The following is a 115343-nucleotide window of genomic DNA, read 5'->3' on the forward strand; positions in this document are numbered from 1 at the left end:
GATTCTTAATATATGAGTAGAGGCTTTTACAGTCCCTGCTCTTTCTTTATGATGAAGGTGATTGGTCTGACGTAATTTCCGATTGGGACACCACGCCCGTAGACAAATGTGTCAGCCCGCCTTCATCGTTCTACATTCGATTCAGCAAGTTGGGAAAGTATGCTTCTCCCGTTTAACTAAAGAATATGAGTGAACCCTGAAGAGCTGGATCCAATCAACTATACTTGAAAGGAGTTACTCTCTATGATTGCTGTTGGTATTGATGTTTCAAAATCAAAAAGCACAGTTGCCATCCTTAATGGCGATGGCAGCATCCGTGCCAAACCCTTTGATGTCCACCATACTACTGATGAGTTACAAGCATTAGTAAGTTACATCATAGGAACTTCCGAGGCCCCAACCATCCTTATGGAGCCGACCAGCCATTATCACTATCCGCTCCTGAAGGCTTTCCAGGAGGCGAATCTTCCAGTCTGTCTTATCAATCCCTACCAGATGAAGAAGTATGGCGATACTGAACTTAGAAAGGCTAAAACCGACAAACGAGATTCGCTTAGAATTGCTCAGTATGCGCTTGAAAAGTCGTATTCTCTGGTTCCGTACACTCCAGCTACTCAGAAGTATGAAGATTTACGTTTCCTTTCCAGGCAATACAGCCAAAGAATATCAACCCTCACCGTCGCCAAAGTACAGTTGCTCAGCCTTCTGGACGAAACGATGCCGGGTATTACAACTATTCTTCCTCTAAAAAGCCGGGATCCTGACAATTGCGTACTTCTGCGTTTCATTAAGCGTTTCAAGTCCTTCGATATGATCCGAAAGATGGGAAAAACACGCTTCCTGGACAGTTATCAAGTCCTAGTGAAAAAGACAAAAGATCGTTTTGCTGGTGCCAAAGGACTGGCTATCTATGAACTTGTTCTCAACAGTATTACGACACGCGGAGAAAATCCTTTATCCGCTATGGTTCAGGATCAGTGTGTTGATCTTGTATCCACTTCCCAGAAAGCCGCTGATGAAATCAATCTTCAAATGCGGATCATTGCAGAAACAATACCTGAATATAAAGTACTGCTTTCCATGGCCGGCGTAGGTGAGCGTCTCGGTCCAATCATACTCGGAGAGATTGGAGATATTCGCCGTTTTCACAGTGGAAAAGCCCTTAATGCTTATGCTGGTAACGATGCTCCTCCGTATCAATCCGGACAATTTGAGAGCCGGAATCGTCACATCTCTAAACGTGGCAACCCAGCCCTCAGAAAAGCATGTTTTGAGGTTATGCAGGCTCTCAAACTTACAAAACCTCAGGACGATCCTGTATACCTTTTTCTGCTCAAAAAGGAACAGGAAGGGAAACCATACAACGTAGCCAAGATGGCTGCCGTTAATAAGTTTCTGCGGATCTACTACGCTCGTGCAATGGAGCTGTACAAGTAAATCCGTCCGCTTTCATTATAGCCTTTAACTGATTCCTGCAACAGCAGGTCTTGTTAAAGTTACTCTTTTTTCTGCCATCAATACGCTCTAAATCTTCAAAAACCTGCTTGACAAACATTAGCAAGATTTGTCTTAGTCGATAATACTGGAAGTTATGAATTCATCTCATCAACAACGTCCGCCGGCTTTACAGTCATTTCTACCCATGCCGGAATAAAACCGCTTTTAGCCGCATTTCTGGCGGATCTGATGTTTGACCATGCAGAGCAATAAAACGGAACCTTTCCCCGATTTAAAATCTCTTTTGCCAGTTTGCTAGTCAGTGCTGATGCAATTCCTTTTTGCCTGTATTCCGGCAGAACGTCTATGCCTATCTGCCACATTTCATCGCAATCTGCTGAACAGGCCGCAAAACCAATCAATCTGCCATTATCGTATGCTCCAATACCCAGCATATCCAGATGGCTGCGATCCTTACATAGTGCATTACTCCATTCAGGCAGATACAAATTCCTGAAATCCTCTTGAACCAGTATGTGCGTTTCATATAAGCACTCCGAATCAGGAATTTTGTTTACATCAGGAAGATAATATTCAGCCATGAAACATACCTTATGCCCCCGCTCTAACAGTCTATCATTGAGCCAGTGCATATTTGGCGTTTCAAAGCAATGATAAAACTCAAACTTGCCTATATACTCCGTTACCAGATCCGATACATCTTTTGTTGTAGCCACAACGATATTACTTCCATAGGAAACAAAATTACATATGATTGGTTCCTTATAATACTTTCGCGCATTCTTGCCTAAACAAAATGGCACAATAACATTCTTATCTGAAAGGAAATCATGCGCCTGGCAGCCTATATCCTCTGCAGACTGCTTCAACGCGATCTCCTTTATCTCACTATTATTCATTACTTAAAACCTCATTGTTCACGGATCGTTTTACTGGAATATAATCATTACTTCTTTTTGCCTTCTTTGTAGTAAAAAATCTCATACCATCTCATAGAAATCTTTTTCTTCTTCAGTCTCACTCTCAAGAACAAGCTGTAAAGTATCCTTAGGATTTAATTTAGCTATTTCTTTATAGATATCACTATATTTTTTACATCACACATAGACTTACCTCGTAAATCAATACAATAATTCTAAAAAAGGAGTCCTTGGATAAAAAAATCCAGGGAGTCTTTTTATTGCTACTTTATGCTATTGCTTTAGTTCTTTTGCCAATTAAACAATAGTATGTCACCATGAGCATCAGAAAAGCGCCTATCCATGCAGATACTTCAGAAATGGCAATTCCCTTAAATCCGTTCCTTCCTACCAAAAAGCCAAAGATCAGTCTCATAATGACTTCGAGCCCGCCTGAGAGCATTGGTATAAAGGTATTGCCCAACCCCTGAACAGAGTATCTGTATACAAAAAGCCAGCCCAGGGCAAAAAAGCTTATTCCCATGATCGGCATGAAATCGGTACAATAACCGATTATCATATTGTCTGTCAGCAGCATCCTTGCCAGGCTTCCGGGCACAAATATCATAAGGAGCGATATAGGCACATTCACAAGTGTAGAGAGCATCAGCCCCTGTCTTACTCCTGTGCGTATCCTGTCATATTTGCCAGCGCCCTTATTTTGCCCCACAAAGGTCATCATGGAAAGACCTACGGACATTCCGAACTGCTCAAAGAGTGATGCAAATTTCATGCAGGCTGAATAGGCTGCCACATATGCGCTTCCCATAAGATTTACGAAGTACTGCAATACCATGGCCCCTGCAGCTGTGACCGAATTCATAAGTGCCACAGGAAGTCCTATTTTCATCAGTTCAACCAATATATTCTTTTCATCTGCTATTTCTGACGTGTCTTTTCCCAGACTCATAAAATCGATGGTTCTAAGCTTTTTAAGGCACAAAAGGTATGATACAAACTGAGAGACCACTGTTGCCACTGCTGCTCCGACAACTCCTGTGCCAAAGGCCATTATGAAAATAATATCAAGCATGATGTTCACGAGTGATGAACAGATCATAGCGGTGAGGGGCGTTCTGGAATCTCCCATTGACTGGAGAATTGTAATCTCAAGGTTATTCATAACCGTCACTACAATTCCCAATAAGATCACAGCAAAATATCTATACGAATCGTCAAAGATATCTTCAGGAGTGTTCAAGAACGTCAGCATCTTATTGAGCAAAGAAACGCATACAACAGTAAAGGCTATTCCAAACGTGATACTGAGCTTCTTGGCTGCTCTGATGTATGCATTCAGCATAGCCATATCGTTTTTTCCAAAGCTCTGGGCAAAGGTTATGCCAAATCCTCTGGTCATCCCCACAACAAATCCAAGTATAAGGAAGTTAAGTGTCCCGGTTGCCCCAACAGCAGCCAGCGCCTGATCCGAGATTCCCTTGCCAACTATAATGCTATCCACAAGACTATATAGTTGTTGGAAAAGGTTTCCCCATAATAAGGGCAAAAAGAACAGTATGATCTGTTTCATACTGTTTCCTGAGGTCATATTTTGTGTGGTCTGTTCTGTATTTGTCATGGCCACTCTCTTTGGTCTTTCTCTTGATGTTAATTATTTAATAGTTAAGATTATTTAAGTATCCAGGCTATTCCCTTTGCAAGACGCAGATCCGCATCTTTGAAATGATTTCCGGGATTCATTTCAAACGTAGTTTCTATGCCCTTATTCTTGTATTGATCATACACTTTTCCGGTCTTATCTTCAACTGTGCTAAGAAGCGCGTTGCGAGTGCGTGCCTCTCTATCGCCAAGGGAAAAATATAAAAAATTCTCCCTCTCATTTAGTTTTATCCCCTCTACAAACCCACTGAAAATCCCATAGAATCAATGTTTCTCTATTATTAAACATAAAAAAGAGCCATCCAATCGGATGACTCTCTTGTATAATGCTTTGTAATCTCGTATAGAGAAACGATTATCTCTTTGAGAATGATTTGAGGTGTTGAAGTGCCATATTTAAGGCATTTCTTCATCTGGTTGCTGTTTACCTGCTGCGTACGGTAGAAAGCTCAGGGCTACTGTATGCGGCTGGTGGCAACTTTAATAACTGCGATCAAAATAATACTCTGATTTTACTTTCTGCTCATTAAATCTTTGTCTGTCTTTGGTAAGATTATCTTCATATATTACAGAATTGCTAATATCAATCCACAACAAACTGTCTGTAAGACCAAACCAATGCAGTGACGGATTCAATTCTCCCCACGGTTTTATTTCCGCAGGTTTCTTCAATTTAAAATTTATTCTGAACACGATCATCGCTCCTTCTTTATCTTCCAATATAACGCGCTAACACATTATCTCTACAAACTTGAAGTTATCTGACAGACTGCCATTCCTCTTTGGAAAGGCATGTTATGTGTTCCGTTCGGAGAACGCCCTCTATGGCACAGGGCACATTATAGGCCGTATGATGATAATGAAAACCGCACTTCTCCTGAACACGCTTTGACTTTTCATTCCCATCAAAGTAACCACACCATATTTTATTAAGTTTCAGTTTTTCAAAACCGTAGCGCATCAATTCCCTGACTGCTTCCGGTATCAGCCCTCGTCCCCAATACGGAACTCCGATCCAGTAGCCGATTTCACCTTCTGAATCAGGAAGGCCAATATTGCTGGCTTTCCCAAGCATAAGTCCAATGCTGCCAACAGGCTGGCCTGATTCTTTTAATACTACAGCATAGGTCTCCGGCGCTGAAAGAACCCTCTTGATTATTTCACGGCTATTCTCTACACTTGTATGAACCGCCCATCCTGCGATTGGTCCCACATCAGGATGACTTGCATATTTAAATAAATTCTCCGCATCGCTTTCTTCCCACGGTCGGAGGATCAATCTTTTCGTTTCAAGTATCATGGCATACCTCTCTTACCAACGGCATCTCTGCAAACTGGAGTCTACAGTGCTAATTCCATCAGCCAGCAATCTACTTTTTCTCCCTCAAACATCTCATGTTTTGGAAGTGATTTAATGATTTCAAACCCGGCTTTCTCGTATGCCCTTATAGCCCTTTTATTATCTTGGTGCGGGTCAAGAAGAACTCGTTCCGCAGCCATATTTTCTTTCAGATGAGAAGCCATCATTTTCAAAAAAGATGAGCCTATTCCCTTACTCCAGTATTTCGGCTCACCTATAAACTGATCCATAGCAAACACTATATGTCCATCGTCAAGATAGTCATATTCATCGAACAATTCACCACTCAATTGATAGGCCTGTGCATATCCGATGGGGGATTTCTTATACTCGATGATCATTCTGAATCCATCTGAAATTTCTTCCAAAAAATGTGCAGACAAAGTATCCATCGTAAACCTGACGTCACGACCTTCGTAATACTCCAGCACTCTCTTATCTGTCAACCATTTAAACATGAGTGGAAGATCTGTTTCCGTAAAATCTCGGATTGTTATTTCATCTTTTTCTATTTTCACGTAATCCTCCCCGCAAACTACGATTTGTCGTTCTGCATTGTTTTCCGGGAGAACTTGCTAACACTTCAGCCAGACCAATCTCATTTGTCACAAGTAGTTTACTCATGTATTTCCAAAGGAAGCCCGTCCGGGTCACGGAAAAACGTCATTTTTTCACCCGTGAAAGCATCCCGTCGTATCGGTTCACAAGGGATACCCATAGACTCCAATTCTGCGACGGTCTCATCTACACTATCTACACGGAAAGCAAGATGACGCAATCCGTAAGCTTCGGGAGAAGGACGGAGTGGATGATCCTTCATAATAAAAAGTTCAATTTCGCTGTCATCGAGCTTAAGGTCAATCTTCCAATCATCCCGTTCCGGTCTATAGTTCTCTCGCAGAATTCGAAAGCCAAGCTTATTATGGTAAAAGTTCAGAGCAGTGTCTTTGTCGGAACAAATCACCGCAATATGATGAATGCGATTTAATTTCATGAGGCGCCTCCTGTTTTAACCAGAAAAACCGATTTGCTTATTTCATTATCCTGAAATTTACTTTGTTAACGGGTATTTATCGAATAAATAGTTTTCCTCATCACGAGAATCACTTCCAAACTCAAACATCATATTCTTATTCTCATTAATAAGAACAAAACCTTTGCAATATTCATAGATGTCATTCCATAAACCCATTATTGCCGTTTTGATATCAAGTATTTGAATTTTAACAAGAAAACCATTCAGAAATATATACCATATTTGATCCATTTGAAAATCCATAAGTTTATATATCCACTCTGTGACTTCAGAATCATTTGAACAGTCAGATATTTTTGAATCAGCTATTTTTTCAGAACTAAAATAATTTATTTTCCGGAGGTATTCTTCATCAAAAATGGATGGTCCTTCGTAATCAATAACTTGTATTCCCTCAATCTTAGAGATAATATTCTTAGTTTTTTGGAGGTTAATCTTTTTTTGAATTTTTTCTTTATCAACCATACTTTTTCCCTAAACCTCAATTAATCTTTTCATTTATACTGAAATTTAATCGCTCTACAAATTTGAAGTTATCGGTATTCCTTTCCCGTATTTGAATCTATAAATACTTTTCTTTGTGAGTCAAACTCCATATCTGTTCCAACCGGCATGTCATATATAGCCAATACCGCTGGCTCTATTTCAACGAGCCTATCAAAATCGACAACCAGATTGTTCTCCGGCACATTTATATACTCTTCGGTGTCTGTATCACCCAAAGCTCGCCAGCCATTATCGACTGGATTGACTGACTCTTCTCTGAAAATCCACTTTAATTTAGAAGTACCATCATCTAAAGATTTAGTAATGATGCATCCACCCAAGTTGTGAGTTTTCAGAGTTTCCTTTTCCTCAGTTTTCTTAAACTTATCAAATAATCCCATAATACAACCTTTTATTTAATCTTTTCCTTATTCGCTCTTATCAATGTGGACTTTGAAATCCCTGTCATAGCCGCAACTTGATTATAAGAGTTTTTCTTGAGCATAGCCAGAGCATGTTCCATTTGCTGCGGAGTGTATTTCTTTTTACGACCATCTCTATAGTTGGGGTTCTGTCTTGCTATTTCTCGGTCTTCCTGAGTGCGCTCTACTATCATATCTCGCTCAAACTCCGCAAATGCAAGGATATCTCTGTAATTGGATTCGACGATATACCTCTGTGTACAATTATTGAGCCCACACTTTCTACTATAAGAGTTCCCAAACAACAAATGGGGGAAGTTGCAGCTCAAAGGCTGATTGAACTGATTAAGTCTGATAGAAATGTGAATACAAAAATAGAAGTTGAAACCAAGTTAATTTTAAGAGACAGCGTATGACCGATTAAGCTTTATCACTTTATAAATCTGAGTAAAAAGTCCGTAATTCCTATAACTGTAAATCCCTTTTCATCTCTGGTCTCATTGATAGGTCTATTGATTACCAGTATTTTCTGAACCTGGTCATTTAGCATGATATATGGCCTTACTTCTCTTGCCCTTGTATCAGAATTTGATATATCCGCAGTTACTTGGATATAATATGCCCTGAATCCCTTTGTAGCATAGAAATCCACCTCATTAGTCTTTCTAACAGACTTTCCGTTCTTGTCCTTTTCAACTGTATCAAATGCACCAACATTTACAGTATAGCCATTGTAACGGAGCTCATTATAAACAATGTTCTCAAGCATCTGTCCCTCATCCGGGAAAGCAAAATTCAGTCTGGCGTTACGGAGCCCTGTATCACAGAAATAGTACTTTCTTAACGCTCCTATCTCTTTTCTACCCTTAAGATCATATCTTGATGCTTCACGTAACAAAAAAGCATCCTTAAAGTATTCTATGTAATTCTCTACCGTTGCTCTGTCTATTTTTTCATGCCGAACACTCAAAAATGTATTCGCAATCTTTTCAGCGTTTAGTAATGAACCGGTTGATGAACTGATAATGTTACAAAGTTCATCCAACGCTTCGCCCTTCTTAAGATGATTCCTTTCCACAATATCGCTGAAATATGTGGTGTGGAAAAGATTCTTCAGATACTCTTTTCTTTCCTCTTCCCTCTTTAAGACAGCGAGTGGCATTCCTCCATACTGTATATATGAGTATAATGCATCAGTTGCTGACCCTCCTACATACTCATAGTATTCATCAAAAGATAAAGGTGCCAGAGCGATGTTAGTAGCTTTGTCCCTGAATTCGGTAACTATATCTGAAGAAAGCATCTTCGAATTCGATCCCGTAACATACAAATCAATGTTCTTTTCCCTCGATAAACCGAGAACAACATCTACAAAAGATAATGTTTCTTCTTCATCTTCTCTTGCCAGAATATGCTTCCCTCCTGTAAGAATCGGATTCTTTATTTTATATACTTTTTGAATCTCATCAATGAAGACAAAATATTCTCCCTCTTCCTTGCAATACTTACGTACAAACTCGCCAAGTGCGATAGGATCGCGATATTTGCTGTTCCTATCATCATCCAGCTCCATAACAAGGATATTCTTTTCTTTAACACCATTATTTCTTAAATAATCTCTATAGATTTCTTTTAATAAATATGACTTCCCACATCGTCTAATGCCTGTAATAATCTTGGGAAAACCGTTCTTTTGGGCACTTATAAGCTGATTTAAGTACTTATCCCTCTTTATCATATAATCTCCTAAATTGTAGAAATCTACATTTTTTTCATTTATAGTGTACCACCGCCTCAATCAATAATCAACAAATTCGTAGAATTCTACATTTTTATTGATTATGGCGCAATAAAAATGGGTGACACACTGATTCTGTCCTTTCCAAATTTTCCACTATAATAATAGGCCAATACTCCTTAAGGCTTCTGAAATGCTCTCGTCATCATTACTTCCGATCACACACGAGAATTCCTTCTTCAATTCCTCCGGAGCATTTCCCATCAGAAAAGGAAATCCTACAGATCGTAGCATTTCTGCATCATTAAAATGATCACCAAAAGCAACCGCTTTCTCCGGCGGAATGTTCATATACGAGCATACTCGCCTGACTCCGTCGGCCTTTGTAATTCCCTTTCCCATGATTTCAAGAAGAACATCTGAGGATTTAACTATCGACAGCTTTGGAAATCTCTTTTTCAATTCATTTTCTATACCACATATTGCTTCAGGCTCACATATGCAAAGGAGCTTTCCTATGATTGCATCTTTTGGAAGAAGCTCTATGCCGCCCTCTGTTGCACAGACCTCAACGATTTCCTCTTCTGCGCGGACCAGTCGGTCATTCCTGTCATTTACAATCCACAATTCTTCTGAATAGATATTCCATGTACAGTCAATCTTCTCCGCCTCTATATAAGAAATAATATCCCTCGCGTCATCGGCATCAAATCCCTCCGAGTACATTATCTTATCGTTTTCATCAATGATAAGCGCCCCACTATAACAGATCATCGGGCAGGTAAACCCGTATCTTTTAAAAATCGGCCGTACTCCGGATGGTCCTCTTGCTGTCGCAATGACAAAAGGGATATTGGCTTTCTTTAGGGCAAATATTGCATCAAGTGTGCCCTTAAGCATTCTATGTTCACTGTTTAGAATTGTTCCGTCTATATCTGAAAAAACTATTTTAAAATCCATTGATGTCTCTTAACATTTCTTTCTAAAATGAAGTTGTATCGCCGGGTATGAACCGAACACGGGATCAAGATTTCTCATGCGAACGTAATAATGATTCTGCTGAATCAAGTTATGAAATCATCTTCTTTATCCTTTTTTCATTCTCCCTCGTATAATCGCTTAGTTCGTAAGATCTGATACGCTGATTTACCATCAACGGTTCCACAAAACCATTTTTTACCAACGCAGATAATCTGTTTATTACCGTTTTGTTTGTCACACCGATTTCACGACTGACTTCGATTGGAGTAAACTCTCGTTTATATTTCTTAATCAAAAATAAAAGCAGTTCCTTCTCTTTGCCCTTTAAATATGATAAGCTTCCGCTTATTTCATCCTCGCTTGAACTTTCCGACAGTTCACAAATCTTATTAGAATATAACAGCACCATGCGAAGGAAGTAATTCACCCACACTTCCGGATTTGGTGGATTATTTCTTCCCGAGTAATAAAGGGCAGGCAGTCCCATCTGTATCGATTTATAGTACTCGTTAATGTCATATGCGAAGTATTCCTCTAATGAACCGATACCATTAAATCCATATCCATTGATATCCAAAATGTATCCCGAAAGCAAACGTGCAGTTCGACCATTTCCGTCTTCAAACGGATGTATCGTAACCAACTGATAATGTACAACCGCCGCAACTATCAACGGGTGATCATCAGTAGTATTTACATACTCGACCAATTCATCCAATAGATCCGGTATATCGAGGTACTCCGGTGGAATATAATCAGGATTCCCAGTCTGGGAATCATATACGGCAAACAGCACGCCTGGAGGCATAGCTCCTCTTAGTCCTATTTTTTCCTTAGATGCTCCCTTCTCAACATATTTCTGAACATCTAATATCAGTTTCTTTGAAAATCGTTCTTTCTTTTTTACCTTCTCCTCCAGATAATTCAGCGCCAGAAAATAATTGCGCACTTCCTGCTCAGGCTTTAAAAAGTGCTTTCTTTCATCCCGCTCTATAACCTCATCAACCTGCTTTTCAGAGAGTGGATTCCCTTCTATCTTATTTGATGCATAGGAACTCTTCTTCTTTGAATTCTTACGTAATTTGCTTGCTACAGATCTCGGCAATTTTACAGAGGAAACCTTGTATCTGTTTTTATCAATCTCGGTTATGTATTTTAAAATCTCGTTTGTCAAAGCTACTTTGATCATCTTCCAATCACCTCGGTGATATTATAGCAGAACGTCTCTGGAACCTCCATTAAAATTTCACTATTTTTTCACTATTTTTCATTATCATTAGTCGATGAAACTGTAAGATAATTCTCCCTTAGTAATTTCTACCATTTCGCATATATTTAAAAATATTCAGAGAATCCAATGGGTGTCCTTCGAAATCAAAAAGCGCCTGATTATCCCAAGAGCTTCCGCCATAGTAAAGACCCGCATCCTCCGGATCATAATCTGAAGCGTAGCTACTGGCCCATCCACTTCCATATTTCTCCCAGATAGCGGAGTTATCTGCATCAGCAGGACCTACAGGAATCCACGCGCCTTCCCAGTAGAAAACACCTATGCCCCCTACCTCACTCACATTCTTACAAATGTCACGTATCATTGTGGCCTGTCCCATGGCTGACGCGGGATAACCCTTTACCAAATCATTAACAGTAAAACTGTTTGCTGATCCATCGCCATCTGAAGTGGTATAGCAATAAGACGTCTCTGCTATGAAAGCTTTTTTTCCATACTTTTCACTAATAAGCTCAAGGACACGACTCATGTTTTCAAAGCTGCCATCCCAAAAGGGATAATAGCTCATACCAATCATGTCAAAGTCAAGTTCACCCCGCACCAGCCTGTCAACCAGTGTAAGTACATCTGCTTTGTCTTCAATCCTGGTATAGTGGACAACTACAGCAATCTCTTTTCCGTAAGATTCTGATACTTCACGTACTGCCATACTTCCCGCTTTTAAAAGTTCAAGAACCTTTTCAAACTGCCGCTCTCCTGACATTCCGTAGTTAATCTCATTACCAACCTGTACCATCCCTACATCTACGCCGGAATCAAGAAGCTGTGAGAGGCTGTCTTTAGTGAATTCATAGAGGGCATCCGCTTTTTCTTCCACGCTCATGCCCTCCCAGGCTTTGGGAGCGTGCTGTCTCTTAGGATCTGCCCAGAAATCGGAGTAATGAAAATCTATCATTACTTTCATCCCATTGGCAGTAGCTCTTTTCCCAAGCTCAACAGCTGTTGGAAGGTCATTATTACCGCCACCATACCCATTCCCATTTTCATCATAAGGATCGTTCCAGACTCTTAAGCGGATATAGTTAATCCCTGAATCAGCATAGATTTTGAATATATCCTGCTCTTTGCCGTCAAAACCATAGTACTTAACACCACTTTTTTCTTCGGTCAGTACTGAAGATGCATCCATTCCAAATATGAAATCATCTGAAAGTCCATCAATAGGCGATTCCCATGTTTCTTCCGGTACTTTCTCAACTACTTCTTGCGTTTTAACCGTCACTTCTTGCGTTGATACCGGTGCAAGCTCAGTTTCTAAATCTCTACAGCCAGTTAGTGATATCAAAAGAATAATCGCCAAGACGTTATATACTACTTTTTCCATAATCCAATCTCTCTTATAAAAGATTTCATTGTCCACCCTCTAGTCGTTTATGCTGGAATTTAATCGCTCTACAAATTTGAATTTATCGAGTTCTTTCTCTTATAGAAGAGCCCTACAAACGCCGATTTATCAATCTATCAAATTATATAATCACACAACAAAAAGGAAAAGTATTCATCATTTTTGCTATACATAAAAAGTCCCCATACTAATAGGGTCTGACCCTCAAGTCAGACCCTCAAAACGCTTGGCAAACCCTCAAAAAGTTTGATTATCCCAATTATATACTCGAATTTTCTCAAAGACTTTAAAATATATCTATTGTATAAATGTTGTATTTCTGTTAAATCCAGGAAACTTCTTTACTGCTCGGCTCTTAATCCTAAACAAAGCCATTCATCAACATAATCCCCAAAATTTATACCATACTTAGACTCAGATTGTGCCTTAGACAACCAAAATATGGCCTGTTCAGCAGGCTCATCATAGGCTATACTATCTCCCATGCCATTGATAAAATATGCATATGTATCATGTGAAAATTTCGATTCATATTCAGAATAATCCAAATCTTCCCATTTTACTGTGGCTTCGACTGTGATTTATACTTATCAAAACACCCACTTTCAAGCTTACTAATTACCTGGTCTCTTTCTGTATCTCTCATAAATAAAATTAATTCTCTCAACCGTATTACTTCATTTAAATCATTTGCATCACTCATAATCCCTTTATTATATAATATTCCATCTATAGTAGCCTGCAGAGCCTTTGTCTCAGCACACTGTTTATAAATTCTAGTAAACATTTTATATACATTCTGATCAGGCCTTAAGCCTTTTGCCAAAGTTATATAATGATAGTCATAACCTGAAGCAATTATATTTTTCTCTATCAGTTCTAAATACTGCAAATCTTTTGTGCTGTTAAAAAGTAAAAAAGCAATTAGTTCAGACTCTTCACTAGGAATAATATAGCTATTGATAATCTCCTTCAGAGCATTTATTCCATCATATTTTTTTAGTAATGGAAAAAATACAAGAATATCAGTATCCTCTTTCTCATAATATGTCTCCCATATCTGTTTTTCCGCTTCTTCCCTTTCTGATTCCGGAATATCTGTTAGAAGATTTGTACTATATCCATCAGCTTTCTGTGAACCTACTGCATTTATCTGATTTATTAATCTTGTATATTCTTCACTTACCATAGTTTTCCTCTAAATACACAAAGTCCTTCCTCCGACTTGTTAATACTATTATAAATATTCAAGATGCCAGTCAATCTCTCCAAAAGTTCTTGATGCTTCTTTACTCTCTGTAACAACATACCTTGCTCTTGGGATATCAGGTGTGCAGCTCTGTCTTCTGCTTGGATGCGCATAACTTCTGTGCTTATCAGGGTCTTCATTCCATCTATAATATATCATCCCATTACCATTTGACCAATATGTTAGAGAAGAATAACCTTTTCTAGCCGTTGGAATTGTTCTAGCTGGCATATTAATGTTTCCAGCCTGCACTTTACTTCCTTTACTAACATCTTCGAACTTACCAATTTTTAAGTTATTTAAAAGTGTCTGTTTAAAACCTAGACCCTCAAACCAGGCCCTCAAAAACTCCCCATACTAAAAGGGCCTGACCCTCAAGTCAGACCCTCAAAACGCTTGGCAACCCTCAAACAGTTTGATTACCCGCTTCCTCTAGAAATTATAATCACTTCACTGTTTTAACAAGCTACAAACAGTTACATTCTCAGCGTAATACTAATAAAGTACCCGTTCAACCAAAAGCCGGAGACGCTCACATGTTATGAGCCAAGTCGATCCTGTGACCAGCTTTCTTAGCTTCTTCCTTAAGTTGTTCAAGTACATCTTTTTTACATACAAAGAGCTCGAAACCGTCGCTATCAACATCAAAACAGGCAAGCACATAACCAGTGCTTTCCCAATCCTTATTAACAACCTCTACCCATTCAAACATACTCTCATCTTCATTTAGAATGTCCTCGTTTATGGTCAGCCCTTCAGGTAATATCTCCTCAAGACATCCAGTGAAGTCTTCCAGATAAAAGCTATGATCCATCCCCCATAATGTCTTATCCTTGGTCATCTCAATAATAAACCCTATCCAGACAATTGTATCTTCTTCGTCCTCAGAAACAGACCGGTCATCATATTCTTCGTAATTCTCTTTGTAATACTTCTTTGGGTCTTCAATGAACCACTGCCTTTCGGAAGGGATTCCCACCAAATCTGCAATCGCATGATAAGCTTTGTTCTTCATATTCTGCATTCCTCCAATCATAGAATTATTGATATAATGTGCCTCCTGTGAAATTTAATCAAGTACCTCTCCGTTACGAGAGATGGTTACAACCTGCCAGGGAAGGAACTTTCCACTGTTCATTATAGCATTCTCTGCGGCCCTCTGGAGTCCTCCGCAGCATGGAACCTCCATCCTTACTATGGTCACGCTGACGATATCATTATTTGATATGATTTCTGTCAGTTTTTCTGTGTAGTCGCCATCATCCAGCTTTGGGCATCCTATCATTGTAACCTTCCCCTTCATGAACTCTTCGTGCATGTTTGCATAGGCGTATGCTGTGCAGTCAGCTGCAATGAGGAGCTTGGCCCCATTATAAAAATCTGCCTGTGTCGGCAAAAGCTTTATCTGACATGGCCATTGCATTAATCTTGATGGATGAGTGCTCATTCTTGAAATCATGTCCTGACTACAATCATTCTCTTTCTGGTTGCCACTCTTGAGCGTCATAAATCTTGACCCCGGGCATCCGTGCGCTGCCTTTACTGCAGCTTCATCATACGCAGGCGCTTCTCTTTCTTCAAAAGAGATTGCTCCCGTAGGGCAGCCAGGCAGACAGTCTCCAAATCCATCGCAGAAGTTCTCTCTTACCAGCTTTGCTTTTCCATTCACAATATCAATAGCACCTTCGTGGCAGGCACTAGCACAAATACCACATCCATTGCACTTTTCTTCGTCAATCTTTATTATCTTTCTTACCATCTTTAAACCTCTCTGTTCTTAGCTTTAACCTTGTTCTGATAGTGTCAGTATAATATACTATTCATAACATGTATGTTGTTTAAACCACATTTCAGGAGAAATATTTATGAATCTTGAAAGTATAGAAAAAAGCAGACTGTTCCAGGGAATGACAGCAAAAGAGCTATCCTCGTGCCTTGACTTCCTGGGTGCAAAGGAAAAGAGATTCCGAAAAGATGATGTGATTCTCCACGCTGGAGAACAGACTTCCAAAATAGGCATGGTGCTTTCTGGTAGTGTTACTGTTGAAAGCAATGACATCTGGGGCAACCGTACTGTATTAAGCCATGTGGGAAAGAACCAGTACTTTGCCGAGACCTATGCTCTTCTTGGTGAAGTCCTTCTGGTTGATGTCAGAGCAAATGAGGAAAGCCGCATTCTCTTTTGCAATATAAAGAACCTTCTTGAAGATAGCAAAAAGAGCTCTCCCTGGAAGGAAAAGCTCCTTAAAAATATACTTATCATCTCATCACAGAAGAATCTTGTCCTCTCCGGACGTAGCTTTTATACTTCTTCCAAAAGCTGCCGCGGACGCCTCCTGTCATATCTCAATGCCATTGCACTACAGACTGACTCCAGAGAATTTGACATTCCATTCAACAGACAACAACTTGCTGATTATCTGAACCTTGAGCGCACCAATATGTCAAAAGAACTCTCACGCATGCAAGATGAAGGGCTTATAGAGTATAAGAAAAGTCATTTCAGACTTCTTGAGACTGATTAGCCAGTATTTAAACTTACACTTTTTCAAAAATCGAGGACATTATCATTGATAAAGGTTTGTCTTACTGATATAAATAGAGAGATTAAAGTATTTGGGAAAAGAGGAATCGATAAAATGGATGGAAACTTCAACAATGGACAGTATCAGATAAGAGAGACGGTTAGAGAGGCTCTTAGGTCAACGCCATTTCTTATTATGGCAATAACTTTTTCTGCAAGCCTTATTATGTCTGTCATAAATATGATCTACTATATGGTAGTTGTTAACACAGGGCTTAGCACACTCTCAGACAATTCTTTTGAGAAAATACTTGCCTCCGGGTTCGGCAGCTCTTTTATGTTAATATTTCTTATTCCTATGGTCATCACTACAATAGGCCTTTGGCAGATTTATACTGGAGCCGGCAAGGATACCCCCATCATCAAGGGATTTGGCATGTTGAGGGGCATCTGTGTATTATGCATGATCCTTTTCATCCTTTTAGCCGCTATTTCCGGTATCGCAATAGCTTTATTCGCAGTAGGTGCAGGCCTTTTAAGCGCCCTCGGTTCAACGGATTTTGGCGATTTTGGAAAAATAGCAGCTGTCGGAATAGGCATTATAATCGCCATTTTCGCACTATATCTTGTGCTCGTAATACTGGCCGCCGTTTACTATTACAAGCTGAATGCATCAATAAAACGAATTGAAGACGGCGCCAACCTCGGTTATATGACAGGCAATATTTCAACATACGTTATTGTATTCACTGTTTTTGGATGCGTAACCAGCGTATTGGCTGCGATAACTACTATAATTATTTCAGCAGCCGGCAAGGCAATAAACTCCGCCATATCATCAGGCCTGATGCTTAGTCAGTACGGCCTTGGAGATCTGGAAGTTGTTTCATCCACAGTGCTTAATGCAATTTCCGGTGTTTTTTCAGCCGTATTTGTCATTTCCATGGCTGTGTTCCTTGGAAATCTTCGCAAGAAACTTTCTGCACTTGGCGTAAGATAATTCATTAGAAAAGCATGTATCCAATCCATACAAGACCAACAAATAAATACAGCTTTGACAGACTCATGACCCTTTGGGATAAGTATCCCGAACACCACGAGATCTCTACTTTTGCCACGCTTGATTCAATTTTAGAGGAGCATGATTCTTACAGAAAAGACTTTGATGACGAAGTCCGCGCTGAGTATATAGAGAAAGGCTATGAAGCATTTCTTATCAAGCTCTCATGGGATGATCTTCCTTATCGATATAAAACGATGGAATTGCTGTCTTCTGCTCCTGAAATACCAAGAAACAGCTATGTGGATGCATTTCTGTCACAGTTTTCGGATATAGACACCGACCATAAGGCGTACTTTATTTTCCCGGAGAGCTTTGTGTCACAGTTTTTTGTAATATCAGAAGTCTGTAAAAGAGCTGAGTGCTTTAATCCGATAAAATGTCTTTTCCCTGACGAGGAAAAGGTACACTATATAGCAGTCTTTGATAAAGAAAACATGGATGATGTGCTTCTTATGTATCATCTTCTATACACAAGTTCTTCTCAGGATGTCTTTGGGGGATATTCACTTTATGATTATCCGCTGCCCTGGTATCAGAGCCATTTATGGCAGGACGGTTATGTCCTTCGATCTCCATATCTTCCTGATAAGATCGCTAAATTCCAAGGAAACATTCCGTACTATCACAATCCTGTAAAAACTGTGTATGTAAGAAGAAACATAGAACATATCCTTGATTGTGGCTATTTTTCTTCTGAATTGGAGTTCTTTTTATCTCTTACCCGAGATATTATGCCGCTTTTTCAATGGCTCTATGAAGATATAGCCATGTATGAGGAAAAAGATGGGTTCAAGACAAACTGGAGGCTTGAACGGACTAAGATAAGGACAAACCTTACAGCTGCCGGAATTATCAGACCTAAATGGAAGCATGAACTATCCCTCTTTAGAGAAATAAGAAGGCTCTATCCTGACACACTCTATCAGTACAGGCCGGAGTGGCTGGGGAAGCAGAGCCTTGATCTGTTCATCCCATCCATCAAGGTGGGAATTGAGTATCAGGGGATCCAGCATTTTGCTCCTGTTGCTTTCTTTGGAGGAGAAGAAGCTCTTTTGCAGAGAAAAGAGCTTGATAGACAAAAGAAAAGCCTATGTGAGGAAAATGGCATAAGGCTTATTGAGTGGAGCTATGATATGGAGCCAACTCTAAGAAATATTCGTGCTATTCTGAAATAGCTGATTGGGCAATACCCACGCAGAATCACATTTGGAGGAATCATCTATGAAAATGAAGAAACTACTATGTATACTACTCTCAACCGTAATTACTGCAGGAATGCTTGCCGGCTGTGGAAAAGCAAATGTTCCCGATCCTGAAGCCGGAGTAGCTACAGATACCACTGACGCAGCCATTACAGCGGATGCTTCAAAATACGCAGGTCAGACTCCTGAGGAGATCCTTGCGCAGCTGTCTCTGGACCAGAAGGCAGCCCAGATGGTTCAACCCGCCTGCTACAGCGTAGACGAACAAGGAATGCTCACCTACGACTACGGCAGCATCCTATCCAAGGCAGAAACCCTTGATTACAAAAACTGGCAGCAATATGTGGACGATTTCCAGAAGGCTGCGGTCAAGTCAGATTCAGGGGTTCCTTATCTGTACGGTCAGGACGATGTCCACGGCGTAAACTACTGCCTTGACGCTGTTATTTTCCCCCACAACATAGGCATGGGCGCTGCCAATGATGAAGAGCTGATGTACCAAGTCGGTCAGATAACAGCCGACGAAGCCAAGCTCTGCCACATGCTCTGGAACTTCTCTCCCTGTGTTGCACAGTCGGTTGATCCAAGATGGGGACGAACCTATGAGAGCTACGGCTCAGATCTTGAAATGATCAAGCGCCTCTCCACTGCCTATACAAAGGGCCAACAGGATGCAGGTATAGCCGCCTGTGCCAAGCACTTTTTTGCAGACGGCAACATCTCATACGGAACCGGCGAGAAGCAGCTTGGAAGCATTATGGACAGAGGCGATTCAAGTCTCTCTGACGATGAGATAAAAGAGCTCCTCAGCGTATATCAGGCGCAGATAGACGCCGGGGTAAAAACCATAATGATAAGCCATTCATCCCTGAACGGCGTAAAGATGCATGAAAACAAGAAGTACATTGATATTCTCAAAAACGACATGGGCTTTGAAGGCTTTATCGTAAGTGACTGGGATTCAGTAAAAAACACTTCTCCTACCACCTACGATCAGCAGGTCATAACCAGCGTCAACGCCGGAATCGATATGCTCATGGAAGTCGATACTTTTGAACATGCAAGAAAGATCATTGTCAAAGCCGTTAATGACGGGGATATCAAAGAGGAGCGCATCGACGATGCTGTGCTCAGAATACTGAAGGTCAAAAAAGATCTTGGCCTGTTCGAAGATCCTTTCCTTAAGAACATGGAGACAACAAAAAGTGAAACCGGCTCAGCAGAATACCGTCAGGTCGCAGAAAAGCTGGTTGAAGAGAGCCAGGTTCTCATAAAGAACGACAACAACATCCTCCCCTTCAAGGAAGGAAGCAGCGTGTATATCATGGGACCGGCTATGGACAACCACGTCTCTCAGTGCGGTGGCTGGACCATGGATTGGAACAAGAGCACCAGAGCCAAAATCCCGGGTGTCACATCAATTAAGCAGGGCTTCGAAGATGTGGCCTCAGCTCATAACATAACTGTGATCACAGATGAAAAAGATGCTGCTAATGCAGATGCCATTCTCCTCGTTCTTGGAGAGGATGCCTATGCAGAATGGAACGGCGATGCAGAGAATATGGACATCTGCGGAGAACATGGCCTTAAAGGCAACAAAGCAGCGATTGAACAGGCAAAAGAGCTGGGAAAACCCATCGTATGTCTTGTCATAGCCGGACGAAATGTGTTTATAAAAGACTATATCGATCAGTGGGACGGCGTTGTAATGGGCTACCTTCCCGGAAGTGAAGGTCAGGGCGTCGCTAAAGTCCTCTGCGGAGACGCAGACTTTACCGGAAAGCTCCCAAGTCCCTGGTATGCTGACGATGAAGGTATAGAAACACAGACTCCATGGCTTGAATACGGATATGGACTGACTTACTGATTTCTGCTTCTAACTGAAGAAATATTGATAATTGAACTGCCCTGAGAAAAGTAAGGGCTAAAGAGCTTTGAAAGATAAAACGGCGCTGTCACACCAACAGAAAGGGCATACTGGAACTCTTCGTAAGAACAGTCATCAAGCCCTTTCATAAGAGGCAGCGCGTTGTTTATGAGAAAATCCACGTGTCCGTGCTTATCTATGACATGCTTCGCAAAGTCCTCCAGGACTTCCTTGCTGGAAATATCCCCTACAAAGTGATTCCCGGGCTCTTTGTCTATTACCTCTACGATGGCGCCATATTTGCTAAATTCTTCTGCGATGCATTTTCCGATGCCGTTGGCACCACCGGTTACTACTGCGACTTTATTTTTGAAATAATACATAGGTTATCCTCCAAAACCATTATCAGCAATATATTTAAGATTGGATCTGTTGATCATCCATGGCTTGGACCTATCGCCGTTTTTATAGTCAGTTACCTGACGCTTATACTCATCAGAAAGATTGTCATAAATCTCTTTTGCCTTATCTTTTATCGCATCTGCTCCAAGAATATCTGCCACAAAATCAAGATGAACATTGTAGTCTTCAAAATGGTCGTTGAATAGTCTCTCTGTTGCTCCGATAAAATCTGATTCAAAATCCAAAGCCAATTGCACTGCTGTTTTTTGTATCCTGTTATTCAAATCATTAAATACATCCAGCAATTTCTTTTCGGTAGAAATATCAAACCAGTATCCATCTCCCTGCTTGCCTTTCTCAGGAAGATATTGAACTGATGCAACGATATTGTTCACAGGCACAGATCCATATTTTTTATAGATCATTCTGAAATCTGCATTCATCTCGACGCTCTGATGAGACTGATTCCATTTAGAGCTAAAGAAATTTATCTCAAATACCAGGTCCTTAACTGTTTTCTTGAGACAATTCCTGCTTTTTAAATATTTCCAGCCAGTTGATTCAATCAACAGGCCTATTATTTTATCTCGTGCTTCTTCCACGGAATAAATGTAATCCATATTGGTAGCCCTCTTTAGCATTTACCAGGTCCACTTATAGTTCGGGCAATCGTCAGGCGTTTTGTTTGAAAACACATTGCGATGTTCACAGGGCAAAGTCCTGCATTCGCTGCATCTATAACCGGTATGGTTTCCGTAGCGCTTTCTACATTCCAATGAGCAGAATATATGCCCGGACTTTTTTGCAACAAATTCTCTTCCACAATTTATACATAGCTTTTTGACGTTGCTACTCATAGACCACCTCTCTGATTCTGCTTAAGAAATTCTTTGCAGTATACCTGCCACATCCACTCCCGGATGCGTCAGGTACATCCTGCAGATACTCTCCGCCAATCCCTCAGGAATCTTGCATGTCTTGGCTATTTCTTTATAGCTCTTTCCTTTGTCAGTGAGTTTCATCACCTTGACGATTATCTTATCTATATCCTTGGGAAGCTTCGTTTCCGCCCGGCCATTCCCAATAACAACTTTCCTGAATTCGAAATCTCTTTTCCCCCGAATCTCAAGAATGGCAAAAGAGATTTCCTGGTCCGCTCGTCTCTTTCCACAGCACCCGGGATTGAACCAGATCTGTCCGTCTTTTTCCGCCTGAGAGTACTTGTGAGTGTGTCCGTAGATTATGATATCTGCTTCACTGATATCTTCAGTAATCTTACCTTTGTTGTGGACTACATAGATCTTGTTTCCAAGGATTTCGAGCCAGGCAGACTCGGGAATGCCCTCAGCCCACTCTTTATCAGCATTACCTCTGACAACTGTGAGGTTTGGAGAAAGCTCTTTTAACCTATCTATGACAGATGCATTGTCAATATCCCCGGCATGTATGACCATATCAACGTTCCTAAGCGCTTCTATGACATCGGGGCGGAGTAATCCGTGCGTGTCAGATATGATTCCAATTAGCATTTTATCGGCTCCTGTTTTCAGTCTGCGTTAAGAGCTGCTTTGATCTCGGTTTTCTTTTGCTCCAATTTCTCTTTAGCTGTTTCTTCGTGCTCAGGGTCGATGGCTGTTGATACGGCAAGGTCAGTAAGTGAATCAAATACTGTATCCACGAGATCGCTTGCATTCTCTGCAACATCGTACTCGTCATAAGCATTTTCAATGAATTCCTGATTGGAGACTTCGATAAAGTAATCCTCGGGAGAATACTCAATATCATAGCCTGAGAAAACATCGGCAAGGCTTTCCTGACGTGTCTTTTCAGCTTCTTCAAGTTGGAGTTTCTTGGTTGATGTGAAACTTACCATCCAGTCACAAAAAGCACCGTTATCAGTCAAATATATTGTAGAAAATCTGAGCCCTACCAATACAGTGCCTTCAAGCTCTTCAGCTATGTTCCATTCATTTAAAATATCAGCAACTATTTGGAAATCCTCTCGATTAGACATATGAAACCTCCTATAGCTTTTCCTTTAACAGCACATCATGTATAGCTCTTGCCAGAGCCTCATCCGGAGCTTTCTTTAAAGCTTCCGCAGTCGGATTTTTCTTTACCCTAATATCCTGCTTCTTGCCAGGTGCCGGCAGCTTTTTATCCTGATTCTCACTCATACGCAGTAGTCACCCTCTTAAAGCTCTTTTACCGGAACGCAGTGCTTATCGTTGATCTCACAGACCTTCTGCACTCTTCGTCTGTACTTCTCTTCCATCAGTGGCTCTGTGGTAAGCCATGTCTTAACAACCTCCATGGCCATCAGTCCGCCAATTATCTTGGCTCCGAGGCACAGGATATTAGAGTCGGTGTGCTGCCTTGCAAGTGTTGCGCACAAAGGATCCTGACACACAGCCGCGTAACAACCGTTTATCTTGTTCGCTATCAGCGCGCTTCCATAGCCGACGCCATCGCAGAAAATTCCACGGTCGCACTCTCCCTTGGCAACTGCAAGAGCCGCAGGGTATACGAAATCGGACAGATCACAAGACTTATCATCATATGTGCCAAAATCTTCTACTTCGTAACCTTGAGAAATAAGATATGCTTTGATCTCTTCCTTCATCTGTGTTCCGGCATGATCATTTGCCATTGCGATTTTCATCTTTTCCATTTTGTATAATCCCCCTTTCATTCACTAACTATATATTACTATATTACGTGAGATATCGTTCTTAAAATTGTATTAAGGCGTTGTGCAAAAATCATTTGTGCACACCTTCTACGGTGCTCCTACAGTAGTTGTAGTATTTGGCGATCCCACTCTTCCTTTTGGAATCGCAGACGGTAACCTCGTTATCGGCAACCTCTTAAACGCTGCTCACGCAGTTGGCGTTGATTCCTGCTATATCTGGCGTGCTGAGGAGAGCTTTGAGAGTGAAGAGGGAAAAGAGCTTAAGAAAGCATGGGGAATCCCTGACAACTATGTAGGTGTCGGAAACGTAATCCTCGGCTACGGAAAGCCCGGCAGCATCGGCCCCGCTCCTGTCAGAAAAGAAGGATATATTAAGAAGGTTTGATACTCAAATTCAGCCATATGATTTACAAAAAAGGATAGAGCGTAGCTGCTCTATCCTTTAATTATTTCTTAATCAACCAGAAAGTCTTTTACCTTATCCATGATCCACTGAAGATTTGATAAATCCTCCATCGGATCCTCAGTCTCCAGAGAATGATTAGCTCTTTCTACCTTGTACAAAGGCAGCTCAAGCTCCGCGCACTTCTCTTCCGCGATTTCTGTGTCGCACCAGGGATCAGCAAGTCCGTGAAAGACAATGCCTGAGCCCTTTCTGACCCTGTCAAAGGTCTGCGGAACCGGCGTAAACACCACCTGTCTGGCGCCAACTTCAAGCTCGCTGTCGAAATACGCAGCAAGCGCTGTGCCTATACTCTTTCCCACGAATACTACGTCTTCACTTTGGTCAAAAGACATTTCTCCAAGCTGCTCTTTTATCTGCGAAACCGCCATTTTGAAGGCTTCCTTCATGTGGACTTTGTCATTCATGATCTCCCTTGCCTTGAACGGGAATTCATAATTAACCTCCACCACTTCATATCCGGCCTCTCGAGCCAGCCTTTTTGCAAAGTATAAAAGCGGCTTATCACTGTGGTATCCCATTCCGGGAAAGATTACGGCAATCTTGCTCATTTTTTGTGTCATTCCTTTCTGTTATTGATACTATTATATCCCCTAGAAGCCATTTATGCTCCGCTGTCCGAGGATTTTCTATATATATGAATAATACTGGGGTTGGGGTATGGAAAAATAGAGGAACGAGAAGCTTGATTGGCCTAAGTTTTCATCACATGGCCGTATATTTTGAACGTTGGTTGGAAACGTGATTTCGACAACCCCATAACTTTCCTCTATGCAAAAAATAGTTGGAAATTGCAAAAAAGATTTTGGTGTCGCAAACAAGTATTTGAAAAAAACTACATCACATGGCATCCGTAGGCCGGTAGTTGTGATGCAGGGAAGACGCTAGGCATCAAATTTTCCAAGTGTGGAGGCTTGTAATTTCCAACTAATTTTTCATATGACAATTTTTGTTATGCAATTGAAAAAAGCTTTCCAACCAAGTAACTTGTTTGAAGGTCATTGTGATGCACTTTACAGGGCGTTTCCGGGGATATTAGTGATTCCATAAAAAAATTGAAGGAGTCAGGGGGACGGTTCTAGTGACTTCTGTCCCACTGACTCCATGGCTGAATATTATTATCTAAAGCGTTTTCTTATTCCAAATACTGCTAATGCAATAATCAACAGAACTACTATTGTACTTACAGGGACTATAGGAAAAGAGCTGTCTGATGGCTCTACGTTATTGAATGAAGCCTCAGGTACTTCTTCCTCCTGGATATTGGTTCCCTCAACTGCATCAGCTTTCTCCTCAGTATTCTGCACGTTTTCCTGCATATTGGTCTCTTCAGCCAATTCTTCATCTGATGTAGATGCCTCTTTCACAGAATCTGCCAGTGCTACAGGCTCATCATCAATCGTTGTCTGAGCCGCGCTCGGCTTTGTGCCTGGCTTTGAGGTCTGTGGAGCACTCTGCTTCTGTTCCTGAGATGCTGTTGAAGTCTTACCTGATGCCTGCGTAGTTGATACCTGAGTAGTCGGTGCCTGTGTGTTTCCCACAGAATCACCACTTCCACCAGTACTCTGTTCCTGACTTCCGTCCTGGCTTACTTGTCCGCCGCCTGTATTTCCTGCATTTCCAGAACCTTCTGTGTTTCCTGCGCTACCGGCTTCTCCCGAGCCACCAGCATTTCCGGAATCTCCGGTTTCCTGACTTCCTTCAGTTCCCTGATTGCCTTCAGATCCCTGATTGCCTTCAGTTCCTTCATTTCCGCCGGGCTCTTCAACACCTTCAGGCTCCTCGCTCTCAAGGCTCTTCATAAGATACAACTTCACATCCCCGACAGCAAAGGTCACGCCATTGGCATCAACAGGCGCATTCACATAATACTTGACCGTAACCGTGTTATTCTCAACAGTGATCTTCTCCCCAAGGAGCTGATCCTCTACAATCTGGTCCGCAGTATCGATCGGCAGGGATCTTACTTCATTATCCCCGGAAATCAGCGCCATTACTGCGCTGTTCATGTTACTCTTTACCTTTATATCGTTTGAGAGCGCATATACTCCGTTTGGAATATCCGTAACAGTGAAGGAAAACTCTGCTTCATAGCCATCCTGAGACCAGGCCACCAGCCTTCCGCTCTCAAGCCATGGAGAAAATCCTTCAAAAGTCCAGCCTTCCACGCCTTTTTCTTCGAAGTCCCAGCTCCAGATGATATTGTCATACTTCTCTTCTTCCGGCCCATCATTGGCTTCAAGGTGCAGCTTAACTGCATATTCTGCACTCTCAACCACTGCTTCACCATCAGGATAATAGATTCCTGCCTTGAGACCCAGTGCATCCGTGTTATAAAGTCCTAAATCCTCAGTGAGCTCATAGCTCCACTTTCCATCGGCATCTACAGGCACGTTAAATTTCTTATCACCAACCGTTACAGTCACATACTCCACATAAGATGCACTACCACCAATACTGTAAGGAAATTCTGTAATCTCCTCAGAAGGCTCATCCATGGAAACTCCGGCGCCTGATGCCAGATCCTCAGCGAAATTGGCGCCCTTAAGGTCATCCGCATAAAACGTTCCGCTGGCAGCCTGTCCGCTCTGGTTTGTATAAATCGACACCGACTTAAGATTCTGCGAACTGTCGATTGGCTGAGGTGTTCCCGATGTTGCCCAATCGGGCTGTATGATCTTACTAAAGGGCATGTACATGATCATCGGGCCCTTACCAGTCATATAACCCGTGTAAGCGTAAGTTGATGTATCAGTCTCCATCTGGACTTTGATCTCGTTACCTGACCCGTCGGAATCAAGATACATCGTAAATCCGTCATATCCGCTGAGGTTCAGCATATCCATAGTCTTGGTTGCTCCGGCATAACCCGTTCCGTTGTAGTCGTAGTCAACCCTGAGCCCATATGAACCCTCGTATTTGTTGCCCGAATCCAGTGACAGATTAAAAGTTCCACCGTTTGTATTTCTCGAATATGCTTGGTTCAGCAGCGTATTTGATCCGCTGTAGCCCTCAAAATCATCCACCTTTGTAGATGAACTTGCATAGACACTGTCAATATAAACTCTGCTGCTTTCTCCGCCAAATGAATACTCCAGTCCGATTCCGTAATTACCTGTATATACATTGGCAGAATCCAGCATAATAGAGCCATCTGCACCGGCTGAACCATCATTGTTTACTATGACAAACTCAGCTCCGCTGACACTTCCCCAGTTGAAATCACCGCTCTTGTCAATCGCTAGCTTATTCATCTGCGCAGCGCCGCTCAGAGCTATCTTTTCACTTGCCCAGACTCTGTTCTCACTGTCCCTAAGTCTTACCTGAAGCTCATTACCGCTTCCGTCAGGCTTCACCCACAGATATATGCTGTCAAACGCGCTGTAGTCCTTGCCTGATAGCTCTTTTGCAAAAGAGATCTCACCTTCCCCGAAGGTTATGCTGTAAACAGCATTCAGACTCGCATCTGAACCTGTGTAATACTCTCCGTCTTCGATGGTGTTTGAAGGTGCCGAATCAGCAAGAGGGATCATCTTTCGTCCGCTTGAGATCTCAACGAGCTTTACAAATACCTGCCCCTGGCTGTTTTCCGGAACTGTAACCCTTATAACTCGCACAGCTCCCGAAACGTTAAGGTCTCCGTAAACCACGCTTGTAGCTTCGCCTGCATCCACTGCCGAGAGCTCTTTTGCCTCCTTAAAAGTCACACCGTCAAAGGAGTACTCAACTACCGCCCTCTTGCCATCTACCGCAAGGGTGCTCACGCGGAAAGCATTGATATCATCGCCTGTCTTGTAAACGATTGATCCGCTCTCTGCGCCTGATGCAGTAAGGCCTCTCAAAGCACCATCGCCGGCAAGCACCAGGTTATCGCTCTTTGAAACATAGTATTTGGGAACATCCTCTCCGAAGGCAGAATCCTGAATCATTACGTTGGTTCTCACTGCATCCGAAGCAGCTGATTCATTGTAAGACTCGCCATCATTCTTGTAGGTAATCTCGATGCTGTTCAGCTTGCAGCTGCTGTTTCCCTGAAGATAAATTCTGCTGTAGTAGTAATTTCCGGTTGAAAGAACTGAAGATGCGCTATAGAGCGTTGTTCCTGCATCATGAGTAAGCTCAGCCTCTTCAAAAACGATTCCGTCCTTAGAAACCATGAGCCTTGGCGCAGCACCTTCCGCTACAGCTTCAATTCGCACTTCATCCACGGGAATCCTTGATGAGTACTCGATATAACCTTCTTCTGCACTCTTATTCACGATTGAACTGCTGGAATACTCTATGTTTGCAGAATGATCGCTGCTGTAAGTGCGCCTGATCTCGGTGGGATTTGGGTCGCTACTGGAAACTGCGATCAGGTCCAAATTGTCTTTTACCACGTGCTTAACATTGTCTACAACCACAATGTTAGACCATGGGCCGACTCCGGATTCATTGCAGGCCCTGATCCTATATGAATAGGTAAGTCCATCAAGGGCTGTCTCGTCGTGGAAGCCTGCGATGCAGTCGTGGGCTTTATCCTCCCAGTTCCTCCCTGAGTCATAGATGTAATCCTCTTCTCCTGCCACAGTCACGAAAGCATCGGAGTTCTGGTCTGTCACACTTCCTTCCGCCCTCTGGATCTCGTACCACGCGCCTCCGACAACGCCTCGCCACTTGATATCACCCACAGATCCTCCGGCAAAAGAGCTGTCGTGGGAAGTGCCGTTTTCTGAATAAAGAAGGGGTGCTTCCTCATCTTCAGGCGCCGGAATCGGGATATTCTTAGCCTCTTCGTAACTTGAAGCCTTACCGTTCACTATCTGTGCATAGGCATATATTGAGCGGATTATCTCAGTTTCTCCGTAATAATTTCCCGACTCGAAACCGGGCCAGTGGTAGGAAGCCCAGTAACCATCCTCATTGTGGAAGTAGTAGCCAAATCCGTCCTTGTGGGCTCTAAGACTCCACATCATTATTCCGTTGGTGTCATTCTCAATGCCCTTCTGGAATACATCGATACAGGGCTGCGCAGTAACCTTTGCACCAAACTCGCCCAGTATAAAGGGCTTTCCGGCATTGTGGGCATCTCTGGTATCATCTTCGCATCTCTGTGCGTAGTTGCCCTCATAGTAGTGCGCTCCAAGGATTTCTGCCAGGTTGTCAGCACTAAGAGATTTAGGGGACATGGACATTCTGCCGTCCAACACAAGATGATTTGAATCGATGCTCTTTACGTGGGCAACAACCTCGTTGGTCCAGGCGCTGAGCTCCTCGTCCCTCTCGACCTGGCTTCTGTTACCTATTTCATTTCCTGTTTCCCAGCACAGTATCGCCGGGTCATCCTTGTACATGACCCCTGTAACCGAATTGGTTCTGTTAAGCAGATGTGTGATCATCTGTTTAAAGAGATCCATGCACTTCTCGCTGCTGTAGAACCTCCATGCCCAGTCCTGAAATCCTGACTGTGACGGTGCTTTCCCGTCTGACTCCCCCGCAAGCCAGACGTAGCCGTCCATTCCGCCTATCCAGTGCCAGTGATCAACAAAGGGAACGATCACCCTGATCCCGTACTGATTTGCTTTGGCCAGCACATCATCGAGCATGTTCAGAGCATCTTCATTAAAGGTAAGATTACCCTCACTATCAACGCCTGTAACATACGCTGTTGCACTGTTCTGCCCGTTGAACACCGGAATTGTGTAGGTCCTTGTTACATTTCCTCCCATTGCCCTGAAGGTCTTCATGGCATTTGCATGTTCCCAAGGTGTATCACTCGTTGCCTGCGGATAGTTCAAAGATACGAACCTCAGCTCATTCTCCCCGTCCATGAGCTTTGTACCGGACACAGTGATATAATTAGAAAAGCCTGCATTACCCGGTGGCTCAGCAGCTGCAACCGTGTAAGCAGGCATTGCAGATGTGAAAATCAGGCCGGCTGATACAATTAGTGACAAAACTCTTTTCTTCAGCTTCATATAATCCTCCCTTACAAAGTAATTGTTTTTGTAAGTTAAATTATATTTACCGGCTAAATTACTACATCTCTTATTCTTGCGTTCTATATTCTATTCTTGCTAAAACCCCGATTTTCTCTGTTTTTACCTAAATACTTTCTCCATACTTGTGTATTTTTACCTAAATACAGGTTAAATATCACTTGATATAGTCTTTTACATTCAAAGTCTCTTCTGTGCGCTGCTCATCATCAATGATGCCCGGAACCTGCTCTGTAACGTAGGTATCGCCTGTCTCAGGGTTAACGTAATAGCGGATCAGTGCACCTGTGTAAGATCTATAAAGAACAACAATCTCGCCATTCTCATTTGTGCTGGCTTCCCAGTAGAGAGTGTAATCATCTGAACCTTCCATATTTGCCAGATCAGGGAAAGACTCTATGCAGTAATCATGGATTGCCTGAGTTGCCTGCTCTTCTGTGATCTTGCCTGTTGTCTCTGCAGGTGTCTCTGCCTCTGCAGTCTGTTCTTCTACTGTTGTAGCTTCTGCAGTTTCTGTAGTCTCGCTGGTCTGTACAGTCTCCTCTGCTGCAGGAATCTCCTCAACCTGTAAGCTGCTTGTCTCCTCTGTCTTAGTACCGCATGCAACAAGGCCAAGGGCCATAACACATGCAAACATAACTGCGAATTTCTTTTTCATAATACATTCCTCCTCAAATTTCATAACGATTCTATGTTACTACCATTTCCCGAAAACAAATCTAAAAGTATTCTAAATTCTTCGCAATCTGCTATAATAGGCCTGTTATGGAAAAAATTCGAGAATCTCAGATTAAAAATTCATTACTGCTCCTGCTGGCATCCATCGTTTGGGGAGCTGCCTTTGTAGCTCAGTCCGTAGCAGGTGACAGGGTCGGTACTTTCACTTTTAACGGAATACGCTTTATTATCGGCGGAGTATGCCTTCTTCCATTCTTAAAAGGGCATAATATAACGCCTTCAAAGATCCCTTTTAATAAGCTCCTTGGAGGCGTAATATGTGGTCTTGCTCTGTTTTTGGCATCCACCTTCCAGCAGGCCGGAATCGCACTTGGCGCCGGCGCCGGTGAAGCGGGCTTTTTGACAGCCTGTTATATCGTTTTGGTCCCGATTATAGGTCTTTTCATCGGCAGAAAATGCAGCATCTGGGTATGGCCAGCTGTGGGAATCGCCCTTGTCGGTCTTTACCTTCTCTGCAATCCTTTTTCCGGCGGAAGCTTTTCAATATCAACCGCAGACCTGGCGCTCCTTATGTGCGCTCTTTTATTCTCGGTGCAGATCCTGTGCGTTGATCACTACGCTCCCATCATGAGTCCCGTTGCACTTGCGTGCGTTCAGTTCTTCGTAAGTGGCGCAGTTTCACTAGTGGCTGCATTTATATTTGAATTTATGCCTGATCCTTCTGCTTGGATCAGCTCTTTATCTGCGCCTTCTTCCTGGATAGCCATCCTCTATACAGGTATCTTTTCCTGTGGTGTAGGCTACACCTTGCAGGCTGTTGGCCAGCGCGGTTTAAATCCTGCCCTTGCATCCCTCATCATGAGCCTTGAATCGGTGTTCTCGTCGGTTTTTGGCTGGCTGATACTCCATCAGCTGATGTCGGGAAAAGAGATCACAGGCTGCGTTTTGATCTTTTCCGCAGTTCTTCTGGCTCAGATTCCGTCGAAATCGTAAGATCATCAGGATATCAACTGATGTTTCCTTAACCATTCTGCACTTACAGTAAAGCTTTTTACAGGATCATTATCGATCCAGTTCTTATGGGTCTCCAAAACAATCGCTTCCACTTTGGAAGTTGCCCGTACATTTTCCAGAATAGTACCAAGGGCCATATTCCCTGTTCCGAGTTCAGCAGCATCTTCCTTAAGAATAGGCGTAATGAAAGGCCCCTTCTTTCTACATCCCCTGTCATTTATGTGCCACATCACCATCCTGTCTGACAGCTTATTTATCAGGGCGGAGACATCGGCACCACCATCTGCAATCCAATATGTATCAAGCTCAAAGTTTACATACTGAGGGTCTGTGTTTTCGATGATCACATCATATGCAGTTTTATCTTCTGAGATCTTCTGCAGCTCTACATTGTGATTATGATAAAGCAGTTTTACTCCATAGGGTAAAAGAGCTTTTCCTGCCTTGTTCAGGCGCTCAGCAAGCTTTTTTACCTCTGATGCATTTCCGTAATCAAACCTGTACATACCGGTTATAACAACAGTGTCCGTTCCAAAGCTCAAGGCTTCTTTCGCTACAGCCTCGGGATTTTCTTCAATGCTGTTTAGATAGCTGTGCAGGCTTATGACTTTCAATCCGCTCTCTGAGATCAGTTTCTTCCAGTCGAGTTTTCCGCCATTCCCTGTGGGCATACCGGCAAATTTAGTAAGTAGCTTCACAATAAAAGGCGTTGGCTTGATCATGAAGTCATTAAGTTCAATGCCATCATATCCTGCACTTTTAATAGCTTTAAGCGTGCTAAGTGCACTCTCATAGCTATTGCATCTGCTTCCAATCATTATCTGTTGCACGCCCGTCAGTACTGTGTCTTTCATTATTTCAAATAGCCTCCAAGATGCTTCAAACTGGGCTTTGGTGCCCTGATCTGTGTTTTCCTGTCAACTGCGCAAAGACCAAATGTCAGCGCATAACCTTTCTGCCACTCAAAATTGTCGATCAGTGACCAGTGACAGTATCCGATGACAGGAATTCCATCATTTATACAGCTCTGAACACCCTCAATTGCCTTGTCGATAAACTTAACTCTCTGCTCGTCATCCGATGTTGCTATTCCATTTTCTGTAACCATGATCGGAACATTTGGCATCTCCTCATGCACGCGTCTTATTACATGCTCAAGAGCCTCAGGATATACTTCATAATCCATCTGTGTCATTGGTGTTCCCTCGGGAACAGGCACAATTCCATCCGGGCCGTAAGTAGTTCTTGTATAATTCTGAAGTCCAAAGAAATCATCATCCTTGATATAAGGAATGTAATGGCTAAACTCCTCATTCCAGTCGCTGTCTGCGCGCTCCTTGCCACCTTCTATGTACTGGCAGTCGTGTAGGGAAAGAGTAATACCAACCTGAATATCAGGATTAACAGCCTTGATTGCTTCCTTGGCTGCCTGATGCGCCTTTATAACTATCATATCGCCATTTGCATCTGTTGCAGAAACAAATGTATGCGGTTGAGGATCTCCGAATACTTTGGCATTCTCCATTGCTGCCAGCTTCATTTTCTCCATCGGGTCAGAGAGATTAAGTCCAACCTGAACCTGTCCCTCCATGGAGTCACCACTGCTTTTGGCTGCATTTGCCATTTTCGCCATCATCTGCTTCTTAAATCTCTCCATGAGAGCGCCTATCTGAAGTCTCATGTTGGCCTCATTTATGGTGCAGATATACTTTATCTCGCTTCCAAGCTGCTCTGTGACGAACCTTGCATAGTTGGCAAAAAGCTCTACAACCTGCTCATTGTCCCAGCCTCCCAGTTTTATAAGCCACACAGGTGATGTGAAATGCATGAGGGTAATAACCGGCTCAACACCATTGTCCCTGCAGCATTTGATCATCTTCCTGTAATGCTCAATCTCTTTTTCATCAAATTTGCCCTGCTCTGGCTCAATACGTGCCCATTCAACAGAGAATCTGTAGGTGTTAAGGCCTGCATCTGCCAGCATCTTGATGTCTTCTTCGTATCTGTTATAGTGATCCACAGCATCCAGTGAAGGCTCAACGAACTGTGAATACTCCATATTCTCCATTACCCAGTAATCTGAATTTGTATTGTTTCCTTCAACCTGGTGGGCTGCCGTAGAAGCGCCCAGCATAAATCCGTTCTCGAACTTGTTCATTTTCCTATCCTCCATAATTTAAATCTCATAACTTCCGCTTGTCAGAATTCTCTTTTCCCCGCCCGGGAGCTCCAGCTCTGCTTCCATTCCTTCAGGAATTTCAAAGTGGTAAGCAAAAGTATTCGCGTTCTCAATATATCTCCATTCAGAAACAATGCGCCCTTTAGGCGAATCATAGTAGCCCTTTGCAAACTTAAGTCTCTCATCCGGCAGAGGCTTTATCAGGACTTTGTCAAAATCGTACCTGATTCCCAAGACACCGGACAAAAGCCATCCGGAAACAGCTCCATAGGAGTAGTGATTCAGTGAATCATGGACAGTGCCGTCTTCTCTGACGCCATCCCAGGTCTCCCAGATAGTGGTAGCACCTTTCTCCACCGCATAGAGCCACGAAGGATAGCTTTTTTGCAACAGCAGCCTGTATGCCGTATCCACATAGCCGTAATCTGCAAGCACACTGCACAGGAAAGGCGTTGAAAGGAAGCCCGTATTAAGATGATAGTCATTTTTCACTACCAGCTCATTTAAGTCCTTAGCAGCTTCCACTGCCTCTTTTTCAGGTAAAAGACAAAACGCAAGTGGCCTTACGTACTCGCACTGCCTGTCAGATCTTATATGCCCGTCTTTCAGAACCAGATATCTGTATGCCTCAGTCGCCTTTTCCGAGATCTCTTTGTACTTATCCGCATCGGCGCCATTTCCAAGGAGCTCTGATATTTTGGCGAGAATCCCCGATGAATATGCATAGTAAGCTGTTGCCACTTCAGGCTGGCCATCCTTGAAAGCAGCCATCATGGTCTTCATAACATCTGCTCCGGGCTCGCACCACTCACCGTAGTCCATTCCGGTGTCGATGATGTATTTTCTGTAAGGGTTCTTTCCAAAGCGGTTCTTGAGCTTGCTCTTGCCTGCCCTTCTTCCGAGGAAATCCACCCACTTCTTCATCATTTCATAGTTGTCTTTAAGTATCTGCTCATCGCCGTATATTCTGTACAGATTCCAGGGCACTATAACAGCCGCATCGCCCCAGCCTACTGAAGCTGAGAACATCTCTGCTATCTTGCCGGGATTTGAGTTCTTGGGACAGATATACGCCATCTTGCCATCTGAATGCTGCCCTATCCTCACGTTCGCAAGCCATTTCTCGTAAACTCCCCTGCAGTCCATGAGGTACGCACCTGTCCTCACAAAGACCGCTGCATCGCCTGTCCATCCGGCTCTTTCCCTTGTGGGACAATCAGTAGGAATATCGCAGAAGTTCGACTTCATGGACCATACACTGTTTTTAAAGAGCTTGTTTACTTCATCCACGCCACATTCAAAGCCCGCTGTTTCCTTCATGTCCGAATAAACAGCAATGCTCTTTATTTTGATGTTTTCCGGTAAAATATCGCCCGTTATCTTGGCATATCTGAATCCAAACATCGAAAAATGCGGCTTAAACTCATTTCTTCCGCTCTTGCAGATATAGTTTATTTCCTGCTTGATTCCGCCGGATTTGTTTCTGTCTCCTGGCTGGAAATTACTGATCGTGAAGTTTCCGTTTTCATCCAGGGTTTCACCGTGGACGAGGCAGATCTTCTCACCGCCTTTGGCGTTTTCTACCACAAAAGAAGTATAACCGGCGAGGTTCTGGCCGAAATCAAATACACTCTCTCCACTTGGAGTAGTGATGAGCCTTCCTTCAAATACCTCATGCTCAGTGATAAATGGCGCCCTCTGGGCTGTCAGATTTCTTTTGTCAAAAGACATCTCCACGGCCTTATGCCACTCACCAAAGCCCGCACCGGCATCATAGGTCTCTCCCAGCTCAAGGTCCGTAAGCTTTATGGGACCATTTTCACAGGCATCCCAGCTGCAATCCGTGACAAGTATCGGATTCTCCATGTCTCCATCGCCTATCACTGCGCACAGAAATGAAATATCCTTGCCGTAGAGGTTTCTCACGCCGTCAATTCCGTTGCATCCTCTGTACCAACCATCACCAAGCGTTATAAATATCTCGTTTTCACCGGGCTTTAGCACTTCAGTGATCTCATACTCCTGATACTGAAGCCTTTTATCATACTCATCGCATCCCGGTGTCAGACGTGCATCCGTGATTTCCCGGCCATTTATCAGTATTTCATATAAGCCGTGTGCTGTAGCATATATGCAAACTTTCCCCTCTTTATAAGAGAATGTGGTCCTTAAATATCCTGCTCCCTTTCTCTTATCAGGTTCTGTCACGGTTTCAGGTGATATCCACTTTGCTTTTTCAAAAATCTTAGCCGCTTCCATTTAATACCTCTGTTTTAGCGCTTTTTGATATTCATAAGAGCATTTGAAAGTGCCTTAATCTCGTCGGATTCTATATCCATTCCGCCCTGTTGCAGGAGCTTCTTAAGGGGCTGGCGGGCGATCATCTGCTGCATTGCTTCTGAAATCTCTACGCCTTCTCCCATTCCGCCTGCTGTTCTTGATGTCATTGCAGCCATCATCCTGTCGAGAATTGCTTTTCCTTCAGGAATAGCCTGAATTTCAGCCATTGTACTTGAAAGGGAGAGATATCCCTCTTTTTCCTCAGGCTCATCTGCCTTATCAAACCAGTTTCGTACCTTCTTATCCGGTGCGAAATATGCCGGATTAGGCTCGGAAACCTTTGCTATCTCCATTTCATCAGATAACTCGCCTGAAACAGCCTTTATTGTATGTACTCCGGTTATGGGAACATTAAACTTAAAGACATGTTCTCCGCTTGCGCTTCCTACTTCTACGCCGTCAACAAAGAGTGTGACGGACTTTTGGTTTGAATATACCTTTATCTCTGTATTATCCTCGATGCGATCGTGATATCTTTTTCCGCAAAGATGGATGAAAGGCTCATCTGACCACCATGCTTTATAAATGTAATAGGCGTCTTTCTTCTGCTTTCTGTCAAAGGTGATGACACCCTTGTGGTTTTTGCCCGGATCTCCTGCCTCATCACGTCCTGCTGCAGCAAACTCGAACATATTCCAGAGATATGTTCCCCAGATATATGGACGGGTGCTGAACATTTCAAGCATATGCTCGTGATAAACAGCCTGATAACTCTCTGTATAATCGCCTTTTTCAGGTATTGGAGACTGAAGCGTAATTACTGAATCTGCGCCATACTCCGTAAGTCCTATTGCCACATCAGGATGCTGACTATGGAAGTCGTCAAACCACTTGTCATTGTCCTCCATCTCGCCTACATACCAGCCATAGTAGAGATTGTAGCCGCGAATATCAGGCAGTGTAACAAGAGGCGAGTCTGTCTCAAGAAGGAACAGATTTGCCATGGCAGAATATCTGATAGGATCCATCTCGTGGACAATATCGTTTAATATCCTGTGATTCTCCAAAAGGTCTTCAGTTACGCCTTGCAGAGATATTTCATTTGAAAGTGCCCAGCACATTATTGATGCATGATTGTAATTCTGGCTTATCAGCTCTTTCATCTGGGATATGGTGTTCTCTCTTCCACTGTCCATATGTACGGTAATATATGGAATCTCAGCCCATACCACTATGCCCTTTTCATCGCAAAGATCATAGAAGTACTGATCGTGCTGATAGTGTGCAAGCCTTATGGAATTGGCGCCCATGGAGAGGATGAGATCAATGTCCTCCTTGTGCATTTCTTTTGTCAGTGCATTGCCAACTCCTGCCCTGTCCTGATGTCTTGAGACTCCTCTAAGCGGATAGCTTTCTCCGTTTAGGAAAAATCCCTTTTGAGGGTCAACATGGAACTGTCTTACTCCAAATCTGTCATAAATTCTGTCACACTCTTTTGTTCCATCCAAAAGAGTTGCTGTTATGTTGTACAAGAACGGATCCTTGAGACCGTTCCATAAATGTGGCGCATTTATCGTAATCTTACCGCAGGCAACATATCCACAAGATGCATCCTCTGCCGGAACCACCTCAAACTCCTGCTCTGTTACACCATCTATTGATATTCTTACGCGCTCTCCGCCGCTCGTGTATGCCTTTATTTCAATTTCAGCTTCATTTCCGTTTAGTCTTGGTGTGACGTACAGTCCTTTTCCACCATAATAGTCCATGTCAAAGTGCTTTTCATCCACAACCACAAGATAAACATCTCTGTAAATGCCACCATAGAAAGTGAAATCCGCTTTCTGTGGATACACCCTTGTATTGGGCTCGTTGGAAACAGAAACTACCATCTCATTTGAATCTGAAAGTACCTCTGTAATATCTTCCCTGAAACACGAATATCCGCCATCATGGCTCGCAACCTCACGGCCGTTTAAAGCAACTTTTGCAGAAGAATTAACGCCGCGAAATTCCACATACGCCCGCTGTCCTTCTTCCATTACCGGTCTTTCAAATGTCTTTTTATAAAGGCAGGTTCCTCTGTAATACTGCTCGGGACCTGTCTGTCCGTCAATAGCATTCCAGGTATGAGGAAGAGTTACACTCTCGCTCTTTCCCTCTTTTTCAAATATCCAGTTATCATTCCAAAGAATTGTTGTTCGCATGTTTCACCTCTCCAGCTTTTTACTGCCCCATTGCAGCTTTTTTCTTCTCGCCGATACTCTTCTGGATCTCTTCCATCTTCTCGTATGTGAGCTCAGAATTCTTCATTGCCAAAAGTGTGCAGATCCATCCCACTATAGGGAATCCGATAAGAAGTATTACGGTCATAACCCTGACGCCAAAGGTAAGCGGATCGCCCTGCTGCGGAGCAGTAGTTGTATATCCTATAAGTCCGATCATGAGTGTTGCGATAGTTGCACCAAAGGATGAAACTATTTTGTCAATGAAGCTGTAAGTAGCTGATACTGTCGCAGGCATGTATTTTCCTGAGCGATCCATCTCATAGTCAACAACATCCATTCTGAACGCGCTTGTTGATACAGAAACAACCATCTTCATTGCGTTATTTCCAAATGTAAAGAGTACATAAGTGATTGCCATGAGAACTGCTCCGGTTGATAAGTTGCCACCGAATACTGTTCCCACAAGAGTTGTAGGTGTAAATAAAAGATATACTGCAAATGCGATATTCAGTCCGATACAGTTCTTGGTCCAGTCGATCATTACCTTTCTGCTACCCTGTTTACCTGCAATCTTCGCACCAATAATTGCAAAAATAATGGATGGAAGCATTGCAACAGCAGAAAGAATTGATGAAATAGCCATGGATCCTAGCATGATTCCGTTAAGCATTGTGGAAACTACTGCTGCAGAACCTATCGTCTGGGCTAGCTTATCGGATGTTGCAGCCATGATGAATCTCTGAAGCTCTTTATTCTCCTTGATTAGTGCCAGCATGTCCTTAAAGCTAGGCTTTTCATCTGCCTCGCCGGCCTTTTTAATCCCTTCGAAATTCTCAGGAATATCGTATGGCGCAATTCCAATGCATGCCAGAATGTAGAAAAAGAGTGAAACAAGTATTACCACTACATTGTAAGTTGCGAAGTATTCTGTTCCCTGAATGTTATTAAATCTTGGGAGAATCACAGCCGATGCCACAACGCTCATGATCATCGGAACCAGATATGAATACGCTGTACTCCAGACACCGATTGTAGGACGCTGTTTTGGATCATTTGTCAGAATGTTCATATTGATCTGACCTGCTATACTTACGAATGTATAACCAATGATATAGATCACATAGCAGAGGACAAAAAATGTTATTCCCGCTGCACCCGTAAGTGACAGCTTTGCCCCTATATTGCACATCAGCGTCGTAGCAATGGCCATAAGAAGCCATCCAAACATGATTGAAAATCTTACTTTTCCAAATCTGGAATTAAATCTTTCCAGGAAAAAAGCTATTACCGGGTCTGTAATTCCATCCAAAAGCCTTGATCCTGTGATAATAAGTCCTGTAACTGCAACAAGTATTCCAAAGTTGGAATTTCCAATATATGTTGCACCATTCATCAGCAGATAAAATGCCATCTGCCCTGCACCTGTCATCATTGCAAGCGCAATATGCCAGGTTTTAGCTCTTTTATAAGTTACCCCATTTTCTTCTCTTATCAGAGATTTGTCCTTACTCATTATTAACCCCTTTCAGTTGCATGATAATCTTTGAAAGCTTTCCTGTTATGGTCATAGTATCATTTAGTTTTGCAATATGTTAGAATTATTTTATCCCGATTAGTATTATTTTATTGTTTTGAGGAAAAAATATGGACCACACTCTTTTTTCAGCTCTTTTAAAAAACCTGCTCTCTGTGGATGTCACGGATGCAACAGACATGGACAGCTCTCTTGAGGCCTTCGAAAAGAAGTATTGCTTCAGCATCAAGATGCAGCCCATGTTTACAGGCGATGCTCTGTACTATCTTCTGGCCTCATCCAAAGGAAGCATGATCTATGAGCTCATAGACCAGCTGGGAATCTGTGCGTCCTTTTTTACGTTTGATAACAGGATTTATATAATCGGACCTTATGTAAAAGAGAAATATTCAGAGCTTAAGACAGAAACCGTACTTGCAAAAAACGATGAATCCTCATCCAAATCATTGGCGTTTAAGCTGTATTACACAGCATTTCCCATTGTGTATACCGAGCAGATCACCAGTGTTGTAAATAAATGCATAATCTCTTTTTCCCCTACGGAAAGTGAGTATTCATACAGAAGACTATCGGGATTTATTCAGGATGTATCTGAAGAAGATGATAAGACAGAACTGTCCGAGAAGAATTACAGTGAAATCTACAGGAGATATGATCAGGAAAAGCAGTTCCTTTCGATGATAAGAAACGGGGATACCAAAAACATCCTGTCCGCATTTGAAAAAATGTCCAGCCCTGAGGTCCTTTCCGTATTTTCGAAAGAGAGCCTTAACTACTACGCCTCGGGCTATGGTCTGGCAATACTTAAAGCTCTTTCCAGAAAAGCTGCGGAAGAATCAGGTCTTTCGGTCATTACAATAGATGAGATAACCCAAAAATACACTCAGCTTTCATCAGCCACAAACAACGCCGATCTTCAGGTCCGCTATCAAACCGATATGATTGTTGAGTTGACAAAGGCAGTTCACAATCACAAGCTGTCTCTGGACAAGTATTCTCCATCAATTCAGAAAGTCCTTGAGTACATTAATCTGCATCTCGGGGACCATATATCAAACGAAGATCTCTCAGCAAATGCCAATATGTCCATATCTAACCTGGCCAAGGTATTCAAAAAAGAAACCGGGGTTACCATGACAGAGTATATAGCTCTTTTGCGCTGCAAAAAAGCTGCCAACCTCCTGAAGAAGACAAATCTTCCTATCCAGGAGATCAGCAGCTACGTCGGTTACTCCGACAATAATTACTTCGTTAAAGTATTTAAAAAGAACTATGATATGACGCCTACAGAATTCAGAAAAGCCACCTGATCGGTGCGCTTTTCTTATTGCTGCTGGTCATATTTGCTGACATAATCAGGGCGATTATCCATAACGAATGTAAGGATAATATAAAGCGGAAGTCCAATGCCTCCGGACAATGAGAATACTGCCCAAAGAACTCTTACGATTGTAGGATCCCAGCCGAAGTATTCAGCAACACCACCGCATACACCAAAGATTCTTCTGTCATTGCTTCTGTACAATTTCTTTTCCATCACACGTACCTCCTTAAAGTTCGGTTCCATCAACATCAATCACTTCAATTCTCTCATTATCTCTTTTTTCTATGTTCTGCCTGTTCTTGGTGGCAGCCAGGGCAAAGACTATTGCCAGTATGTCATCAACAGGTCCTGGTAAAAGATCCATCGGAGAGATAACGTAAACAATAAGCAGCGCAACTAAAAATCCCTTCCAAAAGTTGCTCATAAGCTTCCCCCTTCCTAGTACCGGTTGCTTTGTTACAAGTTTATTCTATAACCGAACATAGAAAGGTTACATCCATTTTTTGGCGTATTTTTGTGTCTTATTTTACATTTTTGGAGGGATAAACTCAAATCTGCTATAATCAGCCTATGAAACACTATGCTTATATCGTGGAATGCGCAGATGGCACCTACTACTGCGGATACACCAATGATCTTGAAAAGAGAATAGAAACACACAACCGGGGCAAAGGCGCTAAATACACAAAGCCCCGGCTCCCGGTTGTATTGGTTTATTTTGAAGAATTTGAAACTAAGGAAGAAGCCATGAGCCGCGAGTGGCACTTAAAACAACTCACCCACGCCCAGAAACAGGCTCTTATAAAATGAGTCAACGGGGACGTTTCACTTTGACTCATTTTGAGTCACTGGGGACGTTTCAGTTTGTCTCATTTTGAGTCACTGGGGACGTTTCAGTTTGTCTCATTTTGAGTCACTGGGGACGTTTCAGTTTGTCTCATTTTGAGTCACTGGGGACGTTTCACTTTGTCTCATTTTCCTTCGGTCTGCAGATATAGTCCCAGCTACAGTCTCCGCATATGCTGCTCCGAAGCCCCTTGTCTATAATCTCTGACCTAACTAGCTGTGAGTCAACGAGGACGGTTCTCTTTGACTCCTTTTCCTTCGGTCTGCAGATATAGTCCCAGCTACAGTCTTCGCATATGCTACTCCGAAGCCCCTTGTCTATAGTCTCTGACCTAACTAGCTGTGTGAATTTGGCAAAAGAGATTTCTTCTCCCTCTACCAGATTGCATGCTTTCAGCACTTCCTCGTCATATCTTTTAACTTTATCAAGGCTATTGCAACTTCCACCTTCATTATTAGGGCAATTTGCGCACACAACGTCCGTTGCTACAGTAAGCTTAACCTCCTGCGAAGGGTCTTTTTCCAGCTGCGCAATCACCCTGCCCATGTGGTCCGTGAAATCCTCGCTATAACCCTTTCCTTCATAAAATTGAAAACACATCCCATGATGTGGCCTAAGCTCCATAACAATCTCCCTACTTGTATAGCTCTTTCAAGATTGTATTATAGCACTTTATGGCGCAAATCCTTCGATTAGTCGTCACTGTCTACTGTATATGAACAACATTTCACTATTTACAGCAGAGAAAATAGCCCTTGTTAGCAATATGCTACTGTATCTGAAAAGAGTCTGTTCAAATACAGTAGAAAATCACGTTTCAACAGTTAGTTATCAAGAAATCTTGGAGTGAAATTAGCTATATCCTACTGTAGGATAAATAAAAACATCAACCTACCGTAGGCCTTTGCAAAATAACCCTATAGGCACTACTGTAGAGAACTAAAAACATCTCCGATACAGTAGGCACCATGAATCAATCAGTTGCGCGCTACTGTATATCATCAATAATTCCCTAGCTACAGTAATTCTCAGGCTGCTTCCTCGGCCTTTACAAACTGCAGAGAGCTCTCCTCTTTCTCTTTTAGCTCCCTGAGCATAACTGCGGACATGACGATAACTGCGATCATGGAGCCGATATCTGCGATTGGTGCGGAGTACAGTGCGCCTTCAACTCCGAAGAACATAGGAAGAACGATTGCAAGAGGAACACTCAACACAAATTCCCTGAGAAGTGAAAGTCCCATGGACATAACAGGTTTGCCCAGCGCCTGAAGGAAGACACTAACTGACTTCTGAATGCATGTGAGCACGATCATCGACAGGAAAAGTCTGAATGAAAGCACTGCAAACTCATTGTATAGACCGTCTTCGCTTCCGAAGATTGCTGTGATCTGGAGTGGAAATGCCTCGAAGAGGATAAGCGCCACAAGTCCGACAATTGCCTCAGCTTTTACTATAGTTAAAAAGAGCTCTCGAACCCTCTTATACTCTCCGGCGCCATAGTTATAGCCGATTACAGGCTGTGAACCTGCTGCAATGCCGATACATACTGATACTACAATCTGGAATACCTTCATAACAATTCCCACAACCGTAAGCGGAATGTCTGCGCCGTACTTGCTCATTGCGCCGTATTTTACAAGGATATTGTTCATAACGCCCATGATGACTACGATTGAGATCTGAGTAAGGAAACTGCTGATTCCAAGAGGCAGGAACTTACCAATAATATCAAGGGATGGCATAAAACTTCTAAGCCCAAGCTTAACGGACTTAGCTCTTGTAAGATATACAAGTCCGCAAATTGCAGTAACAATCTGACCGGTTATAGTTGCAAGCGCTGCACCTCTCATGCCCCAGCCTAGCGCAAAGATAGCAATTGGATCAAGCATAACGTTGATGATACATCCAAGAAGTGTTGTGATCATCGCAAATTTGGGACTTCCGTCTGCCCTGATAATTGAATTAAGGCCATTTCCGACAACAAAGAATGGAATGCCCATAATAATGAAGTTAAAGTACTCGCTGGCGTAGGCAAAGTTGTTCTCAGTTGCGCCAAACGCAAGCAGAATCTGTGATTTGAATATTGCAAAAAGAGCTGTCATCACAATTCCGATAACAACAAGAAGTGTCAGCGCATTTCCCACGCTCTTATTAGCGCTCTTAAGGTCCTTTTTGCCCTGACAAAGGCTCAAAAATGCAGCACAGCCATCGCCAATCATAAGAGCTACAGCCAAAGAGATGACAGTTATAGGGAAAACAACGTTGGTTGCGCCATTTCCAAGGTAACCGATTCCTCTTCCGATAAATATCTGGTCCACAATGTTATAAAGTGCGGATACCAGTAGAGACATGATACAAGGAATAGAAAACTTCAAAAGAAGCTTGCCGATCTTCTCTTCTGCAAGATATCTGTTTGTGTTCTGATTCATAAAAACCTCCATAAAAAAATACGCATGCGAAGGTCTTCACTTTCACACGCGTACAGTTACAACCAGGCTGTCTACAATCTCTTTGCAGACAACCAAATATTCATTTCTAAACTTCAGTTTAAAATTTTACCGATTTTAATGGCCTCATGTAATAGTCATGTTTCACAAACATTTTTCGATTTTCTAAAAAGTCATGCGCAGAATTTTTCTTTTAACAAGGCGGATCAATTCTATTATTCCTATACTGCCAAGTAAAACCAAAATTCCCACAGGAATGATCAATGCTACATCGATTCTGACATCTCCTACGAGAACCAGAATCGCCTGAACATAAGGAATTATCATCCACTGCGCCAGATAGATTGAACCAAGATTCTCACCCAGATATGAAACAGCCTTATTTACCGGCTCAATTTTGATCTTTACAGATAAAAAGTAGTACACAGGAAGCACAGCCATAATGACTAGCGAAGTAAACAAATAATGCAGTAATGACTGAGAATAATAAACTCTGCCCGACAGCATAAACATAGTTCTAAGATCGAATCCCAAAGCAGTATAAATAATGGAAAAAGCTACCGCTCCCAAAATTCCTATTGGGAAAATTCTAAGATAAAACCTGCTCTTATCCGTTGTTCTTAACAGGAAATAGCCAAAGATCATGCCAAACACAGGATAAAAAATCCATCTAAACAGCGGAAAGGTTGTAACATAGTTGGTTTCAAAGAAAAGTCCAAATAAATACTGGAGCCATGATCCTGAAAAATCAAGCTCAGAGAGCTGTCCTCCAAGTACTGAAAGGGCCAGAGAAATCACCAGCATTACCGGCAGACTAATCCTTAATTTTTTCATGAGAGCGATTGTAAGAAATGCCATTCCCGCAAACTGCAAGATACTTACAAGGAAAAGAGAATCAGCAAGAGTCCAATTGATCGTATAACCAAGCGCTAAGGCTATTGCAACAAGAATGGTCCCTTTAAAAAAGCTCAGAAGATATCCATTTCTAAGCAGGTTAAAGGCTCTTTTTACCATTTGGAGCGGAGCACTGTTATTTGAATACATTATTCCAACACCCATACAGAACATAAATAACGGCGCTGTAAGAGGGCCGGCAACAAACTCCAATATAATTCTGAAAGCATCTGTGGGAACAACTTCAATATCAACTATGCTGAGCTGTTCATAGACATGCACGCAGATCATGGCAACTATTGCCAAAGACTTGCCCCAATCCAGCTCTTCTTGCCTTCCAACGTTGACTACTTCCTTATTCATAACATTTTCTCCTCGTCATTTATACCGTAAGACAAGGATATCAGTCTGAATATCACACGTTTATCACAGAATTTCTTCCTCAGCAGCTTTCATAATGGCATCCACATCAGCGCCGTAAATATCAAGGCCAACAGCCTCAATCTTCCTGACATCCTGAATTCCGTAGTAGTTCTGTGCCAGGGCCTTAACATATCCGAATCCGTATTCATCAGGCGCGAAGTCGCCTCCGGCGGTTGTCACGTAAAAGACCTTTTCCGCCTTGCAAAGTCCTACAGGAATGCCCTTTTCATTGTATTTAAAGGTTACACCCAGAACATTTATCTGCTCAAAGTACTGCTTGAGCGATGCAGGAAAAGACAAATCCCAGTAAGGCGCAGCTATGACAATGGTTTCCGCTTCTGCAAACTGCCTTGCAAGGACACAGACAGGGTTTGCGAAGTCTTCAGCCGCTATAATGGCATCTCTCATCTTGAGAAATGCTTCATCTACTACCGGAAAAGAGATTTCTTCAAGCTTTACTTCATCATATGGCTGCCCGATCTTATCAAGCAGCTTGTGCGTAAGCCTCAGAGTCCTTGAATCACTACGTACACATGCATTAACAAAAAGAATCTTCCTACTCATCATCATTTCCTCGTTTTTTGAGTCACTGGGAAGTTTGAGTCACTGGGGACGTTTCACTTTGTCTCATTTTGAGACACCGGGGACGTTTCAGTTTGACTCAAAATGAGTCAAACTGAAACGTCCCCAATGACTCAATGTCTCTCATCCTCGTTTTCAAATCTCTCACAGAATCTCGCAGAAAAAGATGGTTCTTCATTACCTACAGTCAAATGTGTAATATCACCAATTCTCAGTGTCCTGAAGATCGCAATTCCCTTCTCCCTTTCTTCTGTCACGATTTCTGTAAGCGATGTCGGAGCCATGGCAAGAAACTGCATCGGAATAAATGGCGATACATTCCAAATTCTCGATAACAAAACGCATGTTATCCCAAAATGGCAGAAGAATGCTAGCACTTTTTCATTCCCGCCATTAACTTTATATACGTTTCCATTCCTCTCATAGCCCTGCTTTTTCAGAAACTCATCGAAGCATTCGATCACATGATCATAGATCTCCAAAATATTCGATGCCTTTGCCACCTCGCTATCACGCCAGGCCTTGGCATCAAAAACTTCCGGATGCTCCGCAAAATAAGAGGGCATCATATCCCAGACAATACGTTTCTCATAAGTCCCGTCACTGCCTACCTTAAGCTCGTTCTTATAAGCCCCTCTTGTCTCCGGATCCGCTTTATTTGCATCAAAATATGCCGGAAACTCCTGAAGCCAGTCCAAAACCTCTGCTTCCATCCCCAGCTCTTTTAACGAATAATCAGCTGTGGCTCTCGCTCTGCCAAGAGGTGAAACATACGTCTCTTCAATCCCAAAGCTCTTAATCTGCTTAGCAAGGAGCTCAGCCTCAATCTTGCCCTTATTTGTCAGGCCATCAATCTCATAATTGGGATCCCCATGCCTAAAAATCAGTATTCTCATAGTCTGTCACCTCATACCTATTCTATTATATATTCTGTTTTGAGTCATTGGGGACGTTTCACTTTGTCTCATTTTGAGACAAAATGAAACGTCCCCGGTGTCTCAAAATGAGTCAAAATGAAACGTCCCCGGTGTCTCAAAATGAGTCAAAGTGAAACGTCCCCGGTGACTCACAACTCACGAAAAACCGATTTTATACTTTTTTAATTTATCAGCCACAAAACAAACATATTAAGTTTGTAGAATGTTCATTGTGAGTAAAAAACACAAAAGGGGATTACTAATATGAACAGACTTGAAGCAGCAATTGCTGAATTCGTAGGAAATTACACCAGAAGGCGCGGATATCCGCCCACAGTGGAGGAACTTATTCTGAACTTTGGCACCTTTAAGATCATGGTTGCCATGTTCTACGTGCTTAACCTCTACAGAATAGGGATGATCAGAAACTCCCTGTTCTTCGGCGTTGGAGATCTCAAGCTGATCCCGGTACGAGTTAAAAACTAAATAAAGTAAATTAAAGAAGTGCCTCCGCTGATAACAAAACACAGCGCGAGGCACTTTTCATTATGATCCAGCTCACATGCCGGCAACTACAACAATTCCATGCGTGTTCGGAAGTGTAAGGTCAAAGAACCAGTCGTCTCCATCCACGGTAAAGTCCGAAACCTCTCGCACTTCACCGCTCAGCGTATCGCAAATCATGGGCTTTGTAAGGCTCCTTACTCTCACCCGGATCTCCTCTAGCTCTTTTCCATAATTCATAAACAACGTTCTACGTTCATTACCAGCAACGTAGGTGTTATACATAACTCCGGAAATATCTTCCCCGGTATGTACATAAGGATCTATCAGATAATCCCCATAGGACATATGATTATTAGTAGTTCTGCTTGTTCCGCTGATTATCTCAACATCACGTACTATCGCATCTCCGATTATATCGGCAATCTTTCCAATCTCATCTCCAGATATCACAAGGCACCTGTCACGGATTTCACCAAAAATCTCCTGCACCCCGGCATCTTCTGCGGTACTTACCCCCATCTCCGGGATCTCCTCAACGCAGATAACACGTCCGCTGCCGACAGCAAAGTCCCTAACAATACGCGCAGCCGAAAGCGGAAGGACCTTGCAATACGGTAGTATCAGAACGCTAAATCTCTGACCTGTAAGCCTATTCTCAATCGCCCCCTTCTCAGCAGCAAAGTTCTCACATGCATCCCTATGAAGCACCTCAAAATCCATGTTTTCACACAAAAGTGTATTCATGAGAATCTGTTCACCCTGATCAATCCTGCGTGCCCTTTCACTTCTAAGTACGGGCCCTGAAATAAACGCATGTGTAAAAAGATTATCCGGCTGATAATCCAGCAAAAAGCTGTCCAGTGGATGGAAGACCAGAATATGCGCATCATTATAGCCATCAGTCAAAGCATAGTGAAGCCTCCTGGTCATGCGATTAGCTTCTGCCATCCTGTCAAACCCTTTCCACTGGAAGAACTGAGATGGTGGCCAGTCGTTCTTTCGCTCACCTCTGTCTGAGTAAAAGAATCCATGGTTTATTATGGTCTGCATTCCCATTTGGAACATCCAGGTTATCATCCTGATGTACTCCTCATAAGACATATCCCAGCCACATCCGGCAAAAACCTCTACAGCCGTACGCTCTTTTCCATAGGAGTGCGCAGCACTTGAAGCAAACTTGATATTAAGACTCCCAATGCCCTTTCCAAGGTGATCAGCACCGGCAACGTCCATGTAGCGATATTGCCTTAGATAATCACCGCTGTACCTGGCATGCCCATAAATTGACTCCTCTCCCAAAAGGTGCGCAAAGAGTTTAAGCCTGTGTTCATTACACCACTTCCTGATCACTTCAAAATAGTTCTTTCCATACATTTCAGCGATCAGATTGTAATAGTCTATCCGAAGTCTCCCTGCTCTCTCACCCTCGAGCGGAAGCAAATACAGGCACTCCATAATGTCATACCCGTAAGTCTCTTTAAATAGCTCAGGAATTCTCTTGTCCCACACAAACGCATGACTCATGCGGGTTTCATCATTGAAAACGGTTGTTATTGTATTCCCAAAACAGTTACCATAGCGCTCAGCATACAGCTCATAAGTCGACTTAAGAAAAGCCTCTGTCGCCTCTCTGTTTATATAACTTATCTCCTCATCCCCACCGTTATCATAGCTGCGGATCTGCACGCGAACTATATAGCAGACAGCATCGCGATCGGATTTAAAGCAGAGCTCCGGGCCAAACAGATAATTCTCTTCAAATGGCGCCAGGTCAATCAGATCTCCACTCTCCTTATCCACTATATAAAGAGCCAGTGCAAACATTCTCTGCGCCTTGAACATCGAACCTGCCGGAATCTCATGAGTTTCAAAAACCAGGTAATGCTCCCTGAAATCTTCATTCCTTGTAAGACTCCTTCCACAGGTTCCAGCCGGCCAATCTATTTCGTCATACAGCCACATAGGTTCACCGGACTCTTTTTTGTAGTCCACCACAGTCTTTATGTGGTCAAACCACTCATCGTCCAAATATCCACCGATGAACCCCTCTCCTCCGTTTGTTCTGGCATGAGGATTACAGCTTTTAACGCCCACTTCACTCATGAGGCTCAGCTGTCTTACGAGTTCCTCATTCTCCAGCTTGTCATTCCAGAACCACAGCGGGCACTGAGCTTCATCCAGGCGCTTTACTGATTCCGGGTTTTTCCAAATTTCTCGATCCATATAAGACCTCTTTCCATCATCCCTTTACAGCTCCGGCAGCAATTCCGTTTACAAACTGCTTCTGAAGTAGCATAAATACTACAATTAGCGGTAATGCACACAAAACACAGGACGCAAACAGCACGTTCCACTGCGCCGGATTCTCTTTATCCCCAAGGAACTGTATCATTCCAACCGGTAGCGAGTAGTGTGCCCTCTTGGACACAAAGACCATCGGGAAGAAATAATCGTTCCAGATCCAAAGACCCTGTGTGATCACGCAAGAAACCGTTGCAGGCTTAAGCAGCGGAAATACCACGTTGAAATATCTAGTCCAAAGACTCGCGCCCTCCATATACGCAACTTCCTCAATTTCAACAGGAACGCCCTTCATGAATCCTGTGAAAAGAAATGTCGAAAATGGCAGTGAACATGTAATAAACATGATCATCGGAGTAAATCTTGAATTCGGAATATTAAGCCTGCCAAAAACCTGGGCTACAGGTACAATTACCATCTGTGCCGGAATTACAAGTCCTGCGATAAAGAAATAATACAGGAAACGACTGCTCTTTCTCTTAATTCGTGCAATTGGATACGAAGCCATAGTCGCAACGAGAACGATCACAATTACAGAACCTGCGGTAGTGATCAAACTGTTCGCGAACTCAGTCATAAAGCCCATCTTGGTAAAGGCAGTACGATAGCTCTCAGGAGAGAATTCAATAAAGAGCTTCAAAGGAGAGGTCATGTTCTCAGGCTTTCTAAAAGAGCTTGAAAGAACGATAACAAGAGGCGAAATGGATACCACGCTATATATGATCAAAAACAGATACGCTGCTATGGTACCGGCCTTTAATTTTCCATTCTTCATTACAGTTCCACCTCCCGTTTGTTCATAAATATCAGCATTCCTATGGTAATAGCGATAATGAGCACAAACGAAACAACGCTGTATGCGCTTGCTTTACCCATCATCTGATTGTTGAATGCTGTCTGGAATATTACAAACATGAGGGTCTGTGTGGATTTTCCCGGGCCTCCGTTTGTCATGATAAACGCATAGTCGAAGGCCTTAAGGCCACCAATGATGCTCAGTACAACATTTATAGTTATAGTCGCCGAGATAAGAGGAAGCTTAATCTTCCTGATAAGTTCCCACTCGGAAGCACCGTCTATCTTACCTGCTTCAACAAGGCTCTCATCTATTGTCTGAAGGCCTGCAAGGTAGATGATCATAGTTGTTCCGACATTCTTCCATATATCAACTATGATAATTCCGTACAGAGCCCATTTGAAATTTCCAATCAGGTTAAAAGAGCCTCCGTCAAGCCCGACAGCGTCCATAACAGACGAGATCATACCTGACCCCGGCATATAGACGTAAGACCAGATAAAGCCTACTACTATCGCACTGAACAGCGCCGGAATATAACATATTGTTCTGAAAAGACCTTTGGCCTTAATGCTCAGGTTTAGAAGAAGGGCCAGGATAAGTCCCAGCACATTGGTACACAGTACATTTACAACCGTATATATCAGCGTATTCTTAGTGGCGTTAACGAGTGAGCCATCCTCCAGAATTCGCTTAAAGTTCTTTATCCCAACAAAATCGTAGTTATAGTCAATACCGTTAAAGTTTGTAACACTGTAAAAGAACATCTGAAGAACCGGATAAACCCAAAAAACCAGAAACATCAAAAGCGCCGGCACAACAAATAAGTACATACGATCTGGCATGACCAAAGATGCGCCACGTAATTTTTTTCTCATTACTATCCTCTTTCCTTTTTAAAAAAGTGCCGTAAACAGGAGATATACGGCACTTTTTCTTTGTTTTTTTCAAGATGTGATTACTGATCCAGCAATTCCTCAAGCTTATTCTGCATTCCGTTTGTGATATCGGGAACTGTAGTGCCCTGTCCGCCGATCATGCTTCCGAACAATGCTTCCATCTCGTTCTCTGTTCCTGCAGGCCAAGCCTGATTGCACCAGTACCATGCCTTGCCCTGGTTGTAGAGGTTCATGAACTCATCATACATAGGGTCGTTCTGGTCTGCGCCATATCCATAAGTGATAAGAACGTTTCCTGTGCTTGCAAACGCCTGATATACAGGAGACTCACCGTCAAACCAGTAATTGAGGATTGCCTTAACTTCGTCAGGGTGCTTGGTTCCCGAATATACTGCCGGTCCGCCACCAGGAGCCATTGAAGCGTATGTATCACCATTTACTGCAGGAAGAGGGAAATATCCTCTCTCAAAGTCTGCAGCGCCTGCTGCGCAAAGAGCTGAAGCATTAAATGAACCATCAAAGGTCATGGCAGCTTCTCCGTCAACAAACATCTGGATACTCTGTGCTGCGCCAAGTCCAAGTGAAGAATCAATAACGTAGCCTTTTTCATAGAGTTCACCATACATTGAGAGAACCTTGTCCCATGTTCCCTCATCAGTGAAGTGTGTCTCACCTGTGCGGAGCTGGTCATCATAATTGCCATTCTGAGGATAGATCTCATTTGCAGCGATCTGATATAGACCAAACTGCATCACGTAAGCATCCTTATCTCCCATTACGATTGGCTGAATTCCTGCATTCTTAAGAACTTCACAGCAGTTGAGGAACTCATCCCAGGTCTTGGGAACTGTCAGGTTGTTGTCTTCAAACATCTTCTTGTTGTAATAAGTTCCAAGGATTGAAACACCCTGTGCTACGCCGTAAACTTTGCCGTCATAGCTGAATGCTTCCTTAGCTGCATCACCGGCTTTATCAAGGAACTCAAGATCTGAAATATCCAGAAGATATCCTGCCTTGGCAAGCTCGATTACAGAATTGGATCCTGCGTATTTGGGCTGAACCAAAATGATGTCAGGACACTCACCTGATGCAAGTTTTGTTTTAAGTGCTGTGTAATACTGATCATCAGGGAGCTTTGTTACTTCAAGGTCAATATTAGGAAACTTCTCTTTTACCAGTTTGGGAAGAACCTCTGTCTCAAAATCCCCCTCAGTTGCAACACCTGAGAACATCATTGTCAGAGTGATCTGCTCATCACTACTTGCATTATCCGAAGTATCAGCCTTTGCAGTCTCGGTAGTCTGCTGAGTAGCTGCTCCGCTATCAGAAGTTGCAGGTTCAGCGCTGCCACAGCCGGTAATAAGTGTTCCCAGCATGCTGCAGGCAAGTAACAGTGAAATCATTTTCTTTTTCATATCACACCTCCGTTCTTTTGTAGTTTCATATTATCATTTCGATAGTGTACATATTCGCAGACATATAGTATACTTATTTTGGATTTTGAGTTCACTGCAATTATGGAGTATTAATATGAAACTACGAATGAGATTCTTTCTAATATATTTTCTATGCTCTCTGCTTATGCTCTTTGGCGCTATGCAGTACTTTATGTACAGGTACACCCTTGTCAGTACCGAGAAAGCCAATCAGATGCTTGAAAACACAATGTACTCTGCCACTGCCCAGGTGGAAAATATGGTGGGAGCCATTACCAACGCCACCTACCTCTTTCAGGCAAACGGTACAACTTCAGGAAGCATCATAGATGAGCTGCAGAAATATAAAGATATGAACTATGACATGTCCTACTATGATCTTTATACCAGCAGACAGAACATCAAGTACATCTGCCAGACACTCCTTATTTCCAACCCCAATATCAACGGAATCTTCGTTATACTGGCTAACAATCAGACCCTTGGCTGGAGCAACGGAATCGATTTTGACTACAAATACAAACCTGCCGAGGATGATTGGTACAAGGAAACTTTAGACCTCCACGGACGCCTTTATATAAGTGATCTATCCAAAAAAGACTTCTTCCTGGGCGCAGGGGAATCAGTCTTTTTCGCAAAAGCGCTTCATAACATCTATACCAATGACTATCTGGGAACCGTGCTTATAGACTGCTCTCCTGAAATCTTTGACCTGAGTTCTGTAAACATGCTGCCTTCAGATATCTACATTTCACTGACTGACGCTGATAACCCGGACAGCATCTACTACGCCAATACAAAAACTCCTATCAGAAAAGAGCAGTTTGAAGACGATCCACTCTTCATATCAAAGGACATACTCAATGGCAATTTTACCATGAATGTAGCCATGAATCACGATTACTTCGCTGACAACGTAAACAGCGCAACCAGGCAGATGTACCTCGTTGCAATGGCAATCATGGCGGTTCTTGCGCTTGTATATATACCTCTCCTTAACGGAGTTATCAAGCCGATCAGAAAGCTCACCAATCACATGCATGCCACACACTTCAGACAACCTGCCAACATGCCCAAATACAGCAAGCGCAGCGATGAGATTGGTCTGATGTACAGGGAATACGACGCAGTTGTTAAATCGCTTAATGAATATATCCGCAAGGATTACCAGAACAAGCTGGCCACGATGGATGCTCAAATGCGTGCCTTGGAAGCGCAGATTGACGCGCATTTCCTCTTTAACACGCTGGAAACCATCAACAGTATTGCTGAAATTGAAGAGGTTGAGCCTATACAGACCATCTCCATGGCTCTGGCCAACATGTTCCGCTACAGCATCAAGACACAGAGTGAACTGGTTCCACTGAAGGACGAGATCAACCACATTAAAAATTACATATCCATTCAGAATATCCGCTACGACAATCGCTTTACTGTAGATATTCAAATTCCGGAAGAGACGCTGAATGAACGTGTCCTAAAGCTCATTCTTCAGCCTGTTATTGAAAACTCCATCAACCACGGCTTTAAGCGCTGCCAGATCAGGGGCAAGATCCTTATTGAAGCTTATACCGACGATCTAAACCTCTACATCCGTATCTCTGACGACGGCGTCGGTATGAATGAAACTCAGCTCGAGAAACTGAAGAACCTTCTTAATTCCAAGCCCGCTGTTGAAGAACTTGGAAAAAGAGTTTATGAAAGCATCGGCATAAAGAACATCAATTCACGTATCCAGCTCTACTACGGAACCATGTACGGATTAGATGTAGACAGTGTAGAGAACGAAGGCACAACTGCGCTGATAACAGTACCTCGTAAACAGGAAAGGAAACAAAATGTATAACTATATAGTAGTTGACGATGAACCACTTACTAGAAAGGGCACAATTAAAAAGCTCTCCTCTCTTGGGGATAAGATAACCTGTGTCGGAGAAGCCGGAAACGGCCTTGAAGGACTCGATCTTATTGAAAAAGCTCATCCCGACATAATCATCACTGACATGAACATGCCAGAGCTTGACGGAACCATGTTTCTTATGGAGATCAGGAAAAGACTGCCTCTCATCCCCATCATAGTCATCAGTGGATATAAGGATTTCGAGTACGCCCAAAGTGCCATCAAATCCAATGCCTGCAAGTACATCTTAAAACCTTTTTCCAAGGAAGAGATAATCGATGCAGTAAACGAGGCCATTGAATCAATAGAAAAAGAACAGGCACAAACAGACTATATCAGCAGAATCTCGGAGGAACACGAGAACATCAAGCTTCAATATGATCTGGATGCCATGTCCTCTATAATCATGGGATACCAGGTGGATGATAAGGCTTTTTACTCCATGCGCATCATGAATTTCCTAAAGGCTGATGAGTCCTATTATCTCATGCTCATCTCATCGGAAACGGTGCTTTCCGAGGCCACCATAAATGACTTCATAACCGAAAACGAAATGGCTGATATGTGCATCCTTATACCTCAGCCCAACAATAACTGCCTGAACACGCTGATCTGCCGCATATCACAGGAACTTCCGGGAGATGGCAAGCCCTTCATGAACAAGATTGCCTCCTCCTTTATTCAGTATGTTGAGGAATTGCAGGGAGCTCTTTCTATCGGGATCAGCGCAGCTCACAATTCACTGAGCGATCTCAGAAGCGCATATCTTGAAGCCGGAGAAGCTCTTAATTCAATTACCTTTGACACAGAGAACAACTTCTATTTCTACAGTCCCTTCCGCCCCGCCACATCAAGGCTGAACTGGCCTATGGAAGAGGAGTTCCTGTTCAGGGTAGAAAACGGAGAAACTGCGCCTGTCTTGAATCTTCTATACAACTTATTTGAGGAGATCCGTTCTATGGATGGTGTAACCCTTGGAGATGCCAAGGAATACTGCACCTATCTAATAGGAGATGGAAAAGAGATATTAAGGAACGTCATGCCTATAAAGCAGAATGGTTCAGGCAACTCCAACGCTATAATGGAGACCATTTTCTCTTTTGCAGAATTGAAAAAATTCATGACAATCTTTTTTACCAACATCCCAAATGCCATTTCATCGCAGAAAAAAGAGGATAATGAGGATGTAATAGAAAAGATCAAAGACTATATAGACAAAAAATACTATAACCCGCTCAACCTGGACTTCATAGCAGGACTCTTTTACATGAATCCCAGTTATATCAGCCATCTGTTCAAAACCAGAACCGGCGAGACCTTCAGCAATTATCTGACAGACGTGCGAATCGCCAAGGCCAAATATATGCTCAAATCCACGGCCAAGAAGCCCTATCAGATTGCCAAACAGGTGGGTTATGACAATGAAAAATACTTCTTCCGGATTTTCAAAAAAGAAACCGGAATGACTCCCGAGGAATATCGAAAACTGGAGTAATTCCGGTTGTTTAAGATTTTGTTGTTCCTTTTTTCACCAGCTCCATGTAATCCTTATAGCTGATGCTCTCTCCGCCCATACTCTCAAGATGATCCGTATGGAACTGGCAGTCAATCAGCAGATATCCGTTCTCAGACAGTATCTGCGCAAGGCCTATCAGCGCGATCTTGGAGCCGTTCTCCATATCCGAGTACATGCTCTCGCCAAAAAAGCATTTGCCCAGGTTTACGCCATACAATCCGCCGGCCAGTTCGCCGTCAATATATGCTTCAACACTCAGCGCAAGTCCCCGGGATGCAAGCTGCGCATAGGCCTTTTACATATCAGTTGTTATCCATGTGCCTTCCTCGGTGGACTCTCTCTTTTCCCTGCACCGATGCATGGTGTGGGAGAAATCCCGATTCAGCTCTACCCGGACCTCGTGCTTTCTCATGAATTTCTTCATGGAGTGCGAAACATGGATGTTCCCCGGCCTTATGATGTACCTCTCTTTCGGGCACCACCACAAAATGGGGTCGCCCTCGTTATACCAGGGGAAAATCCCATTTGAATAGGCCAGCACGAGCCTTTCTACCGACAGATCTCCGCCGATTGCCAGAAGTCCGTCCTCCCTTGCAAGCGTGGGCAGGGGAAAAGATATTTCTTTGTCATCAAGTTTATAAACAGGCATTACGGATCACTTCCTCGCGGTTTTCGAAGACTCTATCGAAAATTCTTTGCCCTTGGCTGAAAGCTTGATCTTTCCGCCGTTCCTTAGCTTTCCAAACAAAATCTCATCAACAAACAGCGGTTTTACGTCGTTTCTGATTATCCTGTCAATCTCTCTTGCGCCAAACTCCTGGCTGATGCCCTTTTCCTTCAAAAGATCTTTTGCCTTCTTATCAGCAGAAAGAGTGATCTTCTTAGCCAGTAGCTGCTCCGAGAGCTCTTTTAACTTCTTATCAACAACTCTTGTGGCCATGTCATCGTCCATGCTGTTAAAGACAACGACCTTGCTAAGCCTGTTCCTGAACTCGGGCTGGAAGGTGTTCTTGACTGCCTCAGTGAGGACGCTCTCATCCATATTGGTGCTGATAAAGCCAATTCCGCTCTTACCGAGCCTGTTGGCACCGGCATTCGAGGTCATGATGATCAAAACGTTCCTGAAATCAGCCTTTCTGCCCTGGTTATCCGTCAGAGTCGCATAGTCCATCACCTGCAAAAGCACGTTGTAGATGTCGGGATGAGCCTTCTCAATCTCGTCGAGAAGCAGTACACATGAAGGATTCTTCCTGATCGCCTCAGTCAGAATTCCGCCTTCCTCATAGCCCACATATCCTGCCGGCGAGCCGATAAGCTTAGCCACAGCGTGCTTCTCGCCGTACTCACTCATATCGAAGCGGACCAGCTTAACACCCAGCTCCTCGGAAAGAGTCCTTGCAATCTCAGTCTTGCCGACACCCGTAGGTCCCACAAACAGAAGGCTCGCAAGAGGCTTGCCATCCTCGATAAGCCCGGCCTTTGAGAACTTCACGGCGTTCACCACCTGACTGATTGCCTCGTCCTGGCCGAATATCTTGGTCTTTATGCGCTTCTCAAGGGTCTCAAGGCCTGCAGCATCATCAGTATCCACAGTCTCTATGGGCACTCTGCATACACCCGTAAGAATCTCGTTAATAACGTCCTTGTCCACGGTCTGAACCTTCTTGTCCTGTGGATGGAGCTTCCTGTAGGAGCCGGCCTCGTCAATCAGATCGATGGCCTTATCCGGCAGAAAACGCTCATTTATATACTTCGCGCTCATCTTAACGGCGTATTCCATGATGCCCTTGGCATACTTAACGCCGTGATACTTCTCGTACTTGGATTTCAGGCCGTTCAAAATGGCCACAGTCTCTTCCTCAGTAGGCTCCTTGATCTCAACGTTCTGGAACCTTCTGACCAGTGACTTGTTCTTTTCAAAGTATTTCTTGTATTCCTCGAAGGTCGTAGCCCCGATGAATCTGATATGGCCGTCGGTCAGATAGGGCTTTAGCATGTTTGATGCGTCAAAAGAGCCTTCTCCTACCGCACCTGCACCGGAGAGATTATGGATCTCGTCGATGTAGATTATGGGCTTCTCCTCTTTTCCGATCTCTGAGAGGACCTTCTTAAATCTCTTTTCAAAGTCGCCCCTGTACTGGGTTCCGGCCAGCATACCTCCAAGGTCCAGGGAAAAGACCTTTGCACCCTTTATAGCATCCGGAACATCGCCTGCTTTCAGGCGCTCCACAAGCCCATAGGTTATGGCCGTCTTACCGACACCGGTTTCTCCGATGTGGAGCGGGTTATTTTTATCTTTCCTGCAGAGGATCTGAATGGTTCTCTCAAGCTCTTTTTCACGCCCAATAAGAGGATTAACGTCTTTTAACGTATCATTAAGACATGGGGCAAAGAGGCTTATTCCGGCCTTGTCCTCCCTGGCTTTGATACTGCCATCGACATCCTCGGAAATCTCTTCATTATCTGATTCGATGATCGCCATCTCCTGAAGTACGTCGGCTTCGCTTATATCCTGCTGTTCCATGTAATAGACAGCATAGCTGTTCTCCAGGTTCCAGATGGCATGCACCAGGTGACGAACGTGGATCTTGTCACAGCCGCTGCTGTAGGCACTCTGGCCTGCAAAGCTGATTATAAAGTTCGTTCCGATGGAAAGCTCAGGCTGGCCATTCTCAGATTTATCCACATATTCTGCGATATATTTCCTGAGGTTGCCATCAAGCATCCCTAAATCTCCACCGCACTCCTTAAAAGCCTCAGCGAAGGTATCATCGTCAAGTATCATCAGAAGGACGATCTCGGGAGTTACATATTCATACTGATTTTCCGCGGCAAAAGCAACAGCTTTCTGGAAAACCAAAGACGCTTCTTTTGAAAGATCCATATTACGCCTCCTCCACTGTCATTCTGAAGGGAAATCCATCTTTTTTGGCTCTGGCAAGGGCTTTGTTGACCCTGGTAACAGCTATGTCGTATGGGTATCTACCCACAACTGCCTGTCCGTTTTTGTGAACACCCAGCATTATGGCCTCAGCACTGACGGGATCCTTATGAAAAATGTCCACAAGAACAGAAACGACAAAATCCATGGTGGTGAAATCGTCGTTTATCATGATCACGTTATACTGCCTGGGCTCTTTGATCCTGCTATAGGTCTTTTCCTTAGTCTGGCTTCCTGTCGCCATGTCTTTTCCTGCCTCCTGATTTAAAGGGCGTATCAGTTAGTGATGGCATCCACCGTGTCCGCAAGACTCGCCTTCTGCATGCTCGTGGCCGTGGTGGTCGCAGTTAGCTTCGCTGCTGGCTTCCAGAGTTCCTGCAATAAGAGCATCAACTGCAGCATCTGTGCTTCCGCTAACGCCTGCATAGAGCTTTATTCCTGCTTCCTCAAGGGCACGCTGTGCTCCTCCGCCGATTCCACCGCAGATAAGTGTATCAACCTTGGCGATGTTAAGGATTCCTGCAAGAGCGCCACATCCTTCACCGTTTGTGCCAAGGATCTTGGAATCTACAACCTTGCCATCTTCTATATCATAAACCTTAAACTCTTCTGTTCTTCCAAAATGTCCAAAAACATTCCCTTTATCATATGTTACCGCTACTCTCATCATCTTGTCTCCTTTTTTCTTCATACTTACTTTTAATCCATTTCTCTCACTGTCAATTTCGATGTTGCCACCGGCAATGCGAAGTCTCATGCCCTCCACAATAGCGCTGATCATCTTTTTCCTGGCACTCTCATACATGGCTGTCACAGTTGTCCTCGCAACACCCATTCTCACTGCGCATGTCTCCTGATTGAGCCCCTCATGGTCAAGAAGCCTTATGGTCTCATATTCATCGAGAGAAAGCACAATGGTCTCCAGCTCATCCGTATCCGCATCCTCGGGGATAAAGCTGTAATGATCCGGGAAGTTCCAGATTTTTCTGCACTTTGTAGCTCTGGGCATAGTTTTCCTCCATTAATCTAAATTGACATATGTCAGTTTGAATATACAACTCATTCTGACATATGTCAAATATAATCATCCTATCAGCGCCACTGAGAAATCATTTACATTGGTGCCCGTAGGGCCGGTTTTGATGAGGCCGTCACAAGCATCCAATATATGATAACAATCGTTATTCTCAAACATCTGATCAAATCTGGCAAAAGAGATCCTATCACCTTCAAAACTCTTCATTGTATCTCCGTCAACATATCCCCCGGCTGCATCTGTTGGGCCATCGGTTCCATCGGATCCGACGCTGAAAACAGCTACATTCTCAAGCCCTGAAATCACCTTGGCTGCGCCACAGGCTATCTCCTGGTTTCGCCCGCCAAGGCCTGTTCCCTTAAGGTGTACAACCGTCTCGCCACCCAGAATATACGCAATTTTCTCGCCGTCGCATGCATGAGAATAAGTTATTTCTCCAAGGATTTTCCCAACTTCTCTGGCTTCTCCCATCGCTCTATCAGTCAAAAAGACCGTCCTGTATCCCAGTTCCTCACAGCATTTTCCGGCGGCCTTACACAGCTCTTTTACACTACCGATCACGACGTTGGTCGCGTTGCTGATTTCCTTTGGCGTCTCAACTTCTAGGAGCTTCTCAGCCTCCTCGGAGAGCCTTATCCCATATTTCTTCACTATTTCTTTTGCCATTTCACAGGTACTGCCATCCGGTACAGTAGGGCCCGAAGCGATCATATCCAGCGGATCTCCCACAATATCCGAGAGAATTATGCTGTAAATCTTCGCAGGAGCTACAATCTCTGCAAATCGCCCTCCCTTGACTCCGGAGAGTCTTTTCCTGATGGTATTTATCTCATTTATATCTGCTCCGCAAGCCAAGAGCTGTCCTGTTATATCCTGAAGCTCTGACAGATCCACCAAAGGCTTCTCAAATAGCGCACTTCCGCCTCCTGACAAAAGAAACAGTACCGTATCATCAGCAGTCAAACTAGCCACCATTTCAAGCACCTTCTCGGTGGCCATTACGCTGTTTTCATCGAGCACAGGATGTCCGGCCTCATAGCACTCTATATCGGCAAGCTCGCCCTTAACATGCCCATACTTGGTGATCACTATGCCCTTCTCATACGAAACATGCTCCGAAGCTGCCTTCGCCATACTATACGCCGCCTTTCCGACGGCAACAATATAGATATTTCCTGTCAGATCTGCATCCTTAAGCGCACGCACCACCGCTTCTTCCGGCATAACAGCGCCAATCGCCTGCTTTATGATCTTATCCGCATCGCTTCTGAGCTTATAATTCATTTCTTCCCCATCTTTTACTGAATCTGATCAGCAAGTTCCAAAACCTTTGCTGCCACTTTGTCTCTGTCTGCTTTTGTAACCTTTTTGTAAATAGGATACGCAGCGCCAAGCACTGCCATTCCTATGATTCCTATAATAATGCCTGGTATCAGAAAAAGCACCTCACCCACCAGCGCCATGCTCATACCAATTCCAAGAATAAGTGTACCAAGGATACCGATAGCCATGGAGTATATCTGTCCTCTTCTCTCGGCCTGTCTGTCCAGAGCTTTGAGCTGTTCAAACTTATCCTCTTCAGGATTCTCATATTTTCTCCTGATGGCTTCAACCTCTTTTGCCTTATCAGCGCTGTAGTTGTACTCAAAAGTATTGTTTTCGTTCATTTTTATTTCCTCCGTTTATTTGTTTGTTTTTGTTTTCTATGGTCCTAATTATATGGAGGAAGTATTTTTGTTTTGTTTCGCTATTGTTTCTGTTTTATTAAAAAGACACTGTGAAAGCAGTTCCTTTTCCAAGCTCACTTTTCACTGTGATCTCTGCTCCGCAGATGTCGATGACTCTTTTAACAAGTGCAAGGCCCAGGCCATTTCCCTTAGTAGCATGCGAGGTATCTCCCTGATAGAACTTGTCAAAAATATGCTTTCCGGTCTCCTCTGAAATACCACAGCCGCTATCTGAAACCTCAACCCGAATATGGCCCTCAACACTGTGTGCTGTGACCTTTACTGTGCCTCCTTCATCGGTAAACTTGAATGCATTTGATAGCAGATTGTTCCAGACCAGTGATAGAAGCTCTTTATCCGCAGTTATCTGAAGGCCATCATCGATATCAGTATCGAGTTCGATGTTCTTTTTCTCCCAGATATCTTCAAATCCCACAATGCACTCTGCAAGCTGCTCGCCGAGATCATAGGTCGCTTTTTCCGGATAAATCTGCTGGTTTTCCAGCTTGTTAAGCTTAAGTATATTTGTGATCAGCTCCGAAAGCCTCCCGGTCGCATCCGAAATCGCCTTTGCATATTCAAGTCTCTTTTCCTCGGAAAGGTCCTTCGCCTGAAGCATCGTGCTGTAATTTCCGATGACAGACAGCGGAGTCTTGATCTCATGGGACACATTTGACACAAAATCAGTCCTGAGAGTCTCAATGCCGGACAGTTCCTGCGCCATCTTATTGATGTTCTCTGCAATCATGTCAAACTCGTTTCTCCCCGGAATCACAGATACGTCCTCTGCTCTTGCCTTGAAGTTTCCTTTTGCAAGTTCCTCCGTGGCCGCCAGGATCTTTTTTACAGGGTTCTCTATCATAAGCTTTCTCTGTACGCCGTCTATTATGCAAAAGATGAGGCTTAAAAAGAGAATGTTAAGAAATGTCAGGATCGCGTTTTCCTGTATCTGCTCTTTCGTGAAATCAAAAGACCTGAGGAATAAATAAAAGCTACAGGTTACCACAAAACATATCAGAACAAAAAATATGATATATCTTTTTAGCGAAAAAATGCTTCCGGTCTTCTTTTCCATAAATCCTTACTCCTTAGGTACTGCCTTGTATCCCAGGCCTCTTACGGTAACAATCTCAAAATCATCACAGTCCGAAAACTTCTCCCTGAGCTTTGTCATGTAGACATCAACCGCTCTTGGCGTTGCATCGGAGTCCACATCCCAGAATTCATCCATAAGCTGCCCTCTGGTAAAGGTCTTTTTCGGAAAAGACAACAGCTTAAAAATGATGTTGAATTCCCTTTGGGTCAGGGGAATCTCCTCTCCCTTAACGGTAACGATGTGTTCATCTGTATCCATAACAAGGCTGCCAATCTCAAGTCTCTTGGTATTTGCAATTCCGGCCCTGCGAAGAAGGGCGCCCACATGAAGAGTCAGCTCTTCGAGATTTATGGGCTTTACCATATAGTCGTCAATGCCTGCCATGAAGCCTTTTTGCTTGGCTTCGAAGTCTTCACGGGCAGTCATGAACAGGATCGGAATATTCTCGTTGAGCCTTCTTACGGTTTCTGCAAATTCAAAGCCGTCAATCCCGGGCATCATAATGTCTGAGATGATCAGGTCAAACGTCTTTCCATACATCTCATCATAGGCATCCTGGGCATTAAGGCAGCCAACTGTCTCATATCCTTTTGTCTTTAGGTATTCACAAACAGTCTTATTAAGATCTGTATCATCTTCAACAATCAGTAAATTAAACAAACTCTAACACCTCCTGATACGTTTTTACGATAATATCGTACCATAGAAATGTTAGAGTTTTGTTGCTGAAATTTATCTGTATGAACTTTTTTATGCAATCTTTCCGACAGCCTTGAGCCATTCAACCTCATCGTGGATGGTCTCACGGTATGATCTTGTGTGATAACCAAGTTCCTTCTTGGCTTTTGAGGAATCAAAAGCGTTGTTTCTTGCGAGGTTATATACCGAGAAAGTAGTCATAAGAGGCTTTGTTCCGCGGATCTTGCCCATGGTCTCCATCGCTCTTCCCATAAGGTTTGCTGCCCAGATTGGAAGGAACATCTTAACAGGCTTGCAACCTGACTCATCACTGACCATCTTGGAGAAATCCCTGAAGGATACCGGTTCGTTGCCAAGGATGTAGCACTCGCCCTTTTTACCTTTATCTATGGCCGCTATAGTGCCGTCTGCCAGATCTCTTACATCACAGAGGTTAAAAGAGCCATCGATGCCGGCAGGCATGTCTCCGTTAATGATCTTTATCAGTGTACTTGTTGTCTCACCTACTGCAAAATCCTCAGGTCCAAGTATTCCGCTGGGATGTACAACGCAGGCATTAAGCCCTCTTTTCTCAACTGCATCAAGAACTGCCTGAGTTGCAAGTGCCTTGGACTGACTGTAACAGCCAAGTACTTCATCCTCATTAAACTCTTTTACTTCTTTAATCTTTGTTCCCTTAGGCTGTTCCGGAATAGCTCCGGTTGAGCTGCAGTATACGAGCTTTTTGCACTCAGGATGTTCAAGGCAAAGATCAATGATGTTCTGCGTGCCACCGACATTTACATCCATTACTTTCTGGTTGTATTCGGGATTCACCGAAACAATACTTGCAATGTGAAGTACGATTGTCTCTGTATCCTTATCTACTGTGAAGAACTTCTCAAGAGATGCCTTATCTGTAAGATCTCCCTCAACAATCTCAGCTTCCTCGGGCACGAACTTCATTGCCGGGTCATTTGGGAGAACGAAGGCTCTTACCTTGTCGCCTCTCTCAACGAGCTTTCTGCAAATTGTTCCTCCTAAAAATCCTGCTGCGCCTGTTACTAAATATATTCTCTCTGACATAATTTCTTTTCCTTTCGTGTGAATTGTATTTTTAAATGTTTTTATGTTTCATTTGATGTTTCACAGTTTAGGAAAAGAATATTTTTGTTTTGTTTCCTTTATGTTTCTGTTTTATTAAAAAAACTAATCCGCGCCACTAATGAGTTTGATATTTGCATCAAACATCTTCTTTGGCAGTACTGCTCTGTAAAAAGACTGATAGGCTTCCCACATGGCACTTTGGTCTAAACTGCTACTTCCTCCGATACTAATTATGATGAAAGGCACGCCAAAGCACCTGACTCTCACCCCGGTATCAGAGCATCCGTTTCTGAAATAGAACGAAACACGCCTCTCCTGAATCTCTTTTTCCTCTAAGGACTCAGCATAAATTGGGTCTTCGACCTCTGCGATGATCATCTCAGCATCAGTGACATGGTCTCTTAGAAGCTTAAGGATATCAGCGCCTCTGCCTTTGTTTCTTTCTTCGGGATATATTGCAAGGTAATCGACAAGATATCTTTTCCCCTGCTTTACAAGAAAAGTGTAGCCCAAAAGTCCTGCACCGTCTGATAATCCGAGGCACTCATAGATGCCCTCGTCCAGGGCCTTAAGGATCATCTTCAGAGGTTTGAGTTCGTCTTTTTTGAAATCATGGACCATTCTCTCCTCGTAAAGAGAAGTGACCCGGTCTTTATCAAGTGTTATCAGCTCCATCCCATCACCTCAGATACTTGTTCAGCGCAAAGAGACTGTTCTTGGCGTCGTTATAACCAAGCCAGTACAGATGTCCCAGCTTGTTCATATTGCTCTCCACACGCTTGACCGTAACATGCTCTGACGGCGCAATCACGAAGATCCTGCCCTCTTTTTCAAGCCTGTCTATCTCATCGCACTCCTTGTTGTAGTCTGCGCCCATAGCCATCAGCTTTTTTGCAAACTCAGGATTGTCTTTGTAAAAGCGCTCAGCGTAGGTCTTCGAGGACTCTTTCTTCCTGTAGCCCCTCTCTCTTGTCTTTATTACAACTATGTTCTCATACCCCTGCTCAATTGCCCATTTGTAGGGAATATGGCAGCTGCAGCCACCGTCAAGGCATCTCTGACCGTCAACATCTACCATTGGCGACACGTAGGGCATCGACGCTGAGGCCTTAATTGCGCTTAAAATGTCTTTGCATTTGCCTTTCTCGAAATACACGGTTTTGCCGGTGTCACAGTCCGTAGCCACAGCTATGAACCTCCTCTGCGGGTCGTAAAACGTGGTTTCATCGAGTTTTCCTAGCTTCTCATTTGGCCTGATGGCAAAATCAATATTCAAGGGACTGTGGGCATGAAGCACGGCCTGAGCACCGATATAATCCGGGTCGTGCCTGAACTCAAGGTTACATCTGGCAGACCTTCCAATCTGTCCGGAAGCGTAGTTGAGCGCCGCCATGGCTCCGGCACTAACTCCGATCACGCACTCAAAATTCAGGCCATTCTCCATCATGAAGTCCATAACGCCCTGATTGTACATGCCTCTGAATGCTCCGCCCTCAACAACAAGGCAGCCCTTGGTAAGCTGCCCTCTTGCGTGTCCGGTCGGTATTTTATCTAAATCTTTGTAAACATTTCGTCCGTGACTCATGTCACCTTACTCTCCGTATTCTCCGTATTCACAGCCGATGTGCGTTGCTTCCACTTCGTCTACCAAAACCAGCTCATCGTCTTTTTTGTCATATAGCTTAATCGTGCCCCAGCCATTTCCGCCGTTCCAAAGATGATTGTGGTTCTTCTGGCCGTCCGGCGATTCATAGTTGATAAAGAGCATGTCCTTCTTTAGACAGTGAACCTCAGTTTCCATCGCCGCCTTGATATTTTCCTGCCTTACATGCCAGATAACTTCATCCTCTTTTTCCTCGAAGCTAAACTCAGTTTTAACGAGGAGATGAAGCTTTGAGAAGTTGAAGTCATACTCTTTTCCCTCGTAATAGAAGACGCCCAGAAGCCTTCGATCCAGCGGCACAAAGTAAATCTTCGGCCTTCCGCCTCCGATATCAAAAACGCTGTTCTTTAGCTGTTTTCCTGTCTTTTTGCTGACCAGGCAGTTGGAAGATAGCCATACCCAGGGGCTTGTGAAATCTCTTCCCCAGTTTTTATCGGCATATCCATAGCTCTTTTCCGGAGTAACGATGTACTTCCTTCCGTTAAACGTAATCGTTCCGCCATAGGCACTCTTCATGCCCTCAGCGTGCCAGTACATGGCAAAGGCCTCCGCATCCCTTAAAGGCTTACTTGCACCGTAGCCTACGTTGAAGGCAATCTGCTTGTCGATGACCAGGTCAAAAGAGATCTCGCCTGCATCGCTCATTCTCTCAGGAAATGCAGCAGCTGCTTCCTTTGATACAGCGATATGCCCCCTCAGGGCGGACTCGGACGCAAGGCAGTCGTCTGCTGTTATCTTATACGGCGCACTACCATGGATCCTAACGACTTTCAGAGAAAAGAACCTGTGGAGCTGGCAAGCATCTTCGCCCCAGGTCCCGGCTTTCACCATCAGATACGACGGGCGTTTTCCCTCTTTTTTGTTCTTCGGGAGCTGTCCCAACACGGGATCATCCTCCGCAAGCGCAGGATTACAGATAAAGAATTCAATAAAGAAAGGCTTATCCTCTCCTGTCTGCGCATCCTGTGCAGTAAATGAATGCCACCACCAGTCATAGCCCTGATGCGCCAGTGGCCCCTGCAGCATAAATGCATCTCTTCTCTTGCTGTGCACATTAAATCTATCAATTGCCATAACTATCCCCTCACTAAAAAAATGGAGCATACGGGAAGCGCTCTTAAATACGCTAATGCCCCAATTCGTGATTATTTATATTATATCACTAAAAGCTACGTCTCTATTTGGGCGTGGCATCTTTTGTCATGTCCCGGAGACCATATCCTTCCGTTTTGCCACAGATTCTTGCTAGCTACAGACTCTTGTACTTGATTTTTTCATGTCCCGGAGACCATATCCTGCCGCTTTGCCACAGGTTCTGGCCAGCCACAGACTCTTTTACTTGATTTTTTCATGTCCCGGAGACCGTTTCCTACCGTTTTGCCACAGATTCTTGCTAGCTACAGACTCTTGTGTCTGAATTTGTCATGTCCCGGAGACCATATCCTTCCGTTTTGCCACAGATTCTTGCTAGCTACAGACTCTTGTGTCTGAATTTGTCATGTCCCGGAGACCATATCCTTCCATTTTGCCACAAATTCCCTAAATCAAAAAACACCCATATCGGCATAAGCTAGTTTTTGCTGATATGGGCATCATATACCACCTGTATTCATTTCTTAATCAGCTTGGAGAACTCCAATGCCTTTCCAACGTCTCCATCTACCTTCAGCTTACCGATTGTAAATGCTGCAATCGGATCAAGCTTGCCACTAATGAGCTTGTTGAAATCATCAGACTTCATTGTGATAGCGCAGTTTCTGTCGTGATAGTCATAAGGCTCTACATTTACTTTATGGTCTTTGACCTCAACGTAGAAGACTCCCGGATCACAGTCTGTGAGGTTGATCTGAACTGCCAGGAAATCTACGCCTGATACATCGGTGGTTTCAGCCATTTTCCTGACTTTGGATAATACAGTTTCGAATTTCATTTGCACAAGCCTCCTTTTTATAAATGGAGCATACGGGACTTGAACCCGTGACCCCCACACTGCCAGTGTGATGCGCTCCCAACTGCGCTAATGCCCCAATTCGTGATTATTTATATTATATCACTAAAGCGTACGCTTCTATTAAATCATTCTCCATATACAGCCAAAGCTGTCCATTGGTGGTAGAAATTATTTGGTCAGAAATCTATGTCATTCATATTTTCTATATATACAGCTAAAGTACCCTGTGGGCGTAGAAAATTTTTTCACTGAAAACTTTTATCACTCATATTTTCTATATATATGCAAAAAAGTGCCCTGTGGGCATAGAATTTTATAAATCCGATGTTTTCATTTTCTATATATATGATAAAAAGTGTCCTCTGGGCATAGAAAATCAGGCAGATAAAAAATTAATGTCTAAATTCTTTCTATATATATTCGAAAAAGTACCCTGTGGGCGTAGAAAACAGTCGGATCAAGCCTCATGCAAGGCCTAGTGCAGCCTTTATACATAATCCATCGGCTCACAGAATAACATCCACATACACTTCGAGATACGTATCCAGTGCATCGATCAGATTCGCCCCCGACAGCAGTTTTACCAGCATTTCAGCGATCTGCTCGGACAATACCACGACCCTATCGCTCATATTCAGGTTATCAGGCATATATCTGATATGCTCCCAAGCTGATAATGAGCAATTTGCTTCAGCAAGCTCTTTTACCAGCCTGCTGAACCTTCCGCCTGAGTCAAGCTCTTCCAGCGCCCTGTACGTCCACTTGTAATATGGCGGATAAACTCTTTTTAAAAGAAAAAACAGCTCCATTGCAGCCTGTAGCCCTGTTGCCTTGCAGATCTCTGCCGCAACGGTATCTTTTCTGGCCATGCATCTTGAATAATTAACCTGAAGTGATGAAGCGAACCTGTGGAGTTCATTTGCTATTCGCTCTCTCCATATCTTTTCCGGATAATAATCAAGAAGGGTCTTCCTAAATGCAGAAAACTTACCAAGATCATCCCTAAAGATTTCACCGTTCACAGCAGTTGCAAGGCAGGAATGATCCAGCGCTCTCCACGTTTCATCAGGCATAAGGTTTTCTTCAGCGTCAATTTCGGTCCCAAGAACGTACGAATAGAAGCCGTTTATAGTCATAACGCCTCTCCTCTGACGAAGTCTGTCAGTAAGATCAGCCCCGGGAGTAGCGTCTACCAGCTCGTTATATGCTATGGAAAGAAGTCTTCCAAACCGGTGAAAATCCTCTTCAGATAGCCAGAGGCAAACTCCGGTTCCGAAGTCGTGATCCCTGGAAATATAGTCATCAAAACCAAAGCAGTCGGACCCTTCTCCCGAAAGTCCAACTGCTATATGTGATTCGTATTCAGCAAACTTCTCACGGATCATAGGCGCAACCTTATTCTCATAAAAGCGCCTGCTTTTGTCGAAAATCTCTGAATTCATAATCTGTACGTTTATCTTACGCCTCAATTCGTGATCTTATCGGTCACAAGCTCTGCCCATGCAGGAATAAAGCCTGCTCCGAGCGCAACCTTTTGTGAAGCTATGTGTCCCATGGACGTTCCATAATATGGAAGATGTCCACTTTCAAGTATATCATTCTTAAGAAGCGAAACCAGTATCTTGCCGATTCCAAGCCTTCTTCCGGCAGGCTCGACATTGATGCCGATCTGCCACATAAGCGGACTATCCAGACTTGCTCCTGCCATTCCGAGGATAACTCCGTCCTTGATTGCCGCAACACCAATAATATCAGGCGCTGTTTCGCAGAAGGTAAAAGCCTCGTAGAATCTGCCATCGTCCCTGAACTGCTCTATCTCTTTTCCTCTATACCACTTAATATCGTAGCCTTTGGTATCGACTTCAGAGACAGTCTCTGAAATATAGAACGGATGAGCCATACCAATCTGATATCCGTCCTGCGCAAAGCGTTCATTTAACTTGCGCATGTTCTTAACTTCCAAAAACCACTCAGAACCCTTTTCGGAATAGTTCTCTCTGCACCACTCTACGATGTCTTTTCTCCCTGTGAAAAGAATCTTTCCATTCACCAGAACAAGTTTAAGATAGCAATCTTCCTTCTCATGATATCTACGCCTGCCATCAATAAACCTATGTTCCGTAAAGTGATTCTTTTCATCAATAACATCTTCAGGATTGCAGCAATAATCTATAGCCAGCTGTCTGCATAATATGTCATTCATTTTTTCGCCACCTCATTTAGTAAGTCAAAACCATTATAGCATTGAATTACCCTATTCGTGCGCAAAGAGTGTGCTCCTTATTCATATCATGATAAATATATATTTTGGCCCCGGAAACGTCATAAGATGCAATTATGTCCCGGAATTCATAGTATTCTGAAGCCTGATCTGTAAATTCATTTTCATATTTCTCAAGTAGCGAAGGCTCAAAGGCAAGCGTCTTCCCATTCTCAAAAATCGCCGTATAAAGAATTCCCGCCTCGACAAGATCCTGGAAAAAGTGGCTTCCATACGACAACTCAGGATTGTAGCCCACCTTAGAATCTGCTATCTCACAGACTGCATCGAACTCACTGATATCCGCAAAAGAAGTGGGTACACCGAGCTCAGGAGACGTTGTACCGACTCTTCCCGGCACCATAAGGAGCATATGCTTGCCTTTACCGCGCATCTCCCAGTTTATATGGCCTATCGCCCTCGCTATCTTATTCTTGTCCTGATAGGGCATGCTGTAGTATTTGACGGGATCCACGTAGACGATTCTGTCCAGTTTTTCAGCCCTGGAAAGCCCCATCGCAGAATTTCTGCACTCATAAAGCACATTCTCCACCGCAATATCCGTTGGAATCTCCATGTTCTCAGTGTCCTTAAACACCTGAAGAGGCCTGCATTGCAGGATATTTATCACATAGTCTCCGCCTTCAGAGAAATTCATGGTAAATTCTATGTCTACCGGATACTGATATTCCTCCTGGATAACATGCAGAATTTCCTTCATCTGCTCCATCAGCACGTCCTTTCTGACAATTCCGAGGCACGAGATAAACTCAATATCCCTGTCCTCACCTCTGTCCCTGAACATCCGCTCAGTGTCGATGTCGTGCTCCAGTAAAAGCCGCCTTAGTGAAAATGGAATGTACTTCTCTATATCATCGAGCGATATCCTTTCAAGCTTCCTGGATGCCCTGTTCATAACTTCAAGTTTTCTCTGCGAGTACTGATGCTTTTCAATGGAGTTCCTGGCATTGGTGGCAAGCGGCTTATCAAGACTCACTAGCCTCGGATATGAGCCTTCTGTCCTGTCTACAGCCGACGTTCCAAGCCCCATGACAAGGCGAAGCATTCCCGCCGACTGATCCAGAGATTCCATAAACTTGTACGGACTGTAGGAATAACCAACCCCCGCAGCGCATGGCATGTAGAATTCACCATAGTAAGATCCTGAAACCCTCTGCACCAAAAGAGCCATCTGCTCGTCCCTCTCCTGCAAGCCTCTCCTGCTGCGATAATCAAGTGCAGATCTGCTCATAGTGCTGGCATAGACAGTCCTTATGGCGTTCTCCAGCTCCTCGATGCGCTGCTCCATACTTCCCGAATTTGAGCAGAAGACCGACTCATATTTCCCAGCAAACGCATTTCCGAATCCATCCTCTAAGATTGAGCTGGATCTGACAATTATAGGGTCCTGACCGTAGTATTCAAGGAGTTTAACAAACTGCTCTTCCATTTCTCTGGAAAAAGAGCCTTTAAGGAGCCTCTCAGCAAACTCATCAGCCAGGGAAAAGAACTCTTCCTTGGTCCTCTGCCTGATTCTGAGATCCCAAAACTTATTTTCAACAATGTATGTGTAAAAGACATCTGAACCTATATAAAAGGAATCGTGAGGCTCCAGATATTCAAATGTTTCCGGCATCCTGTGCTCGATTATCTTTCTTGCAAGCAGCATTCCACAGGCTTTTCCGCCGATCATCCCCGTTCCTATCATGCGTTCTTTTACTGAAAAATAGTCTTCCGGGGTAAAAAGCTCTTTTACCATGCTGCGAAGCTTCTTATCACGGGTCATCATGATGTTGCACATTCGACCGCAATTATCGCTGACATCTGCTCCTGCTTCATGCATAACTCTTGTTATGTTAAAAAACCTGTCCCAGCTATCCATGTTGTCGGAGTCAGTCATAGAGCCGTTCTTGCCCAAAACCTGATAGAAGTGACTGGCCATAACTCCATCCAAAATAGGATAAAAGTCTCCGTTTTCCGGATTATAGATATGTGGCAGGAACATGACCTCCGAGTACCTGTTCCAGACCTTGTCGGGCCTTACATAGATGTTCTTTTTATCAGAATAAACATCCAGAAACAGCTGCGTTGTATCCCTGATCTTGGCAATGGCCTGAAATGAGTGTTTGCCTCTGATAAGCGGAAAGAACGCCACTGTATCAAGGATAAACAGATAAGGGCATGTCACCTGGAAGAAGTTCCCCATCATGAGATCCGTAGCCCAGGCAGTCTGAAGGTCAGAGAGGCAGTCAAAGACATAGAATGCATCCCGTCCTTCTTTGCTGATGATCTCATGGATCTCCACAGTGAAATTCTCAAACCGGTGGTTTAATTCAACATGAACAATCTTAAGTCCCTCCTGTTCTTCCAGGAGTGGTTCATGGGATGCAAACCTGATGTAGATTAGATTTCTTTTGTCATCTATTGCCTGCTTAACATAGGGCTGTACAAAGAGCTTGAACTCTTCGAGGTCGTCAACCCGCCATACAACGTTATCGCCAAGCCTGATGTTGTCGAATGCCTTGTCCATCTGCATAATTCCGGAACACACTCTGTCAAATGCTGCCATAATACTACCTCCTGTGTTATAGCGCTAAATGCAAACAAAAAAAGACAAAGGTGCTTTGATCAAAAGCGCCTTTGCCTTCACCAATATTATATATCTTACTCATCCTTTTGCAAATGCCTGTGTTACAGAATCCATTATCTCAGTTTTATCCGCATTCTTCGACAATTTCTTGGCAGCAATAGTAATCTTGTCCAAAACCGTACTTGAGAGTGAATCCTGCAAAATCTTCTTGGCCCATTCCATATCATCCAGCGTCTTCTTGCCCGTGGCGATCTGCTCAAATACGTAAGCAGCTGCTTCTCCCAGAGCAAATACGATGGTTCCTGAGATTATTGCATTAACTGAAGCAGCTCCCAGATTGATACCGGGAATCAGCTTAAGCGATGACACCAGCGCCTTTCCTGTAAGGCTGACCGTCCCTATATCCACGATGAGCTTCAGCAGCTCTTTTGCCTTCTTGGTCTTTTTGATGCCCCAGATCTTGAATATGGACTCAATTTCCAAAGACTCCGTCGGCTTTAAAATCATAAGATCCACCGCCGGAATCGCGATGCCTCCCGCTGTTATTCCTGCAAGAGTAGCCACGCTGACTACAGCATGGGACATAGCTCTTTTTCTGGATAAAAGATATTTCGCCATATCCTTTTCAGAAGCCTGAAGGCCCACAGGTAAGAGCTCGTTCGTGAGCTCAATGAGCTCAGTGATTCCCATCGGCGCCAGCATCTCGCCTTCTTCGGTCTGCTTGGGCTTTGCAATGACCGATACAACTTCCGTCAGCCTTGTAGCATATTTTTTCTTGGACAAAAAAGCTTTCTCCACAATCTCTTTTGTCTGCTTAACATCATCTTCTTCATAGGACTGCGTGATCACGACAACAATCGGAACATCCTTCCATAAACTGATGGCATCCATGAAAGAATCTATTGTTTTGGGAAAGAGCTTTGATGTATATTTGTCCACGCAGAACCAGATCGCGCTGATCTGATGCTCTACTTTCTTAGCCTTTATGGCATTTCCCGACCACTTTTTTACAGCATTTACCGCGCGCTGCTCCTTGAGAAGCCCGGGCTCAATGCCGACCGTATCAATCAGCCTGAATGGAACTTTCTCATTCTCATAAACCCGAAAATCCTCATGCTTGCCCGCGCTGGCTGCTTTGGGCTTTTTCATCGCCTCATCGCCCAATACAGTCTTTATAAGTGTCGACTTTCCTACTCCATTAAAACCTACTACCAGAACATTTGGCTTTTCCATGGTTTTTCTCCTATGTGCGATGCCCCCCGTTCAATACCCAATCTACTTTTGCACTATTAATCATATCAATTTGCCGTGAAATTAAAAGTGTTAATTTGAATATTTTCCAGTTAAGAATCAATTAAGAATTACGCAAGAGACATCTTAAGACTTATTAATTTTATCGCGGTAAAGTAAGTATAGTAACACACGTAAACGATTAAGTATGAGGGATAACGTTATGATTAAAAAATTATTGGGAAACAAGAGATTACTTATAATAATCGCCGCAGCCATCGCAGTACTCACAGTAGGTGGCGTTTCAATCAGCTCCAACGCAGCAATGTCAGTAAGCGCCTACGTTGTTGATAAGGGCGTCATCGACAGTGAAGTTGAGGTTAACGGAACCGTTGAGAGCAATACAGACCGAAGCTACTATTCGGATGTAACTGCCAAGATCGCTACCATCCATGTAAAGGAAGGCGACTTCGTAAAAAAGGGCGATCTCATCATCTCCTATGACCTTGAGGAAATCGAGCAGCTTGAGACCATGGCAGAGCTCAAAGCCCAGGCCGATCTTGGAAGCTACAACAATTCCATGCAGACAGGTGGCCGTACAGCAGGTCTATATTCAGAGGCTAAGACAAATCTCGCGGTTCTTGATCAGCAGATAGCCGACACACAGACAGCCATCGCAAACACCCAGAACAAGCTGGCTCAGAGGAAAGCAGATCTTGCAGACTTCGGTGCAAAGCTCCAGATATCTCTTATCGACTGGGCCGACAAGCCTGATTCCGATGAGTATGAGAACCTCCAGAAGCTCGTTCAGACCAATGCTTATGAGCAGCAATACGCTGACGACATCGTACAGATGCAGGAAGAGCTCAACGCTCTGAACACTCAGCTTTCAAACTACAAGGAATACAAAGCGGAAATGACCAGCCAGAAAGCCAGCACCGTCATGGGTCTTATGACCTCCGGCGCCAAGGATCAGCTCGCAGCCGTAAAAGAATCCAATGAGCTCGCAACCTCCCTTGAGCTCGAGGATTATGCCAAGGCAAAAGAGGGAATCCGCGCCGAGTTTGACGGTGTTGTGACCCAGATTGATGCCACAGAAGGTGGCAGCGTTGCAAAAGGCGCAAAACTCCTCACCCTGAAGTCCATTTCTGATATAGTAATAAAAAGCAATGTAAACAAGTATGATATAGTAAACATTGAAGAAGGCCAGCCGGCCACAGTAAACATCAAGAATAAAGACTATGAAGGCAAGGTTTCAAGGATCGAGCGCATGACCAAGGACTCCGGAACCGGCACAGGTATCGGCATTGAGATAACTCTCGATAAGCCCGACAGCGACATCATCCTTGGACTTGAAGCCAAATCAAGGATCCACACTTCCGATCTCACCGATGTTACCCGCATTCCTCTTGAGGCCCTCAACGAGGATGAGGAAGGCAGCTATGTCTTTGTCGCAAGAGACGGCAAGGCGGAAAAAGAATTTGTCGAGTGCGGCCTTAGAAGCGATGATATGGTCGAAGTTAAGTCCGGCATTGACGAAGGCTGTCTCGTAGTATGGAAGGATTCTGTGGAAATAACCGACGGAATGGGCGTAAAGGTGAATAAATAATGTCAATAGAAAAGCAGAAAATACTAAGTGCAAAAGATCTTTCCAAGACCTTTTCAAATGATTCCGTGCAGCAGCACGTACTGAAAAACTTAAATATTTCTATATACAAAGGGGATTTTACTGTAATCATGGGCAACTCCGGTTCCGGTAAGAGTACTCTCCTATATGCTCTCTCAGGTATGGACAGGCCCAGCATGGGCACCATAATGTACTATACTGACGAAGACGGCACAGAGACTGATATATCGAACTTCAGCAACGACAAGCTAGCCATGTTCAGGCGCGATCACGTGGGCTTTGTTTTCCAGCAGAACTACCTCAATGACAGCATGAGCGCCCTGGACAACGTCATGGTCTGCGGTCTTTTAAAGAACACCGACAGAAAGGCTCTCGCAAACAAGGCAAAAGAGCTTTTAGAGAGCGTAGAGATCGGAGAGGCCGACTTTCGCAAGTTCCCCACCCAGATGTCCGGTGGCCAGCAGCAAAGAGTTGCGGTGGTCAGAGGCGTTATAAACAGTCCGGAAGTTCTTTTTGCAGACGAGCCGACAGGCGCCTTAAACTCCCAGAACACAGAGAACGTCCTTAATATCCTCTCAAACCTCAATAACGAGGGTCAGAGCATTGTAATGGTAACGCATACCATCAAAGCCGCCGAGCGCGGAAACAGGATAATCTACCTCTCAGACGGAATTATCAGTGATGAAATCGACCTCGGTCCCTACGCCGGGGATTACAAGGATGAGTCCAACCCTGATCTTGAACACGCTAAAGAGCGCCATCAGCGACTTAAGAATTTCCTTCAGGACATGGGCTGGTAATCCTTACCTTTTTGAAAGAGGAACATACAGTGTACAGATTTTTCTTTATTGCCAAGAACAACATAAAAAAGCAAAAGAGCGACATGATCACCTTCTTTATCCTCTCTGCTCTCTCAGCTCTTTTTATCTTTATAAGCGCTTCTTTCCTGGCCGATACAGGAAAGGTTGTCGATACCAACAGAGAAAAGATAAACTCCGCCGACATCTTCGCATTATGCGGACACAGCGAGCCTGTCATAGCCAAGCTCGAAGAAATAATAAAAGGCAATGTTTATCTCAAAAACTATGAGACTGAAAATTACATTGAATGCAGCTCAAAATACAGATTAAAGGGCTCCAAGACCTGGATCGAATACCCCTTCTACATCAGCAGTTACGAAAAAGAAATGAAGATCCAGACTCTTAGTATCGATGCATCCGGGTTTTCGGGACATGATGTAATAATCCCGATTTCGCTGAGTACCACCTTTGATATCGGCTCCACTCTGCAGCTTAAGATAGGCGATAACGTCTATGATCTTAACGTAGCAGGCTACAATGAGGACAATCTCTTTTGCTCACCCCTGAATATGGGAATCTACAAAATGTATGTATCTGATAAGCTCTATGAAACCATACTCTTTGAAAACCCAAAGGGTGCCCTTGAAGGCCGCTATATCAAGACACAGCTTACAGATACTGCCAAAAAAAAGCACATTGATACAAACACTCTCTCAGACGAACTCGGTGACGATCTGATGAACTGGTACAACGAATACTCCAAAGCTCATCCCGATGCCGAAATGACCAGTGTCAATATTGTTCCCGCTGAACTCATGAAGACAGGTTCCATGATCCTGCCTATGGTCTTTGTGGTAATGATCTTCCTTTTTGCGGTGATCATGCTTACAATAGCGATTGTTATTATAAACTTCAGCGTCAAGAACTTCATCATGACAAACATGAAAAACACCGCTATCATGGAGGCTTCAGGCTATACAGTAAGGGAACTGGTACTGATTCTCTTGTGCCAGCTTCTGCTTGTGGCCGGAATCGGAGCGTTTATTGGAATTGTTATCGGCGCGCTGCTGATTGACAAGATCGGGATCATCATCCTTATAACTCTGGGCCTTAAGTGGAACCAGCCCGTGAACATCACTGTGGCACTTGGCGTATTCTTAGGAATTTGCCTGCTCGTTGCACTCCTTACCGTCTATCTTGGACGAGAGTACAGCAAAGTCAGCGTTTTATCAGCCTTAAGAGGCGGCGTAAACACGCATAATTTTAAAAGAAATCTCTTTTCCTTCGACAAAACGGCTCTTCCGATCGCAGTTACTCTCGCTCTGAAGGACACTTTCGGAAGGTTCAGAAATCAGCTTGGCGTCATCTTTATCATGATGATCCTCTCCATATCTACCATCGTTGCCTTCGGCATGATGGACACCTACGGAAATGACGCAGGCGTGCTGGAAATGGGCGGTTTTGATGTATATGACGCATTCTTCTCAGGTGATGAGGCTATGGAGAACACCATCCGGGGCCTGAAGTGCGTAGAAAACACCAGGCGCGAGGTCTGGATGAGCGTCAACTACTATTACAAGAGAAACAAGCAATCTATCACCACAAGGTCTTTTTCCGACACATCAACAATTGTAGGCGGATCAATCATTGAAGGCCGCTGGCCAAAATACCCCAACGAAGTCATGCTGGCCACCAACACCTCCATGAGGCTTGGCGCATCAGTTGGCGACGTGGTAATGGTCAAGAACGACATGGCCGAGGAATCCTATATTGTATGCGGAATATCCCAGACCATGAACAACATGGGAATGATGGCCTTTATGACAACAGAAGGCCTCTCCAAGGTCACAGCCCTTCCGGAAACCATGCAGGTCTGCGTCACTTTTAAGCCCGGTGTGACCTTTAAAGAATTTGAAAAAGAGTTTAAAGACCTCTATCCCGAAGAGGCGGTAACAGACTATCAGGAAGCTGCTCACCAGACTGTAGGCCTTATTACAAGCGGAATGAAAGCCTTTGCTTTCTTTGTAACGTTCCTTACCATTCTTATCGTAGCCTTTGTTGAGTCCCTGATTGTCAGGACCAACATCAACAAGCAGTGGAGGAATCTTGGCGTCAGCAAAGCCCTGGGCTTTACCTCCCGCCAGCTCATCGGCCAGGTGATGATGTCCAACATGCCTTCGATACTCATAGGCGTGTCGACAGGTCTTTTGCTCTCTCCTATCCTTGGCACCAAGCTCATGGTAGCGACCATGGCAATATTCGGTTTTAAGAAGATCAACTTCAATATAGAGCCGATATCGTACCTTCTTACTGCAATTATCATCTGCGGAGTAGCTCTTTTGACCGCCGCATTCATGGGTCGCAGGATAAAGACCCTGGAGCCGGTTAAGATGATTACCGAAGAATAGGCACTATGTGATACAATAATCCATACGGAGATAAACTATGCACTACAACTGTCTTATTGTGGATGATGAAACTGAACTTGCCAAAATGACTGCTGAGTATTTCAGGATGTTCGACGTTTCCACGGAGTTTGTGGATAGCGCTGCATCCTGCCTCAGTTTCTTTGACGAGGGCAACACTGCCGATCTGGTGCTCCTAGACATCAACTTAGGAGACGGCTCGGGCTTTGATGTCTGCAAAAAACTTCGCGAAGAAATGCAGCTTCCGATCCTGTTTATAAGCGCAAGGCAGAGCGACGATGACGTGCTGATCGCCCTGTCCATCGGCGGCGATGACTACATCAAAAAGCCCTACAGCTTATCGGTGCTGCTGGCCAAGGTCAAGGTAAACCTAAAGCGGATAGCCCAGCTGAAAAACGCTCAAAGCTCGGCGACAGAAGCGGATACACCTGCAGACACGGCTCAGTCCGGCAATGATAGCGGCTTTGCAATGGACAGCCCTACCATGTCGGTCATCATAGACGGCAACAGCATCCCACTCAAGGCCAAGGAATACGCGCTCCTTGACTGCCTATACAAGCATCACGACACCATAGTCAGAAAGGAAGTCCTCTTTGACGAAGTGTGGGGAGATACATATTTCAGCGACAGTACGCTCAACGTACACATCAGGAAACTTAGGGAAAAGATTGAGGAGAACCCAAATGAGCCACGGCTCATAAAGACTGTTTGGGGAACAGGATACATTTTAGAGCTGCCATGAAGAGTTTAAAGCGGATATTTATTTCTTTTACCATATTTATGCTACTTATACTGATCCTGTTCTACACCCTGAACAGGAAGACGGTTTATGGCAAAAGAGATATCGTCTACTACAATGATCAGCTCCACAAAGTCAGCAGCGACATAGAAAGCGGAATGTCTGAGGCCGACGTGGAGGACAAATACTCCTGTCACATCATTTTTGCAAAAGAGATCGACGACCCGGAGCTTTCCCAGCTCTACGCCTCAGGCGCTCTGGTGCTGGACCTTAGTGTTGACGGTCAGTACGCCGGGAAAGTTGCCTGGAATGACAGGGAAGATAACTTTGACAATACCAAACATCAGATTTTAAAAGTCGCATTGGCGCTGTGGCTGGCAGTGCTCATTTGTGGCTATCTTTTGCTGTTGTACATGTACACAGTCTTTTTAAAACCCATCGAAGAACTCAAAGACTTTGCAACAGATATCGCAAAGGGCGACCTTGATAAGCCCCTTCCCATCCGCCGGACAAATATGTTCGGCAGCTTCGTGGAAGGCTTTGATCTCATGCGCGAACAGCTAAAGCTTTCCATCGATAGAGAGCGCACAGCTGAGATTGCGCGAAAAGAGCTTATTCAGGGACTAAGTCACGACATAAAGACTCCGCTGGCTGTCATCAATGCAACCTGCGATGTTCTTGACCTTAAATATTCCCGTAAATTAAAAGAGCTGTCTTCTGACCCATCAGCAACGGGCAAAGACAGCAGCATTTCAGAATGTAACGATACTCTTGATAAAGTAAGAACCATATCTGCCAAGGCCGACACTGTAAGCTCGCTCCTAAGCGATGTTATGCATGCCAGCCTTGAAGACATGGAAAAGATCAGTATTAATGTCACCGAGGAAAGCTCGGTTCTCATCGAGGAAAGGATAAAGAGCCTCTCCTCCTTTGGAAATATCATACTCGAAAACCACATCCATCCCTGCCTTGTCTACATGGACAGACAGCGCATGGAACAGGTAATCGATAACATCATCGGAAACTCCGCCAAATACGCAGGCACGGATATCACAGTGAGCTTCTCTGTAGCAGACGATATCCCTAATGAAAGCGGCAAAAGCGAGAGCTTCATAAAGATCAGGATCCGCGACAACGGCCCCGGTGTCGATAAAGACGACCTTCCGCTCATCGCCGAGAAATACTATCGTGGCAAGAATTCCACCGACAAATCCGGCTATGGCCTTGGTATGTACCTCTGCAAGATGTACATGAACAAACAAGGCGGAGGCATGGAGTATTACAACGACAACGGTTTCGTTGTGGAACTGGTACTAAGGAAGGTATAAGCCATATATTTCCGGCCTTATCAGTCCTTCTTAGACTTCATGTATCTGTCCATATCCTCTGCAATCTGCTTGGATACTGCTACTGCAGCAACAACTGTCTTGGCGCCCGTAACCACATCTCCGGATGCGAAAACGCCGGGAAGTGAAGTCTCTCCGTTGGAATCTGTGGCAAGATTGCCCTTCTCGTTGAGCTTTAGGTCTTTTTCACGAGTTACGATCCTGTCCTGCGGAACCTGTGAAATTGCGATTATCACACTGTCAGCAGGAACCAGTTTTTCAACGTTCTCATCATCTTTAAATACCGGTCCGTCATCCTCAATCCTGACAATAGACTTTCTGTACTCAAATTTCACGCCGTCAACCTTGGCATATTCAAATTCTTCGGGCGAAGCGCTGACTTCATCGCCTCTCACATAGACAACAACATCTTTTGAGCCGTGTCTTATAGCAGTTCTGGCAACATCCATGGCTGCATTTCCTGCGCCGATTATCGCAACCTTATCTCCAAGCTCGTAAACATCCGGATTATTTAAATAGTTTATGGCGTAAAAGACATTTCCGAAGGTCTCACCGGGAACCCCGAGCTTTCTTGGTCTCCAGGCTCCGGTACCGATAAACACGCTCTTATATCCGTCATTTAAAAGGTCTTTTATTCCGGTAGATCCGCCGATGGAGAAATTGGGCCTGAACTTGATGCCCAGTTCGCGCATTTTCTTGTAATATCTGTCAAGGATCGACTTGGGCAGCCTGAACTCCGGAATTCCGTAGCGAAGTATTCCGCCAATCTTGTCATGAGTCTCAAAAACAGTGATGGAATATCCCTTTAGTGCCAGTATTATCGCAATAGTGATCCCCGCAGGTCCTGCACCAATAACAGCTGCTTTCATTCCGTTTGAGGGAGCAGGTTTAAGATCAAGCCTCTCAAAACATGAGTCGGAAATGTAATTCTCAATTGAAGAAATGTGCACAGGCTCCCCCTTTATGCCTCTTACACAATTTCCCTCGCACTGATTCCCATGGTTGCACACAAGCGAACAGATCATGGACAGCGGATTATTCTCAAAGAGCATCTCCGCAGCCTCCATCATCCGATTTTCCTTGAAAAGACGTATCATCTTAGGAATATTGGTGTGAATCGGGCATCCGTTTTCCCTGCATATGGGGTTGGTACACTGTAAACAGCGATTTGCTTCATCGATAACATGTACAGACATATCATACTCCTCCACTTTATATGCTTTTTGCTTCTTGTTCCATTTATATCATTTGAACATATTCCTTGTAAGCGTTTACATTTGCATAAAAGTGGAATATTATGTACTGTTTTACTTACTGTTTCCCTTTTCCTATAGTCTTAACAAAGAATCCAAATACATTTCTAACAAGTGGTCCGGCAAAGAAAATCTGCCAGCAGAGCGCCATTGGGAAGTTCAGGGCTGTTGTCTGAAGCCAGACTGCTACAAACTCTACGCCGGCATTCTTAAAAAGAATTGTTGCTACAAGGCTCATCAGTGGGCACATAAGACATACTGACATTGCTGAGATAGCAAGTACAATCATTATCATCGGGTCTTTTCCCGGTGTAACAAATCTAAAGGCCAGTTTCTGCGCCAGTTTTCCAACAAACAAAAGCTCTAAAGCTACAGCTATAGGCCACATGATTATGATCTCTTTAAATGCTGCGAGGAACACGAAATTCTGCATTCCACCCACGCTTAGGGAAATGTTGTAGCAGATCATTGCATAGACCATGACAAATGCCATGAACAGAGTGAAAATTACATCTTGAAACTTATTCTGTGGTAACATACCTGGGGTTCTCCTTTCATTGTCCAGGGGAAGACCAAAGGCGTGTTGTTCGTTATCACCACAGGGTGTACGTTTCCAATAAATACCAGCTCAATATCTTCATATATTTTTTGCATCGAGTAGTGATTATAGCAGAAAATTTGTGGTTGTGTAATAGGGAATTTTAACTCAGCTTCGCAAGTATCTCCGCAGCCTTTTCACTGCCATGTTTTGCTGCGTAGGAAGCCCACTTCTTAGCCTTTTCCAAGTTCTTTTTTCCGTCAAAAGAGCCTTTGAAGTATCCTTCGGCTATGGCTTCGGCTGCTTCTATGCTGCCCTTTCCTGCTTTGTCTATAAGATCTAATAATTCCTGTTTACTCATTGTTCCATTATCCTTCCTTGGCCATCTCCGAGTTAATGAGGTCTTCTTCTGCAGCCATCGCCTGAAGTGTCATTGTAAGCAGCTTATCAAGCTCCCAGCCAAGCTGCTGCGCACCTCTCTCTATTACTTCCCTCGAACAGCCGGCTGCAAAGCCCTTGCTCTTGTACTTTTTCTTAAGAGATTTAAGCTCCATGTCCTTGGTGCTCTTTGACGGTCTCATGAGCGCAGCTGCCCATATAAGTCCCGTAAGTTCATCTGCAGCAAAAAGAACTTTCTCCATCTCGTGTGTCGGTTCTACATCGATAGTCTGTCCGCATCCAACAGTAATTCCATAGCCGTGAGAGCAAACCGAATGAATGATATCCTCGCTTACTCCGCCGTCTCTTAAAAGCTCAGGCGCTTTAAGGCAATGCTCCTCCGGATATAGCTCAAAATCGATATCATGCAAAAGGCCTACAATCCCCCAATGTTCAGCCTCATCGCCATATCCCAGTTCATTTGCATACCACTTCATTACAGCCTCAACAGTAAGGGAATGCTGAATATGAAACGGATCCTTGTTGTACTTTTTCAGCAGTTCAAATGCTTCATCTCTTGTGATCATTGCTCTCCTCCCAACTATTATTACTTTTATAATTCCCTGTCCGAGGCCATCAGTATGCAGTTCCAGCCCTGCGGACAGTTGATGATCTTAGTGTTCTTATAGATTTTCTTTAGTATCGCCTGACATAAGTGAGTCTGCATTGATATGACTCCCTCAGATCCGTTAAGCATGTTGATAGCAAGAATGCCATCGGCTCTTGTTATCTGATATGTCAGCTTGAGCACTCCCTCTGAGAGCAGCTCTTTTACCGGCTTTCTGCCCTCAAATGCATCAAATACGATAAAGTCATACTTCTTGGATTCACTCCCAATTTCATCAGCGGCTATTTCCAGTGCAAGCTGCGAGATATGCTTTATTCCGTCGCCAACAACGGCCCTTACTCTGTCATTCTCTGCGAACGAGAAGTACTTACGGGCCAGATCCAGCATCCCCGAATCCTTCTCGACAACAGTCATCCGGCCACCGGGCACACAACTTGTATAATACCTTGGAAATGCCATACCACCGCCGCCTATTAGAAGCGCCTTATCAAGCCCCTCATAGAAAAGAGATATCTCTTTTAACGACTGCATATAGTAAAACAGCGGGTCTGTGTCCCCATTCTCATCGAGATACACCCCTGATTCCCGCACTCCGTCATACAAAAGAAGCCTTACCGGCCTCTTATGCTCGATCCTGTCGAGGATTACTATGTGCCCGTCGTCTGACTGATAAATGGTTTTCGGCGCCACAGCCAGCCTGAGCATTTGCATAAATGTCATGTTTTTTGCACTCATATAGTCATTATGCTTTTTCTGCAATCAAAAATCCACCCCCATTATATGAATGGGAGTGGATTCCTTTACTTAGTAAAGCTCTTTACTTAGTTTCTACTGATTCATCAGCACCTGTGATGTTGATGTTCTTGTTAACCTTTGCATCATAGGTTCCGGCACGCATAATCTCTGTGAAATCAACGCCTGTAGCCTCTGACATGGTATCAAATACCTGTTTCATGACAATTGGCATGTTCCCTGAAATCTGTGATGCTCCGTTGGAGCCATCGCCTGTACCATATATATTGATCTTGTCGATCTGTGAAAGAGGTTTTGCAATCTCAGCAGCCATCTGAGGCATGATCTTGATCATCATCTCAGCCATAGCAGCGCCGTTGTACTTCTTATAAGCCTCTGCTTTCTTTTCCATGGCCTCAGCTTCAGCAAGACCTTTGGCCTTGATGGCTTCAGCTTCTGCACGACCTTTTGCAGCAATACCTGCAGCTTCGGCATCATATTTTGCCTTGATACCTGCTGCTTCCTGCTCTGCAGCGAATTTCTGGGCTTCAGCCTGAGCCTTTTTAGCATCAGCTTCACGCTCCTGCTCATACTTGGCAGCTTCAGCCTTTTTCTGACGCTGTACCAGCTCTGCTTCAGCTTTCTTTTCAGCCTGATATTTCTCGGCATCAGCTTTTTTCTCGATCTCAGCAGCAAGTTCCTGCTGTTTTACCAGTACCTCTTTTTGCTTGAGCTCTGCTTCCCTCTCAGCCTTAGCGATCTGTGCATTCACAGTTGCTGTCTGAATGGTCTTCTGCTGTTCCTGCTCCTGGATCTGATAAGCAGCATCGGCAATAGCGCCTGCTGTATCAGCTTCTCTCTTGAGTTCAGCCTGCTTGATAGCCAGGGCGTTGTTCTTTTCAGCAATTTCGGTCTGTGCAAGAACTCTCGCATCGTTGGCAGCCTTATCGGCTTCAGCCTGTGCGATTGCTACGTCCCTGTCGGCCTGAGCCTTTGCAATAGCAGCATCCTTCTTGATCTTAGCGGTGTTATCCATACCAAGATCACTGATGAGACCATTTTCATCTGTAACATTCTGGATGTTGCAGGAAAGAATCTCAATACCAAGCTTACTCATATCTCTTGAAGCTTTTTCCATAACCTGATCTGAGAAGCTGTCTCTGTCAGTATTTATGGTCTTAAGAGCAAGTGTACCGATGATCTCACGCATGTTACCCTGCAGAGAATCCTGAAGGTCCATTGTGATCTGCTCAGGATCCTTATTCAGGAAGTTCTTGGCAGCCAGCTGTATTGACTCTGTGTCTGTTCCAATCCTTACCTTTGCTACAGCATCTACGTTTACATTGATGAAATCGTTTGTGGGTACTGACTGCTCAGTCTTGATATCAACAGTCATCTGTCCAAGATACAATTTATCGACTCTCTCAAAGAACGGAATCTTTACTCCTGCGCGTCCGATCAGGATTCTGGGGTTTCTCCTCATACCGGATATGATATATGCTCTGTCTGGAGGAGCCTTTACATATCCTGCAACAATGATCAGGATGATAAGCGCGATCATTGCAAATAATAAAATAGCCTGTAGTGTCATACAATCTCCTCTCTTTCTTAGGCCTTTGGCCTAAATGTGATACTTAAGTTTTTAAGTATCGTTTGTTGTTAAAGAAATTATATGAAAGCCCGGTATTACAATACATACCGGGCTTTGTGAATTACATTATGATATTTTCCCAAACAAGAAAAAATGAGTCACTGTCCACAAGACAATGTAAAAGAGTCTGCTCCGACCTTGAGTTCAGCCGTCTCTCCCATAAGCAACGGATAATTGATATCCCCGTGTCCTGCAGGAAATCCGAATGCAACCGGAATATCAAGTTCCGGAAGGAACTGCCTTGAGATCATATCAGCAATAGATTTGTACTCTCCGCCTCTGTTTTTTCCGCTGTAATCGCCCAAATCCGGCGGTAGCTCTGTCCATTCACCAAACACTATGCCTGATGCGCCATCAAGCACACCTGCATGCTTTAAGATCGTTAGATATCTGTGAATATGCTGTACGTCCTCACCCACATCTTCCAGGAAAAGAATGTACGGCTGTCCTGACTTTGTACAATCATAGGCAGAATCAATGACCGCGGTAAATGTAGAAAGATTGCCACCTATAAGTATTCCCTTGGCCTCGCCTTCCTTGCAGTAAGTGCTGCTATCGCATGTATATGTCGGAACTTCACCTTTAAGGATTTTTTCTTCTGCTTCAACGCAGCTATCAGGCAATCCGTTAAACGTTCCACTCATGCAGGCATGTATTGAAGCCACATCTGCATTTGTCCATGCTGAGTGATAAACTGTTATGTCACTATAGCCTATGATCAGCTTATTAGATGTCTTAATGATATCCTCAGGGAGCACATCCGCAATCTCAGATGCTCCATATCCTCCTCGAACACAGAAGATAGCCTTTATCTCAGGATCCTCCAGTGCCCAGGTGAGGTCATCCAAAATATCATCAAGAGTGCGTGTCTCTGCGCAGACATGATTTCCTTCAACCGGCTCATATCCCCAGCTCTTCAGTCCTTCTATTGTAGAATCTACCTGCTGTCTGCTTGGCAGCGCCGAAGGCGAGATAACGGCAATCTTATCACCCTGCGCAAGGAACATATCCTTGTATTTGCCGGTATATTCCCGGTACTCCACCGTTGTCTTTGTGTCTTCGCCTTCTGTTATAAACTCTTCTTCCTGGTTTCCGGAAGGTTCCTGTTTCGTGCAGGCAACTAACGATAACATAAGGGCACATGCTACTGACACTAATACGATTCCTTTGTTCTTCTTAAACATAATGCTTACCCCCTGTTTGTTTAGCATAAACCCATGTTAACAATGTCTGCATCACACTTCTGTCACAACGAGTCACTGGGGACGTTTCAGTTTGACTCATTTTGAGTCAAACTGAAACGTCCCCGGTGACTCACATCATCTTAAGCTTAGATTTAAGAAGCTTGTAGATTATCTCATGTCCGGCGTCGTTTGGATGAAGACCGTCAGGACAGTATCTCTCTCGTATGAAATCTTCCTGAGGCTCAATACCGCTCTCTTTATAGAGGTCAACTACAGGAAGTGCATAGTACTGGGCAACTTCACGGATCACTTCAACGTAATCCAAAAGAGTACCCCAGTTGCGAACGCCGACCTCGTTATATACCTTATCTTCTTCTGTCCTGTGAAGCGGAGTCATGACTATGACTGTTGCTCCGGGATATTTCTTTAAAACCTTCTGATACAGATCGTGCAAAGCGCCATAAAATGTATCCGGGGTGCGATCGCTCATGTGGCCTTTTGCTGCGTCTCCGTGACCATAGTCGTTGGTTCCACCAAAAAGTACAACAACGTCAGCATCCGCATCCATTTCATCTACTCTTGATGCAAAGTACCGGTCCATAACCTCATCGTATGGAACCTGCTGATTTGCTATCCTTGTTCCACCGATTCCGTAGCCTCGGCAGATACAGCCATCCTTCTCAAACCTCCTCCAGTAGAAGTTCTGCGGATCAGATACTCCATGACCTTCTGTGATGCTGTCCCCGAGAAAATTGATCTTTAATCCCTCTAACTTCATTTCCTTTTACTCTCCTCCAAAAATTAAAGCCTTCTATCAGGAATTTCTAATTTCCTAATAGAAGGCTAATATTATTAAATGTCTTTTTCAAGAGCTAATTTTATTCAGCTTCAGCTGCTACACAGGCATTTACCCATTCGATGAAGTTGGTTGTGGAATCGCCGTCTCTTTCAGCTGTTGTGTGCTCCTGGCCCCATACAAAGCTATAATCAACCTCTGAACCATAGTTCTGGAGCGCAAGAACCAGATTGGCCTCAGTATTAACTGCTGTATCGCTCTGCCATAAGCCGGTATTTATACGGAAGTACTTAGCAACATTTGATGTACCGTACCCTTCTGAACTTGAAAGCAGGTAATACAGAGGTGAGTACATATTTAATCTGTAATCTACTGTGTGTCCGAGTTCATCTTCCTGGCTTAAGTCCTCTTCAAAATCCGCAACGTAACTTGATCCCAGCTCGCTCAAAACTGACATGAGCATTGAATCAAAATGCGCACCTTCTCCGTCTCCATATCCAAAGAGAGTATTTTCACCCTGTGACTCATCAAGCTGGTCAAATGCTGCGATGCCTTTGGAAGCTGTCTTAACTGCTTCCGCAAAGTCAGCGATGCTTGTGATTGTTGCAGTATTTGTTGCCTCGTCGTAGGTTACCCATGTTCCGTTGGCATTCAGGGCATCTATATAATCCTGTGCGGTTTCGAAGGTTCCTGAGATTGTAACACCTGAGCTATTCTCTGTTCTGGAGATATTATCGATGGCTGTGAAATCAATTTCTCCGGTCTCTCCATTGCCTGCATCATCGCCTTCCGGTTTCTCTCCCTGGAAATCGCCCATTTCTCCGCTTGGCTTCTCGCCATCAGGTTTTCCGCCGCCAAATCCTCCATTTCCTCCATCAGGTCCCATTCCTGCCTGATGTCCCTGACTTGAAGAATCTGAATCATACGGGAACGTAGTATCTGCAAGGAAATTGTTCAGTGACTCCTCAATTACGCTGACCATGTATTCATAATAGCTTCCAGCCTGATATCTTCCATCCTCGCTCTCTTCCAGAGTAAGCGCATTTCCATCTGAATCTGTAAGCCCAAGACTATTTATATATTCGGCATATGCAACAGTAAGGCCATCTGAAATGCTCTGTTCCTCATCAGTAAGGCCTGATCTGGTTGTTCCCATCATCCACTCATAGGCTGCATCAGCGGAATCAAGTGATGTGATAGGGCACCATCCCATGGATCCAAGCACAGAATCGCTGACTCCCATAACAGCTCCGATTGCCTTAAGATAGTCATCATAGAGCTCAGAATCACCTGTCACTCCTAAAAGAGCTGACTGCGCACCACCACCTGACATACCAAATGTAAAGATGCTGTCCATATCTCCTGCGATATTGCCATCGTTATACCTTATATAACGTATAGCTGCTTTAAGATCGGTAACACCAGCCGGTGCTCCGGCATCTCTTCCTCTGCATCCTGCATGTACATAGATGTATCCTGCATCTGTATACTCTGAAACGCTGCTATACTCAGTCATTGGAGACTGTGCTGAATATCCGGGTGTATTTACGGGGAACACGATCGGTGCTGTCTCTGCAGTATATCCGTTTACTTCAGCCGTAGTATTCAGCGTACATGTGTATGTTCCGTCTCCATTGTCCGTAGCATCCATGTAAGCTGCCGGAACAATTATCGCCAGTTCCTCATACTCTGTATCAGCCGGATTCTCACAATACTGAATCCCAAGCTGGTAGTATACATTATCCTCTTCGTTGTACTGCCATTTTGTATTATCTATCTTGGACAGATTTGTTACTATCTCTGATGTTTCTTTTGCTGAGTCCGCATCTGTATTGGCTTCTGCTGCTGTATCTTCTGCACCTGTTGATTCCGCCGCGCTCTCCTGTGTAGTGCTTACCTGTGTTTCTGTTGTTGCACCGCTTCCGCACGCTGTAAGAGCAACTGATGTGCCCAAAATAATTGCTAAAATAATCTTTCTCCTGATCATTGATCATTCCTCCTGAATTGTTTGCTCGTCTGAAAGCAATAATATGCATCCAACTTAAAACGTACCTAAAAGACCAATTAAGCAATCCTAAAAAATCTTATTTCCCACCGCAATTGATTTATTGTCACAAATGCAGTGGTGAAATTTTCATCTTTTTTTCTCCGCCTTCCACTACATTCAACGAATTCTTGCTTTTGCAGTGGTCATTTTAAACAGAATTGGCGCAGGTATTCCTATGCAATTAACGCATTACTTGTAATGTAGTGGACCATCACCCCCAATAATCTCTTTTCCCTCCACTGCATTCCATGATTCTATGTTTATGCAGTGGAACTCCATCCGAAATCCATTTCCAATTCTCCACTACATTTTTTGCATTTTAGAGATTGCAGTGGAATGTACTCTTAACACTTTCCCAAATCATCCTCTGCATTTTACACTTTTCCGCAATTGCAGTGGAAAATGGTCCCTTACCCCCGTCCCTAGGGACCAAAAAATGAGCCACTGACTCCGTCCCTGGGGCTCAAAAATATTCTTATACTTTTTCCCACAGTAAAGCGTCCACGTGATAAAATAGAAAACAGTGAATTGTGATTTAATAAGGAGCTTACCAAAATGGGGAACACGAACGATAACATCATCGAACTCAAACACATCAACAGGATCTTCGAAGATGGCTTCAAGGCTGTTGAGGACTTTAATCTGGAGGTTAAGCGCGGTGAGTTTGTCACCTTCCTGGGACCTTCAGGCTGTGGTAAGACCACGACTCTTCGAATGATTGCCGGCTTTGACATGCCGACCTCCGGAGATATCCTTTTGAATGGAAAAGACATCTCGCAGCTGCCACCGTATGAAAGGCCCATCAACACGGTGTTCCAGCGCTATGCTCTGTTTCCCCATATGAATATATTCGATAATATCGCCTTCGGCTTAAAGCTTAAAAAGCTTCCGGCAGACGAGATCAAGAAGAAGGTTAAAAAAGTCCTGGAGCTGGTTGACCTTGAAGGCTTTGAGAAAAGAAGCGTTTCCACGCTCTCAGGTGGTCAGCAGCAGCGTGTAGGTATCGCAAGAGCGCTGGTCAACGAACCTGAAATCCTGCTTCTCGACGAGCCCCTTGGTGCTCTTGATCTCAAGATGAGAAAAGAGATGCAGATAGAGCTTAAGGCTATGCACGATGAGCTGGGCATTACTTTCATCTACGTAACCCACGATCAGGAAGAGGCTCTTACCATGTCCGATAAGATCGTAGTCATGGCTGAGGGCAAGATCCAGCAGATCGGAACCCCGGAAGATATCTACAACGAGCCCAAAAACGCCTTTGTTGCAGACTTTATCGGCGAGAGTAACATCTTTAACGGCATTATGACCGGCAGCATGCAGGCACGTTTTGCAGGCGGTCTTTTCCAGTGCGTCGATGATGTGCCTCAGGGTACTCAGATCACTGCTGTTGTACGTCCCGAGGATATTGAACTTGTAGCCCCCGGTGAAGGACAGATCCGCGGTAAGGTAACATCCGTTATCTTTAAGGGAATGCACTACGAGATAACCGTTCAGTCCGGCAGATATGAAGTTGTGATCCAGAACACCAAGTCTGCAGAAGTTGGCAGTGATGTCGGAATCAAGGTTGAGCCTGATGGCATCCACATCATGCTTGCTGAGAACCACACCAACTTCTTCCACGTAGACATGAACAAAAATCATCGTCTCGAGATCAATAATAAAGAGCTTGATGTCAGCCTGACTCAGCTCATCAAAGGCAGCCGTAGAAATGAAAATCACGAGCTTTTGGACGAACACGGGGAGGTAATTGACCCAGACAAGATACATATCGTCGCAGCTATTGAGCCCGGCGATATACGCATGACAGATAACACTGATGACGAGCAGGTACTGGTAGAAGGCTTTATCAGCAACCTTATTTACAAGGGCGACCACTACAGCTACGTTATCAACACTGATTTCGGGCAGGATTTCATCGTCAATGATGAATATCTCTGGAATATGGACGACAGAGTCGGCCTGATCCTGCCTCTTGATAAGATGAAATTTACAGTTAAGAAATAAGGAGGAGCATATGAGATTTTCCAGAAAAACCTTAGGTATCCCATATGCCGCATTCCTGCTGCTCTTTGTAGTAGCTCCGCTTCTGGTACTGTTCTACTATGCCTTTACCAACGGACAGGGGGAATTCACGCTCCGGAACCTGACAGACTTTTTTACTGACCCTAATACGCTGGGAACGCTGTTCTACAGCTTTGCCCTGGCGCTTACAACCACAGCTGTATGTTTGCTGCTGGCTTATCCGACTGCCTATATTCTCACCACAGGGAGACTTAAGAAAAATACCGTACTTATCATGATCTTCATCATGCCCATGTGGATCAACTTCTCGCTCCGTATTACAGCGCTCAAGGAGATCCTGGACCTGATAGAGGGAAATCTTGCATACCATCCGTTCCTTAACTCGGTTATCGGTATGACTTACGATTTCCTGCCCTTCATGATCCTGCCTATCTATAACACCCTTGCCAAGATGGACGCTTCTCTGATCGAGGCAGCAAAAGACCTGGGTGCTAACGACAGGCATGCATTCCTGCGCGTAACACTGCCCCTTTCCCTTCCGGGCATCATAAGCGGAGTATCCATGGTTCTTCTGCCTGCAATGACTAACTATGTAGTACTGGATATGTTGTATAACAGCACCTACATCATGGGTAGTCTTATCGGCAGCTACTTCTCCGCATACAACTGGAACGGCGGTTCAATGATCGCACTTATCCTGCTGGGCATCATATGTATCTTCAACATCATTAACGATGACGACAGGGGCGAAACAGCTAAGGCAGGAGGTGCACTGTTATGACAAAAAAGATAGCTAGGGCCGGAATACCGATTCTGGTCATCCTCTTCTTATATGTACCGATCCTTGTGCTTGCGCTGTACAGTTTCACTGATTCAACGCAGATCGGAGCCATACGCTCTTTTACACTGAAAAACTACGTGACGCTCTTCACTACCCCTGAGCTTCAGGAGATGATAATGGGCACGATACTGCTGGCCCTGGCATCAGCACTGCTTGCTACCCTACTGGGAACCTTGGGTGCAATTGGCGCCTTCTACTCCAAGAGACGTACAACTGCTGTGATGGACACAGTAAATCAGATTCCGGTCATCAACGCTGATGTTGTTACCGGTTTCTCGCTGTGCATTCTTCTTGTAGTTGTTCTGGGCATTAACAAGGACAGCTTCTTCCCGCTGCTCTTCGGCCATGTGACTCTGAGTGCGCCCTTTGTGTATCTCTCTGTTATTCCTAAGCTCAAGCAGATGGATTCAAGCCTCTACGAAGCTGCTCTGGACCTTGGTGCAACACCTTTCCAGGCGCTTACCAAGGTGGTTGTTCCCCAGATACTTTCAGGTATTATCTCCGGTTTTTCACTGGCGATAACACTTTCTTTGGATGACTATTTCATCGCCACTTATACCAAACCGGCGACCTTTGACACCATCAGTACTTATGTTGTCAATGCCACAAAGGGTTCCCAGACTCATATAAAAACAGCGCTGTGGGCATTATCAACGCTGATCTTTCTGATCGTTATCATTATCGTTGCCGTAAGAAATCTGAAATTCGAGCGACATGAAATTAAAGAGGAGAGAGCCTGATGAAAGCAAGACTACTAATGGCTATTATTATAATAACAAGCGTTATTACCACCTGCTCCCGTCCTGTATATGCTGCTTCAGATGCAGAGAAGCCTGTAACACTGCGCATCTGCAACTGGGAGGAGTATATAGACCAGGGGGACTGGGGTGAGGACGAAGTGATTGACCTTGAGAGCGGCGATATTTTCGGCGAAAACTCCATGGTGGCAGACTTCGAGGACTGGTACTACGAAACCTACGGAAAAAGAGTAAAAGTAGAATACTCCACCTTCGGTACCAACGAAGATCTCTACAACATGCTCACAATAGGCGATGTCTATGACCTTGTGTGCCCTTCGGAGTACATGATCATGAAGCTCATGGCAGATGATATGGTTCAGCCCCTCTCAGATGAGTTTTTTGACCCCGAGATAGAGACCAACTACTACATCAAAGGCGTTTCTCCCTACATCAGAAACATCTTTGAGACCCACGATATTAACGGTGTTACCTGGGATCGCTGCGCTGCAGGATATATGTGGGGTATTACAGGATTCGTGTATAACCCTGATGTAGTAAGCGAAGAAGATGCTTCTACCTGGAAGCTTCTTGAAAACCCGGCTTATCGCCGTCAGGTTACAATCAAAGACAATGTCAGAGACGCTTATTTTGCCGCTGTCGGTGCTCTTAAGTCAGATCTTTTGACATCTGATGAATTCAGGTCAAGGCCTGACTATGCCATGGCCCTTCAGACCGAGATGAATGACGTCTCCCAGGAGACGGTAGATAACGTACAGCACTATCTGCAGCAGGTAAAAGACAATCTGTATTCCTTTGAAACAGACTCAGGAAAAGCCGATATGATCACGGGGAAGGTAGTTGCAAACTACCAGTGGTCAGGAGATGCTGTATATGCCATGGATCAGGCCGAAGAAGACGATTACTACTTAAACTTCGCTGCTCCTAAGGAGAGTACCAATATATACTTTGACGGATGGGTAATGCTTAAGAAGGGAATTTCCCAGGATCCTGCCAAACAGCAGGCTGCCGAGGCATTTATCAACTTTATTTCAAGACCTGATAACGCTATCCGCAACATGTACTATATCGGATATACCTCTGTCATCTCCGGAGGAGACGATGGTCGCGTATTTGAATACCTTGAGTGGAATTACGGTGCAGAGGATGAAGAGGAGGCAACAGATTACCCCGTTGGATATTTCTTCTCAGGAGACCCTGATGATGAAGATTATGTGCTGACTGTTCCCGAGGAACAGCTTAAACGCCAATTAGGCGCCCAGTACCCTTCTTCAGAGGTTATAGACCGCGCTTCCATCATGGTTTACTTCGATCAGGCAAAGAGCGAAGTCATCAACCGTATGTGGATTCGCGTAAGGTGCTTTAACATCCTCACCGTTCCTGTATGGGTATGGGCTGCCATCATACTGGCGATTTGCGCTGTAGTAGTATTTCTCCTGCGTCAAAAAGCCGCAAAGGAAAAGCTCTACAATTAAACGTATTTCAAAATATCCTTGAAGCTGCTCAGATGATAAGTTGCCTTGGAATATTTTGCTGCACTTCCGATACCGGCGCCATCAAATCCGCCTGCAACTGCAGCATCTATGCCGGCTTCGGCATCTTCGATAACGAGGCAGTCCTTGGGCTCCTCGAGCACAAACTCAGCAGCCTTTAAGAAAACTTCCGGATCCGGCTTGGATCTTGTGATATTTGTGCCATCACTTATGGCGTCAAAGAACCCTTCCAGGCCGATTCTCTGAAGTATAAACTTGGTATTCTTGCTGGATGAACCAATAGCCAGCTTAAGCCCCTTATTCCTAAGGGCATTTAAAGTCTCTTTGACCTCATCCGAGAGGTCTGCAGGAGACATTTTCTCAAGACTCTTTCTGTAGATATCATTCTTCTTGGTCGCGAGTCTTTCCTTCTCTTCGTCTGAAAGCGCAGGACCTGTGTATTTCTCAAGTATTATCTCAAGAGAATCCATTCTGCTGACACCCCTGAGTCTCTCATTTATTGTCCTGTCAAAGGGAATATTCAGCTCATCTGCCAGCTCTTTCCATGCCAGATAATGATATTCATCCGTAAAACAGATAACCCCGTCCAAATCGAAAATTACAGCCTTATATTTCATAACAGCTCCTTTCATCACTCCAATGTAAAACTCTTAAAATCGATCTTTCCATCACCAATAAAGCTAAAGAACAGGCCATGGATCCCATCCGGAATATCTACGCTTGTCTCATACCTCGCAAATCCATCATCTGCTTTCGCAAAAAAGATCTCGCAGACCGGCGCAGAATCTTCAGAATCCAGCGATATAAGAAGCTTACCGTTTCCGTAGCTCTTTGCCTCTACACATATCTTTTTGACGTCCTTGCAGTCAAAATACTTAAATCCTGCAACAACACCGTCAAAGACATTTGCTATATACTGCTCCGACTCCTCTTCCTTCTCAGCTGTTTTCTGGAAAATATAGGGCTGAGAGTCCTTAAGAGACTGTCCGTAAACAATCTTTTTGTCATTCTCTTTGCACATAAGGTTACATGCAATGGCAGCTGAGTAAGTTCCCTTACCTGCAAGAGCTCCGCCGTTAAGACCGCAGCTTGTGAGCTCAACCTGTGCAATACTGCCATCCTCTGCCACATGAATCTCCTCAGCACAGCCCTGTCTTGAGCTCTCAGTGCCGTGAGTCTGCCTGTGATAGAATATATACCACTTGTTATTTATTTCGATTATGCTTCCGTGGTTGTTACCCATCATGGCTCTGGGCTTTACATTTCCCTTATATCCGATGTCTCCGTTGGATATAATTACTCCACCATAGGTAAACTCTTTGTCCGGATAGTCTGATGTTGCATAGCACAACTCATGACTAACTGAGCTTGAATAGATAAAGTAATATTTATCTCCTATCTTGCGCATCGAAGAGGCCTCAAAGAAGCCGTGTCCCTCATATCCTGTACCCCCTGCGATCTTTTCGCCGGGAACCATCAGATGAGGCTCTCCCTTAACTGTGAGCATATCCTTATCAAGCTCTACAACAAAGGCTCCGTCAGAGAACTTGGTATTAGCAATAGCCTGAAGCTGCGCCTGTGCTTCTTCCCTGCTCATTCCCATTTCAAGGAATGTCTCGAGCGGAGGCGCTGGAAGTGGCTTAGCCGGGCTGAATCCGTAGTATAAAAAGACTCTTCCGTCATCATCTACCAGTACTCCGGGATCAAATGGGAAGTTCTCCTGAAGCTCTTTTCCTCCCATCACATCCTCCGGATACTTAACATGTCCGTAGAAGGAAAAAGGTCCTGCAGGTGAATCACTGACTGCCACGCCAAATTCCGGGTTAAAAGAGAAGCAGTAATACATGTAATATCTGCCATCTGCGCCCTTTACTACATCCGGAGCCCACAGGTCCATCTTATTATCTGCATTTGAAGGATCCTGGGTTCTCTTATAGATAACGCCTTCATATCTCCAGTCTGTCAGGTCATCTACAGGTGCAGACCAGGTCACATAATCTCCCATGCAGTACTTCTCTCCGCCTGCAAGATCATGGGATCCGTAGATATAAATTCTTCCGTCAAATACCCTTGGTTCTCCGTCGGGAATATATTCATATAGCGGTAAATAGGGGTTAAAAACCTGTCTCATTATTTCCACTCCTTTTTAAGTGCAAGCAGTTTCTCTGCCGCTGCCATGACCATTGGCGGGTTAAAGCCCATAAAGAACATGGTCTGCAGCTCATTTAGTGTAAGCCCAAGGCTCTCTACGTCCTTGCTTTCTATAAGTTTGTATGCAAGAGGAAGGTCAGCTTTTATTATGTCGAGAGCTCTTTTATCCTCGGCAAATTCCTCAAGCCTTGTGTCCATGGTATACATGAGCCTGTAATCTCTGGCGGGCTTATAGGTCTTTTCAAAAACTCCTGCCTCCAGCTGTATCTCCTCGCCGTTTGTTCCGGGCAGTCTGTAAACCGCAGAACATCCGAAAGGAACTTCGGCTCTTACAGTTATTGTGCCGTCATCGTTTATCTTCCAGCAGGATGCATACTTACCGCTTACAGAGTTGTACTCAAAGTTCACATACTGAAGCTTGGAGCTTAGCTGAGGAGCAATATATGCGCTCTTAAATCCGGCTGAATTAGGCTGGATTCCGGCGATAAAGCGGTAAACATATTCCATGACAGAGCCATATGAATAGTGATTGAGCGAGTTCATGCCTGTTCCGCTGATGGTTCCGTCATCAAGGATAGAGTTCCATCTCTCCCAGATCGTGGTTGCTCCGAGGTTGATGCAGTGCATCCATCCGGGGAAGCCTTCCTGGAACAAGATGTAGTAGGCAATATCCTCCATACCGTTCTCAGCAAGAACCTGGCACATCATCGTGGCTCCTACAAAGCCGCCTTTAATCTTATAGCAGTCCTTTTTGAGCCTGAGTTTAAGGCCATCGATAATCTTGTCCCTGCTGATAAATATCTTGTATTTGAGGCAGATAAGGTACGCTGTCTGTGTATCAATTGCAAGCCTTCCGCTAGGCGAGAAATACTCATTTAAGATTGCATTATTTACCTTTTCTGCGCGCTTAGCATATCTTATGCTGTCATCGACATACCCAAGGATTCTGGCTGCGCTTCCTGCCTTTATCAGTGATTCATAGTAGTAGACAGATGCCACAAAATAGTCATCTGTGCCGCCCTTCATGCTCTGAGGGCTGATTCCGTCCTGAGCAAGCCAGTCGCCGAAATGGAAGCCAAAGTTCCAAAGACCGGTATCACCGTGCTCTTCGTCCTCATGAATGACATGATCTACCCAGTCCTTCATCAGAGGGTAGTTGGCCCTAAGCTCATCCTCATCTCCGTAATACTCATACAGAGCCATTGGCAGGAATGTGGCAACATCTCCCCATACGCTGCTTCCGCCGGGAGCCTTGCTGATATTTGGAATAAAGTTTGCAACAATTCCGTCGTGATCCATCTGATCCAGATGAAGATCATATAAAAACTTTCTGTAGAAAGCTCTTGTATCCATGTTAAAGCAGGCAGTAGGAGCAAAAACCTGCGCATCGCCGGTCCATCCAAGACGCTCATCTCTCTGAGGACAGTCTGTTGGCATATCAAGGAAGTTGGACTTCTGTCCCCACAAGCAGTTGCTTGCAAGTCTGTTAAGCTTGGCGTCTGAAGTGTCCAAGGTCACTGTGGTCTCAAGGTCTGAATAAACCACGTTTCCGGTGAAATCTTCGGCATTAAGCTCGCCTTCCCAGCCTGTTACTCTCACATATCTGAATCCATAATAAGTAAAGTGTGGACGAACATCTTCCTCTGAACCATCTGAGACATAGGTGAACTGTGCCTTGGCAGATCTGTAGTTGGCATTGTAGAAATTGCCCTCCTGAAGGACTTCACCAAAATCAAGAACAACCCTGGTTCCGCTTGGAAGCTTTGCTTTAAAGGATACATAGCCCGTGAAATTCTGCCCAAAATCCAGCACCTTCTCACCTGCAGGTGTATTGATGATCTCTTTTACAGGAAGAGTCTCTTTTACCACAACAGGCAGACTGTATCTCTCCACAAGCCTTGCCACCGTATCTTTGTTGTCCTTCCATACAGTCACAGGCTTGCACTCGTTCTTCTTGTCCTTCCAATATAGGCGGTTATACTCCTCACCATCGTAGATATCACTGGAAACAATATCGCTTCCGCAGTATTTAAAGCTCTCATCTGTCATGACAGTGGGCTTGCCATTTACATAAACTTCCGCAATGACACCAAACTTATTGCCATAGTATGAAACGTCACCATCGTAGCCAAGACGGCCCTTATACCAGCCGTTTCCGCAGATGATAGAGAGTTTGTTATCCGCCTTCAGAAGGTCCGTGATATCGTAAGTCTGATACTGAATGCCCTTGTTATAGTCGTTGCAGAAAGGTGCAAGGTAGTCGTCGCCGATCTTAACGCCGTTTAAATAAGCCTCGTACAGACCAAGTCCTGTCACATAAATACGGCCTTCCTTGATCTCTTTTACCCCGTCAAGGGAAAACTCTCTTACAAAGCAGGGGTGGAAAGAAGGCTCCTCATTCGTTCCGATGAACTTAGCCTTCCACTTCTCAGTCATCTTGCCCGTCTCAAAGAAGCATACATCACTCTTTGCAGTATTATTCTCGTCATCCGTAACTTCGACGTAGAAATAATACCTTGTTCTGGGCTTCGGAGTTATATCTATAATCTCTCCGATCCAGTCAAGATCATGATCTTCCTTGCTCCAGAGAATCTCTGAGAAATCCTCTTTTTCGCTTACAACGATCTTAGAGCGCACCTGATATTTGCCTGTTGTCTCAGTCACCTTCCAGCTGCACTTTATCTTCGGGTAGGAGAACCCTATCGGATTTTCAATTCCATTTATCTTTACATCAACGATTTTCATACTAGTTTTCCCTTTATCAAATATGAGAATTAGCCCGGACATGAATTTCTCATATCCAGGCTACAAATTACTTAAATAAAAATTTTGCTATCCTCTCCATATCCTCCGGCTGATGCGCAAACACTTCAACGTTGGGGATCTCAGCAATCTGAGGGAATACGCTGGATAATGCTATGATCTGGCAAAGCTTTGACTTAAGATTAAGTCTGTCACCTTCAGGTGTAACCAGTTCAACATCTCCCTTGCACTGCTCTACCACCTCTAAAAAGCCTTCAAAGTCCGATAATTTGTCGATTACCATATTTGTCTACCTCCAAAGTTAATATGCCAAGTACTCTTTTCCGCAGAACGGATCTACGGGGCTTACGCCCTTAAACTCGCTCTTGCCAAGGATCTTCTCAACCACTGACTCGATCACGTAATCATGATTTGAATATGCATTGATGTATGTCTTGATCATCGGCACATCCAGAAGATGATATGGGATCTGCAGTGAAATAAACATTGTCGGAACAACCTCCACAAACCATGGAATATTGTTGCCTGCTCCGAAGATGGTGTGCCAGTTAAGTCTTGCTGTGGTCTTATTGGAAGCATTCTCCACATTTCCGAGATAGATAACAAGGTCATACTTGTTCCTGAACTCGGTAACTGACTCAAACTTGATAGGCTTGTTGAAATCAAATTCCTCTTTTACATAGGGGATCATCTCAAAGCCTTCAGCTTCCATGAGCTTTACGAAGGTCTCTTCTACTCTCTTCTCGGAAGCGCATCCGCCCATGATCTCATACAGCACTCTCTTGTGCTTTTTAGGAGATATAGGTAAAAGAGCTTGTGTATCCTTTACCAGTGTCACCGACTTGTCAGCGCACTCTTTTGCCCAGGCAACGTGCTCATCGCTGCCAATAACAGGCAGATTCTTTTTGTCAGGTACAAGAGTTCCATTAGCTCTTTTCTCATGGAGCCTCAGCGCTGCCTTCATGGCAAGAATACGTGTAAGTGCTTCATCCAAACGCTTCTCAGAGAGAATTCCCTCCTCGTAGCCCTTCTTCATAAACTGAATATCTTCGTCATAATCCTTGTTGAAAAGGATCATGTCACAACCTGCTTCAATGCAGTACGGAACTGATTTTTCTCTATCCATTGCGCAGAGGAAGCCAACCATAGGGGTAGCATCCGTGATTATCATTCCGTTAAATCCAAGCTGATCTCTGAGGAGATTCTGTAAAAGCTCAGGTGAAAGTGAAGCCGGTATAAGCTTCTTGGGAAGGCCCGGGTTAAATTTCTTCTGATAAGAAGGAAGCGCGATATGCCCAACCATTACTGACAGAGCGCCTTCGTCGATAAGGGTTTTGTAAACGTCGCCGTATGTCGCATCCCACTCCTCACAACTGAGACTGTTTACGCTGGTTAATATATGCTGATCAACTTCATCTACGCCGTCTCCGGGAAAGTGCTTGATGGCTACTGCTGAGCCGCACTCTTTTGCCCCTCTCATATACTCAAGTCCGAATTTCTTGACCTTCTCCGGGTCAGAGCCATAGGTTCTGACATTTGTTATGGGGCTGTGATAGTTATAATCGATATCCACTACAGGAGCGAATGCATAGTTGCATCCTACTGCCTGTCCTTCGCTGCAGCTCACCTTTGCAAGTCTATATGCCTGCTCGGGATCACCTGTTGCTGCAACCTGCATCTGCTTTCCGAATGATGTTCCCTCGAGTACGATTCCGTCTCCGCCTGCCTCAAGATTTGCTGCAAGAAGCATCGGAACCTTGCTGTTTGTCTGAAGATATGAATATGCATCAAATAGCTCTTCAGTTTTGCCGGTTCTGAACATAAGTCCGCCGGGATTCTTGGAGAGTATCTCATACTGCAGATACTGCTCATTTGGGGAATATCCGATTGGGAAAAAGAGCTGTCCGAGCTTTTCATCTAATGTAAGAGAAGCCTTGGTCTCTTCAACCCACTTAATATCCTCATCTGATAAATAAAATGGCTTAGCCTTTAAATCCATTGAATTAACCTCTTTATGCTTTTGCCTTTCCGGCTTTCATTCTGGCAAATAATGCCTGTATCTTATCTGTCTGAGCTGAGAATGAGTAGAATCCAAGTACGAAGATTCCGAGGATGATCTGTTGCCATCCGCCTGCTCCAAGGTTCAGACAGTTGAGTCCGTAGTTCATGATTTCCATACCGATTGCAGCGATCGCGATACCAACAACGTCACAGCTTGCAAGTCCGATGAAGGTTCCCATAAATACAGGAACGATGTATGAGAACATGATTCCTGATGTGGCAAGTCCTGACTGAGGACCAACCTCATGCTGTGAAACGTAGATGATTGCTGCAAATCCAAGGATGATTCCTGAAAAAATGTATGTTGTGAATACATTCTTTTTCTCATTGATACCGATGTTTACACCGGCTCTCTGGTTGTTTGATAAGATCTTTCCCTTTCTTCCGGCTGCGGTAAAGTAGGTAAATACCACGAATGCTAAAATAGCAAGTCCTGCAGGAAGGAAGATTCCGGGAAGTCTTCCGAATACTGATGTCTCCACGGTGGAGTAAAATACTCTGATACCCTGTCCACCAAATACAAGGTATGTAAGTGACTCATAGAAAAGAGTCATACCGATCGTACAGATGATGATCGGAATGCGACCTAAGATGTACACAGTTGCTGTGAACATACTTAAGACAACTGCCAGTACTACTGCAATAATAAGTGCAAGCCATGGGTTTCTGGTGTCATAACCAATGTGTCCTGCAACAATTGCTGTAAGGATCATGGTTGCTCCGCCGGAGAAATCAAATCTTCCGTTTTTGAGCTGGATCCATATTGCCAGAGCCACGCAGATTGTCATGGAAGCATTAAGAAATACCTGCTGCACCATATCTCCCGACAGGAAGATCAGCTTTCCATTGACATAACATTTTTCATTAGTACCGGTAATGATCAGCATCACCACAAACATCAATAATGGAAAAATGACAGATAACCCTATTTTTTTGAATATCTCTAAGCCTTTATTTGTATTCATATCGTTTCCTCATTACCAGGATGATGCCTGGGGGATAATAAATATCCCCCACATCATTACCATTTCATTAGTATTTCTTTTAATTACTTATGTGAATCAACTGTAAGTGTTGAAATAGATTTCTTGAGCTGCTCGTAAGTAGCATCAGGATTAGCATAAGCTGTCATGTTGAGTACTTCTTCAGGTGTGAAGAGTGCATCTGAAGCGTTTGCTGTGAAGTAAATGTTCTTCTGGAATGCTGCCATATCCTCATCACTGTTCATGATGAACTGATCGCAGCTTACTCTCTCTGCATCTTCAGGCTGGTCCTTAAACTCTACGCCGTTGATCTTGTTTAAGAGAAGTACAAGTGGATATGTGATAGTCTCAACAGCTGTTACACAGTTCTGCTGATATGTGCCTGTTCCTGCGCTTCCGAAGTTCTTCTCCTCACCACCGTCAAAACCTGTTGTGAAGAGCTTGATGTTCTTATCGTTGCCTGTCTGAACCATTACAGGATATACGAAACCTGTACCTGCTGCGAAGCTCATGATTGCCTGAATACCTTCGTGTTTAGCAAAGTATGTGCTGTCCATAGGTGAGAATGCTAAAACGTCTGTCTCCTCGTTCAAAGGATCGCATGTGATCTGAACGTCAGCTGTCTTGTTGTACTCGTCAACTGCTGCGATGAACTGCTGAGCTGCAAGTGTCTGTGCAGGGAAAGCCCATACAGGGAAGATAGCCAGTGAAACGTGTGTTATAGGAGCATCTGCGTTTCTCTCGTTGTACTCAAGAAGGCTGTCAAACATCTGCTGTCCTACAATTACGTTATCAGGAGCATAACCATCGATTGCTGTTCCTACGAAATGATCGTTCTTAAATACAGCATCATAAGCCTGTGTGTAAGAAATATCGTAGTCGCAAAGGTATCCGCCGATATATACGCCCGCTGCCTCGCACTCCTGTACGATAGCTGCTGTACCGGAATCCATTGTGCAGATGATTCCGTCAACACCTGAAGCGATGAGCTCCTGGATCTTTGTAAGGTTTACACCTTCGTCAGTCTGAGATAATACTGTGTACTTAAACTTGCAGTTTAATGTATCTGCCATGTTGTCGAGATAAGCTTTTGTTGCCTCTGTTGCAAGACCACTGTCCTGATAGAAAGCTACACCGATTGTGCAGTTCTTGCCTGCCTTTTCACTTGATGCAGCACCTTCTGTACTTGCTGCTCCACTTCCGCTTGATCCGCAAGCCATAAGTGATACTGACATTACGCCTGCAAGCATCATTGCTAAAAATTTCTTTACTGCGTTCTTCATAAATTCCTCCTTAAACTAAGTATTTTTCCTGCCATAGCAGTAAAAATCATCTTGGTAACACCCCATTATTCTTGCGACATGTAATAAGAATAATGATTATGAAAATGATTGCCTTGACGAAGTTGATGTAATTGAGCTCTACACCCATTGTCGTCAGATCATTTGTCAGCAACACATAAGTAAATGTACCGATCAGAGCACTTCTTACCTTTGAGACCATTCCTCCCGAAAGAGGCATTCCGCCCAGGATCAGGCAGATCATTACGTCCATTGCATATCCGCCGCCTGTTCCCTTTCCGGCTGTTCCGGTTCTCATCAGCATGATGAAGGATGCAATGGCTACGCACACACCAAAGGTCATATAAGCTATTACCTTCCATCTGGTGGTGTTGATTCCGCTCTGAGCTGCAACCACTTCATTTGCTCCGATTGCCTTTGTATATTTACCCAGCTTTGTGTAGTTAAAAAGGAATGTAACAACCAGTGCAACTAACACAATTGCTGCCAGAATGATCCAGTTATAAGCTGTTCTGCTTGAGGGCTTAATGCTTGCCTCAATGGAAATCGTGTTGTTTCCGGTGCTCTCCATAAGAAGGAGCTGCGCTCCTGTAAAGAAGAACATAAGGAACAGCGAAGTTACGATTGATGGAAGCTTGAGCCATACGGCAACTGCTCCGTTGAAGGCTCCGCACACCAGGGCGATGGCTAGGATAACAACAAAACCAAGTACCACTCCTGCGATGCTTCCGCCCATTTTATTCGAGATAAGTATCATCAGGATCGAGTAAACACCGATCTGCTGTCCTATTGATACATCCATAAATCCCATGGAATAAACGAACACCGCGCCCAGGGATAAGATCGCATACGCTGATGCTGCCTGCAGTACTGTTCCTACGTTGTAGGAGAGGTTCTCTCTACTGAATATCAGAAACAGGATAAAAGTCGCTGCCAGACCGGCATACGCCGCGATATCATATACATGCTTTTTAAAAAACGCTTTTGAAAACATCTCTTTCCTCCTAGATCAGATCATGTATTCGATAATATCTGTCTCTGACAGATCCTTACTTCTTGTAAACTCTTTGCTGATGGCAAAATCTTTCATTACTACGATCTTGTCTGCCATACCGATGAGCTCTGCCATCTCCTCACTGATGAGGATTATTGCTTTGCCCTGTTTCTTCATCTCTGCGATCAGAGCGTACATAAACTGCTTAACACCGATATCAACGCCTCGTGTAGGGCAGTCCATGATGATCACATCAGAACCCTTGGCAGTCCACTTTGCAAATGAAACCTTCTGTTTATTACCACCGCTCAAAGTGTTGACCCACTGATTACCGTCATTACATTTGATCCTGAAGGAATCAATCTCTTTATCCGATAAGTTCTTTTCATCGGAAGGTTTGATGAACAGCTTCTTTGCCAGGTCTTTCTCTGAAGGAAGGGTAATATTGTCCTGAATTGAACCCTCGAGGATAAGCGCCTCTGTATCTCTGTTCTTGGATATATATCCGATTCCTGCTGAGATGGCGTCATTACAGTTGTGTATCTTCTTACCTTCTCTTAAGACCTCTCCGGATTCGGGCTTTTCAAGTCCGAATGCAAGTCTTCCGATCTCATGCATTCCGCAGCCGCTAAGTCCGCCAAATCCTATGATCTCGCCCTCGTGAACCTGAAGTGAAAAGTCCTTTATCTCTCCAAGTGTTACGTTTTTAAGTTCCAGCGCAACCTTATCGCCATGTGAAATGTCGTAGTCTTCTCTGTAATAAGCATCTCCGATCTCACGACCAACCATCATGTATCTGATAACCTGTTCCGCGTTGGGCATATCCATCTCTTCTCTGTTAAGATGACCGATTATCTCGCCGTCTCTAAGGACTGTAAGATCTGTACACTGTTCCAGGATCTCTTCCATATCATGGGAGATGAAGATTACTGACTTGCCGTTGTCCTTAAGCTTGTGGATCAGGTCATATATGAGCTTTCTTCCTTCATGAGAGAGTGCTGTGGTTGTCTCATCGACAACAAAAACTTCTGTATCCTCGGAAACACATCTCACGATCTCAATAAGCTTTCTGTCCTCAAAGCCGTATTTGTTGATGCTGTCAGCAGCCTTGATGTGTTTGATATCGAAATCATCAAGCATCTTCTGAGCTGCAGCATTGAGCTTCTTCATATTTACTATTCCAAACTTGGAGAATTCATCGAAGCGTCCTGCGAAGATGTTTTCAGCAACCGTACAGTTAGGAATTGTATTCGCTTCCTGAAGTACCATGCTGATTCCGGCCTTCTGAGCTTCTACCATGCTGTCGGGATCCCAGGGCTGTCCTTTATAAAACGCTTCGCCGCTGGTAGCCTTCTGCATACCTGCAAGGATTGATGTTATGGTTGATTTTCCGCTGCCGTTCTCTCCGATAAGACCACGGATCTGACCACGGTAAAACTTTACATCGACTCCCCTGAGCGCTTTAGTGATCCCAAAGTTCTTGGTCATGTTTTTTACTTCAATTATCAATTCCTGTTCCATAGGTTCCTCCATGTCATGGAATAATCACTTGTTCTCTTGATGAAACAATTATACAAATTACAGGGTACCCATCCCTAGGTCACCCCTTTCTAAAAACATGTACAATTTTTAAGAAAAAACTGTTTTTTAATTTTCAGGTCTCTTTTTGCCGATTTAACACATTAATTTTTGTACCTTTTTTGCCTTTACTGATAAAAATAATTGATATATTCTTAAATCAGGTGCAAATAACGTACATTTTTTCTTTTATGAGGTTTTATCATGTATCTTGAAGAGCGTCACGAGATAATAGAGTTCCCGCCTAATATTCCCCTTAAAATCTTCATGCACAAGCTGGGTTCCGTTGATAATCACTGGCACAGAAGTATTGAGCTTTTGATGATCCTGGACGGAACTATTACCATATCCATCGATAATACGGAATATACGCTCACAGGCGAGGACATCATTCTTATCAACAGCAATACCATTCATTCCCTAAGGTCTGAAAGCGCCGTTATGATCGCTATCCAGATAGATTTATCAAGAATGAACCAGTTTGATGCCAACCTCGATGAAATGGTATTTGACTGCAATACGACAACAACAGATGACTTATCCAAGTTTGATGGCTTAAAGTTCGCAATTGCCACCATGCTCAACGAGAACGCTCATAATTCATACGAATCCCAGTACAGAAACTATTCCCTGGCTTATTATCTTGTTGCTGAGCTTTTGGCAAATTTCAGTGTTCCTATAACAAATGCCATCAAGACCCAGCAGAAATACGCAGCCAGACTCACCAGGCTTCTTAAATATATTGAAGACCATTACGCTGAGAACTTCTCTTTAAGCGATCTTGCATCCGAAGAGGACCTTTCGGTGCCCTATCTGTCCAACTTTTTTGAGAAGAATATGGGCGTCAAGTTCTCACAGTACTACACTTCCGTCAAGCTAAATCACGCTCTCACGGATCTTCTTTCTACCAATGACTCCATCGAGACCATCGCTGTCAGGAACGGCTTTACAGAGTCCCATTCCTTTGTCCGCAGCTTTAAAAAACAATACGGAACACTTCCAAGCACCTATAGAAAGCAAAGAGGACAGAATATCTCCGCTTCTGAAACCTCTTCAACTCTGAATTATCTGCAGATGGAGCCCAGCAATTATCTTCATCTTTTGACAAAATATCTGGGAGATATCAAGGACCAGCCACATGCCATCAGCACCAAAAATATAAAGAAATCTGAAGAAATCGTCGCCTCAGCAAGTAGCAGCGTAAGAACCTTAAAGCATACCTTTAAGAAATTTATTACCGTCGGAAGGGCAAAAGAGCTGTTAAACAGGGACATTCAGAACATGCTCATAGACCTTCAAAATAACATTGGTTATGAATACATCAAGTTTCATGGCCTTCTTTCCGATGACATGATGGTCGTTTCAAGAATTAATGGCAAACTGACCTTCCACTACACTTTGGTTGATATGGCGCTTGATTTCCTTATTTCCATCGGTTTAAAGCCCCTTATACAGCTTTCTTTCATGCCAAGGGACCTCGCTGCCGATCCGAATAAGACTATTTTCTATTCGCCGATGATAACAAGCCCACCCAAACACATGTCAGAGTGGGAACAGTTCATCGACAACTTCACAAGGCATCTTTTGGAGCGCTATGGCACCAACACAGTCAGATCATGGCTCTTTTGCGTATGGAATGAACCTGTAACACCCAAGTCCATGTTCGGCTTTGGCGATGACCCACTGTTTATGCGCTTCTATGAAGCCACTTATCGCACAGTAAAAAGAGTTGACGACAAGCTTGTATTTGGATCCCCTTCAATTCTGTATATGGAAAACTTAGGAACTGACAAGTGGATCAAAGATTTCCTTGCATATACCAAAAAGAATAACTGTGAACCGGAGTTTTTGAATGTACACTACTATTCCGACATTATTCCTATTACAGCCAAGCAGAATGTAACTATAGGAAGCGTTTCCTTTTCCTTCCCGAAAAGAACCGACGATTTCTCGCTATGGATCGGAAGCATCAAAAAGATCTTTTCCTCAGCAGGATTCGGCTCGCTGCCAATATACATGACAGAGTGGAACTTCACCCTCTCCCACAGGAATCTTGCCAGCGACACCTGCTTTAAATCCTGCTATATACTCAAAAACCTTCTCAGGAACTACGACAGGCTCGATAGCTTCGGCTACTGGTCACTTACAGACCTCTTGGAAGAAAATGCTCTGCCGGACACTCTTTTCCACGGTGGACTTGGTATCTACACCACAAACGGCATAAGAAAGAGCGTTTACTACAGCTTCTATTTTGCAAGCCTTCTGGGAGATGAGCTCATAGCCGGAGGAGAAGGCTACTTTATCACAAGAAGCATTGATGCATACCAGATCATCACTTACAACTACGTACACTACGGCAATCTGTTTGCTTCGGGTGAACTGTTTGATATGACAGAAACCAACAGATACACGCCCTTTGACATGACAAACAGCCTCCAGTTCCAGATAAAGCTCACAGATCTGGAGGATGGCAACTATTGCATCAAAGAGCTCTTTGTAAACAGAGAATACGGAAGTGCTTATGACATCTGGCTTAAGATGGGTGCTGTTCCCTTGGATCCAAGCGATGTCGAGATAATAAAAGGCTACTGTGTTCCCGGAATGCACAAGGAATACAGGCTGATTGAAAGCGGAGTCTACGAATATTCTCCGGTTCTGGCTCCTCTGGAAATTCGATTTGCCGAGATCAAACGAATAAAGTAAAAAAAGCCCCTGTTCAAATGAACAGGGGTTGATTTTTAATGTTTATGAAGGCTCTCGCCATTAGTTGCGATCACTTCTTTATACCAGTAAGCAGAGTCCTTAGGTGTTCTCTCCATTGTCTCATAATCAACGTAGATAAGGCCAAATCTCATCTTATAGCCGTGGCACCACTCAAAATTATCCATGATTGACCAGTGCTGGTAGCCGATGACCTCAATGCCGTCATCAATTGCTCTCTCAAGCTCTAAGAGATATCTGTTTGTGAAATCTATTCTCTGGTAGTCATGAACCTTGCCATCAATGGCCTTCCAGTCCATGCCGGCCATTCCGTTCTCGGTGATCATGATCGGCTTATGATATCTCTCATAGAAGAACTTGGGTGCGTAGTACAGAACTCTTGGCGTAACGCTCCAGCCCATCATTGTGTGCGCGCTTCCCTGATACTCGTATGGTCCGTAGTTGTTTGGATCAAGCGGATATCTTACAGTTCCTTCATAGACGTTAAAGCCGTAGAAATCAAGAGGCTGCGCTATCTCATCCCACTCCTCTTCAGTAAGCTTTGGAAGCATGTCACCGAAGGCTTCTTCTGAACCTTCCGGGAAGTGTCCCAAGAAGATTGGATCTGCCCACCATGCATTTCCCATAAGGAAACCATACGGATCTATGGCAAAAGACATTTTCCTGCACTTCTCAACTTCCTCAGGAGTGTCATCCTTTGGAACCCACACATTTCCTGTGGGAGCCATTCCGATCTTGGCCTCAAGCTTACTGTATTTCCTGATAACAGAAACGGCTCTTCCGTGAGATTTAAAGACATTTACCGAGATATCCAGCATGGTCTTAATATCATTGTTCTCAAAGGGCGCCATTGCACCGATCTGGTAGCCAAGACCCACAAACATCTGATACTCGTTGAAGGTCATCCAGTACCTGACTCTGTCACCAAGGCACTTAACCACTACTTCTACATATTCAGCAAACCAGTCTGCAATCTCAGGGTTCTTCCAGCCGCCTTTTTCATAGAGCGCCATGGGAAGATTCCAGTGGAAAAGAGTTACCATGGGCTCAATTCCGGCATTTTTAAGCTCATCTACAAGATCTGAGTAGAACTTAAGTCCCTTTTCGTTCACCTTTCCGATTCCCTCAGGCATAACCCTTGGCCAGCTTACGGAGAATCTGTAGCTCTTTAAGCCGATCTGCTTCATAAGAGCAATATCTTCCTTCATGTGATGGTAGTGATCACAGGAAACATCAGCATTCTCGCCAAACTCAATGCGTCCCTCCTCGTGCTCGAAATGGTCCCAGATTCCAAGGCCTTTGCCGTCATCTAAGTATCCACCTTCAATCTGGTGTGCTGCGGAAGCAGCTCCCCATAAAAAATCCTTTGAAAAACTCATTTTTCACCTCTTCATTTCTTAATCTTGTTAAGCTCCTGCTCACAGGAAACAAGTAGCGGCTCCGGTATGTTCAAGGCTTTTACAAAGCCAAGCAGTGCATTTACTGTTATCGGTGATGAAGGATCAAATCGTGGTCCCTCTGTTATAGGCTTCAGGTACTTGATAAACACTGCCTTAGCATCACTATTTTCAAAAATATCGCAAATCTGGTCTTCAAAAGTGAAGCAGCTTGGATCCAGCTCGGTTTTGTCCACTTTTTCCATGGTCTCGGGATCAAGCCCCTCAAACCAGTTAATAGCGTTATCCGAGTCTGTCTTTTTCTCACATATATAGGACGGATCAGGCTCTTTTACCGAATTGACAGTGACCTGATCGCTAAGCTCTTCGCAATAAACCACAATCTCATTCTCACCGGGCTTTATGGCTACATCTTTAAATACGGTCATTGCGCCCTCTACAGGCCTCTTATCTATATCAGTACCGTTAACCTTAAGCGAAAGCTCTTTTACATTGGAAATGACCGTAATATCCGTCATATCGCCGGGCCTGTTGACGTACCTCCTGCCTGCTATATAAATGAACTTCTCCTTGGACCAGTGGGCTTTGTACAGATAATAGGCATCCTTTTTGATCTTCCTGTCTATGGTCACAAGGCCTTTCTGATTCTTGCCCTTCTCTCCGCCTTCTGCCCTTCCGGCGCTGCCAAAATCGAACATGTTCCAGACATAGCCACCGGCCATGAAATCACGCTCTTCTACAGCATTTATGGCATTTTCAGAAAATAACAGCTGATATTCTTCGCTGTAATCGTTGGCTTTTGGCTCTGTGCTGTGGAATCTTACGTTGGTATCAACTCCGTACTCCGTCAGTATAAGGGGTTTGTCCGGATTTGCAGAGTGTATACTGTCAAGCCTTGGCTGAAGATCCTCTATCTGTCCGTAATACCAGCCATAGTATAAGTTGTATCCCAGAATATCCGTGGAATTAAGGATCGGTGAATCATCTTCGGTACCATACTCATTGGCCTGTGCTATAAGGCGGCTCTCATCCAGCTCTCTTGCCTTTTTGCTGAGCCTGTCCACAAGGTCAAAGGTGTAGGGGTTCTTGGAAACCATGCAGACTTCGTTTTGCACGCCGTAGCAGTAAACGCAGGTGTGGTTTCTGACCTGATCTATAAGGAGTTCCAGGTGCTTCATGGCGTTTTCGTCAGCCTCTGGCTTCTGCGGAACTGAGCTTATAACCGGTATCTCCGCCCAAACCAAAAGACCTGCTTCATCACACAGCTCATACCATCTGTCACAGTGCTGGTAATGAGAGCATCTCACGGAATTGGCACCCATTTCCAGGATAAGTGCAAGGTCTGTCTGCAGCTCTTTTTCCGTAATGGCGTTTCCAAGGCCACCAAAATCCTGATGTTTGGCAACACCGTGAAGCTTGTAGGGCTTTCCGTTTAGCAAAAGACCTTTCTCCGAGGAATATTCGATTGTTCTAAAGCCCACAGGGATGGTCCTTCTGTCGCACAGATTGCCACTTTCGTCATAGAGTTCAAAAACTGCGTCATATAAAAATGGACCATTGACTCCGTCCCACAGGCTCACTTCCGAAATGGCAGCGGTCAAATTAGTGTGACTGCCCTGAGTTTCTACAGATGCGCAGGCTACTTCCTTACCGCTTTCTCTGTCGATGACTTTGAGCATACAGGTTGCATTCCCTGCGTATCCGTTTTCTCTTTTGACAAAAACATCTACCTTAAGCTCGCCATCGTCCCCACAAACCTTGGGATTTACATATATTCCGTCAAGGCCTTTGCCTATTTCTTCAAAGTGAAGATCATCATCAATTATGATGTTTACATCTCTGTATATTCCGCCGTAGAAAGAAAAATCGGCCATAGCGGGGTAAATTGTGTTATCTACTGCATTGCTGACTTCTATGCGGATTGTATTGCTGCCGATAGCCAGAAGCTTCGTAATATCTGCTCTGAACATTGAAAAGCCGCATCTAAGCTCATGGCAGAGCTTGTCGTTTACAAATACTCTGCTGCTAAGGGACGCAGCACCAACTTCCAGGATTACAGTGCGCTTAAGATCATCGCTCGTTACCTCCAGGTCTCTCTCATAAGTCGTAACTCCACGGAACATCTTTGAGCCGTCCTGACCGTCCACGGCGTTGTAACAATGAGGTATACTGACTGTTTCAGAGGCTTTTTCGCCTCTTTTAAAGGTCCAGTTGTCATTTATCTTATATACGTTTCTCACAATTTCCTCCGGACAAAATATAATCTCTACATGATAATTTTATCCCAGAGATCTCTCTCATGCCTACGCCAAATCTTTTTATCCCATCGAACATTTTTTAAGATAAAGAAGTCTTTTAGTGCATATTGTTTTTCTTTCTCCGATTTTTTGTTCGTAAAAGCCTATTTTGCCGTAAATATTAAACCTTGTCTTTTGGCTATTTGATATATATGATTTAGAAAAAAACAAGGAGATTTTCACCTATGCGTAATCAGAATATTGATAGAGGATGGCAGTTTAATTACGGAACTATAGATGGTTTTCCCGACCCATCCAGGGAAAGTACACTTCGTGAAGTAGATCTCCCTCACGACTATATGATCTTCAGCTCTGTAAAAAAGGATGCTCCTGCCGGGGCTTCAAGCGGCTTTTTTACTGAGGGCGTGGCCTATTACACCAAAAAGGTAATGATCCCCACAGAGTGGGAAAATGACGATGTTTGCCTAAAGTTTGACGGCGTCATGATGAATGCTACTGTAGCTGTAAACGGCTGCAAAGTTGCTCTTCAGCACTACGGATACGCTCCTTTTTCTGTAGATATCACGCCTTACATCTATTTTGGCAGGGAGAACAGCGTCACAATAACGGTTAATCCCAGCATGCAGCCCAACTCCCGCTGGTATACCGGCGCCGGAATCTTCAGAAGCGTGGAACTGCTTCACTTTCCAAAGCTCCACATCGCAGATGATGGAATTTTCGGCTACACCAAAAGCATTGAGTATGACTCTGAAGGAAA

103 protein-coding genes, 1 tRNA gene and 1 pseudogene (1 of these 105 running past the window's edge) are annotated in these 115343 nt (G+C 44.0%); 24 read left to right on the forward strand and 81 right to left on the reverse strand.

All coding sequences use genetic code 11. The features are described 5' to 3' along the window. Nucleotides 1-243 precede the first annotated feature (243 nt). Entirely contained in the window at nt 244-1437 is a 1194-nt protein-coding gene (locus G633_RS0104770) for an IS110 family transposase (RefSeq protein ID WP_026519214.1), read from the forward strand. Between the two features lie 152 nt (nt 1438-1589). On the opposite strand, the gene G633_RS0104775 is transcribed toward G633_RS0104770, so the two are convergent. From G633_RS0104775 to G633_RS19885, 9 genes are all read right to left on the reverse strand, one after another. Then, nucleotides 1590-2357 (reverse strand): GNAT family N-acetyltransferase, encoded by a 768-nt coding sequence (locus G633_RS0104775; protein ID WP_026519215.1) that lies wholly within the window; start codon nt 2355-2357, stop codon nt 1590-1592. Between the two features lie 289 nt (nt 2358-2646). Next, nucleotides 2647-3996 carry an MATE family efflux transporter gene (locus tag G633_RS0104780; RefSeq protein WP_024865258.1) on the reverse strand — a complete coding sequence of 450 codons (1350 nt, stop codon included), beginning with the start codon at nt 3994-3996 and terminating at the stop codon, nt 2647-2649. A 521-nt stretch (nt 3997-4517) separates the two neighbouring features. Beyond that, nucleotides 4518-4736: a DUF5984 family protein gene (locus tag G633_RS20480; RefSeq protein WP_026519216.1), complete on the reverse strand. Its 219-nt coding sequence runs from the start codon at nt 4734-4736 to the stop codon at nt 4518-4520. Nucleotides 4737-4794: 58 nt separating this feature from the next. Beyond that, nucleotides 4795-5337 (reverse strand): GNAT family N-acetyltransferase, encoded by a 543-nt coding sequence (locus G633_RS0104790; RefSeq protein ID WP_026519217.1) that lies wholly within the window; start codon nt 5335-5337, stop codon nt 4795-4797. Nucleotides 5338-5378: 41 nt separating this feature from the next. Then, complete coding sequence (locus G633_RS0104795) at nt 5379-5909, reverse strand: GNAT family N-acetyltransferase (protein WP_330363332.1); 531 nt, start codon at nt 5907-5909, stop codon at nt 5379-5381. A 104-nt stretch (nt 5910-6013) separates the two neighbouring features. Next, on the reverse strand, nt 6014-6391 hold the full coding sequence (gene gloA2 / locus G633_RS0104800; protein WP_022767537.1) for an SMU1112c/YaeR family gloxylase I-like metalloprotein: 378 nt from the start codon (nt 6389-6391) through the stop codon (nt 6014-6016). A gap of 57 nt (nt 6392-6448) precedes the next feature. After that, nucleotides 6449-6898 carry a hypothetical protein gene (locus G633_RS17425; RefSeq protein ID WP_035770750.1) on the reverse strand — a complete coding sequence of 150 codons (450 nt, stop codon included), beginning with the start codon at nt 6896-6898 and terminating at the stop codon, nt 6449-6451. Nucleotides 6899-6966: 68 nt separating this feature from the next. Further along, nucleotides 6967-7320, reverse strand: coding sequence for an immunity protein Imm33 domain-containing protein (locus G633_RS0104810; protein WP_051199958.1), 354 nt, complete (start codon nt 7318-7320; stop codon nt 6967-6969). Nucleotides 7321-7331: 11 nt separating this feature from the next. Then, nucleotides 7332-7535 (reverse strand): helix-turn-helix domain-containing protein, encoded by a 204-nt coding sequence (locus tag G633_RS19885; protein ID WP_051199960.1) that lies wholly within the window; start codon nt 7533-7535, stop codon nt 7332-7334. Between G633_RS19885 and G633_RS20485 the strand changes: the two genes are divergently transcribed. Further along, on the forward strand, nt 7443-7757 hold the full coding sequence (locus G633_RS20485) for a substrate-binding domain-containing protein (RefSeq protein ID WP_196804231.1): 315 nt from the start codon (nt 7443-7445) through the stop codon (nt 7755-7757). The two genes, G633_RS19885 and G633_RS20485, sit on opposite strands and share 93 nt — an antisense overlap. 14 nt (nt 7758-7771) lie before the next feature. On the opposite strand, the gene G633_RS0104820 is transcribed toward G633_RS20485, so the two are convergent. The 9 genes from G633_RS0104820 to G633_RS0104860 all read right to left on the reverse strand — a co-directional run bounded on the left by G633_RS0104820 (nt 7772) and on the right by G633_RS0104860 (nt 15704). Next, nucleotides 7772-9079: an ATP-binding protein gene (locus G633_RS0104820; RefSeq protein ID WP_026519220.1), complete on the reverse strand. Its 1308-nt coding sequence runs from the start codon at nt 9077-9079 to the stop codon at nt 7772-7774. Nucleotides 9080-9235: 156 nt separating this feature from the next. After that, nucleotides 9236-10039, reverse strand: coding sequence for a Cof-type HAD-IIB family hydrolase (locus G633_RS0104825; RefSeq protein ID WP_026519221.1), 804 nt, complete (start codon nt 10037-10039; stop codon nt 9236-9238). Between the two features lie 109 nt (nt 10040-10148). Beyond that, on the reverse strand, nt 10149-11249 hold the full coding sequence (locus G633_RS0104830; protein WP_026519222.1) for a Fic family protein: 1101 nt from the start codon (nt 11247-11249) through the stop codon (nt 10149-10151). Between the two features lie 118 nt (nt 11250-11367). Continuing rightward, nucleotides 11368-12675 carry a glycoside hydrolase family 53 protein gene (locus G633_RS0104835; protein WP_051199962.1) on the reverse strand — a complete coding sequence of 436 codons (1308 nt, stop codon included), beginning with the start codon at nt 12673-12675 and terminating at the stop codon, nt 11368-11370. Between the two features lie 362 nt (nt 12676-13037). Then, nucleotides 13038-13244 (reverse strand): hypothetical protein, encoded by a 207-nt coding sequence (locus G633_RS0104840; RefSeq protein WP_026519224.1) that lies wholly within the window; start codon nt 13242-13244, stop codon nt 13038-13040. An 11-nt stretch (nt 13245-13255) separates the two neighbouring features. Beyond that, a complete protein-coding gene (locus G633_RS0104845) occupies nt 13256-13885 on the reverse strand; it encodes a hypothetical protein (protein WP_026519225.1) in 630 nt (209 codons plus the stop codon). A gap of 48 nt (nt 13886-13933) precedes the next feature. Next, entirely contained in the window at nt 13934-14290 is a 357-nt protein-coding gene (locus G633_RS0104850; protein ID WP_026519226.1) for a hypothetical protein, read from the reverse strand. Between the two features lie 187 nt (nt 14291-14477). Beyond that, nucleotides 14478-14960 (reverse strand): DUF6630 family protein, encoded by a 483-nt coding sequence (locus G633_RS0104855; RefSeq protein ID WP_155834913.1) that lies wholly within the window; start codon nt 14958-14960, stop codon nt 14478-14480. A gap of 54 nt (nt 14961-15014) precedes the next feature. Continuing rightward, on the reverse strand, nt 15015-15704 hold the full coding sequence (locus tag G633_RS0104860) for an ATP-binding protein (RefSeq protein ID WP_026519228.1): 690 nt from the start codon (nt 15702-15704) through the stop codon (nt 15015-15017). 106 nt (nt 15705-15810) lie between these two features. Between G633_RS0104860 and G633_RS0104865 the strand changes: the two genes are divergently transcribed. From G633_RS0104865 to G633_RS17435, 4 genes are all read left to right on the forward strand, one after another. After that, on the forward strand, nt 15811-16470 hold the full coding sequence (locus G633_RS0104865; protein WP_022767557.1) for a Crp/Fnr family transcriptional regulator: 660 nt from the start codon (nt 15811-15813) through the stop codon (nt 16468-16470). Nucleotides 16471-16584: 114 nt separating this feature from the next. After that, a complete protein-coding gene (locus G633_RS0104870; protein ID WP_022767558.1) occupies nt 16585-17469 on the forward strand; it encodes a hypothetical protein in 885 nt (294 codons plus the stop codon). A 14-nt stretch (nt 17470-17483) separates the two neighbouring features. Continuing rightward, nucleotides 17484-18707 (forward strand): hypothetical protein, encoded by a 1224-nt coding sequence (locus G633_RS0104875; RefSeq protein WP_022767559.1) that lies wholly within the window; start codon nt 17484-17486, stop codon nt 18705-18707. A 46-nt stretch (nt 18708-18753) separates the two neighbouring features. Further along, the gene (locus G633_RS17435; protein WP_051199964.1) at nt 18754-20601 is read left to right on the forward strand and encodes a glycoside hydrolase family 3 protein; all 1848 of its coding nucleotides are present in this window, start codon (nt 18754-18756) and stop codon (nt 20599-20601) included. Here G633_RS17435 and G633_RS17440 read toward each other — a convergent pair. From G633_RS17440 to G633_RS0104910, 6 genes are all read right to left on the reverse strand, one after another. Then, nucleotides 20595-20984: an SDR family NAD(P)-dependent oxidoreductase gene (locus G633_RS17440; RefSeq protein WP_022767561.1), complete on the reverse strand. Its 390-nt coding sequence runs from the start codon at nt 20982-20984 to the stop codon at nt 20595-20597. The genes G633_RS17435 and G633_RS17440 overlap by 7 nt on opposite strands. A 3-nt stretch (nt 20985-20987) precedes the next feature. Beyond that, on the reverse strand, nt 20988-21623 hold the full coding sequence (locus G633_RS0104890; protein WP_022767562.1) for a hypothetical protein: 636 nt from the start codon (nt 21621-21623) through the stop codon (nt 20988-20990). Nucleotides 21624-21881: 258 nt separating this feature from the next. Beyond that, nucleotides 21882-22532 carry a metallophosphoesterase family protein gene (locus tag G633_RS17445; RefSeq protein WP_022767563.1) on the reverse strand — a complete coding sequence of 217 codons (651 nt, stop codon included), beginning with the start codon at nt 22530-22532 and terminating at the stop codon, nt 21882-21884. Between the two features lie 17 nt (nt 22533-22549). Further along, nucleotides 22550-23017: a hypothetical protein gene (locus tag G633_RS0104900; protein ID WP_022767564.1), complete on the reverse strand. Its 468-nt coding sequence runs from the start codon at nt 23015-23017 to the stop codon at nt 22550-22552. A gap of 10 nt (nt 23018-23027) precedes the next feature. Continuing rightward, entirely contained in the window at nt 23028-23180 is a 153-nt protein-coding gene (locus G633_RS19890) for a hypothetical protein (RefSeq protein ID WP_022767565.1), read from the reverse strand. Between the two features lie 17 nt (nt 23181-23197). Beyond that, nucleotides 23198-23674: an RpiB/LacA/LacB family sugar-phosphate isomerase gene (locus G633_RS0104910; protein ID WP_022767566.1), complete on the reverse strand. Its 477-nt coding sequence runs from the start codon at nt 23672-23674 to the stop codon at nt 23198-23200. Nucleotides 23675-23756: 82 nt separating this feature from the next. Here G633_RS0104910 and G633_RS17450 point away from each other — a divergent pair, with 82 nt between their 5' ends. After that, on the forward strand, nt 23757-24080 hold the full coding sequence (locus tag G633_RS17450; RefSeq protein WP_081647054.1) for a nitroreductase family protein: 324 nt from the start codon (nt 23757-23759) through the stop codon (nt 24078-24080). A gap of 68 nt (nt 24081-24148) precedes the next feature. Here the strand turns inward: G633_RS17450 and G633_RS17455 are convergent, their stop codons facing one another. The 3 genes from G633_RS17455 to G633_RS0104930 all read right to left on the reverse strand — a co-directional run bounded on the left by G633_RS17455 (nt 24149) and on the right by G633_RS0104930 (nt 30794). Then, nucleotides 24149-24709, reverse strand: coding sequence for an alpha/beta hydrolase (locus G633_RS17455; RefSeq protein ID WP_022767568.1), 561 nt, complete (start codon nt 24707-24709; stop codon nt 24149-24151). Between the two features lie 567 nt (nt 24710-25276). Then, nucleotides 25277-30115: a carbohydrate binding domain-containing protein gene (locus G633_RS0104925; RefSeq protein WP_026519229.1), complete on the reverse strand. Its 4839-nt coding sequence runs from the start codon at nt 30113-30115 to the stop codon at nt 25277-25279. A gap of 178 nt (nt 30116-30293) precedes the next feature. Beyond that, the gene (locus G633_RS0104930; RefSeq protein WP_026519230.1) at nt 30294-30794 is read right to left on the reverse strand and encodes a hypothetical protein; all 501 of its coding nucleotides are present in this window, start codon (nt 30792-30794) and stop codon (nt 30294-30296) included. 107 nt (nt 30795-30901) lie between these two features. Here G633_RS0104930 and G633_RS0104935 point away from each other — a divergent pair, with 107 nt between their 5' ends. After that, on the forward strand, nt 30902-31807 hold the full coding sequence (locus G633_RS0104935) for a DMT family transporter (protein WP_035770752.1): 906 nt from the start codon (nt 30902-30904) through the stop codon (nt 31805-31807). A 5-nt stretch (nt 31808-31812) separates the two neighbouring features. On the opposite strand, the gene G633_RS0104940 is transcribed toward G633_RS0104935, so the two are convergent. The 5 genes from G633_RS0104940 to G633_RS0104960 are packed head-to-tail and all read right to left on the reverse strand — an operon-like array spanning nt 31813 to nt 40028. After that, complete coding sequence (locus G633_RS0104940) at nt 31813-32682, reverse strand: sugar phosphate isomerase/epimerase family protein (protein ID WP_026519232.1); 870 nt, start codon at nt 32680-32682, stop codon at nt 31813-31815. Further along, the gene (locus G633_RS0104945; RefSeq protein ID WP_026519233.1) at nt 32682-33986 is read right to left on the reverse strand and encodes a glycoside hydrolase family 1 protein; all 1305 of its coding nucleotides are present in this window, start codon (nt 33984-33986) and stop codon (nt 32682-32684) included. Before G633_RS0104945 ends, G633_RS0104940 begins: the two co-directional genes overlap by 1 nt. A gap of 18 nt (nt 33987-34004) precedes the next feature. Beyond that, nucleotides 34005-36266: an alpha-L-rhamnosidase gene (locus G633_RS0104950; protein ID WP_026519234.1), complete on the reverse strand. Its 2262-nt coding sequence runs from the start codon at nt 36264-36266 to the stop codon at nt 34005-34007. A 14-nt stretch (nt 36267-36280) separates the two neighbouring features. Continuing rightward, complete coding sequence (locus G633_RS0104955; protein WP_026519235.1) at nt 36281-38494, reverse strand: glycoside hydrolase family 2 protein; 2214 nt, start codon at nt 38492-38494, stop codon at nt 36281-36283. A gap of 19 nt (nt 38495-38513) precedes the next feature. Further along, nucleotides 38514-40028, reverse strand: coding sequence for an MFS transporter (locus G633_RS0104960; RefSeq protein WP_022767575.1), 1515 nt, complete (start codon nt 40026-40028; stop codon nt 38514-38516). A 131-nt stretch (nt 40029-40159) separates the two neighbouring features. Here G633_RS0104960 and G633_RS0104965 point away from each other — a divergent pair, with 131 nt between their 5' ends. Next, a complete protein-coding gene (locus G633_RS0104965) occupies nt 40160-41359 on the forward strand; it encodes an AraC family transcriptional regulator (RefSeq protein WP_026519236.1) in 1200 nt (399 codons plus the stop codon). Nucleotides 41360-41373: 14 nt separating this feature from the next. Here G633_RS0104965 and G633_RS0104970 read toward each other — a convergent pair whose 3' ends face one another. Together G633_RS0104970 and G633_RS0104975 are read right to left on the reverse strand one after the other, a co-directional pair. Further along, nucleotides 41374-41586 (reverse strand): PspC domain-containing protein, encoded by a 213-nt coding sequence (locus G633_RS0104970; RefSeq protein WP_026519237.1) that lies wholly within the window; start codon nt 41584-41586, stop codon nt 41374-41376. 13 nt (nt 41587-41599) lie between these two features. After that, nucleotides 41600-41797: a hypothetical protein gene (locus G633_RS0104975; protein ID WP_022767578.1), complete on the reverse strand. Its 198-nt coding sequence runs from the start codon at nt 41795-41797 to the stop codon at nt 41600-41602. A gap of 146 nt (nt 41798-41943) precedes the next feature. Between G633_RS0104975 and G633_RS0104980 the strand changes: the two genes are divergently transcribed. After that, nucleotides 41944-42183 carry a GIY-YIG nuclease family protein gene (locus tag G633_RS0104980; RefSeq protein WP_022767579.1) on the forward strand — a complete coding sequence of 80 codons (240 nt, stop codon included), beginning with the start codon at nt 41944-41946 and terminating at the stop codon, nt 42181-42183. A 151-nt stretch (nt 42184-42334) separates the two neighbouring features. Here G633_RS0104980 and G633_RS17460 read toward each other — a convergent pair whose 3' ends face one another. The 5 genes from G633_RS17460 to G633_RS0105005 all read right to left on the reverse strand — a co-directional run bounded on the left by G633_RS17460 (nt 42335) and on the right by G633_RS0105005 (nt 47465). Continuing rightward, the gene (locus G633_RS17460; protein ID WP_196804232.1) at nt 42335-42820 is read right to left on the reverse strand and encodes a DUF1284 domain-containing protein; all 486 of its coding nucleotides are present in this window, start codon (nt 42818-42820) and stop codon (nt 42335-42337) included. Between the two features lie 428 nt (nt 42821-43248). Further along, complete coding sequence (locus G633_RS0104990; protein WP_026519238.1) at nt 43249-44652, reverse strand: MATE family efflux transporter; 1404 nt, start codon at nt 44650-44652, stop codon at nt 43249-43251. Nucleotides 44653-44835: 183 nt separating this feature from the next. Continuing rightward, entirely contained in the window at nt 44836-45927 is a 1092-nt protein-coding gene (locus G633_RS0104995; RefSeq protein ID WP_026519239.1) for an acyltransferase family protein, read from the reverse strand. A 63-nt stretch (nt 45928-45990) separates the two neighbouring features. Next, a complete protein-coding gene (locus G633_RS0105000) occupies nt 45991-46551 on the reverse strand; it encodes an NAD(P)H-dependent oxidoreductase (protein WP_035770754.1) in 561 nt (186 codons plus the stop codon). A gap of 131 nt (nt 46552-46682) precedes the next feature. Continuing rightward, nucleotides 46683-47465, reverse strand: coding sequence for a histidine phosphatase family protein (locus G633_RS0105005; RefSeq protein ID WP_026519241.1), 783 nt, complete (start codon nt 47463-47465; stop codon nt 46683-46685). Nucleotides 47466-47750: 285 nt separating this feature from the next. Between G633_RS0105005 and G633_RS0105010 the strand changes: the two genes are divergently transcribed. Next, complete coding sequence (locus G633_RS0105010) at nt 47751-47972, forward strand: hypothetical protein (protein ID WP_022767585.1); 222 nt, start codon at nt 47751-47753, stop codon at nt 47970-47972. 72 nt (nt 47973-48044) lie between these two features. Here G633_RS0105010 and G633_RS17465 read toward each other — a convergent pair whose 3' ends face one another. The 4 genes from G633_RS17465 to G633_RS0105030 form a co-directional block, all read right to left on the reverse strand. Then, nucleotides 48045-50216, reverse strand: coding sequence for a glycosyl hydrolase (locus tag G633_RS17465; protein WP_035770755.1), 2172 nt, complete (start codon nt 50214-50216; stop codon nt 48045-48047). 16 nt (nt 50217-50232) lie between these two features. Continuing rightward, on the reverse strand, nt 50233-51069 hold the full coding sequence (locus tag G633_RS0105020; RefSeq protein ID WP_026519242.1) for a carbohydrate ABC transporter permease: 837 nt from the start codon (nt 51067-51069) through the stop codon (nt 50233-50235). Further along, nucleotides 51069-51968 carry a carbohydrate ABC transporter permease gene (locus G633_RS0105025; protein WP_051199968.1) on the reverse strand — a complete coding sequence of 300 codons (900 nt, stop codon included), beginning with the start codon at nt 51966-51968 and terminating at the stop codon, nt 51069-51071. The genes G633_RS0105020 and G633_RS0105025 overlap by 1 nt, the downstream gene beginning before the upstream one ends. Before the next feature lie 80 nt (nt 51969-52048). Further along, nucleotides 52049-53404 carry an ABC transporter substrate-binding protein gene (locus G633_RS0105030; protein WP_026519244.1) on the reverse strand — a complete coding sequence of 452 codons (1356 nt, stop codon included), beginning with the start codon at nt 53402-53404 and terminating at the stop codon, nt 52049-52051. 115 nt (nt 53405-53519) lie between these two features. On the opposite strand from G633_RS0105030, the gene G633_RS0105035 reads away from it, so the two are divergent. Further along, nucleotides 53520-55271 carry a cache domain-containing sensor histidine kinase gene (locus tag G633_RS0105035; protein WP_196802264.1) on the forward strand — a complete coding sequence of 584 codons (1752 nt, stop codon included), beginning with the start codon at nt 53520-53522 and terminating at the stop codon, nt 55269-55271. Beyond that, nucleotides 55264-56820: a response regulator transcription factor gene (locus tag G633_RS0105040; RefSeq protein WP_026519245.1), complete on the forward strand. Its 1557-nt coding sequence runs from the start codon at nt 55264-55266 to the stop codon at nt 56818-56820. Before G633_RS0105035 ends, G633_RS0105040 begins: the two co-directional genes overlap by 8 nt. A gap of 10 nt (nt 56821-56830) precedes the next feature. On the opposite strand, the pseudogene aat reads toward G633_RS0105040, so the two are convergent. From aat to G633_RS0105130, 18 genes and pseudogenes are all read right to left on the reverse strand, one after another. Then, nucleotides 56831-57490 (reverse strand): annotated as a pseudogene (gene aat / locus G633_RS17470) (leucyl/phenylalanyl-tRNA--protein transferase). Nucleotides 57491-57496: 6 nt separating this feature from the next. Then, nucleotides 57497-59725 carry an AAA family ATPase gene (locus G633_RS0105050; RefSeq protein ID WP_026519246.1) on the reverse strand — a complete coding sequence of 743 codons (2229 nt, stop codon included), beginning with the start codon at nt 59723-59725 and terminating at the stop codon, nt 57497-57499. 1 nt (nt 59726) lies between these two features. Next, nucleotides 59727-60026: an ATP-dependent Clp protease adaptor ClpS gene (locus tag G633_RS0105055; protein ID WP_026519247.1), complete on the reverse strand. Its 300-nt coding sequence runs from the start codon at nt 60024-60026 to the stop codon at nt 59727-59729. A gap of 36 nt (nt 60027-60062) precedes the next feature. After that, the gene (locus G633_RS0105060; protein WP_026519248.1) at nt 60063-60791 is read right to left on the reverse strand and encodes a NifB/NifX family molybdenum-iron cluster-binding protein; all 729 of its coding nucleotides are present in this window, start codon (nt 60789-60791) and stop codon (nt 60063-60065) included. 75 nt (nt 60792-60866) lie between these two features. Further along, nucleotides 60867-62102, reverse strand: a complete 1236-nt coding sequence (locus tag G633_RS0105065) for a glycerate kinase type-2 family protein (RefSeq protein WP_026519249.1) — start codon at nt 62100-62102, stop codon at nt 60867-60869. 14 nt (nt 62103-62116) lie between these two features. Then, nucleotides 62117-62485 carry a hypothetical protein gene (locus tag G633_RS0105070; protein WP_022767596.1) on the reverse strand — a complete coding sequence of 123 codons (369 nt, stop codon included), beginning with the start codon at nt 62483-62485 and terminating at the stop codon, nt 62117-62119. A gap of 97 nt (nt 62486-62582) precedes the next feature. Further along, nucleotides 62583-63620 carry a HAMP domain-containing sensor histidine kinase gene (locus tag G633_RS0105075; protein WP_022767597.1) on the reverse strand — a complete coding sequence of 346 codons (1038 nt, stop codon included), beginning with the start codon at nt 63618-63620 and terminating at the stop codon, nt 62583-62585. A 6-nt stretch (nt 63621-63626) separates the two neighbouring features. Further along, complete coding sequence (locus tag G633_RS0105080; protein WP_026519250.1) at nt 63627-64301, reverse strand: response regulator transcription factor; 675 nt, start codon at nt 64299-64301, stop codon at nt 63627-63629. A 90-nt stretch (nt 64302-64391) separates the two neighbouring features. After that, nucleotides 64392-65405 carry an NAD-dependent epimerase/dehydratase family protein gene (locus G633_RS0105085; RefSeq protein ID WP_026519251.1) on the reverse strand — a complete coding sequence of 338 codons (1014 nt, stop codon included), beginning with the start codon at nt 65403-65405 and terminating at the stop codon, nt 64392-64394. 123 nt (nt 65406-65528) lie between these two features. Next, nucleotides 65529-66101, reverse strand: a complete 573-nt coding sequence (locus tag G633_RS0105090; protein WP_026519252.1) for an N-acetyltransferase — start codon at nt 66099-66101, stop codon at nt 65529-65531. Between the two features lie 4 nt (nt 66102-66105). Further along, nucleotides 66106-67011: a patatin-like phospholipase family protein gene (locus G633_RS0105095; RefSeq protein WP_051199969.1), complete on the reverse strand. Its 906-nt coding sequence runs from the start codon at nt 67009-67011 to the stop codon at nt 66106-66108. Nucleotides 67012-67017: 6 nt separating this feature from the next. Further along, nucleotides 67018-68163 carry a tocopherol cyclase family protein gene (locus tag G633_RS20065; protein WP_196804233.1) on the reverse strand — a complete coding sequence of 382 codons (1146 nt, stop codon included), beginning with the start codon at nt 68161-68163 and terminating at the stop codon, nt 67018-67020. 535 nt (nt 68164-68698) lie between these two features. Continuing rightward, nucleotides 68699-69019, reverse strand: a complete 321-nt coding sequence (locus tag G633_RS0105105) for an SCP2 sterol-binding domain-containing protein (protein WP_022767603.1) — start codon at nt 69017-69019, stop codon at nt 68699-68701. Between the two features lie 24 nt (nt 69020-69043). Continuing rightward, a tRNA-Ala gene (locus tag G633_RS0105110) sits at nt 69044-69116 on the reverse strand. A gap of 430 nt (nt 69117-69546) precedes the next feature. Further along, nucleotides 69547-70482: a DUF4037 domain-containing protein gene (locus G633_RS17480; protein WP_051199973.1), complete on the reverse strand. Its 936-nt coding sequence runs from the start codon at nt 70480-70482 to the stop codon at nt 69547-69549. A 23-nt stretch (nt 70483-70505) separates the two neighbouring features. Beyond that, a complete protein-coding gene (locus G633_RS0105120; protein WP_026519255.1) occupies nt 70506-71243 on the reverse strand; it encodes a GNAT family N-acetyltransferase in 738 nt (245 codons plus the stop codon). A 46-nt stretch (nt 71244-71289) separates the two neighbouring features. Continuing rightward, complete coding sequence (locus G633_RS0105125) at nt 71290-73869, reverse strand: PEP/pyruvate-binding domain-containing protein (protein WP_026519256.1); 2580 nt, start codon at nt 73867-73869, stop codon at nt 71290-71292. A 99-nt stretch (nt 73870-73968) separates the two neighbouring features. After that, the gene (locus tag G633_RS0105130; protein WP_026519257.1) at nt 73969-75123 is read right to left on the reverse strand and encodes a GTPase; all 1155 of its coding nucleotides are present in this window, start codon (nt 75121-75123) and stop codon (nt 73969-73971) included. Between the two features lie 220 nt (nt 75124-75343). Here G633_RS0105130 and G633_RS0105135 point away from each other — a divergent pair, with 220 nt between their 5' ends. The 5 genes from G633_RS0105135 to G633_RS0105155 are packed head-to-tail and all read left to right on the forward strand — an operon-like array spanning nt 75344 to nt 82040. After that, nucleotides 75344-76729: an efflux RND transporter periplasmic adaptor subunit gene (locus tag G633_RS0105135; RefSeq protein WP_026519258.1), complete on the forward strand. Its 1386-nt coding sequence runs from the start codon at nt 75344-75346 to the stop codon at nt 76727-76729. Beyond that, on the forward strand, nt 76729-77547 hold the full coding sequence (locus G633_RS0105140; RefSeq protein ID WP_035770756.1) for an ABC transporter ATP-binding protein: 819 nt from the start codon (nt 76729-76731) through the stop codon (nt 77545-77547). The genes G633_RS0105135 and G633_RS0105140 overlap by 1 nt, the downstream gene beginning before the upstream one ends. A 29-nt stretch (nt 77548-77576) precedes the next feature. Further along, nucleotides 77577-79955 carry an ABC transporter permease gene (locus G633_RS0105145; protein ID WP_026519260.1) on the forward strand — a complete coding sequence of 793 codons (2379 nt, stop codon included), beginning with the start codon at nt 77577-77579 and terminating at the stop codon, nt 79953-79955. Between the two features lie 37 nt (nt 79956-79992). Beyond that, nucleotides 79993-80715, forward strand: a complete 723-nt coding sequence (locus G633_RS0105150; protein ID WP_026519261.1) for a response regulator transcription factor — start codon at nt 79993-79995, stop codon at nt 80713-80715. After that, nucleotides 80712-82040 (forward strand): HAMP domain-containing sensor histidine kinase, encoded by a 1329-nt coding sequence (locus tag G633_RS0105155; protein ID WP_026519262.1) that lies wholly within the window; start codon nt 80712-80714, stop codon nt 82038-82040. The genes G633_RS0105150 and G633_RS0105155 overlap by 4 nt, the downstream gene beginning before the upstream one ends. A 20-nt stretch (nt 82041-82060) precedes the next feature. Here the strand turns inward: G633_RS0105155 and G633_RS0105160 are convergent, their stop codons facing one another. The 9 genes from G633_RS0105160 to G633_RS0105200 all read right to left on the reverse strand — a co-directional run bounded on the left by G633_RS0105160 (nt 82061) and on the right by G633_RS0105200 (nt 91205). Then, nucleotides 82061-83254 carry an NAD(P)-dependent oxidoreductase gene (locus tag G633_RS0105160; protein WP_026519263.1) on the reverse strand — a complete coding sequence of 398 codons (1194 nt, stop codon included), beginning with the start codon at nt 83252-83254 and terminating at the stop codon, nt 82061-82063. Between the two features lie 115 nt (nt 83255-83369). Next, nucleotides 83370-83849, reverse strand: coding sequence for a DUF2798 domain-containing protein (locus G633_RS0105165; protein WP_026519264.1), 480 nt, complete (start codon nt 83847-83849; stop codon nt 83370-83372). 163 nt (nt 83850-84012) lie between these two features. Continuing rightward, a complete protein-coding gene (locus G633_RS0105170) occupies nt 84013-84210 on the reverse strand; it encodes a hypothetical protein (RefSeq protein WP_026519265.1) in 198 nt (65 codons plus the stop codon). 7 nt (nt 84211-84217) lie between these two features. After that, nucleotides 84218-84814 (reverse strand): HD domain-containing protein, encoded by a 597-nt coding sequence (locus tag G633_RS0105175; RefSeq protein WP_026519266.1) that lies wholly within the window; start codon nt 84812-84814, stop codon nt 84218-84220. Nucleotides 84815-84840: 26 nt separating this feature from the next. Then, a complete protein-coding gene (locus tag G633_RS0105180) occupies nt 84841-85590 on the reverse strand; it encodes a spermidine synthase (protein WP_155834914.1) in 750 nt (249 codons plus the stop codon). A gap of 82 nt (nt 85591-85672) precedes the next feature. Further along, on the reverse strand, nt 85673-87178 hold the full coding sequence (locus G633_RS0105185) for a flotillin family protein (RefSeq protein WP_026519268.1): 1506 nt from the start codon (nt 87176-87178) through the stop codon (nt 85673-85675). 158 nt (nt 87179-87336) lie between these two features. Beyond that, nucleotides 87337-88422 (reverse strand): S66 peptidase family protein, encoded by a 1086-nt coding sequence (locus G633_RS0105190; protein ID WP_026519269.1) that lies wholly within the window; start codon nt 88420-88422, stop codon nt 87337-87339. Nucleotides 88423-88552: 130 nt separating this feature from the next. Beyond that, complete coding sequence (locus G633_RS0105195; protein ID WP_026519270.1) at nt 88553-89200, reverse strand: SGNH/GDSL hydrolase family protein; 648 nt, start codon at nt 89198-89200, stop codon at nt 88553-88555. Between the two features lie 100 nt (nt 89201-89300). Then, on the reverse strand, nt 89301-91205 hold the full coding sequence (locus G633_RS0105200) for a subtype A tannase (protein ID WP_026519271.1): 1905 nt from the start codon (nt 91203-91205) through the stop codon (nt 89301-89303). Between the two features lie 615 nt (nt 91206-91820). Between G633_RS0105200 and G633_RS0105205 the strand changes: the two genes are divergently transcribed. From G633_RS0105205 to G633_RS0105220, 4 genes are read left to right on the forward strand one after another with little or no spacing between them, the layout of a single operon-like run. Further along, nucleotides 91821-93269, forward strand: coding sequence for an ABC transporter ATP-binding protein (locus tag G633_RS0105205; protein ID WP_026519272.1), 1449 nt, complete (start codon nt 91821-91823; stop codon nt 93267-93269). Nucleotides 93270-93279: 10 nt separating this feature from the next. Beyond that, nucleotides 93280-94068 (forward strand): ABC transporter permease, encoded by a 789-nt coding sequence (locus tag G633_RS0105210; RefSeq protein ID WP_026519273.1) that lies wholly within the window; start codon nt 93280-93282, stop codon nt 94066-94068. Next, nucleotides 94065-94868, forward strand: a complete 804-nt coding sequence (locus G633_RS0105215; RefSeq protein ID WP_026519274.1) for an ABC transporter permease — start codon at nt 94065-94067, stop codon at nt 94866-94868. The genes G633_RS0105210 and G633_RS0105215 overlap by 4 nt, the downstream gene beginning before the upstream one ends. Further along, nucleotides 94868-96361 (forward strand): extracellular solute-binding protein, encoded by a 1494-nt coding sequence (locus G633_RS0105220; RefSeq protein WP_035770759.1) that lies wholly within the window; start codon nt 94868-94870, stop codon nt 96359-96361. The genes G633_RS0105215 and G633_RS0105220 overlap by 1 nt, the downstream gene beginning before the upstream one ends. On the opposite strand, the gene pgmB is transcribed toward G633_RS0105220, so the two are convergent. From pgmB to G633_RS0105265, 9 genes are all read right to left on the reverse strand, one after another. Then, entirely contained in the window at nt 96358-96996 is a 639-nt protein-coding gene (gene pgmB / locus G633_RS0105225) for a beta-phosphoglucomutase (RefSeq protein ID WP_026519276.1), read from the reverse strand. The two genes, G633_RS0105220 and pgmB, sit on opposite strands and share 4 nt — an antisense overlap. A gap of 14 nt (nt 96997-97010) precedes the next feature. Next, a complete protein-coding gene (locus G633_RS0105230) occupies nt 97011-98510 on the reverse strand; it encodes a family 43 glycosylhydrolase (RefSeq protein ID WP_051199975.1) in 1500 nt (499 codons plus the stop codon). Then, complete coding sequence (locus G633_RS0105235; protein ID WP_026519278.1) at nt 98510-101275, reverse strand: alpha-L-rhamnosidase; 2766 nt, start codon at nt 101273-101275, stop codon at nt 98510-98512. The genes G633_RS0105230 and G633_RS0105235 overlap by 1 nt, the downstream gene beginning before the upstream one ends. Nucleotides 101276-101342: 67 nt before the next feature. Next, nucleotides 101343-101576 carry a poly(A) polymerase gene (locus G633_RS0105240; RefSeq protein ID WP_022767629.1) on the reverse strand — a complete coding sequence of 78 codons (234 nt, stop codon included), beginning with the start codon at nt 101574-101576 and terminating at the stop codon, nt 101343-101345. A gap of 18 nt (nt 101577-101594) precedes the next feature. Next, the gene (locus G633_RS0105245; RefSeq protein WP_026519279.1) at nt 101595-103292 is read right to left on the reverse strand and encodes a glycoside hydrolase family 3 N-terminal domain-containing protein; all 1698 of its coding nucleotides are present in this window, start codon (nt 103290-103292) and stop codon (nt 101595-101597) included. Between the two features lie 13 nt (nt 103293-103305). After that, entirely contained in the window at nt 103306-104319 is a 1014-nt protein-coding gene (locus tag G633_RS0105250; protein ID WP_026519280.1) for an ABC transporter permease, read from the reverse strand. A gap of 83 nt (nt 104320-104402) precedes the next feature. Further along, nucleotides 104403-105620: a substrate-binding domain-containing protein gene (locus G633_RS0105255; RefSeq protein WP_026519281.1), complete on the reverse strand. Its 1218-nt coding sequence runs from the start codon at nt 105618-105620 to the stop codon at nt 104403-104405. Nucleotides 105621-105666: 46 nt separating this feature from the next. Continuing rightward, nucleotides 105667-106632 carry an ABC transporter permease gene (locus G633_RS0105260; protein WP_026519282.1) on the reverse strand — a complete coding sequence of 322 codons (966 nt, stop codon included), beginning with the start codon at nt 106630-106632 and terminating at the stop codon, nt 105667-105669. Nucleotides 106633-106647: 15 nt separating this feature from the next. Continuing rightward, a complete protein-coding gene (locus tag G633_RS0105265) occupies nt 106648-108153 on the reverse strand; it encodes a sugar ABC transporter ATP-binding protein (protein ID WP_035770761.1) in 1506 nt (501 codons plus the stop codon). Between the two features lie 261 nt (nt 108154-108414). Between G633_RS0105265 and G633_RS0105270 the strand changes: the two genes are divergently transcribed. Then, nucleotides 108415-110913 (forward strand): GH39 family glycosyl hydrolase, encoded by a 2499-nt coding sequence (locus G633_RS0105270; RefSeq protein WP_026519284.1) that lies wholly within the window; start codon nt 108415-108417, stop codon nt 110911-110913. 35 nt (nt 110914-110948) lie between these two features. Here the strand turns inward: G633_RS0105270 and G633_RS0105275 are convergent, their stop codons facing one another. Further along, nucleotides 110949-112310, reverse strand: a complete 1362-nt coding sequence (locus tag G633_RS0105275; RefSeq protein ID WP_026519285.1) for a GH1 family beta-glucosidase — start codon at nt 112308-112310, stop codon at nt 110949-110951. An 11-nt stretch (nt 112311-112321) separates the two neighbouring features. Next, nucleotides 112322-114568 (reverse strand): glycoside hydrolase family 2 protein, encoded by a 2247-nt coding sequence (locus G633_RS0105280; RefSeq protein WP_026519286.1) that lies wholly within the window; start codon nt 114566-114568, stop codon nt 112322-112324. 242 nt (nt 114569-114810) lie between these two features. Between G633_RS0105280 and G633_RS0105285 the strand changes: the two genes are divergently transcribed. Then, nucleotides 114811-115343: the 5' portion of a glycoside hydrolase family 2 TIM barrel-domain containing protein gene (locus G633_RS0105285; protein WP_026519287.1), read on the forward strand. 1990 nt of this gene lie beyond the right edge of the window; the window shows 533 of its 2523 coding nt (coding positions 1-533); the start codon lies at nt 114811-114813; its stop codon lies beyond the right edge, outside the window.

It is taken from the genome of Butyrivibrio sp. FCS006 (assembly GCF_000424525.1).
GTDB lineage: Bacteria > Bacillota > Clostridia > Lachnospirales > Lachnospiraceae > Butyrivibrio.

What these genes read in the sequence shown, in the direction of transcription:
- G633_RS0104770 (WP_026519214.1), top strand. Translation starts at nt 244, where the DNA reads ATGATTGCTGTTGGTATTGATGTTTCAAAATCAAAAAGCACAGTTGCC.
- G633_RS0104775 (WP_026519215.1), bottom strand. Translation starts at nt 2,357, where the DNA reads ATGAATAATAGTGAGATAAAGGAGATCGCGTTGAAGCAGTCTGCAGAG.
- G633_RS0104780 (WP_024865258.1), bottom strand. Translation starts at nt 3,996, where the DNA reads ATGACAAATACAGAACAGACCACACAAAATATGACCTCAGGAAACAGT.
- G633_RS20480 (WP_026519216.1), bottom strand. Translation starts at nt 4,736, where the DNA reads ATGATCGTGTTCAGAATAAATTTTAAATTGAAGAAACCTGCGGAAATA.
- G633_RS0104790 (WP_026519217.1), bottom strand. Translation starts at nt 5,337, where the DNA reads ATGATACTTGAAACGAAAAGATTGATCCTCCGACCGTGGGAAGAAAGC.
- gloA2 (WP_022767537.1), bottom strand. Translation starts at nt 6,391, where the DNA reads ATGAAATTAAATCGCATTCATCATATTGCGGTGATTTGTTCCGACAAA.
- G633_RS17425 (WP_035770750.1), bottom strand. Translation starts at nt 6,898, where the DNA reads ATGGTTGATAAAGAAAAAATTCAAAAAAAGATTAACCTCCAAAAAACT.
- G633_RS0104810 (WP_051199958.1), bottom strand. Translation starts at nt 7,320, where the DNA reads ATGGGATTATTTGATAAGTTTAAGAAAACTGAGGAAAAGGAAACTCTG.
- G633_RS19885 (WP_051199960.1), bottom strand. Translation starts at nt 7,535, where the DNA reads ATGATAGTAGAGCGCACTCAGGAAGACCGAGAAATAGCAAGACAGAAC.
- G633_RS0104820 (WP_026519220.1), bottom strand. Translation starts at nt 9,079, where the DNA reads ATGATAAAGAGGGATAAGTACTTAAATCAGCTTATAAGTGCCCAAAAG.
- G633_RS0104825 (WP_026519221.1), bottom strand. Translation starts at nt 10,039, where the DNA reads ATGGATTTTAAAATAGTTTTTTCAGATATAGACGGAACAATTCTAAAC.
- G633_RS0104830 (WP_026519222.1), bottom strand. Translation starts at nt 11,249, where the DNA reads ATGATCAAAGTAGCTTTGACAAACGAGATTTTAAAATACATAACCGAG.
- G633_RS0104835 (WP_051199962.1), bottom strand. Translation starts at nt 12,675, where the DNA reads ATGGAAAAAGTAGTATATAACGTCTTGGCGATTATTCTTTTGATATCA.
- G633_RS0104845 (WP_026519225.1), bottom strand. Translation starts at nt 13,885, where the DNA reads ATGGTAAGTGAAGAATATACAAGATTAATAAATCAGATAAATGCAGTA.
- G633_RS0104855 (WP_155834913.1), bottom strand. Translation starts at nt 14,960, where the DNA reads ATGAAGAACAAAGCTTATCATGCGATTGCAGATTTGGTGGGAATCCCT.
- G633_RS0104860 (WP_026519228.1), bottom strand. Translation starts at nt 15,704, where the DNA reads ATGGTAAGAAAGATAATAAAGATTGACGAAGAAAAGTGCAATGGATGT.
- G633_RS0104865 (WP_022767557.1), top strand. Translation starts at nt 15,811, where the DNA reads ATGAATCTTGAAAGTATAGAAAAAAGCAGACTGTTCCAGGGAATGACA.
- G633_RS0104870 (WP_022767558.1), top strand. Translation starts at nt 16,585, where the DNA reads ATGGATGGAAACTTCAACAATGGACAGTATCAGATAAGAGAGACGGTT.
- G633_RS0104875 (WP_022767559.1), top strand. Translation starts at nt 17,484, where the DNA reads ATGTATCCAATCCATACAAGACCAACAAATAAATACAGCTTTGACAGA.
- G633_RS17435 (WP_051199964.1), top strand. Translation starts at nt 18,754, where the DNA reads ATGAAAATGAAGAAACTACTATGTATACTACTCTCAACCGTAATTACT.
- G633_RS17440 (WP_022767561.1), bottom strand. Translation starts at nt 20,984, where the DNA reads ATGTATTATTTCAAAAATAAAGTCGCAGTAGTAACCGGTGGTGCCAAC.
- G633_RS0104890 (WP_022767562.1), bottom strand. Translation starts at nt 21,623, where the DNA reads ATGGATTACATTTATTCCGTGGAAGAAGCACGAGATAAAATAATAGGC.
- G633_RS17445 (WP_022767563.1), bottom strand. Translation starts at nt 22,532, where the DNA reads ATGCTAATTGGAATCATATCTGACACGCACGGATTACTCCGCCCCGAT.
- G633_RS0104900 (WP_022767564.1), bottom strand. Translation starts at nt 23,017, where the DNA reads ATGTCTAATCGAGAGGATTTCCAAATAGTTGCTGATATTTTAAATGAA.
- G633_RS19890 (WP_022767565.1), bottom strand. Translation starts at nt 23,180, where the DNA reads ATGAGTGAGAATCAGGATAAAAAGCTGCCGGCACCTGGCAAGAAGCAG.
- G633_RS0104910 (WP_022767566.1), bottom strand. Translation starts at nt 23,674, where the DNA reads ATGGAAAAGATGAAAATCGCAATGGCAAATGATCATGCCGGAACACAG.
- G633_RS17455 (WP_022767568.1), bottom strand. Translation starts at nt 24,709, where the DNA reads ATGAGCAAGATTGCCGTAATCTTTCCCGGAATGGGATACCACAGTGAT.
- G633_RS0104925 (WP_026519229.1), bottom strand. Translation starts at nt 30,115, where the DNA reads ATGAAGCTGAAGAAAAGAGTTTTGTCACTAATTGTATCAGCCGGCCTG.
- G633_RS0104930 (WP_026519230.1), bottom strand. Translation starts at nt 30,794, where the DNA reads ATGAAAAAGAAATTCGCAGTTATGTTTGCATGTGTTATGGCCCTTGGC.
- G633_RS0104935 (WP_035770752.1), top strand. Translation starts at nt 30,902, where the DNA reads ATGGAAAAAATTCGAGAATCTCAGATTAAAAATTCATTACTGCTCCTG.
- G633_RS0104940 (WP_026519232.1), bottom strand. Translation starts at nt 32,682, where the DNA reads ATGAAAGACACAGTACTGACGGGCGTGCAACAGATAATGATTGGAAGC.
- G633_RS0104945 (WP_026519233.1), bottom strand. Translation starts at nt 33,986, where the DNA reads ATGAACAAGTTCGAGAACGGATTTATGCTGGGCGCTTCTACGGCAGCC.
- G633_RS0104950 (WP_026519234.1), bottom strand. Translation starts at nt 36,266, where the DNA reads ATGGAAGCGGCTAAGATTTTTGAAAAAGCAAAGTGGATATCACCTGAA.
- G633_RS0104955 (WP_026519235.1), bottom strand. Translation starts at nt 38,494, where the DNA reads ATGCGAACAACAATTCTTTGGAATGATAACTGGATATTTGAAAAAGAG.
- G633_RS0104960 (WP_022767575.1), bottom strand. Translation starts at nt 40,028, where the DNA reads ATGAGTAAGGACAAATCTCTGATAAGAGAAGAAAATGGGGTAACTTAT.
- G633_RS0104965 (WP_026519236.1), top strand. Translation starts at nt 40,160, where the DNA reads ATGGACCACACTCTTTTTTCAGCTCTTTTAAAAAACCTGCTCTCTGTG.
- G633_RS0104970 (WP_026519237.1), bottom strand. Translation starts at nt 41,586, where the DNA reads ATGGAAAAGAAATTGTACAGAAGCAATGACAGAAGAATCTTTGGTGTA.
- G633_RS0104975 (WP_022767578.1), bottom strand. Translation starts at nt 41,797, where the DNA reads ATGAGCAACTTTTGGAAGGGATTTTTAGTTGCGCTGCTTATTGTTTAC.
- G633_RS0104980 (WP_022767579.1), top strand. Translation starts at nt 41,944, where the DNA reads ATGAAACACTATGCTTATATCGTGGAATGCGCAGATGGCACCTACTAC.
- G633_RS17460 (WP_196804232.1), bottom strand. Translation starts at nt 42,820, where the DNA reads ATGTGTTTTCAATTTTATGAAGGAAAGGGTTATAGCGAGGATTTCACG.
- G633_RS0104990 (WP_026519238.1), bottom strand. Translation starts at nt 44,652, where the DNA reads ATGAATCAGAACACAAACAGATATCTTGCAGAAGAGAAGATCGGCAAG.
- G633_RS0104995 (WP_026519239.1), bottom strand. Translation starts at nt 45,927, where the DNA reads ATGAATAAGGAAGTAGTCAACGTTGGAAGGCAAGAAGAGCTGGATTGG.
- G633_RS0105000 (WP_035770754.1), bottom strand. Translation starts at nt 46,551, where the DNA reads ATGAGTAGGAAGATTCTTTTTGTTAATGCATGTGTACGTAGTGATTCA.
- G633_RS0105005 (WP_026519241.1), bottom strand. Translation starts at nt 47,465, where the DNA reads ATGAGAATACTGATTTTTAGGCATGGGGATCCCAATTATGAGATTGAT.
- G633_RS0105010 (WP_022767585.1), top strand. Translation starts at nt 47,751, where the DNA reads ATGAACAGACTTGAAGCAGCAATTGCTGAATTCGTAGGAAATTACACC.
- G633_RS17465 (WP_035770755.1), bottom strand. Translation starts at nt 50,216, where the DNA reads ATGGATCGAGAAATTTGGAAAAACCCGGAATCAGTAAAGCGCCTGGAT.
- G633_RS0105020 (WP_026519242.1), bottom strand. Translation starts at nt 51,069, where the DNA reads ATGAAGAATGGAAAATTAAAGGCCGGTACCATAGCAGCGTATCTGTTT.
- G633_RS0105025 (WP_051199968.1), bottom strand. Translation starts at nt 51,968, where the DNA reads ATGAGAAAAAAATTACGTGGCGCATCTTTGGTCATGCCAGATCGTATG.
- G633_RS0105030 (WP_026519244.1), bottom strand. Translation starts at nt 53,404, where the DNA reads ATGAAAAAGAAAATGATTTCACTGTTACTTGCCTGCAGCATGCTGGGA.
- G633_RS0105035 (WP_196802264.1), top strand. Translation starts at nt 53,520, where the DNA reads ATGAAACTACGAATGAGATTCTTTCTAATATATTTTCTATGCTCTCTG.
- G633_RS0105040 (WP_026519245.1), top strand. Translation starts at nt 55,264, where the DNA reads ATGTATAACTATATAGTAGTTGACGATGAACCACTTACTAGAAAGGGC.
- G633_RS0105050 (WP_026519246.1), bottom strand. Translation starts at nt 59,725, where the DNA reads ATGGATCTTTCAAAAGAAGCGTCTTTGGTTTTCCAGAAAGCTGTTGCT.
- G633_RS0105055 (WP_026519247.1), bottom strand. Translation starts at nt 60,026, where the DNA reads ATGGCGACAGGAAGCCAGACTAAGGAAAAGACCTATAGCAGGATCAAA.
- G633_RS0105060 (WP_026519248.1), bottom strand. Translation starts at nt 60,791, where the DNA reads ATGCCCAGAGCTACAAAGTGCAGAAAAATCTGGAACTTCCCGGATCAT.
- G633_RS0105065 (WP_026519249.1), bottom strand. Translation starts at nt 62,102, where the DNA reads ATGAATTATAAGCTCAGAAGCGATGCGGATAAGATCATAAAGCAGGCG.
- G633_RS0105070 (WP_022767596.1), bottom strand. Translation starts at nt 62,485, where the DNA reads ATGAACGAAAACAATACTTTTGAGTACAACTACAGCGCTGATAAGGCA.
- G633_RS0105075 (WP_022767597.1), bottom strand. Translation starts at nt 63,620, where the DNA reads ATGGAAAAGAAGACCGGAAGCATTTTTTCGCTAAAAAGATATATCATA.
- G633_RS0105085 (WP_026519251.1), bottom strand. Translation starts at nt 65,405, where the DNA reads ATGTCAGAGAGAATATATTTAGTAACAGGCGCAGCAGGATTTTTAGGA.
- G633_RS0105090 (WP_026519252.1), bottom strand. Translation starts at nt 66,101, where the DNA reads ATGGAGCTGATAACACTTGATAAAGACCGGGTCACTTCTCTTTACGAG.
- G633_RS0105095 (WP_051199969.1), bottom strand. Translation starts at nt 67,011, where the DNA reads ATGAGTCACGGACGAAATGTTTACAAAGATTTAGATAAAATACCGACC.
- G633_RS20065 (WP_196804233.1), bottom strand. Translation starts at nt 68,163, where the DNA reads ATGGCAATTGATAGATTTAATGTGCACAGCAAGAGAAGAGATGCATTT.
- G633_RS0105105 (WP_022767603.1), bottom strand. Translation starts at nt 69,019, where the DNA reads ATGAAATTCGAAACTGTATTATCCAAAGTCAGGAAAATGGCTGAAACC.
- G633_RS17480 (WP_051199973.1), bottom strand. Translation starts at nt 70,482, where the DNA reads ATGAATTCAGAGATTTTCGACAAAAGCAGGCGCTTTTATGAGAATAAG.
- G633_RS0105120 (WP_026519255.1), bottom strand. Translation starts at nt 71,243, where the DNA reads ATGAATGACATATTATGCAGACAGCTGGCTATAGATTATTGCTGCAAT.
- G633_RS0105125 (WP_026519256.1), bottom strand. Translation starts at nt 73,869, where the DNA reads ATGGCAGCATTTGACAGAGTGTGTTCCGGAATTATGCAGATGGACAAG.
- G633_RS0105130 (WP_026519257.1), bottom strand. Translation starts at nt 75,123, where the DNA reads ATGGAAAAGCCAAATGTTCTGGTAGTAGGTTTTAATGGAGTAGGAAAG.
- G633_RS0105135 (WP_026519258.1), top strand. Translation starts at nt 75,344, where the DNA reads ATGATTAAAAAATTATTGGGAAACAAGAGATTACTTATAATAATCGCC.
- G633_RS0105140 (WP_035770756.1), top strand. Translation starts at nt 76,729, where the DNA reads ATGTCAATAGAAAAGCAGAAAATACTAAGTGCAAAAGATCTTTCCAAG.
- G633_RS0105150 (WP_026519261.1), top strand. Translation starts at nt 79,993, where the DNA reads ATGCACTACAACTGTCTTATTGTGGATGATGAAACTGAACTTGCCAAA.
- G633_RS0105155 (WP_026519262.1), top strand. Translation starts at nt 80,712, where the DNA reads ATGAAGAGTTTAAAGCGGATATTTATTTCTTTTACCATATTTATGCTA.
- G633_RS0105160 (WP_026519263.1), bottom strand. Translation starts at nt 83,254, where the DNA reads ATGTCTGTACATGTTATCGATGAAGCAAATCGCTGTTTACAGTGTACC.
- G633_RS0105165 (WP_026519264.1), bottom strand. Translation starts at nt 83,849, where the DNA reads ATGTTACCACAGAATAAGTTTCAAGATGTAATTTTCACTCTGTTCATG.
- G633_RS0105170 (WP_026519265.1), bottom strand. Translation starts at nt 84,210, where the DNA reads ATGAGTAAACAGGAATTATTAGATCTTATAGACAAAGCAGGAAAGGGC.
- G633_RS0105175 (WP_026519266.1), bottom strand. Translation starts at nt 84,814, where the DNA reads ATGATCACAAGAGATGAAGCATTTGAACTGCTGAAAAAGTACAACAAG.
- G633_RS0105180 (WP_155834914.1), bottom strand. Translation starts at nt 85,590, where the DNA reads ATGAGTGCAAAAAACATGACATTTATGCAAATGCTCAGGCTGGCTGTG.
- G633_RS0105185 (WP_026519268.1), bottom strand. Translation starts at nt 87,178, where the DNA reads ATGACACTACAGGCTATTTTATTATTTGCAATGATCGCGCTTATCATC.
- G633_RS0105190 (WP_026519269.1), bottom strand. Translation starts at nt 88,422, where the DNA reads ATGTTTAAGAAGAACAAAGGAATCGTATTAGTGTCAGTAGCATGTGCC.
- G633_RS0105195 (WP_026519270.1), bottom strand. Translation starts at nt 89,200, where the DNA reads ATGAAGTTAGAGGGATTAAAGATCAATTTTCTCGGGGACAGCATCACA.
- G633_RS0105200 (WP_026519271.1), bottom strand. Translation starts at nt 91,205, where the DNA reads ATGATCAGGAGAAAGATTATTTTAGCAATTATTTTGGGCACATCAGTT.
- G633_RS0105205 (WP_026519272.1), top strand. Translation starts at nt 91,821, where the DNA reads ATGGGGAACACGAACGATAACATCATCGAACTCAAACACATCAACAGG.
- G633_RS0105210 (WP_026519273.1), top strand. Translation starts at nt 93,280, where the DNA reads ATGAGATTTTCCAGAAAAACCTTAGGTATCCCATATGCCGCATTCCTG.
- G633_RS0105215 (WP_026519274.1), top strand. Translation starts at nt 94,065, where the DNA reads ATGACAAAAAAGATAGCTAGGGCCGGAATACCGATTCTGGTCATCCTC.
- G633_RS0105220 (WP_035770759.1), top strand. Translation starts at nt 94,868, where the DNA reads ATGAAAGCAAGACTACTAATGGCTATTATTATAATAACAAGCGTTATT.
- pgmB (WP_026519276.1), bottom strand. Translation starts at nt 96,996, where the DNA reads ATGAAATATAAGGCTGTAATTTTCGATTTGGACGGGGTTATCTGTTTT.
- G633_RS0105230 (WP_051199975.1), bottom strand. Translation starts at nt 98,510, where the DNA reads ATGAGACAGGTTTTTAACCCCTATTTACCGCTATATGAATATATTCCC.
- G633_RS0105235 (WP_026519278.1), bottom strand. Translation starts at nt 101,275, where the DNA reads ATGAAAATCGTTGATGTAAAGATAAATGGAATTGAAAATCCGATAGGG.
- G633_RS0105240 (WP_022767629.1), bottom strand. Translation starts at nt 101,576, where the DNA reads ATGGTAATCGACAAATTATCGGACTTTGAAGGCTTTTTAGAGGTGGTA.
- G633_RS0105245 (WP_026519279.1), bottom strand. Translation starts at nt 103,292, where the DNA reads ATGGATTTAAAGGCTAAGCCATTTTATTTATCAGATGAGGATATTAAG.
- G633_RS0105250 (WP_026519280.1), bottom strand. Translation starts at nt 104,319, where the DNA reads ATGAATACAAATAAAGGCTTAGAGATATTCAAAAAAATAGGGTTATCT.
- G633_RS0105255 (WP_026519281.1), bottom strand. Translation starts at nt 105,620, where the DNA reads ATGAAGAACGCAGTAAAGAAATTTTTAGCAATGATGCTTGCAGGCGTA.
- G633_RS0105260 (WP_026519282.1), bottom strand. Translation starts at nt 106,632, where the DNA reads ATGTTTTCAAAAGCGTTTTTTAAAAAGCATGTATATGATATCGCGGCG.
- G633_RS0105265 (WP_035770761.1), bottom strand. Translation starts at nt 108,153, where the DNA reads ATGGAACAGGAATTGATAATTGAAGTAAAAAACATGACCAAGAACTTT.
- G633_RS0105270 (WP_026519284.1), top strand. Translation starts at nt 108,415, where the DNA reads ATGTATCTTGAAGAGCGTCACGAGATAATAGAGTTCCCGCCTAATATT.
- G633_RS0105275 (WP_026519285.1), bottom strand. Translation starts at nt 112,310, where the DNA reads ATGAGTTTTTCAAAGGATTTTTTATGGGGAGCTGCTTCCGCAGCACAC.